Source organism: Deinococcus aerius (genome assembly GCF_002897375.1).
GTDB lineage: Bacteria > Deinococcota > Deinococci > Deinococcales > Deinococcaceae > Deinococcus > Deinococcus aerius.
Window position 1 is genome coordinate 122,501 of record NZ_BFAG01000002.1, and the last position, 109,141, is coordinate 231,641.

Annotated in this window: 121 protein-coding genes and 1 pseudogene (2 of these 122 cut by a window edge); 54 read left to right on the plus strand and 68 right to left on the minus strand. The window is 70.7% G+C overall.

The window, feature by feature from the left end:
* The 10 genes from DAERI_RS03415 to DAERI_RS03455 all read right to left on the minus strand — a co-directional run.
* A protein-coding gene (locus DAERI_RS03415; protein WP_102125956.1) for an SDR family NAD(P)-dependent oxidoreductase crosses the window boundary here: on the minus strand, positions 1-691 show its 5' portion. It extends 50 nt beyond the left edge of the window; only the first 691 of its 741 coding nucleotides appear in the window; its start codon is at positions 689-691; its stop codon lies off the left edge, out of view.
* Entirely contained in the window at positions 688-2,004 is a 1,317-nt protein-coding gene (locus tag DAERI_RS03420; RefSeq protein ID WP_102126019.1) for a family 1 glycosylhydrolase, read from the minus strand. Before DAERI_RS03420 ends, DAERI_RS03415 begins: the two co-directional genes overlap by 4 nt.
* Before the next feature lie 8 nt (positions 2,005-2,012).
* On the minus strand, positions 2,013-2,159 hold the full coding sequence (locus tag DAERI_RS22230) for a hypothetical protein (RefSeq protein ID WP_164973358.1): 147 nt from the start codon (positions 2,157-2,159) through the stop codon (positions 2,013-2,015).
* Between the two features lie 57 nt (positions 2,160-2,216).
* The gene (locus DAERI_RS03425) at positions 2,217-2,672 is read right to left on the minus strand and encodes a molybdopterin oxidoreductase (protein WP_102125955.1); all 456 of its coding nucleotides are present in this window, start codon (positions 2,670-2,672) and stop codon (positions 2,217-2,219) included.
* A gap of 1 nt (position 2,673) precedes the next feature.
* Positions 2,674-5,118: a molybdopterin oxidoreductase family protein gene (locus DAERI_RS03430; RefSeq protein WP_102125954.1), complete on the minus strand. Its 2,445-nt coding sequence runs from the start codon at positions 5,116-5,118 to the stop codon at positions 2,674-2,676.
* An 80-nt stretch (positions 5,119-5,198) separates the two neighbouring features.
* Positions 5,199-6,185, minus strand: coding sequence for a PIG-L deacetylase family protein (locus tag DAERI_RS03435; RefSeq protein WP_102125953.1), 987 nt, complete (start codon positions 6,183-6,185; stop codon positions 5,199-5,201).
* Between the two features lie 4 nt (positions 6,186-6,189).
* Positions 6,190-6,861, minus strand: a complete 672-nt coding sequence (locus DAERI_RS03440) for a hypothetical protein (protein ID WP_102125952.1) — start codon at positions 6,859-6,861, stop codon at positions 6,190-6,192.
* Between the two features lie 169 nt (positions 6,862-7,030).
* Positions 7,031-7,561 (minus strand): winged helix-turn-helix domain-containing protein, encoded by a 531-nt coding sequence (locus DAERI_RS03445; protein ID WP_103128052.1) that lies wholly within the window; start codon positions 7,559-7,561, stop codon positions 7,031-7,033.
* Positions 7,558-8,226, minus strand: a complete 669-nt coding sequence (locus tag DAERI_RS03450) for a phosphatase PAP2 family protein (protein WP_102125950.1) — start codon at positions 8,224-8,226, stop codon at positions 7,558-7,560. The genes DAERI_RS03445 and DAERI_RS03450 overlap by 4 nt, the downstream gene beginning before the upstream one ends.
* Positions 8,227-8,319: 93 nt before the next feature.
* Entirely contained in the window at positions 8,320-9,597 is a 1,278-nt protein-coding gene (locus DAERI_RS03455) for an NRAMP family divalent metal transporter (RefSeq protein WP_102125949.1), read from the minus strand.
* 352 nt (positions 9,598-9,949) lie between these two features.
* On the opposite strand from DAERI_RS03455, the gene DAERI_RS03460 reads away from it, so the two are divergent.
* The 3 genes from DAERI_RS03460 to DAERI_RS03470 all read left to right on the plus strand — a co-directional run bounded on the left by DAERI_RS03460 (position 9,950) and on the right by DAERI_RS03470 (position 11,773).
* Complete coding sequence (locus tag DAERI_RS03460) at positions 9,950-10,672, plus strand: phosphatidate phosphatase App1 family protein (RefSeq protein WP_165794058.1); 723 nt, start codon at positions 9,950-9,952, stop codon at positions 10,670-10,672.
* A 23-nt stretch (positions 10,673-10,695) separates the two neighbouring features.
* On the plus strand, positions 10,696-11,235 hold the full coding sequence (locus DAERI_RS03465) for a YjaZ family protein (protein ID WP_102125948.1): 540 nt from the start codon (positions 10,696-10,698) through the stop codon (positions 11,233-11,235).
* 328 nt (positions 11,236-11,563) lie between these two features.
* On the plus strand, positions 11,564-11,773 hold the full coding sequence (locus DAERI_RS03470) for a hypothetical protein (protein WP_102125947.1): 210 nt from the start codon (positions 11,564-11,566) through the stop codon (positions 11,771-11,773).
* Positions 11,774-12,064: 291 nt separating this feature from the next.
* Here the strand turns inward: DAERI_RS03470 and DAERI_RS03475 are convergent, their stop codons facing one another.
* From DAERI_RS03475 to DAERI_RS03530, 12 genes are all read right to left on the minus strand, one after another.
* On the minus strand, positions 12,065-14,752 hold the full coding sequence (locus DAERI_RS03475) for a tetratricopeptide repeat protein (RefSeq protein WP_103128053.1): 2,688 nt from the start codon (positions 14,750-14,752) through the stop codon (positions 12,065-12,067).
* 38 nt (positions 14,753-14,790) lie between these two features.
* Positions 14,791-16,185: a S8 family serine peptidase gene (locus tag DAERI_RS03480; protein ID WP_235610233.1), complete on the minus strand. Its 1,395-nt coding sequence runs from the start codon at positions 16,183-16,185 to the stop codon at positions 14,791-14,793.
* Positions 16,186-16,682: 497 nt separating this feature from the next.
* Positions 16,683-17,276, minus strand: coding sequence for a DedA family protein (locus tag DAERI_RS03485; protein ID WP_102125944.1), 594 nt, complete (start codon positions 17,274-17,276; stop codon positions 16,683-16,685).
* A gap of 84 nt (positions 17,277-17,360) precedes the next feature.
* Positions 17,361-19,997 (minus strand): FtsX-like permease family protein, encoded by a 2,637-nt coding sequence (locus DAERI_RS03490; protein WP_102125943.1) that lies wholly within the window; start codon positions 19,995-19,997, stop codon positions 17,361-17,363.
* On the minus strand, positions 19,994-20,764 hold the full coding sequence (locus tag DAERI_RS03495; protein WP_235610235.1) for an ABC transporter ATP-binding protein: 771 nt from the start codon (positions 20,762-20,764) through the stop codon (positions 19,994-19,996). Before DAERI_RS03495 ends, DAERI_RS03490 begins: the two co-directional genes overlap by 4 nt.
* A complete protein-coding gene (locus DAERI_RS03500; protein ID WP_102125941.1) occupies positions 20,757-21,431 on the minus strand; it encodes an ABC transporter ATP-binding protein in 675 nt (224 codons plus the stop codon). Before DAERI_RS03500 ends, DAERI_RS03495 begins: the two co-directional genes overlap by 8 nt.
* A gap of 5 nt (positions 21,432-21,436) precedes the next feature.
* On the minus strand, positions 21,437-22,003 hold the full coding sequence (locus tag DAERI_RS03505; protein WP_102125940.1) for a hypothetical protein: 567 nt from the start codon (positions 22,001-22,003) through the stop codon (positions 21,437-21,439).
* A gap of 44 nt (positions 22,004-22,047) precedes the next feature.
* Entirely contained in the window at positions 22,048-22,959 is a 912-nt protein-coding gene (locus tag DAERI_RS03510; RefSeq protein ID WP_164973323.1) for an alkaline phosphatase family protein, read from the minus strand.
* 158 nt (positions 22,960-23,117) lie between these two features.
* Positions 23,118-24,413, minus strand: coding sequence for a sensor histidine kinase (locus DAERI_RS03515; protein WP_102126018.1), 1,296 nt, complete (start codon positions 24,411-24,413; stop codon positions 23,118-23,120).
* Positions 24,414-24,433: 20 nt separating this feature from the next.
* Positions 24,434-25,114 (minus strand): response regulator transcription factor, encoded by a 681-nt coding sequence (locus DAERI_RS03520; protein ID WP_102125938.1) that lies wholly within the window; start codon positions 25,112-25,114, stop codon positions 24,434-24,436.
* Positions 25,111-25,776 (minus strand): phosphatase PAP2 family protein, encoded by a 666-nt coding sequence (locus DAERI_RS03525; protein WP_235610236.1) that lies wholly within the window; start codon positions 25,774-25,776, stop codon positions 25,111-25,113. Before DAERI_RS03525 ends, DAERI_RS03520 begins: the two co-directional genes overlap by 4 nt.
* A 134-nt stretch (positions 25,777-25,910) precedes the next feature.
* On the minus strand, positions 25,911-26,375 hold the full coding sequence (locus DAERI_RS03530; RefSeq protein ID WP_102125937.1) for a PepSY domain-containing protein: 465 nt from the start codon (positions 26,373-26,375) through the stop codon (positions 25,911-25,913).
* A 333-nt stretch (positions 26,376-26,708) separates the two neighbouring features.
* On the opposite strand from DAERI_RS03530, the gene DAERI_RS03535 reads away from it, so the two are divergent.
* Positions 26,709-27,416, plus strand: a complete 708-nt coding sequence (locus tag DAERI_RS03535) for a hypothetical protein (RefSeq protein ID WP_102125936.1) — start codon at positions 26,709-26,711, stop codon at positions 27,414-27,416.
* A 356-nt stretch (positions 27,417-27,772) separates the two neighbouring features.
* Here DAERI_RS03535 and DAERI_RS03540 read toward each other — a convergent pair whose 3' ends face one another.
* The 4 genes from DAERI_RS03540 to DAERI_RS03555 form a co-directional block, all read right to left on the minus strand.
* Positions 27,773-28,621, minus strand: coding sequence for an undecaprenyl-diphosphate phosphatase (locus DAERI_RS03540; RefSeq protein ID WP_102125935.1), 849 nt, complete (start codon positions 28,619-28,621; stop codon positions 27,773-27,775).
* A 174-nt stretch (positions 28,622-28,795) separates the two neighbouring features.
* Entirely contained in the window at positions 28,796-29,848 is a 1,053-nt protein-coding gene (locus tag DAERI_RS03545) for a YncE family protein (protein WP_102125934.1), read from the minus strand.
* On the minus strand, positions 29,845-30,354 hold the full coding sequence (locus DAERI_RS03550) for a YbhB/YbcL family Raf kinase inhibitor-like protein (protein WP_102125933.1): 510 nt from the start codon (positions 30,352-30,354) through the stop codon (positions 29,845-29,847). Before DAERI_RS03550 ends, DAERI_RS03545 begins: the two co-directional genes overlap by 4 nt.
* A 224-nt stretch (positions 30,355-30,578) precedes the next feature.
* Positions 30,579-30,977, minus strand: coding sequence for a DUF4397 domain-containing protein (locus tag DAERI_RS03555; protein WP_103128055.1), 399 nt, complete (start codon positions 30,975-30,977; stop codon positions 30,579-30,581).
* Positions 30,978-31,233: 256 nt separating this feature from the next.
* On the opposite strand from DAERI_RS03555, the gene DAERI_RS22235 reads away from it, so the two are divergent.
* The 6 genes from DAERI_RS22235 to DAERI_RS03585 all read left to right on the plus strand — a co-directional run bounded on the left by DAERI_RS22235 (position 31,234) and on the right by DAERI_RS03585 (position 35,436).
* A complete protein-coding gene (locus DAERI_RS22235) occupies positions 31,234-31,578 on the plus strand; it encodes a ComEA family DNA-binding protein (protein ID WP_164973324.1) in 345 nt (114 codons plus the stop codon).
* A 97-nt stretch (positions 31,579-31,675) separates the two neighbouring features.
* On the plus strand, positions 31,676-32,473 hold the full coding sequence (locus DAERI_RS03565) for a COG4705 family protein (protein WP_103128056.1): 798 nt from the start codon (positions 31,676-31,678) through the stop codon (positions 32,471-32,473).
* Positions 32,474-32,675: 202 nt separating this feature from the next.
* Entirely contained in the window at positions 32,676-33,050 is a 375-nt protein-coding gene (locus tag DAERI_RS03570) for a hypothetical protein (protein ID WP_103128057.1), read from the plus strand.
* A gap of 112 nt (positions 33,051-33,162) precedes the next feature.
* Positions 33,163-33,567 carry a response regulator gene (locus DAERI_RS03575; RefSeq protein ID WP_103128058.1) on the plus strand — a complete coding sequence of 135 codons (405 nt, stop codon included), beginning with the start codon at positions 33,163-33,165 and terminating at the stop codon, positions 33,565-33,567.
* A gap of 183 nt (positions 33,568-33,750) precedes the next feature.
* Positions 33,751-34,110 (plus strand): hypothetical protein, encoded by a 360-nt coding sequence (locus DAERI_RS03580; protein WP_103128059.1) that lies wholly within the window; start codon positions 33,751-33,753, stop codon positions 34,108-34,110.
* A gap of 24 nt (positions 34,111-34,134) precedes the next feature.
* Positions 34,135-35,436: an AlbA family DNA-binding domain-containing protein gene (locus tag DAERI_RS03585; protein WP_103128060.1), complete on the plus strand. Its 1,302-nt coding sequence runs from the start codon at positions 34,135-34,137 to the stop codon at positions 35,434-35,436.
* Between the two features lie 200 nt (positions 35,437-35,636).
* Here the strand turns inward: DAERI_RS03585 and DAERI_RS22240 are convergent, their stop codons facing one another.
* Positions 35,637-35,774 carry a hypothetical protein gene (locus DAERI_RS22240; RefSeq protein ID WP_165794059.1) on the minus strand — a complete coding sequence of 46 codons (138 nt, stop codon included), beginning with the start codon at positions 35,772-35,774 and terminating at the stop codon, positions 35,637-35,639.
* Positions 35,775-36,039: 265 nt separating this feature from the next.
* Here DAERI_RS22240 and DAERI_RS03590 point away from each other — a divergent pair, with 265 nt between their 5' ends.
* Positions 36,040-36,492: a hypothetical protein gene (locus DAERI_RS03590; protein ID WP_103128061.1), complete on the plus strand. Its 453-nt coding sequence runs from the start codon at positions 36,040-36,042 to the stop codon at positions 36,490-36,492.
* On the opposite strand, the gene DAERI_RS03595 is transcribed toward DAERI_RS03590, so the two are convergent.
* The 11 genes from DAERI_RS03595 to DAERI_RS03640 form a co-directional block, all read right to left on the minus strand.
* Positions 36,493-36,795, minus strand: a complete 303-nt coding sequence (locus DAERI_RS03595; protein ID WP_103128062.1) for a hypothetical protein — start codon at positions 36,793-36,795, stop codon at positions 36,493-36,495.
* A gap of 163 nt (positions 36,796-36,958) precedes the next feature.
* Positions 36,959-38,020, minus strand: a complete 1,062-nt coding sequence (locus tag DAERI_RS03600) for a hypothetical protein (RefSeq protein WP_103128063.1) — start codon at positions 38,018-38,020, stop codon at positions 36,959-36,961.
* Between the two features lie 232 nt (positions 38,021-38,252).
* On the minus strand, positions 38,253-38,987 hold the full coding sequence (locus DAERI_RS03605) for a PRTRC system ThiF family protein (RefSeq protein WP_103128064.1): 735 nt from the start codon (positions 38,985-38,987) through the stop codon (positions 38,253-38,255).
* Positions 38,987-39,685 (minus strand): PRTRC system protein B, encoded by a 699-nt coding sequence (locus DAERI_RS03610; protein WP_103128065.1) that lies wholly within the window; start codon positions 39,683-39,685, stop codon positions 38,987-38,989. The genes DAERI_RS03605 and DAERI_RS03610 overlap by 1 nt, the downstream gene beginning before the upstream one ends.
* 72 nt (positions 39,686-39,757) lie before the next feature.
* On the minus strand, positions 39,758-40,783 hold the full coding sequence (locus DAERI_RS03615) for a hypothetical protein (protein WP_103128066.1): 1,026 nt from the start codon (positions 40,781-40,783) through the stop codon (positions 39,758-39,760).
* A gap of 65 nt (positions 40,784-40,848) precedes the next feature.
* The gene (locus tag DAERI_RS22245; RefSeq protein WP_164973325.1) at positions 40,849-41,004 is read right to left on the minus strand and encodes a hypothetical protein; all 156 of its coding nucleotides are present in this window, start codon (positions 41,002-41,004) and stop codon (positions 40,849-40,851) included.
* 31 nt (positions 41,005-41,035) lie between these two features.
* Complete coding sequence (locus DAERI_RS03620) at positions 41,036-41,257, minus strand: PRTRC system protein C (protein ID WP_103128067.1); 222 nt, start codon at positions 41,255-41,257, stop codon at positions 41,036-41,038.
* A 49-nt stretch (positions 41,258-41,306) separates the two neighbouring features.
* Positions 41,307-41,750: a hypothetical protein gene (locus DAERI_RS03625; RefSeq protein WP_103128068.1), complete on the minus strand. Its 444-nt coding sequence runs from the start codon at positions 41,748-41,750 to the stop codon at positions 41,307-41,309.
* A gap of 56 nt (positions 41,751-41,806) precedes the next feature.
* A complete protein-coding gene (locus tag DAERI_RS03630) occupies positions 41,807-42,886 on the minus strand; it encodes a hypothetical protein (RefSeq protein ID WP_103128069.1) in 1,080 nt (359 codons plus the stop codon).
* 258 nt (positions 42,887-43,144) lie between these two features.
* Positions 43,145-44,800 (minus strand): UvrD-helicase domain-containing protein, encoded by a 1,656-nt coding sequence (locus tag DAERI_RS03635; protein ID WP_103128070.1) that lies wholly within the window; start codon positions 44,798-44,800, stop codon positions 43,145-43,147.
* Between the two features lie 12 nt (positions 44,801-44,812).
* Positions 44,813-45,346 carry a hypothetical protein gene (locus DAERI_RS03640; RefSeq protein ID WP_133161951.1) on the minus strand — a complete coding sequence of 178 codons (534 nt, stop codon included), beginning with the start codon at positions 45,344-45,346 and terminating at the stop codon, positions 44,813-44,815.
* A 428-nt stretch (positions 45,347-45,774) separates the two neighbouring features.
* Here DAERI_RS03640 and DAERI_RS03645 point away from each other — a divergent pair, with 428 nt between their 5' ends.
* The 9 genes from DAERI_RS03645 (at position 45,775) to DAERI_RS22250 (ending at position 54,440) form a co-directional block, all read left to right on the plus strand.
* Entirely contained in the window at positions 45,775-46,620 is an 846-nt protein-coding gene (locus tag DAERI_RS03645) for a hypothetical protein (protein ID WP_103128072.1), read from the plus strand.
* Between the two features lie 177 nt (positions 46,621-46,797).
* Positions 46,798-47,652 carry a site-specific integrase gene (locus DAERI_RS03650; protein WP_103128073.1) on the plus strand — a complete coding sequence of 285 codons (855 nt, stop codon included), beginning with the start codon at positions 46,798-46,800 and terminating at the stop codon, positions 47,650-47,652.
* Between the two features lies 1 nt (position 47,653).
* Positions 47,654-48,064 carry a hypothetical protein gene (locus DAERI_RS03655; RefSeq protein ID WP_103128074.1) on the plus strand — a complete coding sequence of 137 codons (411 nt, stop codon included), beginning with the start codon at positions 47,654-47,656 and terminating at the stop codon, positions 48,062-48,064.
* Positions 48,065-48,594: 530 nt separating this feature from the next.
* Positions 48,595-49,587 (plus strand): 4-helix bundle domain-containing protein, encoded by a 993-nt coding sequence (locus DAERI_RS03660; RefSeq protein WP_103128075.1) that lies wholly within the window; start codon positions 48,595-48,597, stop codon positions 49,585-49,587.
* Positions 49,588-49,590: 3 nt separating this feature from the next.
* Positions 49,591-50,790, plus strand: coding sequence for an FTR1 family iron permease (locus DAERI_RS03665; protein ID WP_103128076.1), 1,200 nt, complete (start codon positions 49,591-49,593; stop codon positions 50,788-50,790).
* Positions 50,787-52,856, plus strand: coding sequence for a hydantoinase/oxoprolinase family protein (locus DAERI_RS03670; RefSeq protein WP_235610238.1), 2,070 nt, complete (start codon positions 50,787-50,789; stop codon positions 52,854-52,856). Before DAERI_RS03665 ends, DAERI_RS03670 begins: the two co-directional genes overlap by 4 nt.
* 16 nt (positions 52,857-52,872) lie before the next feature.
* Complete coding sequence (locus DAERI_RS03675) at positions 52,873-53,316, plus strand: hypothetical protein (RefSeq protein ID WP_103128078.1); 444 nt, start codon at positions 52,873-52,875, stop codon at positions 53,314-53,316.
* 13 nt (positions 53,317-53,329) lie between these two features.
* Positions 53,330-53,914, plus strand: a complete 585-nt coding sequence (locus DAERI_RS03680; RefSeq protein ID WP_103128079.1) for a TetR/AcrR family transcriptional regulator — start codon at positions 53,330-53,332, stop codon at positions 53,912-53,914.
* A 283-nt stretch (positions 53,915-54,197) separates the two neighbouring features.
* On the plus strand, positions 54,198-54,440 hold the full coding sequence (locus tag DAERI_RS22250) for a hypothetical protein (RefSeq protein WP_165794060.1): 243 nt from the start codon (positions 54,198-54,200) through the stop codon (positions 54,438-54,440).
* A 248-nt stretch (positions 54,441-54,688) separates the two neighbouring features.
* Here the strand turns inward: DAERI_RS22250 and DAERI_RS22255 are convergent, their stop codons facing one another.
* The 4 genes from DAERI_RS22255 to DAERI_RS03700 form a co-directional block, all read right to left on the minus strand.
* Complete coding sequence (locus DAERI_RS22255; protein WP_164973326.1) at positions 54,689-54,862, minus strand: hypothetical protein; 174 nt, start codon at positions 54,860-54,862, stop codon at positions 54,689-54,691.
* A gap of 133 nt (positions 54,863-54,995) precedes the next feature.
* Positions 54,996-55,823 carry a hypothetical protein gene (locus DAERI_RS03690; RefSeq protein ID WP_103128081.1) on the minus strand — a complete coding sequence of 276 codons (828 nt, stop codon included), beginning with the start codon at positions 55,821-55,823 and terminating at the stop codon, positions 54,996-54,998.
* 547 nt (positions 55,824-56,370) lie between these two features.
* Complete coding sequence (locus DAERI_RS03695; protein WP_235610239.1) at positions 56,371-57,465, minus strand: YibE/F family protein; 1,095 nt, start codon at positions 57,463-57,465, stop codon at positions 56,371-56,373.
* Between the two features lie 183 nt (positions 57,466-57,648).
* Positions 57,649-58,152, minus strand: coding sequence for a YbaK/EbsC family protein (locus DAERI_RS03700; RefSeq protein WP_103128082.1), 504 nt, complete (start codon positions 58,150-58,152; stop codon positions 57,649-57,651).
* 356 nt (positions 58,153-58,508) lie between these two features.
* Here DAERI_RS03700 and DAERI_RS23270 point away from each other — a divergent pair.
* The 4 genes and pseudogenes from DAERI_RS23270 to DAERI_RS03720 form a co-directional block, all read left to right on the plus strand.
* Positions 58,509-58,739, plus strand: a pseudogene (locus tag DAERI_RS23270) (LysE family translocator); the annotation flags it as partial.
* 136 nt (positions 58,740-58,875) lie between these two features.
* Complete coding sequence (locus tag DAERI_RS03710) at positions 58,876-59,442, plus strand: DUF305 domain-containing protein (protein WP_235610241.1); 567 nt, start codon at positions 58,876-58,878, stop codon at positions 59,440-59,442.
* Positions 59,443-59,511: 69 nt separating this feature from the next.
* Positions 59,512-60,180 carry a winged helix-turn-helix domain-containing protein gene (locus tag DAERI_RS03715; RefSeq protein WP_103128084.1) on the plus strand — a complete coding sequence of 223 codons (669 nt, stop codon included), beginning with the start codon at positions 59,512-59,514 and terminating at the stop codon, positions 60,178-60,180.
* A gap of 13 nt (positions 60,181-60,193) precedes the next feature.
* Positions 60,194-61,288: a sensor histidine kinase gene (locus tag DAERI_RS03720; RefSeq protein ID WP_103128085.1), complete on the plus strand. Its 1,095-nt coding sequence runs from the start codon at positions 60,194-60,196 to the stop codon at positions 61,286-61,288.
* A 160-nt stretch (positions 61,289-61,448) separates the two neighbouring features.
* Here DAERI_RS03720 and DAERI_RS22260 read toward each other — a convergent pair whose 3' ends face one another.
* From DAERI_RS22260 to DAERI_RS03735, 4 genes are all read right to left on the minus strand, one after another.
* Positions 61,449-61,610 (minus strand): hypothetical protein, encoded by a 162-nt coding sequence (locus tag DAERI_RS22260; protein WP_171029496.1) that lies wholly within the window; start codon positions 61,608-61,610, stop codon positions 61,449-61,451.
* A 109-nt stretch (positions 61,611-61,719) separates the two neighbouring features.
* Positions 61,720-61,965, minus strand: a complete 246-nt coding sequence (locus tag DAERI_RS03725) for a DUF2171 domain-containing protein (RefSeq protein WP_103128086.1) — start codon at positions 61,963-61,965, stop codon at positions 61,720-61,722.
* 168 nt (positions 61,966-62,133) lie between these two features.
* A complete protein-coding gene (locus tag DAERI_RS03730) occupies positions 62,134-62,355 on the minus strand; it encodes a hypothetical protein (RefSeq protein ID WP_103128087.1) in 222 nt (73 codons plus the stop codon).
* 324 nt (positions 62,356-62,679) lie between these two features.
* Positions 62,680-62,925 (minus strand): DUF2171 domain-containing protein, encoded by a 246-nt coding sequence (locus DAERI_RS03735; protein ID WP_103128088.1) that lies wholly within the window; start codon positions 62,923-62,925, stop codon positions 62,680-62,682.
* Between the two features lie 122 nt (positions 62,926-63,047).
* Between DAERI_RS03735 and DAERI_RS03740 the strand changes: the two genes are divergently transcribed.
* The 18 genes from DAERI_RS03740 to DAERI_RS03820 all read left to right on the plus strand — a co-directional run bounded on the left by DAERI_RS03740 (position 63,048) and on the right by DAERI_RS03820 (position 77,154).
* Positions 63,048-65,594 carry a heavy metal translocating P-type ATPase gene (locus DAERI_RS03740; RefSeq protein WP_103128089.1) on the plus strand — a complete coding sequence of 849 codons (2,547 nt, stop codon included), beginning with the start codon at positions 63,048-63,050 and terminating at the stop codon, positions 65,592-65,594.
* A 3-nt stretch (positions 65,595-65,597) separates the two neighbouring features.
* Entirely contained in the window at positions 65,598-65,852 is a 255-nt protein-coding gene (locus tag DAERI_RS03745) for a glutaredoxin family protein (RefSeq protein ID WP_103128090.1), read from the plus strand.
* Positions 65,849-66,580 carry a ZIP family metal transporter gene (locus tag DAERI_RS03750; RefSeq protein WP_171029498.1) on the plus strand — a complete coding sequence of 244 codons (732 nt, stop codon included), beginning with the start codon at positions 65,849-65,851 and terminating at the stop codon, positions 66,578-66,580. The genes DAERI_RS03745 and DAERI_RS03750 overlap by 4 nt, the downstream gene beginning before the upstream one ends.
* Positions 66,577-67,107, plus strand: a complete 531-nt coding sequence (locus DAERI_RS03755) for a signal peptidase II (RefSeq protein WP_235610243.1) — start codon at positions 66,577-66,579, stop codon at positions 67,105-67,107. The genes DAERI_RS03750 and DAERI_RS03755 overlap by 4 nt, the downstream gene beginning before the upstream one ends.
* Positions 67,104-67,610 carry a thioredoxin-like domain-containing protein gene (locus DAERI_RS03760; protein WP_103128091.1) on the plus strand — a complete coding sequence of 169 codons (507 nt, stop codon included), beginning with the start codon at positions 67,104-67,106 and terminating at the stop codon, positions 67,608-67,610. Before DAERI_RS03755 ends, DAERI_RS03760 begins: the two co-directional genes overlap by 4 nt.
* The gene (locus DAERI_RS03765) at positions 67,580-68,212 is read left to right on the plus strand and encodes a DUF305 domain-containing protein (protein WP_103128092.1); all 633 of its coding nucleotides are present in this window, start codon (positions 67,580-67,582) and stop codon (positions 68,210-68,212) included. The genes DAERI_RS03760 and DAERI_RS03765 overlap by 31 nt, the downstream gene beginning before the upstream one ends.
* Positions 68,205-69,098, plus strand: coding sequence for a cation diffusion facilitator family transporter (locus tag DAERI_RS03770; RefSeq protein WP_103128093.1), 894 nt, complete (start codon positions 68,205-68,207; stop codon positions 69,096-69,098). Before DAERI_RS03765 ends, DAERI_RS03770 begins: the two co-directional genes overlap by 8 nt.
* Complete coding sequence (locus DAERI_RS03775; RefSeq protein ID WP_103128094.1) at positions 69,095-69,346, plus strand: hypothetical protein; 252 nt, start codon at positions 69,095-69,097, stop codon at positions 69,344-69,346. The genes DAERI_RS03770 and DAERI_RS03775 overlap by 4 nt, the downstream gene beginning before the upstream one ends.
* 27 nt (positions 69,347-69,373) lie before the next feature.
* The gene (locus DAERI_RS03780) at positions 69,374-69,796 is read left to right on the plus strand and encodes a divalent metal cation transporter (protein ID WP_103128095.1); all 423 of its coding nucleotides are present in this window, start codon (positions 69,374-69,376) and stop codon (positions 69,794-69,796) included.
* Complete coding sequence (locus tag DAERI_RS03785; protein WP_103128096.1) at positions 69,793-70,419, plus strand: SCO family protein; 627 nt, start codon at positions 69,793-69,795, stop codon at positions 70,417-70,419. The genes DAERI_RS03780 and DAERI_RS03785 overlap by 4 nt, the downstream gene beginning before the upstream one ends.
* 35 nt (positions 70,420-70,454) lie before the next feature.
* On the plus strand, positions 70,455-70,817 hold the full coding sequence (locus DAERI_RS03790) for an ArsR/SmtB family transcription factor (RefSeq protein ID WP_103128300.1): 363 nt from the start codon (positions 70,455-70,457) through the stop codon (positions 70,815-70,817).
* Positions 70,814-71,233 carry a hypothetical protein gene (locus tag DAERI_RS03795; RefSeq protein ID WP_103128097.1) on the plus strand — a complete coding sequence of 140 codons (420 nt, stop codon included), beginning with the start codon at positions 70,814-70,816 and terminating at the stop codon, positions 71,231-71,233. Before DAERI_RS03790 ends, DAERI_RS03795 begins: the two co-directional genes overlap by 4 nt.
* A gap of 43 nt (positions 71,234-71,276) precedes the next feature.
* Entirely contained in the window at positions 71,277-72,164 is an 888-nt protein-coding gene (locus tag DAERI_RS03800; protein ID WP_103128098.1) for a cation diffusion facilitator family transporter, read from the plus strand.
* Entirely contained in the window at positions 72,164-73,633 is a 1,470-nt protein-coding gene (lnt, locus tag DAERI_RS03805; RefSeq protein WP_201262713.1) for an apolipoprotein N-acyltransferase, read from the plus strand. The genes DAERI_RS03800 and lnt overlap by 1 nt, the downstream gene beginning before the upstream one ends.
* Before the next feature lie 76 nt (positions 73,634-73,709).
* Complete coding sequence (locus DAERI_RS21905; RefSeq protein WP_129117510.1) at positions 73,710-73,898, plus strand: hypothetical protein; 189 nt, start codon at positions 73,710-73,712, stop codon at positions 73,896-73,898.
* A gap of 784 nt (positions 73,899-74,682) precedes the next feature.
* Positions 74,683-74,937, plus strand: a complete 255-nt coding sequence (locus DAERI_RS03810; RefSeq protein WP_103128099.1) for a glutaredoxin family protein — start codon at positions 74,683-74,685, stop codon at positions 74,935-74,937.
* A 243-nt stretch (positions 74,938-75,180) separates the two neighbouring features.
* Positions 75,181-75,459, plus strand: coding sequence for a hypothetical protein (locus DAERI_RS03815; RefSeq protein WP_129117511.1), 279 nt, complete (start codon positions 75,181-75,183; stop codon positions 75,457-75,459).
* Between the two features lie 354 nt (positions 75,460-75,813).
* The gene (locus DAERI_RS03820) at positions 75,814-77,154 is read left to right on the plus strand and encodes a peptidoglycan D,D-transpeptidase FtsI family protein (protein ID WP_103128101.1); all 1,341 of its coding nucleotides are present in this window, start codon (positions 75,814-75,816) and stop codon (positions 77,152-77,154) included.
* Positions 77,155-77,166: 12 nt separating this feature from the next.
* Here the strand turns inward: DAERI_RS03820 and DAERI_RS03825 are convergent, their stop codons facing one another.
* The 5 genes from DAERI_RS03825 to ccmE all read right to left on the minus strand — a co-directional run bounded on the left by DAERI_RS03825 (position 77,167) and on the right by ccmE (position 81,778).
* Positions 77,167-78,147 carry a c-type cytochrome gene (locus tag DAERI_RS03825; protein WP_221274120.1) on the minus strand — a complete coding sequence of 327 codons (981 nt, stop codon included), beginning with the start codon at positions 78,145-78,147 and terminating at the stop codon, positions 77,167-77,169.
* Positions 78,148-78,221: 74 nt separating this feature from the next.
* On the minus strand, positions 78,222-78,707 hold the full coding sequence (locus tag DAERI_RS03830) for a cytochrome c-type biogenesis protein (RefSeq protein ID WP_235610245.1): 486 nt from the start codon (positions 78,705-78,707) through the stop codon (positions 78,222-78,224).
* Positions 78,704-79,282 (minus strand): TlpA family protein disulfide reductase, encoded by a 579-nt coding sequence (locus tag DAERI_RS03835; protein ID WP_103128104.1) that lies wholly within the window; start codon positions 79,280-79,282, stop codon positions 78,704-78,706. The genes DAERI_RS03830 and DAERI_RS03835 overlap by 4 nt, the downstream gene beginning before the upstream one ends.
* 29 nt (positions 79,283-79,311) lie before the next feature.
* Positions 79,312-81,309, minus strand: a complete 1,998-nt coding sequence (locus DAERI_RS03840; protein ID WP_103128105.1) for a heme lyase CcmF/NrfE family subunit — start codon at positions 81,307-81,309, stop codon at positions 79,312-79,314.
* Positions 81,310-81,316: 7 nt separating this feature from the next.
* Positions 81,317-81,778 (minus strand): cytochrome c maturation protein CcmE, encoded by a 462-nt coding sequence (gene ccmE, locus DAERI_RS03845; RefSeq protein WP_103128106.1) that lies wholly within the window; start codon positions 81,776-81,778, stop codon positions 81,317-81,319.
* Between the two features lie 544 nt (positions 81,779-82,322).
* Between ccmE and DAERI_RS03850 the strand changes: the two genes are divergently transcribed.
* Both DAERI_RS03850 and DAERI_RS03855 read left to right on the plus strand, forming a co-directional pair.
* Positions 82,323-83,825 carry a phospholipase D-like domain-containing protein gene (locus DAERI_RS03850; protein ID WP_235610247.1) on the plus strand — a complete coding sequence of 501 codons (1,503 nt, stop codon included), beginning with the start codon at positions 82,323-82,325 and terminating at the stop codon, positions 83,823-83,825.
* A gap of 745 nt (positions 83,826-84,570) precedes the next feature.
* Positions 84,571-86,508, plus strand: coding sequence for a DUF5693 family protein (locus tag DAERI_RS03855; RefSeq protein ID WP_221274093.1), 1,938 nt, complete (start codon positions 84,571-84,573; stop codon positions 86,506-86,508).
* Positions 86,509-86,728: 220 nt separating this feature from the next.
* On the opposite strand, the gene DAERI_RS03860 is transcribed toward DAERI_RS03855, so the two are convergent.
* From DAERI_RS03860 to DAERI_RS03870, 3 genes are all read right to left on the minus strand, one after another.
* Complete coding sequence (locus DAERI_RS03860) at positions 86,729-87,376, minus strand: TVP38/TMEM64 family protein (RefSeq protein WP_103128108.1); 648 nt, start codon at positions 87,374-87,376, stop codon at positions 86,729-86,731.
* Between the two features lie 576 nt (positions 87,377-87,952).
* The gene (locus DAERI_RS03865) at positions 87,953-89,089 is read right to left on the minus strand and encodes an LCP family protein (RefSeq protein WP_103128109.1); all 1,137 of its coding nucleotides are present in this window, start codon (positions 89,087-89,089) and stop codon (positions 87,953-87,955) included.
* A 165-nt stretch (positions 89,090-89,254) separates the two neighbouring features.
* Positions 89,255-89,854, minus strand: coding sequence for a hypothetical protein (locus DAERI_RS03870; RefSeq protein WP_103128110.1), 600 nt, complete (start codon positions 89,852-89,854; stop codon positions 89,255-89,257).
* 65 nt (positions 89,855-89,919) lie between these two features.
* Here DAERI_RS03870 and DAERI_RS03875 point away from each other — a divergent pair, with 65 nt between their 5' ends.
* The 5 genes from DAERI_RS03875 (at position 89,920) to DAERI_RS03895 (ending at position 93,483) form a co-directional block, all read left to right on the plus strand.
* Positions 89,920-90,966, plus strand: a complete 1,047-nt coding sequence (locus DAERI_RS03875) for a C39 family peptidase (RefSeq protein WP_103128111.1) — start codon at positions 89,920-89,922, stop codon at positions 90,964-90,966.
* A gap of 75 nt (positions 90,967-91,041) precedes the next feature.
* On the plus strand, positions 91,042-91,572 hold the full coding sequence (locus tag DAERI_RS03880) for a TlpA family protein disulfide reductase (protein WP_103128112.1): 531 nt from the start codon (positions 91,042-91,044) through the stop codon (positions 91,570-91,572).
* On the plus strand, positions 91,559-92,053 hold the full coding sequence (locus DAERI_RS03885) for a magnesium transporter (protein ID WP_103128113.1): 495 nt from the start codon (positions 91,559-91,561) through the stop codon (positions 92,051-92,053). Before DAERI_RS03880 ends, DAERI_RS03885 begins: the two co-directional genes overlap by 14 nt.
* A 61-nt stretch (positions 92,054-92,114) precedes the next feature.
* Positions 92,115-93,140: a magnesium transporter CorA family protein gene (locus tag DAERI_RS03890; protein ID WP_103128114.1), complete on the plus strand. Its 1,026-nt coding sequence runs from the start codon at positions 92,115-92,117 to the stop codon at positions 93,138-93,140.
* Between the two features lie 142 nt (positions 93,141-93,282).
* A complete protein-coding gene (locus tag DAERI_RS03895) occupies positions 93,283-93,483 on the plus strand; it encodes a hypothetical protein (protein ID WP_103128115.1) in 201 nt (66 codons plus the stop codon).
* A gap of 345 nt (positions 93,484-93,828) precedes the next feature.
* Here DAERI_RS03895 and DAERI_RS03900 read toward each other — a convergent pair whose 3' ends face one another.
* From DAERI_RS03900 to DAERI_RS03920, 6 genes are all read right to left on the minus strand, one after another.
* Positions 93,829-94,590, minus strand: a complete 762-nt coding sequence (locus tag DAERI_RS03900; RefSeq protein WP_103128116.1) for a LysM peptidoglycan-binding domain-containing M23 family metallopeptidase — start codon at positions 94,588-94,590, stop codon at positions 93,829-93,831.
* A gap of 187 nt (positions 94,591-94,777) precedes the next feature.
* Entirely contained in the window at positions 94,778-95,260 is a 483-nt protein-coding gene (locus DAERI_RS23045) for an SDR family NAD(P)-dependent oxidoreductase (RefSeq protein WP_201262714.1), read from the minus strand.
* A complete protein-coding gene (locus tag DAERI_RS23050) occupies positions 95,257-95,550 on the minus strand; it encodes an SDR family NAD(P)-dependent oxidoreductase (protein WP_201262715.1) in 294 nt (97 codons plus the stop codon). Before DAERI_RS23050 ends, DAERI_RS23045 begins: the two co-directional genes overlap by 4 nt.
* The gene (locus DAERI_RS03910; RefSeq protein ID WP_103128117.1) at positions 95,551-96,894 is read right to left on the minus strand and encodes a family 1 glycosylhydrolase; all 1,344 of its coding nucleotides are present in this window, start codon (positions 96,892-96,894) and stop codon (positions 95,551-95,553) included.
* A 126-nt stretch (positions 96,895-97,020) separates the two neighbouring features.
* A complete protein-coding gene (locus tag DAERI_RS03915) occupies positions 97,021-97,674 on the minus strand; it encodes a hypothetical protein (protein WP_103128118.1) in 654 nt (217 codons plus the stop codon).
* Positions 97,671-98,417 carry a ZIP family metal transporter gene (locus DAERI_RS03920; RefSeq protein WP_103128119.1) on the minus strand — a complete coding sequence of 249 codons (747 nt, stop codon included), beginning with the start codon at positions 98,415-98,417 and terminating at the stop codon, positions 97,671-97,673. Before DAERI_RS03920 ends, DAERI_RS03915 begins: the two co-directional genes overlap by 4 nt.
* Before the next feature lie 223 nt (positions 98,418-98,640).
* Here DAERI_RS03920 and DAERI_RS03925 point away from each other — a divergent pair, with 223 nt between their 5' ends.
* Entirely contained in the window at positions 98,641-100,119 is a 1,479-nt protein-coding gene (locus DAERI_RS03925) for a phospholipase D-like domain-containing protein (protein ID WP_103128120.1), read from the plus strand.
* A 115-nt stretch (positions 100,120-100,234) separates the two neighbouring features.
* Positions 100,235-101,029, plus strand: a complete 795-nt coding sequence (locus DAERI_RS03930; RefSeq protein WP_103128121.1) for a hypothetical protein — start codon at positions 100,235-100,237, stop codon at positions 101,027-101,029.
* Between the two features lie 75 nt (positions 101,030-101,104).
* On the opposite strand, the gene DAERI_RS03935 is transcribed toward DAERI_RS03930, so the two are convergent.
* Positions 101,105-102,460, minus strand: coding sequence for a VanW family protein (locus DAERI_RS03935; protein ID WP_103128303.1), 1,356 nt, complete (start codon positions 102,458-102,460; stop codon positions 101,105-101,107).
* An 831-nt stretch (positions 102,461-103,291) separates the two neighbouring features.
* Between DAERI_RS03935 and DAERI_RS22720 the strand changes: the two genes are divergently transcribed.
* The 3 genes from DAERI_RS22720 (at position 103,292) to DAERI_RS22265 (ending at position 104,714) form a co-directional block, all read left to right on the plus strand.
* On the plus strand, positions 103,292-103,471 hold the full coding sequence (locus tag DAERI_RS22720) for a hypothetical protein (protein ID WP_235610249.1): 180 nt from the start codon (positions 103,292-103,294) through the stop codon (positions 103,469-103,471).
* A 101-nt stretch (positions 103,472-103,572) separates the two neighbouring features.
* Positions 103,573-104,253: a DUF1345 domain-containing protein gene (locus DAERI_RS03945; RefSeq protein WP_103128122.1), complete on the plus strand. Its 681-nt coding sequence runs from the start codon at positions 103,573-103,575 to the stop codon at positions 104,251-104,253.
* A 293-nt stretch (positions 104,254-104,546) separates the two neighbouring features.
* Positions 104,547-104,714 carry a hypothetical protein gene (locus DAERI_RS22265; protein WP_164973327.1) on the plus strand — a complete coding sequence of 56 codons (168 nt, stop codon included), beginning with the start codon at positions 104,547-104,549 and terminating at the stop codon, positions 104,712-104,714.
* Between the two features lie 85 nt (positions 104,715-104,799).
* On the opposite strand, the gene DAERI_RS03950 is transcribed toward DAERI_RS22265, so the two are convergent.
* The 7 genes from DAERI_RS03950 to DAERI_RS03970 form a co-directional block, all read right to left on the minus strand.
* Complete coding sequence (locus tag DAERI_RS03950) at positions 104,800-105,333, minus strand: hypothetical protein (RefSeq protein WP_103128123.1); 534 nt, start codon at positions 105,331-105,333, stop codon at positions 104,800-104,802.
* On the minus strand, positions 105,330-106,805 hold the full coding sequence (locus DAERI_RS03955) for a 4Fe-4S binding protein (RefSeq protein WP_103128124.1): 1,476 nt from the start codon (positions 106,803-106,805) through the stop codon (positions 105,330-105,332). The genes DAERI_RS03950 and DAERI_RS03955 overlap by 4 nt, the downstream gene beginning before the upstream one ends.
* Entirely contained in the window at positions 106,802-107,191 is a 390-nt protein-coding gene (locus DAERI_RS21765; RefSeq protein WP_114149442.1) for a FixH family protein, read from the minus strand. The genes DAERI_RS03955 and DAERI_RS21765 overlap by 4 nt, the downstream gene beginning before the upstream one ends.
* Before the next feature lie 23 nt (positions 107,192-107,214).
* Positions 107,215-107,937, minus strand: coding sequence for a hypothetical protein (locus DAERI_RS21770; protein WP_114149443.1), 723 nt, complete (start codon positions 107,935-107,937; stop codon positions 107,215-107,217).
* 198 nt (positions 107,938-108,135) lie between these two features.
* Positions 108,136-108,306: a hypothetical protein gene (locus tag DAERI_RS22270; RefSeq protein ID WP_164973328.1), complete on the minus strand. Its 171-nt coding sequence runs from the start codon at positions 108,304-108,306 to the stop codon at positions 108,136-108,138.
* Positions 108,303-108,980, minus strand: coding sequence for a ribulose-phosphate 3-epimerase (rpe, locus tag DAERI_RS03965; protein WP_103128125.1), 678 nt, complete (start codon positions 108,978-108,980; stop codon positions 108,303-108,305). The genes DAERI_RS22270 and rpe overlap by 4 nt, the downstream gene beginning before the upstream one ends.
* Positions 108,977-109,141, minus strand: partial view of an LOG family protein gene (locus DAERI_RS03970; protein WP_103128126.1) — the final stretch only. The gene runs 564 nt beyond the window's last position; only the last 165 of its 729 coding nucleotides appear in the window; the start codon falls outside the window, past its right edge — the gene reads right to left on this strand; its stop codon occupies positions 108,977-108,979. Before DAERI_RS03970 ends, rpe begins: the two co-directional genes overlap by 4 nt.

The following is a 109,141-nucleotide window of genomic DNA, read 5'->3' on the forward strand; positions in this document are numbered from 1 at the left end:
TGAAGGCCGCGTCCTCGGAGGCCAGGAAGGCGATGGCCGCCGCGAGGTCCTGAGGTTTGCCGACGTCGGCGGGGTTGATCTTCTCCACGCCACTTTTCACGTTGGGGTTGTCCCACAGCATCGGGGTGTCCACCGCGCCCGGGAGCACGGCGTTCACCCGGATGCCGCGCGGCTTACCCTCGATGGCCGCCGAACGCGTCAGGGACAGCAGGGCCGCTTTCGCCGCCGCGTATGGCGCGACCAGCGGCTCGGTCTCACGGGCGTGGATGCTGGAGACGTTCACGACGGCGCCCCCCGGCCTCATGTGCAGGAACCCCTGCTGGATGAACAGGAACGCACCCAGCAGATCGACCGCCAGCACTCGCGTCCAGTCCTCCACGGTCAGGTCGGTGAGCGGCTTGAAGGTCATCAGGCCCGCGTTGTTCACGATCACGTCGAGGGTGCCGAACCTCCCCAGCGCCTGCCCCACGCAGCCCTGCACCTGGTCGGCCTTCGAAACGTCACAGGCCACCCCCAGGGCGTCCAGTGCCCCCGTCGCCCTGACCTCCTCGGCGGCCTTCTGCGCCTGGTCGCCGTGCAGGTCGGCGATCACGACACGCGCCCCCTCCTGCCCGAAGCGGGTGGCGGTGGCCAGGCCGATGCCGCTGGCGGCGCCCGTGACGATCACGGTCTTGTTCTCGAACCGGCTCATGTTCCGTCTCCTTCGAGGTTGGGGTCGATCAGTTTGGCCGACGCCGCGCGGGAACGGCGCTCGCGCTCCCGGGCGCCGCTCTCCACCCGGCGCAGCACGGGTTCCTGCTGCTGGCTGGGCGGGAAGATCGGCAGGGCGAGGACGACGCTCTGGGTGGGGAGCACGTCGCGCCACTGGGCGATCAGGTCCCGGTACGCCTGCCCCACCGGGCGGATGTTGCGGTCCAGGTCGTAGAGCCCGAGGGGATTGACCCGCCCGTTGTTCTCGCGCAGCGCCGTGTCCCAGTCCACCTGGTCGGTCAGCGAGTACCAGGTGAAGCCCACGATGGGCAGCCCGTCGTTGCGCACCCGCAGCACGTTCGCCCACTCCTTGCGCAGCCATTTCACGGCCTCGTCGCCGTTCGGCCCCTGGCCCAGGTTCGTCTCGGTGTGCATCACCGGCAGGCCGTAGCGGGCGTAGTACTGGTTGGTGATCACCGAGTAGCCGTAGACCTCGCCCGCCCACTCGGTCCTTCCGTCCGGATGTACCAGATGCTCGTTCGTCACGTAGTAGTCGTTGCCCATGATGCAGTGGTGCTTGCGGGTCTCGTTCAGGAAGAAGTGGTACTCCCCCCGCGTCATGCCGTGATCCATGAGGTACTCGTACATCTCCGAGCCGACCCGGTGACCGTAGTTGAGATCGAGCGACAGGAAGCGGACCTCGTTCATGATCTCGGCGGGGCGGATGGCGGACGGGTTCTCGGCGTGGAAGTATTCCGTGGACTCGCTCTGGATGAAGATGGCGTCCGCGCGCACCTCCAGGATGGCCTGCATGGCGAGTACGTTCGCCCTCACGATGTGCTTCAGGGCCGTCACGAAGGCCGTGTCCGTGGTCATCTGCTCGTTCCACCAGCCGTACTTGGCCGAGAAGAGGGCGCAGATGTACATCTCGTTCACCGGGGTGTAGAGCTGCACCCAGGGATAACGCAGGGCGAAGGCGCGGGCGTAGCGGGCGAACTGCCCCGGGAAGTCCGGGTTCTGGAAGTTCCCGATCCAGTCGGGCACCCCGAAGTGGCACAGGTCGGTGATGGGAACGATGTCCCGGCGCCGCAGCTCGGCGTAGGTCTCGTCCGCGAAGCTCCAGTCGTAGCGGTCGGGGCCCAGCCAGGTCCGGTGCAGCGGCGGGCCGTAGCGCAGGTACTCGATCCCGAGTTCGCGCACGAGGTCGAAGTCCTTCTTCCAGAACTCGTAGTGGCGGCACTTCTCCATCTCGTCCATCCGGACCCGGCCGCCCTGGATGGTGGGGTACGAGTTCTCGATACCGGTCGCGAACATGAAATAGATCAAGGTGGACCTCCCACCTGCTGTCTGAGGAGAAGACGCCGCAGAACTTCCCCGAGGAGCGCGATCAGCAGCACCCCGGCCATCACGGTGACGGAACGTTCCTCGATCTGGGCGGGTTCTTTCTTCCACGACCAGCGCTGCCTCATCCGGGATGGACCCTCGGCTGAAGAGTCTTCGCCCTCCTGAATTCGGGTCTGGCATGGTCAGGCGACCACCAGGGCTTGCGGCGCGGCCTGCTTGATGCGCGTCAGAAAGAAGGCGATCTGGCGCTTGGTTTCCCGGCCGCACTCCTGGCAGACCCGCTCCAGTTCATCGTCGCGCAGCGCCTGGGCGGCCTGTTCCAGCACGGTCCAGCAGAGCTGCACCTCGTTCGCCAGCAGCCACAGATCGTGCAGGTCGCGCAGCAGCGCCAGGCTGCCCTTCTGTGGCCCGTGGAACAGCGCCTTTTCCATGTTGGCGGGTTCAAGGTTCTTGCTCTCCCCGTACTTCTGCACCAGGAGTCCCAGGTGTTCGAGATGCTTTTCGGACCACGAGGCGAGGAGCCGGCACGTCTCCTCAATGTCCGGCTCGTCCCCGTGGTGTTCGGCGACTTTTTTCAGAGCGTCCACCAGGTGCTGCTCGCTCCCGTGGACCAGGCCCAGGTAGTTTCCGACGTGCATGTCAACCATCCACCCTTTGCGTGGTCTTGGGCTGCGGGACCCCGGACTCGGAGGCGAAAGAGGTGCGCTCCTTCTCCCCCGAGACCAGGTGCCGCGCCACCTCCACCGCGCGCCCCAACAGTCCGGGGGTCGGGAGCGCGTCTGCGGCGTACCGGCTGATCCGCACGGCGGCGTACTTGAAGTGCGGCTGCTTGCTCACCGGGTCCCACTCCGTGAGGGTCAGTTCGTTGGCGGCGCGCGGGCGGCTGGGGTCGTCCCAGGAGCCGTAGTGCCAGGGAATGAACACCAGACCGGGTTCGGTGTTGCCGAGTCGGGCGCGCTCGATCACCAGGCCCCGCCGGGACTCCACCAGCACCCAGTCGCCTTCCTTGATGCCGTACCTCGCGGCGTCCTCGGGGGAAAGCTGCACGAAGGCGTCGGGAGCCGCAGCATTCAAGGCGCTGGACCGCCCGGTCTTCGTCCTCGTGTGGAAGTGGTACACCTGCCGCCCGGTCGTGAGCCACAGCGGATAGTCCTCGTCGGGCACCTCGTGCGGCTCACGGTAGTCGGTCGCCTTGATCAGCGCCCGGCCCTGAGGATCGTTCGCCTTGTATTCCTCGGGGGTGACGCTCGCGCCCGTGTCGAAGTCCTGCCCATAGGTTTCGGCGTCGTCCGCATGGGTGGGAAACACGAAGTCGGTGTACAGCCGCACAGTGCCGTCCGGGTGCCCCTCGTTGACCGGCCAGGGAATGCCGCTGCCCGCCAAAAGCTTTTCGTAGGTGAGGCCGGTGTAGTCGCAGGGCCGCCCGCGGGTGCATTCCTTCCAGGCCTCGAAGGCGCTCTCGGGGTCGTGCCACTTGACCAGGGGCTGCCCGTCCTGATCTCGGAAGTCCATGCGCCGCGCGTAGTCGAGGAAGATGTCGAGGTCGCTCCTGGCCTCGCCGGGCGGCTCGACCGCCTTGCACGAGATGTGGACCGTACGGCTGACGTTGGTGAAGGTGCCGGTCTTCTCGCCCCAGATAGCGGCCGGCAACACCACATCGGCGTACCGGGCGGTCTCGGTGAGAAAGGCGTCCTGCACGATCACGAACAGGTCTTCTTTCTGGAGGATGCGGCGGATGCGCCCGAGGTCCGGCAGGGACACGGCCGGGTTCGTCGCGCTGATCCACAGCATCTTGATCGAGCCCTGCTCGCAGTAGCGCCAGATCTGCATGGCGTGGGTCGGGGGACTCCAGTGCGGAATCTTGTTGAAGGGGACGTTCCAGAGCTTCGCCAGTTGCCCAATGTGCTCAGGGTTGCCCCAGTTGCGGAAGCCCGGCAGGTCGCCGTCCGCGCCGGTCTCCCGCGTGTTTTGCGCGGTGGGTTGCCCATTCATCTGGAGGATGCCGCTGCCGGGCTTGCCGATCAGGCCCCGGATCAGGTGGATGTTGTTCACCTGCACGGCGGCGGCGGTCGCCTGCATGGACTGGTACACGCCCTGGAGGACGGTGGAGACGAGCGTTTTCGTGTTCGCCAGAATCTCCCCGGCGGCGCGCAGGTCGGCGGCAGGCACACCCGACAGTTCCTCGACGTACTCCGGCGTGTACTTCTCGACGACCCTGTTCAGGTTCTCGTACCCGACCGTGTGTGCTTGCAGAAAGGCCGGGTCGGTCTTGCCCGCCTGGATGATCAGGTGCAGCAGCCCGTTGAGCACGGCGACGTTCGTGCCGACCTTCGGCGCGAGATGCACGGTCGCTTGCTCCGCCGTGAAGGTCCTGCGGGGGTCAATGACGATGATTTTCGGCGGATTCGGCCCGGCGAGACGGTCGAGGATGCGCGTCCACAGGACCGTCTGCTGCGAGGCGACGTTGTGCCCGACGTGCATCACGCAGTCCGTCACGTCGAGGTCCTCGTACGAGCCCGGCTGGCCGTCCGACCCGAACGACTCCTTGAGGGCGGCGGCGGCGGTCGCGGTACACAGCCGGGTGTTGCCGTCCATGTGGGGGGTGCCCAGGCCGGCCTTGCCGATCACGGCCAGGGTGTAGTACTCCTCCAGGAAGAGCTGCCCGGAGGTGTAGAAGCCGACGGCGCCACTCGTGTGTTCCTCGACGAGCTCCTGCGACTTCCGCACGATGAGGCTCATCGCCTCGTCCCAGCTCGCCTCCCGCAACTGCCCATCCCTGCGGACCAGGGGCCTGACCAGCCGGTCCCCGCTGTTGTTCGCCTCCCAGCCGTGCAGGCCCTTGGGCCCCAGGCGCCCCTTGTTGGTCATGTCAGAAGCGAGGCCGCGGACGCCCACGATCCGGCCGTCCTTCACGCCGATGTCGAGGCCGCAGCCGTTGGAGCACAGCACGCACGCCCCCCGGACCCAGCGCTCGGGCGTTTCCGAGACCCGCTCGTCCACCCGCGCAGGCCACGCCTGCCCGGCCCCGTGCGGGGTGCGTTCCCCCCAGATGTCGTTGATGCTGTCCCGCGTTTCACTGGTCATCGCCACGCCTCCTGCCCTCTTGATTGGCTTGTTCCCGCATGCCGGGGAGAAAAGTCGGCTGTCTCTGCTCTGCGCTTTCCCTACCTTGAAGTCGGACTCACCTTCAGACCATCTGCCCCCCTCTCCTCCGGCAGGGGCTCCGCGCTGAGCAGTTCGTTCTGCCGCACGAAGGCGTGCATGAAACGCCCCATCACCCGTGTCTGGGTGCGGTAGGCGTCCACCGCCGCCCGCTTGCGCGCGACCTGGGCGGGGGTCAGGTCCGCCCGGGCCCACGGCAAGGTCTTCGCCAGGGGCGGCAGGGTCAGCGGCAGCCCCGCGTGCAGGCCCTTGGGCAGCGGCCACTCCAGGCCGCCGTGCACCACCCAGTAGCGCACCCTCGCCTCCTGGCCCCGCGCGCTCATGAGCCGCATGGCGAGGTAGGAGAGGGTGCGGTGGTCGGCGTGGAAGTCCTGCGGGGCGGGGGCGAGCACCAGGTCCGGCCGGACCCGGCCCAGCACCCGCGACAGATCGGCCTCCAGCGCCCGCCCGGTGTACGGCGCGCCGGGTGTCAGGGCGCCCCGCACGTACACGGCGCCCGACGCGGTGTGTGGCGCGGTGTAGGGCTCCGCGTACTGGGTGGTGAAGAGCCGGAAGAGCCCGCCGTCCGGGTACCCGAGCATGAAGGTCCGTTCCGGGGGCACGCCCAGCAGCGCCACGGCCCGCCGCGCCTCGGCCGCCCGGGTGTCCCCCAGGGCGCGCATGTCCGCAGGGCCGGGGTCCAGCACCCGCCGGGTCAGCACCGCGTCGAACTCGAAGCCGTCCCCGGCGGTCGCCCAGGCCACGAACACCCGCGCCCCGGCCGCCTGGGCCTGCTGGATCAGCCCCGCGCAGCACAGCGTCTCGTCGTCCGGGTGCGGCGCGAGGACCAGCACCCGCTGGCCGGGGCGGAAGGGGGCCGTGGGCGGCAGGGCCGCGACCCGGTCCGCCCCCGCGTCGAACACCCGCCCCACGGCGGGCAGGTTGATCCAGGCCGCGAGGCCAGCCGCGCCGAGAACTGCCGTGGTGATCAAAACGTGCCGTCTGCGCATGGGGTCACCTCAGGATGTTCACGGCGCGGCTGGCGACCAGGACCACGGTCAGCATCGACGTGGCCGCCTGGAAGGTCATCAGCGCCTTGGCGCGCCGGGTGAGCGGGAGGGTGTCGGTCGGGCTGAAGGCGGCGGCGTTCGTGAACGCCACGAACAGGTAGTCGACGTACTCGGGCCGCCACCCCTCGGGGGCCAGGCCCGCCGTCCCGGCCTGGGGAAAGAGGAAGTCGGGGTAGGTCCCCGGGCGGGTTCTGCGCAGGGCGCCGCCCCGGTCGAGTTCCCAGTACCACAGCGAGAAGACGAGCACGTTCGTGACCCAGAGGTTCAGCGCGTCCGCCAGCAGCGCCCGGCCCGTCGCGCCGCTGCCCCCCAGCAGGTCCCCCACCAGCAGGCCCAGCGACGTGAGGTTGGCGAGGTGCAGCAGCCCGGTCAGGCCCAGCGCGAGCGGGCGGGTCACGCGGCTCAGGGCACGGTCCGCCTGCCCGTGAAGGTGGAGATGTCGGCGTTGACGCCCCCGCAGGACGCTCAGCGGCAGCAACAACATGGTCTCGACCGCCGGGAGCAGCCAGTTCGGGCCGGGAGTGAGGTGTTCGCCCAGCAGCAGGTTCAACCCCAGGACGGTCAGGATGGCGACCCGGGCTGGCCACAGCGACTCAGGGGCAGGCGTGGCAGTCACGCGCGCTCCACAGGCCAGCCCCGACGGACTGGAAAGGCCCCTGAGTCCCACCCCGCTGCCCGCCCAGCACCCAGCGCCGCCGCCGTTCGTTCGGCTGGCCCCAGGATCACGAGCCGTTCGCGCACCCGCCAGAGTCGGCCCCGGCCTCCCGGACGTGCCCACCCAAACCTCACGTGACCGCCCCCAGCCGGTACCCGGCGCAGCGGGACGTCTCGATGACCTGCGGCCCGGTCTTGCGGCGGATGGCGCGGACGTGCACGTCGATCACCCTGGGCTGAACCCGGGCCTTCCCGGCCCAGACGTCCGCGATGATCTCGGCCCGCGTGAAAACGCGACCGGGTTGACTCGCCAGCAGTTCGAGCAGGGCGAATTCCCGGCGGGTCAGCGCCGCCCGGGCGCCGTCACGGGACAGCTCCCTGGTCCCTGGGTCAAGCACGAACCCACCCGGCAGCCGCCACGTCTGGGACCGCCGGTCCGCCGGGTGCGGCGGGGAGGGCCGTTCCTGGAAGACGGAAGACTGGACCGGACTGGAGCGCCCCCCCACGGCCGGGGCGCTGTTCCAGGGCTCAGCCGTGTCGCGTGCCGGGAAGGAGGGCGTGTGGCCCCCCTGCGGCCACAGGTCCAGCCCGTGGCCGGTGGCCGACCTGTCCGGGAACGCGCCGCCGATCCGGGCCTCGTCCTCGATCTCCGGAGGCTTCATGCTCGCCCCGCATTCCGCGGCAGGAGCCGCCCGCGCAGAATCTGGTACGTGCCCAGAACCCACACCAGCGAGGTCAGGCCGCCGGCCAGCACGTCGGTGGGGTAGTGCACGCCCAGCACGACCCGCGAGAGGGCCATCAGGGCGTAGTAGCCCGCGCCAAGCACCAGGGCCGGCCAGCGCAGGCGGGTGTGCCACAGCAGGAGCACCACCAGGACGGCGAGCGCCGCCGCGACGGTGCTGTGCCCGCTCGGGAACGAGGCGCCCGTCTCCGCCACCAGGCGCGGCCACAGCTCGGGGCGGGGCCGCTGGAAGATGCGCTTCATGATGGCCTGCACGCCCGCCGCGCCGCCCAGGGCCAGCAGGGCGAACAGCGCCTGGGGCCGGTGGCGGGTGAACCAGAAGATGGTGGGGAGCAGCACGATCACCACGCCCATCACGACCGGGCCCCCGAAGTAGTTCATGAAGACGCTGAAGGCGGTCAGCGCCCCGCCCGCGTGCCCGTGCAGCCAGAGCATGGCGGGCGTCTCGAAGGCGAAACGCTCCTTTTCGAGCACGTCCTCGCCGATCAAGCCCAGCACGATGAGGGGCAGCAGGATGCCGAGAAACAGGCGCAGCAGGGTGGCCGGCTGCGCGCGCCTCACCAGGTCAGTCAGGGAATCCGTCATGGCGGCAGCATGGAGCGGGGCGGTATAGGAACGGTATAGCGGCGGTATACGGGGGAACTGGGGCGGGTGCACGGGCGACCGGTCCTCCCCGCGTCACCGGCCCAGGGTCGCCAGCATCAGGACGCTCGCCGTGAGCATCACCAGGGCGGCGATCCAGCCGAGGACCTTCAGGCCGGGCGGCAGGACGAACTCGCCCATCACCCGGCGGCTCGATGCCAGCAGCAGCATCGCCGCCATCACCGGGGCGCTCGCCACCCCGTTGACGACCGCCGCGAGAACCAGCGCGCGGATGGGGTCGACCGGCGTGAAGTTCAGCCCCACCCCGAGCAGGGCCGAGGCGCCCAGGACGAGGTAGAAGCCCCGGGCCTCCAGGGGCCTCCGGGCCAGGCCGACGGGCCAGCGCAGCGCCTCGCCCACCGCGAAGGCGGCCGAGCCCGTGAGCACCGGCACCGCGAGCAGGCCCGTCCCGACGATCCCGAGCGCGAAGAGGGCGAAGGCGAGGCGGCCCGCCACGGGCCGCAGGGCCTGTGCCGCCTGCGCCGCCGTCGCGATGTGGGTCTGCCCCGAGGCGTGGAGCGTCACGGCGGCCGTCAGGATGATGAAGTAGGCCACCAGGTTCGAGAAGCCCATGCCGACCAGGGTGTCGAGCCGGATGCGCCGGAACTGCGCGGGGGCGAGGTCGGGGCGGTGGCGCAGCCGCGTCTCCCCGGGCTCGGCCCGTGAGTCCTCGACCTCCTGCGAGGCCTGCCAGAAGAAGAGGTACGGGCTGATGGTGGTGCCGAGCACCGCGACCAGGGCCTGGAGGCTGGCCGCGTTCCAGCTCAGGTGGGGCAGGAGGGTGGCCCGCAGCGCCTCACTCCACGGCACCCGCACCACGAACACCGTGGCGACGTAGGTGAACAGGGCCAGGGTGAGCCACCGCAGCCCCCGCACGTACCGGGAGTACGGCACGAACACCAGCAGCGCGACCGACAGCAGCGCGAGGAGCGCGGTGTAGAGGTGCGCGTGCCCGCCGATCAGGAGGTGCAGGGCCGCTCCCATCGCGCCCAGGTCGGCCCCCAGGTTGATGACGTTCGCCCCCACCAGCAGGGCCGTGACCCCGTACAGCAGCGGAGCCGGGGCGAACTCGCGCAGGTTGCTCGCCAGCCCCCGCCCGGTGACCCGCCCGATGCGCGCGCTGATCTCCTGGGTGGCGGCCATCAGGGGGAAGGTGAACAGCATCGTCCACAGCAGGCCGGAGCCGAACTGCGCCCCGACCTGCGAGTAGGTGGCGATGCCGCTGGGATCGTCGTCCGACGCCCCGGTGATCAGGCCGGGCCCGAGCAGGCGCCGCCAGGAAACCGTCTGGCGGCGGGGTGCGGTCCGGCTCACGGGAGCTTCCCCTGGGGCAGCGAGGGGGCTGGGCAGTCCATGCCGCGATCCTAGGGCCGCCGGGTAAAGGGCCGGTATACCGGCGGGTGCCTCTGCCACCCCGGTCGGGACCCGGCCCCCTGCGCCACCCCTGGCCCCTGGGGCGACGCGCCCCGCTCTCCCGGGCCTGCTCCGCGTGCGGCGAGCCGTGCCCGACCATCTGACGTCCCGACCCCTGCTGGCTGCCCTGCTCCTGTGATCCGCCCAGGCGGCGCACCTCACGGTCCTGGACTCCCCCGACCCCGCGCAGCTCCGCGTCCGGGTCAGCGCGGACGACGGGGTCGCCGGGCGTGCCGACGCGCCGGGCGACCCCGTGGCGCTGAACGTGCCGCGCAACCTCGCCCGCCTGCTGCCGGGCTCGCTCCCGGGCGTCCCGGTGACCTGTCAGCCCGAACGGGGTCCGGCGGTGCGGGTGGTCACGGACCTGCCGGGGTACGCCACCCGCCCGTTGCCCACCGGGACGATGGGGGCGACCACCGTCCGTGTCCAGGGAGCCGCTCCCGTGCAGCTTCCCCCGCCCGCCTTCCCGGGCGCGGCGCACCTCACGGTGACCGACCTCGACGACACGGTGATCGTCACGGGAGTGGTGCAGGGCTGGACGCTGCGCAGCGGCCTGACGGCCAACGGCACGACCCGGCCCCTCTTCCCGGACGTTCCCGCCCTCCTGCGCGGGCAGGCGGCGCGCGGGCCGGTCATCTCCCTCAGCAACAGTCCCGACGGGCTGACGGTCTCCCTGCGGACCCTGCTGCATGTCCGCGGGCTTCCCGAGGGGCCGCTGTTCTTCCGCGAGGGCGCCGCAGAGCACAAGAGCCGCGTCCTCGACACTCTGGCGCGGACCACCACCGCCCGGTTCACATTGATCGGGGACAGCGGGGAGCGCGACCCGGAGACCTACGCCCGGTTCGTCCGGGAGCATCCGGGCCGGGCCGAACGCCTCCTGATCCGGGACGTCGGCACCCCGGCGCGTCGTCAGGAGGTCGGGCGGCGGCTCACGCCGCTGGGCGTTCCCTTCGGATTTCTGCCCGCCGCCCCCTGAGAGGCACACTCTCCTGCCCCGGAATGACGAAATGGCCGCCCTTTCTCTACCGGGAGCAGGTCTATGACCTCAGCCACCTCGACGGCTTCACCTGCGAATACCTCAAGCCCGCTCAGGACGGCAAACCCGCCGTCACGTACCGGGTGTTCGTGCATTTCGGCCATCACTGCTTCACGGAGAAGAAAAAGCCTGGAGACGACCCCGCGCTCGAATACCGGCACGTCACCAACCGCGACTACCGCAGCTTCGACACCCTGCGCTACGAGCTGTCGCGGCAACTGCCCGCCCTGGTCCGGGACCTGATGGGCAGGAAATGCTTTCACACCGGACACGGCAACTCCTTCACCATCGAGGTGACGTCGCGGGAGGGTGAGCAGGTGGAGTACGAGGTGTACTTCAAACCCTACAAGGAGCAGGGCAGCAGGCAGCTCAGGCTGATCGTGGAGAGTGCTTTTCCGCGGGACGCCGACAGGCTGGAAAACCGGCCCAGGACGAAGCCGGTCAAGTTCGAGTTCCTGCTCTACAACACCCAGATGAACAGACCGGTCAAGGTGCAGAGGTAAAAGCGACGGCACACCTCAGGTGTGCCGCCGCTTTTGAAATTGAGCTGGAACTGATCCTCTTGGTTATCCCACTCTCGGGTAGGGACCCTCTTCGGGCGGTGCCAGAGCACACGGTCATCCCGTGTTCAGCGCATACCCTGACAGTGCCATCATAGCCAAAACCGGGCACAGGGTCAATGCCCGGCGGGTGTCACCCCCTCGCTGTTCGGGAGAGGGTGTTTTCTCCTGGCTCCCGGAGGCGGAGGAAGTGGTTTCGCATCTCTGCTGTTCGCTGGGGCTCATCCTGCTCACCTCCTGATGTCATGGGGGGAGCCGCTTAAGCTGGGGCATGGCGAAGTTCATCAAGCTGGAGGACGGCAGCTACGTGAATGCCGCGGCCATCCACCGGATTCACCTGGAGAAGCACACCGACCCCAAGTTCTGGAAGCTGAACGCCCAGCTTTCCAAACCAGAAGGTGGCGCGGAGTGGGCCTACCTCGCGGGCGAGTTCGGCAGCCTCAAGGAGGCGGAGGAGGCGGTCAGGAAGCTCGGCAAGTAGAGCGTCGGGGCGGAGGCGACAGGCAGGTGCAGGGGTTCCCCCAGCGTTATGGACCCTGGCCCGTGAACCTGGTGCTGGTCGGTGTACAGCTCACTGGCGCCGACATCAGGCCCGGCACGAGAAACCTCCGCGGGGCCACCAGGGGCCACCTCCCGGGTCAGGTCAGCGGAATGGGGGTGCGCAGGCTGGACAGCTCTGGGAGGGTGACAGGTGGCGCTCTCCGCGGCCCGGCTCGTCGTTCCTCCTGGACATACTCCCCTGGCGCCGGGCCGAGTGAGGCGGCCCTATGCCCTATGTCAGCTCAGGGGCCGACGCCGGGGCCCGGAGGTTGGGCTGCCCCCGGCGACCTCCCTTGGCGCGGTACATGCGCTGGTCGCTGAGGCGCAGCAGCTCGCCCGCCGTCACCGCTTCGCGCGGAAAAGCGGCGATGCCCGCGCTGACACCCGACGTTGGAAAACCCTGCTCGCGCACGCGGGCCGCCACCGCTTCGATGTCCTCCAGGATCGCCACGCCCGTGTCCGCCGCGCCTGACAGGATCGCCGCGTACTCGTCGCCCCCGATGCGGTACACCTCGCCGCGGTCCCCAAGCGCCGCCTGCAGGGTCCGCGCGAAGGCGCGCAGCAGGTCGTCGCCGCGCTCGTGGCCCTGGTGGTCGTTCACGGCCTTGAGGCCGTCGAGGTCCATGGACAGCACCAGAACACTGTCACCGTGGGCCGCCTCCCGGAGCGCGCGCTCCAGGTCCTCCTCAAAGGCCCGGCGGTTGGGAAGGTTCGTGAGCACGTCCGTGCGGGCGGCGAGTTCGAGGCGCCGCGCCGTCGATTCGGCCTCCCGCCGCGCCCGCTCGAGGTCGCGCGTCTGTTCCGCCAGCAGGTGCTCGTAGTGCGCGCGCAGCGCCGCCACGTCCTGCCCCGGGCCTTGGAGCGCCGGGAGGTGGAACTGTGCGCCCGCCTCCCGCTGCGCGCGCAGCTCACGCCGCATGTCCTCCTCGTACGTCGCCGCCCCGAACACGCACAGGGCGGCGTCCACCACCCGGGGGTCGAACTGTGTGTCGCGGCCGCGGTGGAGTTCCGCGAGCGCCTGCTCCCGGGTCCACGCCGCCTTGTAGGGCCGCGCGTGCGTGAGGGCATCGAACACGTCCGCGACCGCCACGATGCGCCCCATCAGCGGAATGGCCTCGCCCGCGAGGCCGCGCGGGTACCCGCGCCCGTCCCAGCGCTCGTGGTGCGACCACGCGATGTCCTCGGCCATCTGCAGCAGCGCCGACTCGCCGCTCGCGAGCAGGCGCGCGCCCAGCGCGGCGTGCGCGCGCATCTCGTCGTACTCCCCCGGCGTGAGCGGCCCCGCCTTGAGCAAGATCGCGTCCGGGATCCCGATCTTGCCGACGTCGTGCAGGCGCGCGGCGACCCGCGCCAGTTCCACCTGCGCGGCGGGCAGCCCGAGGTGCGCGGCCAGGCGCGCGGTGCCGTGCCCCACGCGCCAAGTGTGTTCGCCGGTCGCGTCGTCGCGGTACTCGGCGGCGGTCGCCAGCCGCGCGGCCACCTCGAGCTGCGCGCGCTCGAGGGCGGCGGTGCGTTCGAGCACGGTGCGCTCGGCCCCCTCGCGGGCGCGCCGCTCGATCTCGGTGCGCTCGCGCTGCGCCTCCGCCTCCTGGCGGGCGCGCTCGATGTCGAAGCGGGCGGTCAGCTCGCGCGTCTTGCGGTCGCCCTCCTCCGTGAAGAGTTCACGCTCGACGCGGTGGTGCTCCCGGTAGAGGGCGAGGGCCTGCGCCGCGTCGCCCTGACGTTCGAGGACGTCCGCGAGCGCGAGCAGCACCTCGCACTCGCTCTTCTTGCGCTTCACCTCGCGGGCCAGCCTCAGCGCCTCGCCCAGGCGCGCGAGGGCCAGCGGCAGCTCGTCCCGGCGCGCGGCGAGGCGGCCGAGGTGGTGCAGGGCGTCGAGTTGCCCCTCCACGTCCTCGCCCCGGCGGGCCAGCTCCAGGGCCCGCGCGTGAGACGCGACGGCCTCCCCGAGCTCTCCCGCGCGCTCGTGCAGGCGACCCAGCCCGTCGAGGGCGGACACCTCCCCGGGCGCGTACCCGATGGCGCGCGCGCGTTCCCGCGCGCCCAGCAGCTGGGCGCGCGCCTCGTCGTCCTGGCCCGCCTCCTGCCGCGCCGCGCCGATGTTGAGCAGGGCCACGACCTCGACGAGCGTGTCGCCGCCGCTCCTCGCCAGGGCGAGGGCCTGCCCGAAGTGCTCGACCGCCCTGTCCACATCGCCCATGTCGAGGTAGAGCGTGCCCAGGTTGAGGACCGTGCGGTTGAGGGTCCGGGCGTCGTCCCCCCGGCCGCGCAGCAGGGCGTGCGCCTCGGTGAGGGCCCCCAGCGCCTCCGGGTAGCGGCCCAGGCTGACGTACAGGTTCCCGATGTTGCACAGGCAGCTCGACTCTCCGGCGTGGTCCCCCAGCGCGCGGTGCGCGGCCAGCGCCTCCTCGAGGGCCGCGAGGGCCTCGGCATACGCGCCGCGGGTGTGCCGCGCGCCCGACAGCCGGTTGAGCATCCGCGCCTGCACGGCCAGGTGCCCGTGCGCGCGGGCGAGGCCGAGCGCTTCGAGAAACTGCGCCTCGGCGGCGGCGATGTCCCCATAATCCAGCATCAGCTTGCCGTCCGCGCCCAGCGCCTCCATGACGCCCGGCAGGTCGCCTGCCCGCCTGGCGACGTTCCGGGCGCGCCCGAACGCGTCACGGGCTTCATCGCGCATCCCGCGTTCCGCCAGCGCGGCACCCAGGACGAGCAGGGCGCGCACCTCTCCCGCCGGGTACACCGCGCCTCGCGCGGCCGACCGTGCCTCGCGCGCCACTTCGGCCGCGCGAGGCGCGTCCGCGCCGACCAACTGTTCGGCGGCCCCGACGAGCGCGTCCACGACCGTCTGGGCGTCACCTCCCGCTGCGCCGCTCAATTCAAGCCGCGTCGCCCGCCGGTCCCCGCGCACACCGCCGTCCATCTCACCCGCCTGCCGTCCCGACCGCCAGGGCCCTCGTCTCACTCGTTATGGTCGTCATTCTCGTCGCCCAGCCCCAACACGTCGCGCAAAAAAGCCTCGAGGTCGAGCCGACCCTGCACGCCGAGTTTGGTCCTGTACGCGCGGTTGCCGGGCAGGCCGTACACGTTGTGGGCGCGCGCACTCATCTTTTGCGCGAGATCCCCACGCACCTTCTTGTCCGACTCCCCGAGGGCCAGCGCGAGCCCGCCCGCCGCCATGGGGGCCGCCATCGACGTGCCGCTCCACGCCGCGAGCTGCGGCACGCCGTTCGCGTCGCGCGGCGCGGGGCCGAACACGTCCTCGCCGGGCGCGACCACCTCCAGGGCGCTGCCGTAGTTCGAGAAGCTGGACTTGACGTCGCGCGCGTCGACGCTGCCGACGCTGAGCTCGCGCTCGTTGCCCTTGCCGGCCGCGTCGCGCGCGGGATAGGTGATGGGATCCGTGTTCTCGTTCCCGGCGGACGCGACCACGAACACGCCGCTCCTGGTCGCTCGCTCGATGGCGTCCTGCACGATCTGAGAGCGCTCGTCGCTGCCCAGGCTGAGGTTGATCACGCGCGCGCCGTGCTTGACGGCCCAGTCGATGGCCTTGGCCACGCCGAGGATGTCGCCGGAGCCGTCCGGGCCGAGGACGCGCAACGGCAGGATGGTCGCGTTCGGCGCCACCTGCAGCACGATGCCCGCCACGCTCGTGCCGTGCCCGTACCCGCCGATGCCGAGGGCCCCCTCGTCCTGCGGCAGCGCGTCGTTGCCGTAGAAGTCCCACCACTCGCCCTGCGGCGCGAGCGCCCCCTCGAAGGCGGGATGGGTGAGGTCGAGGCCCGTGTCGATGACCGCGACCTTGACGCCCGCGCCGAGATGCGGGGCGAGCCGCTGCGCCTGCTGGAGCCGGACCTGTCCCCAGGTCACGCTGTTCTCGGGCACCGGCGCGTAGCTGCCCCCGGCCCACAGGGTGCGCCGCCCACCCGTCCAGGCCCGGAACTCGCCCCCCGCCCACAGGGTGCGCCGCCCCTGCATGGCGGTCACGCCCCCACCATCGAAGGCGGCCTGGTTGGGTTCGACGACGCGCCGCGACCGCGCCTTCCCCCCGGCACCCTGAGTGACAACGGGGAGTTGCGCGGAATCGACGGCGAGCAGGGCGTAGCCTGCCTGCGCGCTGAACGCGACCACCCTGCCCCCGAACTCGCGCTCAAGGCCCTGGACGCTGTCCGACTTGTCCGTGCTGACCATCAGGGCGTAGGGCGCCCGCGCCGTCGGTACGGCGATGGGCGTGGCCGTCGTCACGGGGGCCGGATCGGGAACGGGCGTCGCGGCCTCGCTGGCAGGTTGCTGCCCGCAGGCGGCGAGCGCCAGGGCCAGGAGGACGGTCCCCGGGAGGCGTGATGTGCGGGTCATGGGCATCTGCGGTGTCCTTTCGGGTTCCGTGTCTGTCGAAAGGCAGGGAACTCTTCACGCCCAACGTAGGAGGAGGACTCTTACACAGCTCTTTTCGTGTCCTCCTGCTCGCCCTGTGAAGACCTGTGGCGCGGGGAGGAGGGACTCCGCCAGCCTCCCCGCGTGACTCGGGGGAAAGGTCTCTCAACGGGGTGAGGAGGACGGCGAATGCCGATGTTCGCCCCCTGGGACGGCACCTCCTCGACCTGGGCTCGCGCAGCGTTCGGGCCCGGGCGGCCACGGATCGAGAACGCCGTCCAGGACCCGTGACGCGGGAAGCCCTGCTCGGTTCGGCCCGACGAGATCACCTGCTCCGCGCGGGGTCCCGACGCCGGGGGCGCCCCCTTCCCTCGGCCTACCCACCGGCCACCACGCTCCCGATGCGGGGAGGGCGTCGCGTCAGCGTCGGGGAGCGTCTCCCGCCGCCGAACCCCGCACAACACCGTCCCCACTTGGGCTCACCGCCGCCCCGCGCGCAGCTTGCGCAGCTCCAGCCCCACCGGGATCAGGCTCAGGACGACGGCCACGCCCACCACCAGCAGGATGTAGCGGTCGAGGTGCGGGATCAGGCCGCCCAGCCAGAAGCCGAGCAGGGGCACGCTGATCGCCCACAGCAGCCCGCCCACGACGTTGTAGGTCAGGAACCGGGCGTAGGGCATCTTGCCGACCCCGGCGAGCGTCGGCGCCACCGTGCGCACCACCGGCACGAAGCGGGCCAGGATCAGCGAGAGGGCCCCGTAGCGCTCGAAGAACGCCTGGGTGCGCTCCACGTACTCGGGGCGAAACAGGCGGCTGTCCGGGCGGCTGAACACCGCCGGGCCGAAGCGGCGCCCGATGAAGTACCCGGTGCTGTCCCCGATGACCGCGCCCAGGGCCACCGCGAGCATCACGCCCGCCAGGTGCAGGCTGCCCTGCTGGGCGAGGATGCCCGCCGTGATCAGCAGGCTGTCGCCCGGCAGGAAAAAGCCGATCAGCAGCCCGCTCTCGGCGAAGACGATGGCGAAGATGCCCAGGTAGGAGACGCTGAGCAGGAGCTGGGGAAGGTCGACCATGCCCCCACCCTAGAGAGCCGAGGTAAAGAACGCGTATACCGAGAGGGGGAGCGGCTCAGGCCACTCCCCCCGGGAAGCCGCCCCTCAGCCCGCCCGCAGCACCTCGGTCACCCGCCGGTTGGAGGCGGCCTGCGCCAGCCGCAGGGCGGCCAGGGTGCTGAGGGCGGCGGCGGCCAGCAGGCCCACCAGGTAGGGCCAGGGCAGCACCATCACCTCGGGCGGCGGGTCGAAGACGCCCTGGAGCAGCTTGATGAGGGTCTGCGCGACCCCCAGGCCGATCACGCCCCCGAGCACCCCGCCGAGGCCCACGACGACCAGCGCCTCACCCGACAGGAAGGCGCCGAGTTGCTTCTGCGTCGCGCCCAGGGCTCCCAGCACGGTGAAGGTGCGGCGGCGCTCGGCCAGCCCCAGGGCCAGCACCAGCCCGGTCGCCCCCGCGAGCAGCAGGGCCGCGAAGGCCAGCTCGATGCGCGACAGGCCCGCGAGGTTGACCGCCGTGAGGCCCGACGCGATCCGGCTGCGCACCGTGGCGAGGTCGGTGACCGCCACGCCGGGCAGGTCCTGGGTCGCCCGCCGCGCGGCGTCCACGACCGCCTGCGGGGACCCGCTCACCTTGAGGAGCGCCACCTCGGCCACCGGGTTGCCGGTCGCCTTGGCGAGGTAGCTCGCGTTGGCGACCAGGAAGGAGTCCTTGGGGGCGGTGGGGAACTCGCGCACCACGCCGACGAAGGTGAAGGGGACGATCCCGTACCCGTGGGTGCGGGCGTTCAGCAGCCGCAGGTTCAGCCGGTCGCCGAGCGAGAGCTGGTAGTCGTTGACCGTCTCCTGCGAGACGAACAGGGCGTCCGGGCGGGCCCGGAGCTTCGCCAGCGCCCCCTGCGCCGTCGTCCCCTTGAAATAGGTGTTCGACAGGCGGCTGACCTGGGTGAAGTGCGCGGCGTCGATGCCGTAGATGTCCTGGAGGTCCGCGCCCACGTAGGCGAAGCGGTGGATCAGCGGCTGGGTGCCCACCACGCCCGGCAGGGCCCCCAGGGTGGCCAGCCGTGGCCCGGCGGGGCCGTTCGCGGTGCCCGTGACGGTCACGTCCGCCCCGTTGGTGAGCACGGCGTCCACCCGCGCCTGGTCGTTGTAGGTCGCGTTGAAGATCGAGGTGGAGACCGCGAAGGCGGTGGCGAGGGCGACGAGCGCCGCCCCGCGCGTCAGGAGGGGCCGTTGCCGCCCCAGCGCGGCCGCGACGGTCCCCGCCAGGGTCCCGGCCAGGGGCCGCAGCAGCCGGGTCAGCGCGCCCCGCCGCAGCAGCAGGCCCAGCAGCCGCATCGCCAGCAGGGTGCCGCCCAGCCACAGGGCCAGCGGCGCGACGAAGGCCTCGATCTGGATGCTCGCCTGGGGGACGCCTTCCGGCGCGAGCACGAGCTGGTAGCCCCCGGCGGCGCTGCGCCAGAACATCACCCCGGCCAGGACGAGCAGCAGCAGGTCGAGGGAGAGGCGCTGCCACAGCGGCGTCCCGGCCCGGCCCACGACCTGCCGCTGGGCGGCGACCGTGGACGACCGGATCGCGCCCAGGGTGGGCAGCAGGACGGCCAGCAGCGAGAGGAGCAGCCCCGCCAGGACCGGCAGCGCAAGCAGGGGGACGCCCACGGCCGTGCCCGGCGTGACCAGGGGCGAGAGCAGCACGTAGGCCAGGAGGCCCAGCACGGTGCCGACGCCCGCCACCAGCCCCGCCTCCGCCGCTCCCAGCCGCAGGATGGTGCGGTCACCCGCTCCCCGGACGCGCAGCAGGGCCGCCTCGGTCCGGCGCTGCCCGGCGCTCGCCCCCGCGACGCTCAGGGTCAGCGCCCCGGCGAGCAGGGCCCCCGGCAGCCCCAGGAACAGGAACAGCGCCTGGGCGTAGAGGGCGTCCTCCCGCGCCCCGTCGAGCTTGGCCGCCAGGTTGTTGCCGACCACGGCCCCGCCCGAGAGCCGCGCCTCGACGTTGTTGGCGAGCGTCCCGGCCAGCGCGAAGGCCCGGCCCGGGTTGCTGGGGAGCGGGGTGCCCAGCCGCACGTGGAGCTGCTCGCGTACCGTGTCGGGCCGCGCCAGCTTCTGCGGGGCGAACAGGGCGTCCCACTGGGCGCGGGGAAGCAGCACCACGTTGTCCGGCGGCGCCTGGGGGGCGAGGCCCTTCGGCGCCCCGACCGCCTGGAACAGCGAGTCGGCCTGCGGAAGGTCGACGACCCCGGCGACCCGCAGCCCCACCGGGGCGGCCCCGTAGCGTCCGATGTTCACCGTGTCCCCCACGGCGGCGTGCAGGTTCGCCGCCGTCTGCTGCGACAGCACCACGCCGTCCGGCGACCCGATCAGGGGACGCAGCTCGGCGGGGAAGGCGGCGCGGTAGCCCGGCGGCAGCCCCAGCACCTTGCCCGCCCCGGTGGTCTGGACGGTGCCGCCCGTGTTGGCCGTGAAGCCGGGCACGTCCGCGTACCCGACCGCCGCGAGGGTCCGGACCGGAGTGGCGGCGCGGATGGCGGCCTCGGCCTGGGCGCGGCTGGTGTTCTGCCCCAGCAGCACCTGCCAGTCCACCGGGACCGACCCGATGGCCCGGCGGGTCATGTTGGCCGTGCCCGCCGCGATGAACGACAGCAGGAAGGTCAGGAAGGCGACGGTCAGACCGACTCCCAGCGCGCTGCCCCACAGACGCAGGGGACGGCGTGCCATCAAACCGCGCAACCACAGGCTGGTCATGAGGGTCCCTCCTTGGTGGCCCGGCTCAGGAGCCCGCCGCCCTCCATGCGCCAGAGGGTGTCGAGGCGCCGGGCGACGGCCTCGTCGTGGGTCGCCATCACCAGAGCCGAGCTGGGTTCGAGGGCCGAGAGCAGCACGTCCATCAGGTGCCCGGCGGTGACGGAATCGAGCTGCCCGGTCGGCTCGTCGGCCAGGATCAGCCGGGGCCGGGTGACGAGCGCCCGCGCGACCGCCACCCGCTGCGCCTGCCCGCCGGAGAGTTCCTCGGGAAGCTGTTCGGCGAGCGGCAGCAGTTCCAGGGTATCCAGGGCCCGCCGGGCTTCCCCGGTGGCCGCTTTCGGCGTGGCCCCCGTCAGCAGCAGCGGGAGCGCCACGTTCTCCAGCGCGGTCAGGGGCGGCATCAGGCTCTGGGCCTGGAAGACGAAGGCGACCTTGCCGGGCCGGAGCGTGTTCGCCTCACCCAGCGCGGGCCAGCTCACCGTCCCCGTGGTCGGCGTGTCGAGCCCGCCGAGCAGGTGCAGCAGGGTGCTCTTGCCGCTGCCGGAGGGGCCCAGCAGCGCGATCCGGTCGCCGGGGCGCACCTGGAGCGTCGTCTCCCGCAGGGCGGTGACCTCCTGCCCGCCTACGGTGAAGGTCCGGCCCACCCCGCGCGCCTCGGCCAGCGGGGTGGTCGCCGCGTCCACCTGCCGGGGCGATGCCGCGCCTGAGGAAACGGGCCCGGGGGTCAGCCGTCCCGGTGAGACGTCCACCATCCTGGGTTCAGGCATCCTGCCACCTCCCGTCTTTCAGCCGCAACACGCGCGTCGCCCGGGCGGCCAGCCGGGAGCTGTGGGTGGCGATCACGGCGCAACGTCCGCCGCGCCCCTCCCCCCGCACGAACGCCTCGATCACCCCGATGACCCGCTCCTCGGTCCGCGCGTCCACCTCGGCGGTCGGCTCGTCGGCCAGCAGCGCGGCGGGGCGGTGGGCCAGCGCCGCCGCGAGCGAGGCGCGCGCGATTTCCCCTCCGGAGAGCTGCGCCGGGAAGGCGTGCCGCCGGTGGTCCAACCCGAGCTGCCCCAGCAGGTCCAGCGCGCGGGCCCCGCCCGGCTGACCGAGCAGCCGCCCGGTCAGGGTCACGTTGTCGAGCACGTTCAGGTGCGCGAGCAGGTTCCCGCCCTGCAACATCACGCCCAGGTGCCGGGCCCGCACCCCCGCCCGCTGGGCCTCGGGCCGCCGGGTCAGCCGCTCGCCCGCCACCGTCACCGCGCCGCCGTCCGGGTCGTCCAGGCCCGCCAGGCAAGAGAGCAGGGTGCTCTTGCCGCTGCCGGAGGCGCCCAGCAGGACGACGAGTTCTCCCGGCGCCACGTCCAGGCTGACCCCGCGCAGGGCGCGCACCTCCTCGTCCGCCACGTGGTAGAAGCGGTACAGGTCCACGGCCTCCAGGATGGACATGGCCCTCACCGCCACACGAACGAACGCGCGACCCGGTTCCAGGCGTCCACGTTGTCCGCCCCCCTGGGGGCACTCATCCGCAGCACGACCTCGCGCCCGTTTCTGGTGAGCACGTACAGGTCGTTGTCCAGCACCGCGCGCCGTCCCGTCACCGCGTTCGGGGCGGAGGTGGAGATGAAGCGCGCCAGGACGGCGTTCCCGGCGGGCAACGGCGCCGCCTTGACCAGGGTGACCTTCAGGCTGGGGTCCGTCCGGGCCAGCGCGGCGAGGTCACCCGCCCGGACCGCCGCGACCCCCGGGGTCCCTGCCGCCCTGCGGGCCGTCAGCTCGACGGTGCCGTACTTGGAGGTGAAGCTCACCGTGCCGCCCTGCTCGCGGCGGGCCCAGCCTTCCGGGATTTCCAGGCTGTAGCCTCCCGGCGCGTTCGTGTAACGCACGAAGGCCTGTGAGTCGGGGATGTCGCCGACCGGGTGAGTCTCGGGCGCCACCTGCGTCTGCGCGAGGGCGCCGGAGACCAGGGCGAGAAGGGCGAACGTCGTTGCGGGCCGCACCAGACCTTTGTTCTTGTTCATGCCCCGACCGTAGGCCCGTCCGGTATAAACGCGGTATAGGAACCTCAGCGCGTGAACAGGTCCGTCATGGGCGTCGCCCGCGCGGCCTCGCGCAGCGGGGGCAGCCCCCAGGCGTCCTCCAGGGTCCGCAGCAGGCTGGAGTGGTTGTAGGGCCGGTTCGACCGCACCCCGCGCGGGCCGTCGCTCGTCACCACGATGGTCGCCACGGTGCCCCCGCCCCCCGCCCGGTCCCCGCCGCCACCCTCGTCGAAGGTGATCACCAGGGCGGCGTGGTCCTTCCAGGCACCCGAGGCCATGATCTTCCCGGCCCACTCGCGCACGAAGGCGTCCCCTGCCCGCTCCAGCCGCGAACCACGCCAGCAGGTCAGCGCCCCGTGCAGGTCGTGACACAGGTCCGGCACGATCAGCGCGAAGGTGGGAACGGTCCCGGCGCGCAGGTCGGCGTCCAGCTCCCCCAGGGGGACCACCTTGCGGGCGCGGACTGGGTCGCGGGCGATGTCCGCCGCGAGCATCAGGGGGTTGTGTTTCTTGGCGTACACGCCGGTGGAGGGACCGTCCCAGCCAGGGCCGGGCAGTCCCTGGAAGTAACCCTTCCAGGTCTTCCCCGCGCGCTCCAGTTGCAGGGCGAGGTTGTCTCCGGGGAAACGCTGGCCGGAGTCGTCGCTGCGGCTGCCGAAGGTGCTGCCGAACAGCAGGGCCACGTAGTTGGGCAGGCTGGGGTGGGCGACCCCGGTGTAGTTCGTGGCAAGACCGTACTCCCGCGCGAGCGCGTTCAGCGTCGGCAGGTTGGGGTTGCCCAGCACTCCACCGGCACTGGTGTTCTCCAGCACCAGCACGAACACGTGTGAGAAGGGCGGCAGGGTTCTGGGCTGGGCCACCACGGTCCCCAGCAGGACCGGGGAGAGCCACAGCAAGTGGCGGGCCACCCGCAGGACCGGCCCGGCGAGCGGAACCACGCCGCGTGCCCGGACGCTTCCCGGTGGGGTCAGGAGGTGGGCCCTTCCTCGACCGGACGTGGAGTGTTCTGAAGGCCGGGCCTCTGCGGGGCAAGGGGAATACCTGAGCATGGGGTCTCCTGGGATGGGGCGTCGAGGGCGGCGGGGTTGAGGGCGGGTCAGGCAGGAAAACGCAGGCTGACCTCGAAGGCGCCTTCCTCCCAGCGGGGCAGAAGGTCGGCGTTCCAGCGCCGGGCGAGGGCCGCCACCAGCGGCAGGCCCAACCCGCTTCCGGCGGTCCCCTGGGTACCAGCGCCGCGCTCGAAAGGTTCCAGCAGCCGGGTCCACTGGGCCTGATCCGGCCCGGGACCCACGCTGCGTACCGTGACCTCACGTTCCCGGACCCGCACCAGGACGCCACCCGTGCCGTACTTGAGCGCGTTCTCGATCAGGTTGGCGAGGGCGCGTCCCACCCCCTCCGCCTCGGCCTGCACCCAGCTCTCGTTGAGGTCGAGCTGCACCTGCCTCCCCGCCCGGCGCGCCACCTCGTCGAGCGCGTCCACCACCGCCGCGGCGCTGCCCGCCAGTTCCACCCGTTCCAGACGCACCGGGGCGTCGGTGCGGGCCAGGGCGAGCAGGCTCTCCGAGAGGGTGACCAGCGCGTCCACCCGGCCCTGCATCCCGCTCAGGGCACGCTGGTAGTCGGCGGCCTCACGCGGGCGCTCCAGGGTGAGGTCGAGGCGGCCCTTGAGCACGGTCAGCGGCGTGCGCAGCTCGTGGGCGGCGATGCGGGCGAAGCTCTTCTCGCGCTCGATGGTGCCCTCGAGCTGGTCGAGCATCGCGTTCACGGTGGAAGTCAGCCGGGCCATCTCGTCCTGGCCGGGCGCGGCGGGCACCCGCTCCTGGTAGGTGCCGCGCCGGGCGATGCCCTCGGCGGTGCGGGCCACCGCGTCCACCGGGCGCAGGGCCCGGTCGGCCAGGACGTACCCGGCCCCGCAGGCCACCATGACCATCAGCACGCTGCCGGCGCTGAGGATGCGGGCCAGGGTTTCCAGCAGCTCCACCAGGGTGTTGCTGGGCCGCGAGACCCGCAGGAACAGCCCGCCCTCGACGGGTAGGGTCAGCACCCGGTGTTCTGCCGTCGACACGAAGCCCACGCGCAGGGGAATGGCCTGGTCATGCTCCTCCTGGCCCGCGCGGGCCAGCGTCCTCCCCGTGGGCGAGAGCAGTTCGATGGCCAGGTCGCCGGTCGGTCTCAGCTCCGAGGAGAAGGTCCAGCGCCCGTTCTGGTCCTCGATGCTGCCCTGCGCCACGCTGGCGGTCTCCCGCAAGGTGGTGTCGAGCGACCCCGTTAGGCTGTCCCGGGCCAGGGCGTACACCAGCACGGCCCCGAGCAGGATGGTCACCGCGAAGACCAGCGCGTAGCCCAGCGTGAGCTTGACCCGCAGGCTCCAGTCCCGGGGTCTCCAGCCCATCCGCCGGCCGCCCCCCCCGGTCACATCGCCTCACCCCGGCCCAGCCGGTACCCGGTGCCCCGGATGGTGTCGATCAGGACGTCGGTGGTCTTGCGGCGGATGGTGCTGACGTACACGTCGATCACCTTGGGCTCCACGGCCCCGCCCTCACCCCCCCACAGGCGCTCGATGATCTCGTCGCGGGAAAAGGCCCGACCCGGGTTCAGGACGAGCAGTTCCAGCAGCGCGAACTCCCGGCGGGTCAGCTCGGCACGGACGCCCGTAGCGTAGAGTTCCCGGCCCCCCAGATCCATCACCCAGCCCCCCGGCAGGGTCACCGTGTTCTGCGCGTTCCCGCTCGCCCGCCGCAGCAGGGCCCGCACCCGCGCCCGCAGTTCCTTGAAGGCGAACGGCTTGACCAGGTAGTCGTCCCCGCCCGCCTCCAGCCCCTCGACCCGGTCCTCCACCGTACCCCGGGCGGTGAGGTACAGGATGGGGGTGTTCAGGCCGCCCTCCCGCAGCGAGCGTCCCAGCCGGTACCCCGCGTCGATGCCCTCGGGCAGCATCACGTCCAGGATCAGCAGGCCGTAGGGAAACAGCCGGGCGAGCTCCCCGCCCTCGGCGGCGCTCGCGGCCCGGTCGCACTCGTAGCCCTCCTCGGTCAGGCCGTCTTGCAGCAGTTCGGCGATATGGGGGTCGTCCTCGACGATCAGGAGTCTCATGCCGCGCTCTCCTTCCCGTGCCCCGGCGCGAAAGGCCGCAGCACACCGTACACGCCCAGCACCCAGGCGGCGCCGGTCAGCCAGCCGCACAGCACGTCGGTGGGATAATGCACGCCCAGGTACAGCCGCGAGAAGCCCACCAGCCCGCTGAAGGCCACCCCAAGCCCCAGCGCGGGCCAGCGGTAGGGCGTGCGCCAGGCGAGCAGGATCAGCGCCGTGACGAAGGCGGCGCTGTACATGCTGTGCCCGCTGGGAAAGCTGGCGTCGTGTTCCTGCACCAGGCGGGGCCACAACTCCGGGCGGGTGCGGTGCATCAGCAGCTTCATCGCCACGTTCAGGCCCGCTGCGCCCGCCACGCCCAGCCCCCAGAAGGCGGCCAGCCGGTGCCCCCTGAGCCACAGCACGACCAGGATCACGGCGCTGACGGGGGCGATCACGGTCACGCCGCCGACAGTGGTGAAGAAGAGCGCCACCTGATTGAGCAGCGGGGTGGCGTGGCTGTGCAGGGCCAGCAGGAAGGGGGTCTCCCAGGCGAAGCTCTGCCCTTCGAGGAGGTCCTCGGCCACGAGCCCCACGACCAGCAGGGGCAGCAGGATGCCGAGAAACAGGCGCAGCAGGGCCACCGGACGAATTCGGTGGCGATGGGACAGCAGGGTGCTCATGTCGCCCAGCGTGCCCGAGGAAGGTAAAGACGCGGTATACCGGACGGCGAGAAGACGCCGGGCACCTTTTCAGGGTGCCCGGCGAGCGCTGGGGAAGTCCGGGACGGGGCTGGGAACGCTCAGTACGGGCGGGCTCAACTGCCGCCGCTCTCACCCTGTTCCAGCCCGGCGATCTCCTGCTGGAGGATTTGACCGTTCCCGGCGTCCACCGTCACCTCGGTCTGCCCGATGACCACGGCGTACACCAGGCTGCCGTCCTGGTCCCCGAGGGTCACGCTGGTGGCCGGGCCGAGGACGGCCGCCTGGGCTGCCTGCTCGGCCTGGGCGGGCGTGATCCGCGCGAGCGAGCGGTACAGGGCCTGCTCCTGCGCGGCGGGCACCTCGAAGTCCGGCAGGCTGGTGTGAAGCTGAATGCTGCCGAACATCGCCCGGTCGTGGGCATCGGTGTCCCGGGCGGACGGGTTGACCTGCGCCTGAATCGGCGGTGCGGAGGGTGCCCCCGGAGCTTCCGCCTGGGCGAAGGCGTGCCCAGCCAGGGAGAGGCCCACGGCCGTCAGGGCGCTGAGGGTGAGCAGGAACCGTCTGGCGTTCGTATTCATGGTGTTCTCCTTGTCCGCAGATTCCTTCTGCGTGCCCGGAGCGTAGGAGCGGCCGGTAAAAAGGCCGTATAAGACGGTAAAGTCCGCGTATAACGCTGGCGCGCGGATCAAGAAGGGTGCGGGGTGTTCCGGGGCGTGGCGGTTCCAGGATGAGGAGGTGACCCGGTGGGAACGCCGGTGACCGCCGCCCGAGGAGCGTGGCGCGCGACGGTTCCGCCTCTGGTGGCGGCCGTGCCCCCGCTGCCGGGTGGTCTCGCCAGCTTCACCGGCGGACCCCTGCCCGACCGCAGGGGCCTATACGGCCCTTTTACGTCTCCGGCAGATCATGGCCGCATGGTCACCCTGACGCCCGAGTCACTTCTCACCCGGAGAGACCTTCCAGGCGGACAGCCACCCGCACGGCCCCGTACGCACGCCGCCAGACTGCGTCACGTCCGGTTCACCCCGACAGACAAGCGGGCCATCCGGAACGCGGCGGCCCGGTACGGCGTCGATGCCGCCCTGATTGCCGCCGTCCTGGCTGACGAGCAGGTGCGCCTCGACGGGTACGATCACCTCCAGCACGGGCTGCTGCGCCTGACCGTCTCGCTGCCGGAGCGCCCGGCAGCGGCCCTCCGGCGGCTGGCCGGGTGGCTGGCGGGCCGACCCGTCGAGACCTTCAGCCTGGGCCGCGCCCAGATGAAGGTGGGCACCCTGCGCCGCCTCGGCGCGCTGGGCTACCTGGAGGTGCCGCCCGACCTGCCGGCGCAGCTCCGGCGGCTGCTCGACCCCCTCGCGGCCCCCCGGCTGGTCGCCGCGTGCCTGAGGGCCACGGCAGACCACTGGGCAGGGGCAGGGGTGCCCATCGCGCACCGCCCGGAGATCCTGGCGGCCCTGTACAGCCTGGGCTTCACGGGCCGCCGTGGTGTTCACCCCCACCCGCGGGCCAACGAGCGGGGACTGCTGATCGCCGAACACGCGGCCTGGCTGAGGGCCCGGTCGCCCTGGCCGGGGAGCACCACGGCGACCGAACAGCCTGCCCACGTGGCCGTCGGCGGTTGAGCTGCCAGGGATCAGCAGGACCGTGGGTCATGGCCGTGGACGCTTTCCCTTTCCCGCTTGAACCCGTCTGACCCGAGGTCAGGTCTCGAGGAGGCTCTCGGCGCCAGCCTGGTTCGAGGCGCCTGGGCGAGGTTCCGAGCGACAGCACGTGGAACCCCTGCGGAAGGGTGGCTGCACGAACCCAGAAGGCCAGCGCGTGACCCTTCACCTGGCCCTGAAGCGGAGGCACCCGGCCCAGGACTCTTCACGGGCGGTGGCGGTCTCCTCCACCGGGCGCTGAACCGCCAGGACAGGTGGCCCATCTCCCGAACACGGCGTGCCAGCGCCGCGAGGACACTCCAGCTCGCCCACAGTGCCTACCGCAGCGCTCCCGCGACCACCAGGACCAGGATGACGGCCCCGAAGACGACGCGGTACACGGCGAAGCCCCGGAAGTCGTGGCGGGACACGTACCGCAGCAGCCAAGAGACCGCCAGCAGCGCCGTCACGAACGACACGGCGGTGCCGACGAGCAGGGCCGGCGCGCCGCCCTCGATCTGCCCCAGCGAGTGCCGGGCCTTGTACAGGCTGTACAGGCCCGCCGCGCCCAGCACCGGGATGCCTATGAAGAACGAGAAGGCGGTCGCCGTCACCCGGTCCAGGCCGCTCAGCAGCCCGCCCACGATGCTCGCGCCACTCCGCGACACGCCGGGGATGACCGCCACGGCCTGGGCCAGGCCGATGGTCAGCGCCTGCCGGGGCGTGACGCCGTAGAGGTCGGGCTCCGGGGTCACCGGCGGGTCCACCGCCGCGGGCGCCTCGGCTGGCCGGGCACGGCGCGTCTCGACCACCCACAGGATGACGCCGCCCGCGATCAGGCTGAGCGCCACAGTGGTGGGCGAGAACAGCGCGGCCTTGATGGCCTTTTCGAAGAGCAGGCCCACCAGCGCGGCGGGCAGCGAGGCGATCACCAGGTTGAGCCAGAACCGGCGGGCGCGGGGACTGCCCCGGAGCAGCATCGAGACTTTGTCCAGCAACTCGCGCAGGTAGAACCACACCACCGCCAGGATGGCCCCGAGCTGAATCACGATGGTAAAGGTTTCCCCCGCGTCGCGGTAGCCGATGAGCCGCTCGGCGACGATCAGGTGGCCGGTCGAGGAGATGGGCAGGAATTCAGTCAGCCCCTCGACCACCCCCAGGAACACGGCGCTCAGCAGCGCACTCACGCCTGGACCGCCGAGCAGGAAGGGGGGAGGGTGGCCGGCAGTGGACAGGTCATGCCGGGAACGGTAGCCGGCAAAGGTAAAGGACCGGTATACCGCGGCGGCAGGGTTCAGGTCATCCTTCAGCTCTCCCCGTGCCCCCCGGTGGAACCGGCAGTGGGTGCAGGTGCACGCCGTTCAGCGGTAGTTCCCCGTGTGGCCCAGCGAGTACCGCCCGGGCTGAGGGAAGTAGGTCAGTCCATGTGGGCCGCGCCCCACCCGGATTTGCCGGAGGACCTTCCCCGTGCGGGTGTCGAACACGTACACCACGTCGCTGTAGCGCCCCGAGAGCCACAGTTGCTTGCCGTCCGCCGAGACGCTGCCCATGTCGGGGCTGCCGCCCCCCGGGATGGTCCAGCGGGCGATGAGGTGGCGGCTGGCGAAGTCCAGCACGGACACGGTGCCCTCCCCCCGGTTGGAGATGAACAGGCGCGTGCCGTCCCGGCTGGGGTACAAACCGTGGGTCCCCTTGCCGGTGGGGATGAAGCCCACCTTGCGCGGGGTGTCGCCCGAGCCGTCGATCACCCGCACCCCGTTCGCCATCATGTCCGCCACGTAGTACACCGAGCCGTCGGGGGCGATCCGCACGTCCTGCGGCATCCCGCCCGCGTGCATCACCCCGGTCACCCGGCGGGCCAGCAGGTCCACCTTGACCAGGTCCCCGCTGAACTCGCAGGCGGCCAGCAGATGCTCCCCGTCGGGGCTGAAGTCCATGTGGTTCACGCCCCGGCAGGGCACCGCGATCTCGAAGGCGGGCCGCATGCTGTCCGCCGTCAGGAAGATCAGCCGCGCCTCGTTCTCGGCCACCACCAGGGCGTAGCGCCCGTCGGGGGTGAAGTACAGGTTGTAGGGGTCGGCGACCGGAACGGGTTTGCCCGGCAGACCCGTGCGGGGGTTGATGGGCGTCAGCGACTGCCGTCCCTCGTCGCTGGCGACCCACAGCGTCTTCAGGTCGTGCGACGGCACGACATGCTGCGGCTCCCGGTCGACCGGGAAGGTGCCCATCACCCGGAAGGTGGCGGGGTCGATCTCGCTGACGGTGTGGTCCTTGCCGTTGGGGACGTAGACGCGGGCCGGAACCCCCCGGACTGCCGGGCTGAACATGCCTGCGTGGGTATGGGCGTAGATGTCGGTGGCCCGTGCGGACCCTGCCGCCAGGGCCAAGAACAGGGCGGCGCGGGTCAGCCTCACGGGTTCACCCGCGTGACGTGCGCCTTGGCCTCCAACAGCTTGTGCTTCTTGATCGCCGCGTGGACCTGTTGCAGCGGGGTCCCGGCGGGGAGGTTCAGGCTGGGGACGTTGAGAGCGTACAGGTCGACGTACAGGTCGTGCTTGCCCTTGCCGCACGGGGCGGTGTAGCCGAGTTGCCCCGCCTCATTGCGGGCCACCCGGCCGCCGCCCGGTGCTGGCCGGGCCGCTGCCCCGGGGGCCAGCCGGGCCGTGCCGAGCGGGAGGTCGAAGACGCTCCAGCGACCGCTCAAGCCACCCGGGCGCTCGTCCCAGAAGATGACCGCCAGGCTCCTCGTCCCCGCCGGGGGCGTGCCCAGGCGCAGGTCCGGCGTGACCCGGGCACCGCAGACAAGGGCGGGGTCCGTCGCCGAGAGCGAGACGGTCCACCCGGCGGCCCGTGCCCCCGAAAGCAGCGTGAGGGTTCCCAGCACACCGGCGGCGACATTGATGGGCTGACCGGGTTTCATGTTCCGGAGCTTGGCGCCCCGGGGTAAAGCCCGGGTATAGCCGGGGCGTCGTGCGGGGGTTCTGCTGTGCCGGCGAGCCGTCCCCCGGCCCGCCTGGCGCGCGGGTGGGTTCAGGAGCAGTCCGGGCCTCCCTCCGCCCGAGGTGAGACCCAACCAGGACCGCTCTTCCGAGAAAATGCCCGTGACCGGTGTGGCGACGGGCGAGGTGGACGGTCCGGGCGCATTCAGTTGGTGTTCATCGCCCGCCAGACCGCGCGGTCACCACTGGACACGTTGAGCGTGTAGTCTATCACCCGCCAGTCGTTCTGGAAGCTCAGCGCGTAGGGGCGGCCAGCCTGCACGTCGACGGCGGTCGAGGCCAGCACGGTTCCCGCGTCGCTCGACTTGACCGTGACCTGATGCGTGCCGGGCGTCAGGTGCAGCTGACCTGGCCGGTCCCCGGCGAGCATCTGACGCTCCACCAGCGCGCCGTCCACGTAGACGTCCACAGCTCCAGGACGTCCGGTGCCGTCGATGAGCATGACGTTGGCGCCTTCGCCTCCCATTCCCTGAGCCTGCAGGGTGACCTGCCCAGCCCCCACGGCGGCCAGGATCAGGGCGGCGGGGATGAAGACGTGTCTCATGGGGTCCTCCTGGGCGGCCGCAGGTCCTGCTTCCCAGGAGCGGCCACCTGCCCGGAGGGTGAGCCCCACGGGTAAAGACGGCGTATACGCCGCCCCCTTCCGTTCGTCCAGCTCAGCCACCCCGGCGAGGCTTCGGGGACCGACTCTCCTCGGTCGCCCTGCCCGGCGCTCTATACCAGCCCTTTACTTCCCGGACCTAAGGTGCCCCCCAGCGGTTCCCACGAGGAACAAACCCGAACCGCTCCCGGAGGTCCCTATGAACCGTTCCACGAGCTTCGCCCTGCTGGCTGCCCTCGCCTCGATGGGTCTCGCTGGCGCCCAGAGCCAGGCGACCGGCCACGCCGCCGCACCCACCGCTCAGGCCGCCAGGGGGACGGCCATGACCATGACGGGTTCTTCCTGCGCCAAGGTGCTTAAGGCCAAGGTCAACCTGAATAAAGCGAGCCAGGCAGACCTCCAGTGCCTCAAGGGCGTGTCCGCGACCACGGCCAAGGACATCATCGCCAACCGGCCCTTCAAGGACAGTGGCGACTTCTCCCGGAAGATCGAGGTCATCGGCCGCAAGCTGTGGAACGACAACAAGGCCAACCTCACCTTCTGAATCCCTGGGGGCGCCCGGAGGACCACGCCCTCCGGCGCCCCTTCCCCTTCCGTACGTGAACACGATCCCGCCCACCCACCGACCCCATGAGGCAGACATGGACTCGACCCTGACCACCGCACCCCTCAGCCCGGGCCGGACCCTGTGGAGCAAAGTTCCCGAGGTCACGGCGTTTTTCTGGATCGTCAAGGTGATGGCGACGACGGTCGGCGAGACCGCGGCGGACTATCTGAACCGCAACCTGCACCTGGGCCTCACCGGCACGACCCTGCTGATGAGCGTCCTGCTGGCGCTGGCCCTAGTCGCCCAGTTCCGCACGAAACGCTATGTCCCCGGTGTCTACTGGCTCGCCATCGTGCTGATCAGCGTGGTGGGCACCCTGATCACCGACAACCTCACGGACAACTTCGGGGTCAGCCTGTGGACCAGCACCGGGGTCTTCAGCGTGGCCCTGATTGCGACCTTCGCCCTGTGGTACCGCCGTGAGGGCACCCTCTCGATCCACAGCATCTTCACCCCGAGACGGGAGGCGTACTACTGGCTGGCGATCCTCTTCACCTTCGCGCTGGGCACGGCGGCGGGCGACCTGATGGCCGAACAGTTGCAGCTCGGCTACCTGCCCTCGGCCCTGATCTTTGCGGGCGTGATCGCCGCCGTGGCGCTCGCCCACGTGTACGGCGGGCTGAACGGCATCCTGGCCTTCTGGCTCGCCTACATCGTGACCCGGCCGCTGGGCGCGTCCATCGGGGACTACCTCTCGCAGGGCCGGGACGTGGGCGGGCTGGGGCTGGGCAGCACGGCCCTCAACGCCATCTTCCTGTGCTCGATCCTGGCGGTGGTCGCCTACCTGACGTTCTCGCGCCGCGACCAGGTCCGGGTCACGGAGCCCTCCTGACTCACCCCTGGTCGGGGTTCCTCCGGCGACCAGTCCCCACCCCGTTCGGTGGGGGCCGGTGTTGCAAACCGGGATGCGCAGTGTCCCCCACGTCACCCGGCAGGGCAAGGTCAAGCCAGTTCAGGCGCCCTGCTCTCCGCCCCCGCCGCATCCCATCGGTGGGGGAGGCTCGGCGGATCCCGGGAGCGGCCGAGGGGCAGGAATGGAAGCTCGCTTCCCCCTCAAGGAGCAACTCGGCATGTTGAACCTCTCGGAGACCCTGGATGGTGTGCTGGTTCAAGGACTGCTGGTTTGGGTCTGGGTCATGGACGCCATCCTGCTGACCTATTGGGCACTCTCCGTAACGCTGGTCGCGGGGACGGCTCCCTCACGGCTGTGGGACCTTCATGGGCCTCAGGCCGGGGAGCAGTTGGAAGGGATGCTCGCCGCGGGCACCCTGGTCGGCGTGTCGGCCGTCCACCTGTTGGTTCGGGTGAAGACGCGGGGACCCTGGCTTCGCCGGTGCACAGTGGTCACGGCCCTGCTGTATGCGGCGCTCTTCGTGGCACTGGACATCATGGAATTCCTTGTGACGTGAGGGGCTCGGGAAGCGGGAACGCGGGGAGGAGCTTCGCGCTTCCTGAAGCGGCTTCCTTCTTCAGCTCTCCACCGACGTGCCTCAACGTTCCCGGTGTCGTGAAAGGAGCGGCGTGTCCAAGCATCTGCTGCTGGTGGAAGACAACACGGCGGACCTGGAGCTGGCGCGCCTCGCGCTGGAGGCGAGTGAGGTGCAGTGCGACCTGAGCGTGGCCCGCGACGGGCAGGAGGCGCTGGACCTGCTGCGGGGCGCGGGCGTGCTGCCGGACCTGGTGCTGCTGGACCTGAACATGCCGCGCGTCAGCGGGCACGAGGTGCTGGCGGCCGTCAAGGGGGACGCCACACTCCAGCACGTGCCCGTGGTGGTGTTCACCACCTCGGACGAGGCGCGGGACCGGACGAGGGCGAGATCGGCGGGGGCCGACGGGTACGTCCTCAAACCCCAACATTTCGAGGAGCTGATCGCCGCCCTGAACGAACTCGGCCAGCGCTGGCTCACGCCCGGGCGCCCGGCTTGAGGCGGCGGACTTCCTCTGGAACTGTTGGTACGTGGCCGCTGGGTGTCCGTGGCCTGGCCCTGGCCGCCCCCATGGTCGAGCTGGTTGACGGCCTGCTGGACATGCGGGATGACGAGCCATGAACTCAGGCATGGGAGGAACACAGCACCCTGGAGCAGGGGAAAAGCGTCCATCAAGCAGCGCGTGAAGGGCGGCCTCACCGCCCCGGGTCTGACCGAGCCGCAGATCGAGCCGACGCCCGACGAGGATGACGGGCGGGACGGCCTGCCCTGCGCCGCCAGGCACGGCACCCGGCCGGTGCAGCAGACGACCGGGGGAACGTTTCTGGGCGACACCTTCATCGCCGGCCCGCAGGACGACACGGTGGAGATGGAACGGCGCAGCGCCGCCCTGGCGATGGACGCCGTGTTCAGGACCACCTCGCTGGCCGCCCTAGTCGTTCCGGGCTACCCCGTCCCCGAGCCGGTGCGGTCCCTGCTGCAAGATGACGTGGGCCGCTGTCGTGAGCGGGCCCGGTTCGCGCTGGACGACCTGATCGCCTGAGCGCGGCATACTGGTGGGCGGCAGATGCACTTCCAGGACTTTCAATCGTTGTTAGGCTACGGGGAATCCGACTGGCTGGATTACAAGGCGGCGCTTGGCCCGGGCATCGAGCAGCCCGGCCTGCCCAAGGAGGTCCGGGCCCACGCCCAGGCCGAACTGCTCAAGGACCTGATGTGCCTGGCCAACAGCCCGGCGCCGCGCCGGACGCGGTACCTGGTGCGGGGGGTCAAGGACCGGCCCGAGGGTCGGCACGTCGTCGGCGCCGCGCGGCCGCTGGATGACGCCGACGTGCAGACCTGGCTGGAGGGCCGCTTCGATCCGCCCCTGCAGGTGCAGTACTGGCAGTGGCCGCGGGCGGACGGCACCTTCGTGGGCGTGTTCGAGCTGCGCACGGCGCCGGGCGTGGTGCACGTCCCGGCCCGTTCGCTCGGGCAGGCCCTCGTGGAGGGCCAGGTCTGGTGGCGCCGCGGCTCGCGCAACACCCTGGCGGGCCGCGAGGGTCTCCAGGTGCTGTTCGGTCCTCCCCAGCCCGCCCCACTGGTCGGCTGGACGTTTTCGGACGGGGGCTGGGACGACCGCGCGGTCGTGGACCCACAGGTGAACCGGGCCATTCAGGACGGGCGCGCCGCCCTGCCGCCCCGCCTGGAGGAGGCCGTCGCCCAGCTGCGGGCCCTGGCGGCGCGCCCGCTTCCGTCCGGGGACGTGCCCGACACGGTGCTGGGCCTGTCCGGCCCGCAGCCCGCGGTGCCCGCCGTGCTGGACCCGGCGCAGGTGAAGGTGTTCCGGTCGCGGCTCGCGGGGTGGGGCGTGCAGGTTCCGGCCGAGGCGTTTCTGATGCGGGGGGTCTGGGCCGCCACGCCTCACGTCTGGCCGTCGCCGTGGCAGGCCCTCGGGCAGGGGGCGCCCACCGGACCGGGGCTGGCGTGGTACGAGGCCTTCGCCGCCCTGGTGCGGCTGCTGGACGGGCATGCCCGGGAGGTCGAGGGGCTGAAGCAGTCCGCCGCGCGACCCCGCGTGACCCTCGCGGTGCGCAACGAGGGGGTGGGCGCGCTCGTGGAGGGGCACCTGCAACTCGTGCCGGTCGGGAACCTGCGCTTCAACTTCGGGGTGCTGGCCCGCGTGTTGCCCGGCCAGTCCCCGCGGGAGCTTCGCCCCGGACCCTCCGGCTCGGCGCAGGTCATGCTGGGCACCTTGCCCCCTCAGGGGAGCTGGACGGCCGGGAACCTGCCGCTGGAACGCGCCTGGGGCGAGCCGAGCGTCCTGAGATACGAGGTCACGGCGCGCAACCTGCGTGGGGCCGTGCGGGGCGACCTCGTGATCGCCTGACGCTCTGCCCCGCTCTTCGGGCCGTCCCCGGCCGTTCGGGGAGGTGGGGATCAACCCTGACGATGGGCATGGAGGAAGAGAAGCCCAGCTGTCTGTGGCGATCGGGGCGACCCAATTTCTCAGGCGCACTCCGTTGAAGGTGGTCCACCCGCGAGGCTCGCGTTCGGAGGTGGCGTGGCCCAGCCCCAGAGCTTGGGGGGTCAAAGCTGGGCTTCCGGCTCGGGAGCCCCCTCCTGACCGCTGGACTGGGACTCCACCTGCGTTCGCAGCATGGACGGCTGGAGGGGCAGCCTGTCCACGCGCCAGGCCAACACCCACCAGGCCGTGCGCCGAGTCATTTCGCAGGTTCACGCCGAACCGCTCCATGAACGTGCCGCGGAGAGCGAAGATCAGGTTCTCCCCCAGGATTTTGCCCGGCGGCTCCGCCGTGTTGCCGAAGCGCTGGCTCGGTGCGGAGGTGAAGCGGGCGCGTGGGCGCCCCCCATGCCCGTCATGAGTCGAGATCGCCACCTCCTCGCTGATCTTGCCCGCAGGTCAAGTTGAACGCTAAGATTGTGAGGCGGAACCTGGTTGTCCATCTTTCCCCGGCGTCACGCTGGCGGCATGGACGGGTCGCCGTGGTACCTGCTGATGGGTACGCTGGTCGCCGCGACCCTGGCGGCGAGTTTCCACCGAGCGCGCGTCGACTGGCGGGAGAACAAGCGCCTCCTCCTGCTGGTGCTGGCCTCCGTCTTCCTGTGGCCGCTGGTGCTGGTCATGCTCTGGCTGGACCGGCAGCGGGTGATGCTTCGGAAGCCGGTCCCGCACGTGATCCTGTGGCTCTCGGACGTGGAGGGCCCGACGCGGCTGCGGGTGTTCAGGCGGGAAGTGCGGCTGCGCTGGCGGCACCGCTGGGCACGGGTGCTCGGCCCGCTCACGTTGCTGGTCCGGCCTCGCCCGACGCTAAACGCCCCACTCCTCTTCGCGCCGGGCCGGGTCATCGTCACGCTCCTGCTGTTCCAGGTGCAGGTATTGTGGCGGCACAACGGGAAGGTCCCCGCCCGTGACCTGCTGTGACTACCACGGCAGCAAGGGGTGGCTGACCTCGGGTGGGGACAGGGGGGCGGGCGCTGGACGGCCCATCAGGGTGAAGTGCCCCGGACCCCCCCAAGCCAGGGCGTCGTCGAGCAGGCCCAACAGGTCCTCGTAAGAAGCGTCGTCACGCGGCTCGATGGGTTCACCAGCTTCGTCGGTGACCCGCAGGCTGGCGGTGCGGCGACGCAGGGTGATGCTGACGTAGGTTGCGTGGGGGCCGTAACACGTCCGGACACGCTGGGCGTAATGGTGCGGGACATCCTGGGTGTGCTTGAGCTGGCCCATGCCCGCCCCCCACGCCGCCCGGCGTGAGGGCAGACACCTGGAACCCTCGGTCAGGGTCGAGGGTGGTCAAAGCAGCAACAGGCGCCTGCTGAGAACAAAGAAGGAAATTTCAACGTCGCTTCTGTGGCAGCCTCAATGTCAGGCTGCCCTCACCGGACCGTGTTCAACGCTGAATAGTGACATCAGCGGCCCATCCGGCGTATCCAAGGTAAGCGCCAGGTTCCCATTCACGGGTATCCAGAACGACCCGGATGCCCGCCCGCACAAGCGCCTCCACCTGCGGCAGGTCGTGCCCCTGGGTCGAAGGCTGGATCCAGTACAGCACGTCGGGTCGGTCTCGCAACAACCGTTGCAGGGTGCCAGGCTCCATATCGAAGCCCTCGTCGTCATACCTGAGCAGGTACGGGCTGATGGCCGGAACGCCCGGTGTGGAACCGGCAATCCAGCGTTCAAACCCGTGCAAGGCGACCCGTAAGCCCTGCTGGATATGGGCGCGTATCAGCGCGCGGGTGTAGCTGTGCCGAGGGTCATCTTCTTCTCCAACAATCATGAGCGTGCTCCAGGAGCCATGCTGCGCTTTGGGATCCAAGCGTACAGGGTCGTCCAGGAAGACACTCGTGTGAATGCCGTACCCCTGGTATTGGATGCGGCTCAGTGTTCCTGCAACACCCGTCGTGTCTGGTGAGTTCACTTCCAGTTTTGAGATACGCCGCTTGATCCCCTCGATGTGGTCATGGGTGATAGGCGTCAGGTCCTCATAGAACACGTCTTTTCCTTGGTACCGCTGGATTTTGAGATAATCGGGGTGCAGGCGGACCGTGATCGCGCCAGTTACTTGTCCAAGCGCGTTGCGAAAGGCAGCCCGCTGCCCGGAAGGCACCATATCGGCCAGGACATCCCGTATCTGGTTATGCGTGAGTGTCCACGCGCTGGCGAGCGCGCTCGTCAGCTGCGGTCGAGAGACGTCAAAGCCTCGTGCCCCATCCGGGCGTTTCAGGGTCTGCAGGCGAACCTCGACGCGGTGTGCAGCGCGCCCGAGGTCCCAGGCCCAGTTGCCGGCGCGGGTCGCGATGAGGTGCGGGAGGTCGTGGAGGCCGTGCGCGGCGCCCAAGGCGGCGGCCATCAGTTGCTCGCATTGCGCGACGCTGGGCACGAGCTCAAGGTTCAGGTGCGAGAACGCAGTGTGCAGATTGAGGGCTTGATGCCGAAGAGCGCGATCGTCCATAACAGTCCTGTCCGCGCGTCATCTGGGTTGGTCGGGTCCTCGCTTGCCGTCCCGGGGACGCGCGTTCAGGGCTGAGTTGGAGCGCAGCTCGTCGTGGACCGTGAGCGCCGGGGCGCCTGCGAGGGGTCACACCTGTGTTTTGAGCATACACGATCAGGAGCATCTGGAACAGCGCCTTCGGGACGAGCGGCGTACGGCAGCCGCCTCGTCATCTCCTGTAAATCGCTGCCTCTTAACACCCCCGGCTGCTCAGCGCCGCGCCGCGCAACTCGAAGTACCGAGCATGGTGCGTGAGTTCCCCGTGCCGGAAGAGTTGCCACAGCAAGTCCAGGGCGTGCGTCGCCACCATCCGCCCCACGAAGAGGTCCTGACGGCTCAAGGCCTCGATGGCGCTGCAACTCGGCGCATCGTCCTCGGGCACAGCGGTGTCCATCAGTTCGGGGTGAAGCTCCGTCGCACAGGGCAAATGATGCTTGAGGCGCTTGCCCGCTTCCCGGGGCGTCCCGAGGACGACCTGACCGGTCGTGAGGTCGTTCCCGCAGTCCAGCCAGTACCGCCAGGTGTACATCCCCTTCCCGTACGCGGCGAGGTGCAGACTCCTGCGGGCCGCCCGGGAGTCGACGCAACTGATGACCAGGTCCCAGGGCGCCCGGGCACGATGGCCGCTGAACTTGAGGGGGACAGCGACCCAATCGAGGTTGCACGCCAGGTTCACGCGCGTGACGAGCACCTCCGCCTTGTTGCGTCCCAGGTCGCTGTGGTGGTAGCGCTGGCGGACCAGGTTGGCGTGGCTCACCTCGTCCGGGTCGAAGGCGGTGATATGCAGGCCAGCGTGGTCCAACGCCCGGAGCGCCAGGTGCAGGTGAGTGAGCCCGGTCAACACTTCGCTGCCCGTACCGCCCACGCCGACGACGGCGATCTTCAGGCGTTCCCGGCCCAGGAAGCTGGAGGGGAGCTTGTGAGGCATCATCGCCCTCCCACGGCCTGTTCGAGGGTCAGGCCTGCCGGGACCAGCCACTCGTCCTTGAACTCGTCCGCTTCCCGCACGGCGTCCCACAACTCGCGGTAAGTCCCTCCTGTCGCCCAACGCTTCTGGCTGTCAGCGGGCTTGACGAAGTTCGAGTAGAAGAAGGCTTGCGTCCAGGCGTCGGCGTTCTCCGGGGTGATGGCCCCCGGGCACTGCATGCTGCCGTTGCACACGGCGTGGTTGCTGAAGATGTTGAAGTACGGCGCGCGGTAGAGCGGGGTGTTCCCGGTGGGTCGCTCCGTGCCCCGCAGGGCGTAGGCGAACATCTGCGCGCCCCGGGTCACGAAGAGAAGACGTGGCTGGGGGAACACCTGCCCGTCCAGGGCGGCCACCGCCTTGTCCGTCGCGCCTTGGAAGAGCAATTTTCGTTCCTGACGCTCGACGACCCAGGCGAGGGAGCCGACCCCCAGGGCGACGACGTGCTCAGGCACGAGGGTCAGGGTCTGCAGGGCGTTGAGTTTCAGCAACATCTCGATGGTGTCCCTCGTGACGTTGACGCCCTCGGCCATGTACAACGCTCCGTCCCGTTCTCCCAGGGCGTGCTGCATGACGACGCCCTGTTCCTGCCGATGGTCGGTGTACACGATCAGGGCGACCCGGGCGTGTACCTCGGGCAGGGCGTTCAATTCCAGTTGCATACGGCCCCTTGTCCCCGCCCCTGCGGGGGAGGGTCGAAAGCGAAAACGGGACGGAGGGCCTCCCCCGTCCCGTCAGTCGTCGGTGTCGATGATCAGGTTCGTGACCGTCTCCAGGTGCCGTTCCGCGTCCCGGTACAGCCGCACGAGTTGCACCGCGCGCTCGGCATCCTCGGGCGTGTGGATGCGGATCAGGAGGTTGTCCATGAAGCCCTCGGTCTGGGCCGCGAACTGCCAGGTTTCCTCTAGCCGTTCCTGTACAGCATTCAGGTACCCGCTGGCGGTCCGCCCACCCTGCCCGGAGAGGATCACGGTGGGGTGACGCCGAAACTCCCCGCGCGCACAGGTCGCCGCGAGGTCCTCGTCGCTGAGCAATTCGTACACTGTCCGGTCGATCTCCCGCAGGGCGATCAGGGCCCCGGCGATGCTTGTTACCCGCTCCGCCCACAGCCCCGTGTGTTTCCCGGCAACTTCCCGCATCTCCCCGGGTGAGAGACGGTACTTCGTGCTCACGGCGGGCAGGGCCTCGGTCATCCCGATCAGCCGCAGCAGATCCCCCGGTGGCGCGCAGCGGCCCCGCGCCTCCGTCACCACTTCCGCCCGGGTGGGGGAACGGCCCAATGCCTTGCGCAGTTCAGCGTGGACGTCCTGCCAGAAGCCCTTGGCGCTGCCCTCGTGCTCGAACATCTCCGCGTCCTCCAGGGCGTCGATGGCAGTGTACACGCTCCAGGTGCTGCGGGTGAACAAGCTGAGATGGGCGAGGATGCTGCCGAGCAGGTACGGGTGCAGTTGGTGCAGGGCTCGCCGGGCCCCGGTACACGAGAATGCGGCGCACTGCGGGGCGTGCACGAGGGTCAGGACGAGTTCGTGCACGCCGCGGGCTTCCTCCGCCTGCCCGCCCTCCCCGGTCTCCTCGTACCAGGTGAGGTGCAGGTTCCGCCAGCCGCACTCCAGGGCACCGGGGGTGCCGTTCACCCGCCGGAGGTAAGCGTGGATGGTCTCCCGCCGCTTGGGCGGCACAGCGGGGAGCAGCCCGAGTTCGATCAGGGTCGCCAGCAGGGGCAGAGCGCCCTCTAGCCGGGACAGGGCACCAGCGTTCACCCGGGTAGCAGGGACATCTGATAAGGGCAGGCCGCTCAACGTCAACCGCGACAGGCTGAGCGGGCTCAGGGCAGCAGGGGCACCTCCGGAGGCGAGAGGGGGAGCGGGGTCGAGTCGTGCCGGAGTCTCAGGAAGATCTGGCACAGCCGCTGGTGGCTGGAGGCGTCCTTCCCAGGGTCGAAGCGGCCGATGTGGGCGGGCAGGAGGGGTTGCCCCCTCACCCAGCCCGCCACCTGCTCGGGGGACCATGTCTTAGCCTTTGGTGCCGAGGCGCTTCTTGACGGTGTAGACACGCCGCCCCTCCTGAAGTTCGGGGCCTTCGACGACCGCCGTGGCGAGTTCGGGGGTGGTGAGGGCGTGGATCTTCACGACGTCCTCGACGCTGGCCGCAGGGTTGACGTCGGCGAGGTCGCGACCCTCGTAGACAATCTTGCGCTGGACTTCGGTCACGGTCACTTCATTGCTCTGGGTCATGGGGCAACCTTCCTTTCGAGGAGCCCACCCCGGCGGGAGCCGGGGAGGGTCAAGGGCGTGGTTGGAAGAACGCGAGGAGGTCAAGGGCCAGCGCGGCACGGTCCCGGATACCGGCGTGGTTGCAGGCGTGGGTCAGGCGGGTGACGCTGCCTAGAACCTCGTGGGCGAGGGGAATTGCGCTCTGCTGAGGGGCACCGTGCTGAATCAGCAGCACCGCGAGGGCCTCGTGGGTGTCGGCGGCCGTCGCTGCGGGATCGCTCGTCGGTGCGCTGTTGGTGTGAAGCGTTTGCTTGGTGAACAGGAAGCGGCCGTGGAGGGTGGTGACGAGCAGGCCCCGGTGGGTCTCATCCATCCCGACAACATCAGAGAGCGGAAGGGTCTGGTCGGCGGGCAGGGTACCCAGGATCTGCCCGTCCTCGTTCAGGCGATGGCGGAAGGCGGGACGGAGTTGTAGGAGGGAGGTGGTGAGGCGGTCAGCGGCAGGTGCGTTCATTCAGGGCTCCTGGCAGGGCAGGCCCCCAGGCCGTGGACTGGGGGTGGAGGAGCGGTTCAGAACAAGCCCGGAGCGCTGGCCTTTTTGAGGACGAAGGCCGTCTTGGTTTCCTTGCCGGGCTTCACGCTCAGCTTCTGGGTCTGGGCCTCGTAGCCCTGGGCGTCGAGGCTGAGGGCGTACTCCCCGGCAAGCAGGGCCGTCTTCTTCCCGGCCTGGAAGGGATGGGGCTTCCCTCCCCCGTCGGTGAGGACGAGCGTGGTGTCCCTGGGTGAGACCTCGACGGTGAGGTGCCCTCCCTGGCTGGCTGGCGTGGCGGGCTTACTTGAGGCGGCCCTCAGTTTGGCCGTATTCTGGGTCGCCTGGCGGTGCGCCTCCGCGGCCACCCGGACAGTCGCGGCGTAGTGCGCCGTCTCCCGAGCGACGCTGCGGCCCTCCCGGTACTCCTCGAGCTTCACGCCAAGCTGGGTGTCGAACGCGCTCGGGGCTCCCTTGACTTGCAAGGGTACTGCCGTGCTGTGCGGCTCGTCCTTGATCGGGGTGGGCTGGACGGTCACGAGGAGTGCATCCCCCACACGGGCAAGGATCAGGCTGAGGGTCTCCCCTGCCCCGAGGGTGCTCGCGAGCTGGCTGATCAGCCCGGCGCCCAGCGTCCCTTCCGGCCAGGTCACGGGTAGGCTGGTCTCCGGGACGTTGGAAGCAGGGTCCAGTCCCTCTGCGCCAGCGTCGTCTGCTGCCGGGTCCACGTCCTCGGCAGTCTCGCCCAGTTCAGTTTCACCCTCCTCGCTTTCCTCCCCGTCCTCCAGGCCCAGCGTGTCGTCGGTGGTGACCGGTTCAGGCGTCGTCTCCAGGGGGTCAAGCGCCTCGTCCACGACCCCTTGCTCGGCACTGGCGACGGGGACGAAGGGCAGGTTGACTGGGTGGGAGAGGGCCTGCACGTCGGCGAGGAGCTGCTCGGCCGCCGGGACGTGTTCTTTGGCGTCCTGGTTCTGCTTGAAGAGCCCGACCGCTTCCTGGTACAGGTCGGGGTGCTGCCCGTGGAGGCGGGCCATTTCCCGCTTGAGGTCATCGTGGACGTCTTGCAGGGTGCGCCGGGGTTCGTCGAAGGGGAGCAGCGGAGCGGTGTTGCCCTGGGTCATGGTTGGAAACCTCCGCCGCCCGCCCCACCGCGTCAGCGGTGAGGGTCAGGCCGATCCGGTGGGTGCTCAGGTGGCTGGCGGGGACGTCACCGGGAGCGCTCCGGCAGTGATCCCGGTGACGTCCCCGCCCAGGGAGTGGTGGCGCGGAACCTCCGTTCCTGGCGACTCCGCTTCCTGCCGAGGCCGAGTCGGATCGGCCGGGAGCCTGACGAGCGCCGAGCGGAGGCAGGCCAGGAGGGTGTTCCCTGCCCGCAGGTCTCACCCGCCCTCCCGTGCCCGCACTCCCGCCGGGATGGGGCTGTGCTCGGCGTCCACGAAGAACAGGTCCCGCCTGCTGCGGGTGAAGGCGACGAACTGGAGACACCGCTCGGCCTGGAGCGCCTGCGGCGTCCTGGCCTTGGGGTGAGGAAGCAGATCGGGCTCCAGGATGAACACGCGTTCGGCCTCCTGTCCCTTGGCACGGTGGACCGTGCTCAGGACGACGCTGCGCTCCGGGTCGCCTTGAAACAGCAGTCGGATGTCGGCGACGAGTTGCCCCAGCGTCTGGGCGCCCCCGGCATCGAGCACCCGCGTGATCGCCGAGAGCCGGTCGGCCAGTCCGGCCAGGCGCAACCCCGGATCACGGCCCTCGCGCTCGGCCTCCCGGGTGAGTTGCTCGGCGAGGAAGGTAGCATACCCATTGAGCCGCCCCGTGATGTCGGTGAGCGGGAGGCGGTCCTGAACCTGGTCGCGCTGGGGCTTCGTTCCGTCGAAGCTGGCCGCGTCACGGGCGAAGGCGACCAGGCTGCGGGCGAGGTCTCGTCCCCGGACGATGGCGGGGATGCCCGTGACGACCAGCCGGTAACACCAGTCAACGAGCGGCGCGTTCGTGCGACAGAGCACCAGGTCGCCGGGCCTCGCCAGCGCAAGGAACTCCTCGCCGCTGAGATCATCGAGGGTGCCCCCCGGTGCGCCCGGGGCGGCTTCGAGGGCTTGGCCGAAGGGTTGGGCGAGTGCAACGTGCCGCCAGGGGCAGCGGTAGGTGATCGACAGCGGCCGCCGCATGGCCCCGAACAGTTCGGTGAAGTGGCGCATGCTGTCCTGATCGGCGCCGTTGAAGCCGTAGATGCTCTGCGACTGGTCCCCGACGCCTACCACCCGGGTGTGCTCGTCGGTGGCCGCCTGCAGGAGGGCCAGTTGTGCACGGGAGAGGTCCTGAAGCTCGTCGACCAGCAGGAAGCGGTACGGCGTGCTCAGGCGCCAGCCGAACACTCCTGGCGCGAGCACCTGGTCGAGAAAGCTCAAGACCTGCCCGTCCTGCAACAGCTTCAGGCCTCGCCGCAGCACCTTCAGGGTCAGGGTGTGCAGCGCCGTCTCCGCGCCGAGGATCGGGGCGTCCACGGCGTCCATCGCCTCGGCCCAATCCTGCAGCTGGGGCTCCAACCCCAGGGCGTGCCCGACATGCAGTTCGACGCAGGCGCCCAGCCGCTCGGTGAGCTCTCGCCGGGCGGCTGGCGAGGCGACCCGGGCTTCGCAGACGATCTCGCGAATGAGGTCGTCGTACTTGCGCGGCTCGAACTTCAGGCCGCTGAGGTTCTGGGTACAGATCAGGTGCCCCAGGCTGCTGACGGTGCGCACGTCGAACTCGGGTGGGATGACCTTCTTGAGGGTCCCCACGATGTCCTTGTTGAAGGCGAGGAAGGCGGCCTTCTCCCCTGCCGGGAGCAACCCCAGTTCCAGGATCAGGGCGGCGATCATCTCCAGCAGGGCGGTCTTGCCGCTGCCCGGCCCGGCCTCCACGGTGACGGCGCGGACACCCTGGGCGACGTCTTCGAGGATGGTCCGCTGGTAGGTGCTGGGGGTGCGCTTCTGCCGGACGGTGGTCTTGGCGCCACGGCGGACCGTTTCGAGGTGGTCGAAGAGGGTCTGGTTCACGGCCCACCTCCCTCAGGGGGACGCGAGGTCGAGCTGGCTTTCGATCTGACCTGGGTCGCCCTGGACGTCCAGCAGTTGCAGGCCGCCCAGCAGGCGGGCGAGCTGGCGTTCCTGGCGGGTGCGCAGGGCCGTCAGGACCAGGTGCAGGTCGGGGCCGAGGGTCAGCGAGAAGCAGCGCACCAGCAACACCTGCCCACCGTGGGGAAACGCCTGGGCGCCGGGGTAGGTCCGGAGCGCCTCCTGGACCTGTGGCCAGGCAGCGGGTGGGGCGCGGACCGCAACTTCGGTGTGCAGGGTGAGCCCGAGCAAACCAGGAGCACCGACCTGCTGGAGGAGGCCCTGCCGGTAGCGCAGAACTTGGCCGTGGAGGGTGAGGTGGTCGCCTTCGCCGGGCGGTCGTGGCTGGGCAGCGAGCACGATCTGCTCTCCGTGGTTTGAGGAGAGGCGCTGCCAGGCGTCGGCCGGGTCGCGGGGACGTTCGACGAAGGTGACGGCCTGCCAGGGGGTGCCCTGGTACAGCACGGCGAGTGGAACAGGTGGTGGCATGGCCGGGAGAGCCCCGGGTCGTCCCGGGGAGGGTCCACTGCGGCGTGGGCCGGTGGGTTGAACTCACGGGAAGGCATGGCGGCCTTGATGACGTGGAGAGGCGTGGCCTCCTGGGCGAGCAGTGTGGCGACGGAGGACAGGGCTGGAGGGCGGCGGCCTGGGTCAGGCGTTATTTACACTACTGTAAATGAATTGAAGTCATGTCTGTGCATCCACCCATGTAACGGTCACCCAGTGAGCAGGTAGCAAAACGAGTCCCGGCCCAAGCCTGTGCTACCCTCCCGGTGGAACCACCATCCACCGCCCGCGCCGGGGCCAAACAGGGGGCAAACACCAGCGGCATCAGGAGAGTTCTGTCGTCTCGCCACACAGGGCGTGGAACGAATACCGGCGCACCACGCTCACTTCATGTGTAAGGAGAGATCGACATGCTGATGCTCGAGATGACGGGCGCCCTGGCGGGAGCTATACAGCGCTATGGTCGACAGGCCATCCAGGCGGATCTGAAAGTGAAGCGCGTGACCGCACTCAACGCGGCCGCTATTCTGCTTGGTTACCAGGACCACCGTCAGGCCCGTTCGGAAGTCTTGAGGGGTGACGAGCCCTGCTTACCCCTCAGGCGGTACGGCCGGACCTATATGGAGCGCGCGCAGCACGCTCTGGATGAGCTGCTCGACAAACATAATTTACCTGCGGCAGCATCTGATGACGTTGGCAGATTCGCCAGGCAGATGCTTATCGAGCACGATTACGCGTTATGTGAATTGCTGGGTGGTGAACCGGTCCTTACTCAGGTACTTGATGCCGGGATGAACACTGTTGTGGCTGACCCCCGTATGTGGGTCAGTACCGCGTTACAGCGTGTCCTGACATGCGAGTTGAGCAGCCGTTATGGTGGAAGGTTCGGCATGATAGACCATGCTGGCCTCTATCAGGCAGGTTTACCAAATGAACACCGTTTGCATGACGGAGGGCTGAGATTCAACCTGAGACCCCTTCGTCCCAATATCTTTTACCGGGCGCGGGTCGATTTCACCTGTGAACGAATTGCTCTGCCGATCATTACCGAGGCTGTCCTCGCGGAGTATGACAGCTACATGCTGAGCCTGTGCGCGAGCGTCCACGCCGTCTTCCCGACGGCGCCCGAGCAGGCGGTGGAACAATGGACAAGTCTGCCGGGCCACCGTGGCTGGTCGGGGAGCCGTCAAAAGCCTTACGCCCTGATCGTGGTCAGGAGTGGGCGCGTGGCGGTGGACATGGCGAATTTGGGCTGAAAACCCTCCTGGTGCACCATTCAACAACTCCTTGAGGCCGACAAGGCCTCAAGGAGTTGTTGTCCAGGCTGTGTCTGCTTGCGCCCTAGAGCTCAGGTAAGGCACATTCATACGAGTGCGGAGTACTGTCTCTCCCTGTCTCATTTACAGTACAGTAAAGAATCAGGAGGTTGGAGCATGCACCCCGACGACGAGCGCGCCCTCAAGCTCACCCAGGCCTTCCGCCGCCACGACCTCGAACCCATCTTGGGGTTGATCGGTGACGCCCTCCAACGCCCCCGCGACCAGGCCCGCAGCAACCTCCTCCCCATCTTCGAGCACGCCCGACACGACGGCATCGACTTGTTACATCCCCCTGCACACTTCCACACCTGGCTGCGCACTCCCCTCCTCCAGGCCCGCCGTCGCGCCGGTCCAGTCCGTCCCAACACCGTCATCACCCGTCTGAGCACCCTCATCGCCCTCTACGACCGCCTCATCGATGAGGGCGTCCTGACCGAGAACCCCGCCCGCGGCTACCCCGCCCCCAGCGCCGAGCACAAGGACGCCCCACTCCCCACACCCTCTGACATCCAGCGGCTCCTCGCCGAGGCCCGTGAGCAGGACCGCGAACTTTTCGCCGCCCTCACCCTGATGTACCGGCACGCCTTCCAGCTCAAGGAACTCCTCGCCTTGCGCTGGAGTGCCCTGGACTTCAGCCGCGGCGAGTTGCTGCGGGCCCGAACGGTGTCCTCCCTCTCTCCGGAAGCGATGCAGGCCCTCCAGCCACTGCTCAAACAAGCTGGGGGTCCCCTGCATGCCCCGGAGCAGGCCGAGCGGGTCTTCTCCTACACCAGCCCGGATGACATCCGCCTGAAGATGTGGCGCCTCTGCAAGGCCGCCAACCTCGCCAGCATCAGCCCCAGCGAGTTGCGCAAGGCGGCTCTGCGCGACCACCCGCCGACACGGGAAGGAACAGGCTACAGTCATCCTCAGGCCCACCAGCGCGCCCTGAAATACGCGCAGCAGGTGGCTGAAAAGGCCCAGGTGTAGCATGACCGTCTTACCCCTTTCCCCTCCCCCGCATGCCCATAACCAGCAAACCTTCGAGACTTGCATCGCGCTCACCCTCCAGATCGTTGCCACCCTGGAATTCGCTCCCGTCCTTGGACGCGACCGGCCCACGCGGGAGATGATCCTCGCCTTTGCAGTACAGGCCGAGCGCCACGCTGGGATGCTGGCTGTGCTCGCCGGGTTTCCGGACACGGACGTCCAGGCCGCTGGGCACCACTGGTACGTCAACCTTTCCGCGCAGCGTGACGAACCCGTGCAGGTCGCTTACCACGCTCTGCACGCGGCGGCTTACCTCGGCCTGGACGGGGGCGCCACCACCGGGACCCTCCTGGCCGCCGTCGCCCACGCCCTGCGCGTCCTTGCCGAGCGGGAAGGCACCCTCACGAACTGAACATGAGCACCCCAAAGGAGGAAGCGACCTCTCCCCTTCCTGCCCCCGCTTCCACTCTTGCTCAAGCTCGCGCGGTTGATCGGGTCTGCGTTCTCCCCTCCCCTGGTCGCGTGGGCAGAGGCGTAGGTGGACTTCCCTTTCGTCTGGCTCTGTGTCTGGTTTGCCCTGACGGGGGCTTGAGTGGGGCGGGGGAGAAATCTCTTTACTTCTATTAATTTGTTGCTCTGCACGAGCGCCACGCTAGGTCCCTTCTCCGGCCTACCGCTCCCCAAGGGTCACACCAGCAGTGGCGCGAACACAAACGCTCAGGGGTGACGAGGGCGGCTCTCGACGTCCCCGTTCATTGAACCAGCGCTTGGAGGTGGAGCTGCACCAGCCACCACCTCGACAGGCGAGGCGAACGGCACTCCTCAGGGCCTCGACCTTCCTGCGGGCCGCCACCTCGGAAATCCCAGACCGCTTCGGTTATACCCTGAAAATCCGACTGGATTGGTTGACTTTAAGGAAGACTGTTTCATAGAGTGCGGGCCATGATTCGCCGCGCCTCCCTCGCGCTCCTGGGCCTCGCCCTCACGAGCGCAGCTCTTGCCGCTCCGAAAGACCCCGTCAAGTTCGCCGTGACCCTGGAGCAGATGCGGGGCCACTACGACGCCAGCCTGCTGAACTACCGCAACGGTGACCTGGCGATGGCGACCAAGCACGCCAAGCACCCGGCCAACGAGCTGTACGCGGCGATCCGCGGTGACCTGACCCCCGGCTTGCAGCAGAAGTTCCTGGCGGACTACGCCCGCATCAACCAGACCCTCGCAGCGAAGAAGCCCTCCGCCGAGTACCAGCGGGTCATGAACACCTTCTACGCCGACGTCGACGCGGCGCTCGCCACCCTGGGTTCCACCCGGACCGATCCGAAGTTCGCGGCGCAGGTCATCGCCGGAATCCTGGAGAACGCCGAGCACGAGTACGAGGAGGGCGTCCAGGGTGGCAAGGTCACGAACCTTGCGGAATACCAGGACGCGATGTTCTACGTGGCTCGGGCGCGGGGTTGGTTCGACCGGAATGCGGCGCGCTTCCCCCAGCACCAGCGCGAGGAGACCGCCGCCGCGCTCAAGGCCGCCGCGGCCGTCATTGCCCGGAAGGGCGACGTGAAGGCCCTGGAGCAGGCCGTCGACCAGGCGAAGGAGGAACTCGCTGAGGTCAGCGGGGTGCGGCGGGCCGCGGCGAGCGGGAACGCCACCTACTTCACCAACATCGACCGGCTGCTCGCGGCGGCCAAGAGCCGCTACGCGGGCGGGATGGGTGACGACGCCGAGGAAGCCCTCATCAACGCGTACCTGGAGAACTTCGAGTACCTGGAAAGCCCGCTGGCGAAGAAGGACCAAGCGCTGGAGACCAAGCTCGAAAAGACCCTGCGCGAGGACCTGCGCGCCCTGCTGAAGAGCAAGCCCAGTCCGCAAAAGTTCAGCGCGGCCGTGGACGCCGCCCTCGCGGACCTGAACAAGGCCCGTGCCCTGCTGGGGGAGTAACTCATGAGACGGTTCCTGATCCTGCTGCTGGCCCTGCTGGGCGTCGCGTTCGCCGCGCCGGGCCCGGTGGACGTGACGGCGGAACTCCGCACCGCGCACGACCTCGTGGTGCGGAGCCTGCGCGAGTATGCGGCGGGCCAGCGCGAGGACGCCTTCCGGACGGCCCGCGCGGCGTACCTCGACCACTTCGAGTACGCCGAGCCGCCGCTGCGTGTCCTGAACCCCGACCTCATCCTGGAGATGGAGTACCGCTTCGCGGATCTGCGCAACGGCATGAAGAGCGGCGCGAGCCTGAGCGAGCTGCGCGCCGTCGCGGGGGATATCGACGACAGCCTGCGGAAGGCCGAGAGCATCGTGAACGGCACGGGCGTCCTGGCGCCCACGCTCGCCGCGACCGGGGGCTTCACCATCCTCTTCCGCGAGGGGCTGGAGGCCGCGCTGCTGATGGCGGCGATCCTCGCGTACCTCGCCAGCACCCGCCACGACCGCCTGCGCGGCGGCGTGTGGTGGGGGGCGGGGGCGGCCCTCGTCGCCACCGCCGTCACGTGGTTTGCCGCCACCTACCTGCTCTCCATCGCGCCCATCTCGCGCGAGCTGATCAGCGCGATCACCAGCGTCATCGCCGTCGTCATCCTCTTCTATCTGTCGTTCTGGATGCTCCAGCAGGGCGACCGCAAGCGTAGCGCCGAGTTCATGCGGGCCCGGGTTTCCCAGGCCGTGCAGAGCGGCAGCCTGGGGGCCGTCGCGCTCGTGACCTTCACGACCATCTACCGTGAGGGGTTCGAGACGGTGTTGTTCTACCAGGCGCTCGCGGTCGCCAGCGGGCCGGTCCTGGGGTACATGTACCTGGGGATCGCGCTCGCGGCGCTGGCGCTGGTGGCCGTGTTCGCCGTCATCTTCCGCCTGGGGCGCCGGGTGCCCACGCAGCGCCTCTTCCCGGCCCTGGTCACCGTCACCGCCCTCTTCGCGGTCGCGTTCGTGGGCAACGGCGTGCGCGCCTTCCAGGAGGCGGGCTGGCTGCCCGTCACCAACCTGTACGGGCGGGTGCCGACGCTCGACCCCAACGTCGCGGCCCTCACCGGCCTGCACCCCACCGTCGAGACGCTCGCGGCGCAGGGGCTGATGGTCCTGGTGTACGTGGTGGGCTTCGTCCTGTTCCGCGCGCGTGGGCAGCGCCACTCCCGGCGCGGGGCATCGGTGTGACGGATCACCCCCTGCCGGTCCGGATCGGCATCGACGTGGGCGGCACCTTCACCAAGGGTGTCGCCCTCGGCCGTGACGGGCACCTCCTGGCCGTGTCCCACGTGCCCACCACCCACTGGCACGCGCTGGGGGTGGCGGCCGGGGTGCTGGACGCCCTGCGCGCCCTGCTGCGTGATCTTCCGCCGGGCGCGGCCCCGGCCCTCGTCGCCCACTCCACGACCCAGGCCACGAACGCCCTGCTGGAGGGGGACACGGCGCTCGTCGGCATCCTCGCGCTCGGGGAGGCCCGCGACGAGCGGCGGGTGCAGTCGGTCACCCGGCCCCCGGCGGGCCTGCGGGCGCGGCACGCCTTCGTCGCCACCGACGGGCCGGACTTCGACGCCCGGGTGCGGGCGGTGCTGGACCGCTGGCGCGCGGAGGGGGTGGGCGCCGTGGCCGTGTCGCAGGCGTTCGGGGTGGACGACGCGCACTTCGAGCGGCGGGCGGGGGACCTCGCGCGGGAGGGGGGCTTCCCGGTCAGCCTGGGGAGCGACCTCTCCGGGGCGTACGGGCTGGAGATGCGCACCCTGTCCGCCGCGGTGAACGCGAGCATCCTGCCCACCATGCTCCGCACCGCCAGGCACGTGCGGGACGCGGTGGGTGAACTCCTGCCGGACACGCCGCTGCTGATCGTCCGCGGGGACGGCGGCGCGGCCGACCTGCGCGCCTTCGAGGAGACGCCGCTGCACACGGTCGTGAGCGGCCCGGCCGCCAGCCTCGGCGGGGCAATCCTCGCGCACGGGGCGATGGACGGCGTGTTCTTCGAGGTGGGCGGCACCAGCACGAACATCGGCGTGATCAGGGACGGCCAACCCGCCCTGAAGTACATGACGGTGATGGACGTGCCCACCGGCCTGCGCGCCGCGGACATCCGCATCGCGGGCGTGGCGGGCGGCAGCCTGGTACGGCTGCGCGGGCGGCGCATCGAGGACGTCGGCCCGAGGAGCGCGCACATCGCGGGCCTCGCGTACTCCAGCTTTGCCTCGCCTGAGGCCCTGACCGGGGCGGGGCTGGAGCTGATCGCTCCCAGCGCCGGTGACCCCGCCGACTACGCGGTGCTGCGCACGCCGGACGGCCAGCGGTTTGCCATCACCCCGACCTGCGCGGCGAACGCCCTGGGCGCGATTCCCGAGGGGGGGTACGCGCACGCCCACCCGGAAAGTGCCCGGCTCGCGCTGGGTCTGCTGGGGCAGCACCTGGGGGCGAGCATGGAAGCGGCGGCGCAGGCGGTGCTGGAGGCCAGCGCGGAGAAGCTCACCCGGACCGTGCAGGGCCTGGTGCGCGAGTACGGCCTGCGCGGCACGCCGCTGTACGGCGGGGGCGGCGCGGCGAGCGTGCTCGGCCCGGTGGTCGCTCGGCGCCTGAGGGTGCCGTTCGTGCCCATCCCGCACAGCGACGTGATCTCGTCCATCGGCGCGGCGCTCGCCGTCATCCGGGTGGAGCGGGAGCGCAGCGTCACCCAGCAGGACCCCACGGTGGCGGACCTGCTCGAGCGCGAGGTGGGCGACGAGGCGGTGCGGCTGGGGGCGGACCCCGCCTCGCTGCGCGTCGAGACGGAGTACAGCGCCCGCGAGGGGCGGCTGCGGGCCGTGGCGACCGGCGCCCACCCCCTGAGCGCCCGCACCCGCCCGCTCGACGCGGACGAGGTGCAGCAGCAGGCCCGGCAGGTGCTGGGGGACCAGGCCCGGCTGGTGTTCGGCGGGACCCACCACACCCTGTTCGTCGCCTCCCGCGTGCGGCGCGGCCTGCTGCGCCGGACCGAGCAGCACGCGGCCCTCGTCCTCGACGGGCGAGGGGTGCGGCTGCTGCGCTTCGAGGACGCGCAGGTCCTCACCGGTCCCCCGCACGAGGCGCTGGACCGGTTGCGGACCCTGCTGGCGGGACGGGCGGTCGCCCCGCACGTCGCCGCCCTGACCGCCTCCCGGCTGCGCGACTACGCGCACCTGCACGACCCGGCGCTGCTGTTGCGCCAGCTCGGCGAGAACCTGCGTCTGGAGGGCCAGGTCGCGCTCATCGTCGAGCAGTGAGCCCACAAGGAGAATCATGCTGTACCGCCGTCAACGCAACCTGTCCCCCCTGCTCGTGACCGTCGCGGCCCTGCTCGGCCTCGCGCTGGGCTTCCTCGCGGGGCGGGCCACCGCGCCCCGGCCGACCCTGACGAGCCTGGTCGCTCCCAGCGTGGCCCATGTGCGCCAGGCCTCCGGCGCGTTGGAGATCGTCCCGCTGGAGTACGCCCGCGCCCAGCAGGGCAACACCAGCAGCCTGGGCGCGGCCCGGACGGCCGCCCGGCAGGCGCAGGCGGAACTGGACGAGGCGACGCTGCTGCGCCAACTGAACCCGGGTGGGTTCCGTGAGGCGCGGGCGGCGTTGGTGGCCCTCACCGGTGCCCTCGACGCCCGCCGCGGCACCGACGCCGTGCAGGAGGACGTGACGCGCGCTCAGGCGGCGTTGCGGGAACTCCAGGCGATCGGCACGCCAGACCAGTGAGGGCGCAGACCCCATGACTTCCCCTGCCCAAGAGCGCCTGCTGCACGCCGCCCACACCCTGTTCTCCGGCCGCAGCATTCATCGGGTCTCCATCGACGACATCGTGCGGGAGGCCGGAAGCACCAAGGCCACCCTCTACCGGCACTACCGCAGCAAGGACGACCTCCTCCTCGCGGTGATGCGCTGGGAGTCCCAGGCCTGGCTGCACGGGTTTCAGGACAACGTCGCGCGTCTGGAGCCTCACCCCGCCCGGCAACTGCTGGTCGTGGTCGACGCGCTCGCGGGCGGGTGGGCGCGCCCTGGCTTCCGGGGGTGCGTGCTGACCCGCCTCGTTCTGGAACAGGCTGATCCCGACCACCCGGCGGGGCAAGTGCTGGAGGACCACCAGCGACGTGTGCGGGAGTACCTCGCGGTCCTGGCCCGTCGGGCGGGACGGCCGGAGCCTGACCGGCTCGCGGCCGAACTGCACCTCGTTCTGGAGGGGGCCGCCCTGCTGGCCGGGGTGGGGCGGGACCGCGAGGCCTTCTCCCGGGCACGGGCGATCGCCGGGCAGTTGCTCGGCGACCCTGTTTACGGGGAGAAGGCCGATGGGGCGTGAACGGCTCACGGATCGGTGAGCCACTCCAGGTGAGTCGGCGAGGCGCGGTGAAGCGTGAATCGGAGCACCCGACGTGACGAAGACCCCTGGGCGGTGAAGGTGTGGTGTTCGCGTTGACGGCAGCGGTGTCAGCCATCGTGATCGCGTGCCCGGATGCACTGGCGCTGGCAACGCCGACGGCAATCACGGTCGGCGTGGGGAAGGGGGCGTGGGAGGGCGTGCTGGGCTTCCTCGCGCGCCCCAGCCGACCCTGGCGAGCCTGGTCGCTCCCAGCGTGGCCCATGTGCGCCAAGTCTCCGGCGCGCTGGAGGTCGTGCCGCTGGAGTACGCCCGCGCTCAGCAGGGCAACGCCGGCAGCCTCGACGCCGCCCGGCAGGCGCAGGCGGAACTGGACGAGGCGACGCTGCTGCGTCAACTCAACCCGGGCGGGGTCCGCGAGGCGCAAGCGGCCCTGGCCGACCTCGCCCGGACCCTCGACACGAACGGCAGCCCGCAGGTCGTGGAGGCGAACGCCACGCGGGCCTAGGCCGCGCTGCGCGACCTTCAGGCCATCGGCACACCCTGACGCCGGACATGGGGGTGGAGCCACCAAGGCTGCGGCGGGCGGCCCGGTCCTGCCGGGCCGTTCACCCGCTGGCGGCTGACAAGAATTCGGGTGGAACAGGGACACGCTTGTTCCGCCCGAGCGGGCTTGATGGGCCTACGACGAGATGGACGAATCCTCTTCGCCGGAATGACAATGACGCCCCGCGAGGGGGCGTCACTGGAATTCACCTACTTGAAGCGCGCGCGGAACGCGTCACTGACGGGCTTCTTCTCCGCCGGTCGCGCATCCTGGTGACGCGCGCGGATCCCTGTCATCAACTGTTGCGCCTCGCGAATGCTGGCGTGACTCTCGGCGCGCAGCTCCTCGCGGCGGTCCATCGTCGTCTCAACAGGCTGACGCATCGTCTCCGCTCCTCTCACCATCTCAAATGCACGTTACGGCTTCCCATAACATGCAGTGCATGAACTGTACCACAGTTGTGCCCAGGGGTCACGACCCATGCGGTGGAACCCCCTGACAGCGTAAGGAATTTCCTCACGCCTCATCAGGTAACTCCGGCGGGTCCATGATGTTCAGCTCGCACACCAGGCCCGGTCGCAGCGCGCTGTTCGGCGCGTGATCCAGCCCCGCGTGCACCGTCGTGATGGCTGGCCCCGTCAACCACACGGCCTCCCGCCAGCGGCAGCCATCCCAGTAGTGCTCACTCTTGCCCAGCGTGTATCCGCACAGCAGGTGAAACTCTCGCGCGTAGGTACCCCCCACGTTCACAGGACGGTGGTACCGCACGTTCAGGTTGTACTGATCGCGGTACCGGGGGTCCGTGGGATACGTCAGCAGGAACGCGAACCGGGCCAGCTCGTCGGTCACGACGGGATCGCTGACGTACAGGTTCAGGAGCCGCAACAACTCGTAGTACACCAGCAGCGTGTGCGGGAACTCCTCGTACGCGATTACGGGGTCCTCGGCGAACCGCGCGCGCAACCGCGCGAGGTACCCCTTGAACCGGCGGAACTCCTCCTCGGGGTCCGGCTCGAACGCCTGAAGTTCATCGTGCACGACGTTCAGGTTGTTCACGACCGCCTCGTACACGGCGGTGTAGAACCGCTCGTGCTGACTGTAATGCCGGTCCAGGTGCCCGTCCAGGTCGCGCCACGCGTTGGCGGGCGGGTTCACGAGGCTGCTCACCGTGCCCAGGAACTCCCAGTCGACGTCCAGCGTGGCTGGCAGTTGCCCCACGTGCGGTTCGTGACTGACGAGCGCGTGCGAGTGTACGTACTCTGTATCCGCGCGCTTCAGAACCCCGTGCAGCGGTTGATCGTCGTTGTCAGCCTCGGGGGAGCGGGGGCGCCGGATCTGGCTCATCCCGTCAGTTTACTGGCGTGCTGGAGGGCTCCCGAAGGCCCAGGGCCAGGTGGTACAGGCGGCGCCGGTAGTTCACGCGCGTCGATTCCGTACAGGAGGACAAACAGGACTCTCTCCCGCTCGTCCCGGAACGCCTTGTCCTGAGTCCCCTCCTGCTGTTTGGCCAGGAACTCACGGCGGGCGCGCAGGTGTCGCTCACGCCACGACAGGGGCAAGGGCAGAGGTCTAGCGCGGTACCCATCCGGAACCCGACCAGCACGCCTAGCCCCAGGGCAACCCTGCTCGCCCTGGTGCCTGCCCGGGTCCATGGTGTCCGGCGGGCGGGGGAACGGCCCGGCGACGGGGGCGGATGGGGCGGGTTCGTCAGGGCGCTGGCCATGCCCGGGAGGCCCTGACCCCGGTCCCGGCGCCGGGGTGACGCGGCCCGCGGAGGCAGGCGCCACGCGACCAGCGTGACCTCGCTCAAGCTTGGGGCTTCCCGAGGCGGGCGCCGCGCGGCGGGCCAGCAGGTGACCGCCCGCTTCCCCACGGGGCGGCGCCACACCGTTCACCCGGTGTGCTGGTCCGCGCGGTGGAGGGGAGCTTCGGCCCGGCCTCGCTGCCGCGTCCCCATCCACCATGCCGCCAGGCCGGTGCTGAGCGGCACGGCGAGGAGCATGGTGATCAATGCGATCAGCAGTCCGGCCAGTTCGGAGAACAAGGCCTCGCCGTTCAGGGTCACCCACATCGGGGTCGTCCCGTCGGCCCGGAGCAGGAGCATCAGGGGCAGCGCCCCCGCCGCGTACCCCAGCACCAGGACGGTGACCATGCTGCCCACGTGGTCCCCGCCCACCTGCATGCCCAGGGCATACAGGCGGCCGATGGGCAGGCCCGGCTGGGTCTGGGCGACCGTCTCCACCACAGAGGCCTGGGTGACGGTGACATCGTTCATGGCACCGAGCGCCGAGAGGACGACCCCGACGACATACAGGCTCAGCGCGTTGATGCCGTAGGATCCCTGGGCGACCACGGCCGCCCGGTCCGCGGTGCCGCTGAGGTGCGTCAGGTGCGCGACGAGGAGGGTGAGGAAGTACCCGGCGGTGGTCGCGGTCCACAGGGCGGTCAGGGCGGCGTGACTTTTCCAGTTCCACCCGTGGACCAGGTAGACACAGACGGCCAGCACGGCCCCCAGGGCCGGAATGGTCAGGGGAGCGCTGCTATGCCCGGACAGCAGCGCGGGCAGGATGAGCACCCACAGGGCCAGCAGGGTGAGGGTGCTGCCCAGGATGGCCCGGAAGCCCTTGCCGCGCGCCACCGCGACGGCGATGACCATCACGGCGCCGAGCAGCCAGCCCAGGTACGGGGTGCGCACCGGGTCATTCAGGACGTAGTCCTGGCCGGTTTGATAGATGACCACCGGCTCGCCCCGGGTGTAGGTGGGGCCGTCCGCGTAGGAGAGCGCGTTCACGATCTCGCCGTCTTCCAGGGTCACCAGCACCTCGTCCGCGCTGTACCGCTGCTCGTAGGTGCCGCGCAGGTACGTGCCCAGGGGGGCGGGCGATTCGGGGAGGCGGACGCATCCCCCCAGCAGCAGGGGCAGCGCGGCGAGGAGCGGCAGGAGGAGGCGTGCCGGCCACGGAACACCAAGGGGGAGGACAGGCATGGGCGAACCGCATCATACCTGTATGGCTGTACAGATCTCATGGGTACGACTGGGCCTGCACGAAGGCGTCGGGCGCGACGAGTCCCCGGGACGCCGGGATGCGGCCGGTGGCCCCAGAGCGGGTCAGGACCAGAGTCCAGAATCCTGATACGTCAGGGACTTGGCGTTGCCAGGCGGGCGCGATCATGCGGCAACACTCGTGCCCTCACGCCTCTCACGTAGGGTAGCGATACGCGCGTTGGGCAAGCGGCGCAAGTCACGGGTCAGCACCCGGGCGACGGCGTGAGGGGTGCCGGCCGCCGCCCACACCGCGTCCAACTCCAGCAAGGCGTCATCCAGCAGCGTGACCAGCGAGCGGACGTGACCCACCGGCGGCACCCCGCCGACCGCAAAGCCCGTGCATTCCCGCACGAACGCCGCGTCCGCCTTCCCCACAGCCTCGCCCAGGCACTCGGCCAGGCGGGTCTCGTCCACGCGGTCACGACCGCTGAGCATCACCAGCACCGCCTCGCCACCCCCCATGCGGAACACGAGCGACTTGGCGATCTCCTCCACGTCACACCCCAGGGTGGCGGCCGCCTCCGCGGCGGTGCGTGTGTAGCCGGGCAACTCCACGACCTCGGCGGGAACACCGAGCGCGCGCCAGGCGTCCTGAACCTTCCGGGCGCTGGGCGCCAGGTCAGCCACGGTGCCCTCCACGAGCAGGGGCAACGGTGAACGGCACGCAACACCTGGGACCGGCGCACATAGTGGTGATGGTATGTGATGCCCCCGCCGGTCAGCACGAGGTCCGGGTCACAGGTCCACTCGCCACGACCAGCCCCCTCCTCAAGTGGGCCTGGCGTGTTGGGCGGATGCACGGCGTCCTTCACGCGGCTGCGCTGGGGTATGTTCGACGCCCATACGCTGTCCGGCTTCCTGGTGGCCGCCGTCGTCATCGCGCTCACCCCCGACCCGACTCAATGCTGGTGCTGCCCGGTCGCTCATGGGTGGGCGCCGCACCAGTGTGGTGACCGCCCTGGGCAGTCGCCCCCGCCTTCGAGGTCGTGAAGTTCGCGGGGGTCGCCTACCGAATGTACCTGGGCGTCCGGGCGTTGCGAGACCGGGCCACACCCCTCCTCCCCGACCGGGCGGTACCGGTGAGTGGGGCGAGGGCGTTGTGGCAGGCGGTGGTGACGGACGTGCTCAATTCGAAGGCGGCGCCGTTCTTCATGGCGTTTTTGCCGCCATTCGTGCATAGGGTCACGCCAGCAGGGCGCGGAAATGAACGCTAAGCCGCCTACAGTTTTCCTTGCTGGGCTGAGCCCAGGAAGGGCCGTGAGTGACCATACGCGAGGCAGAGCGACGGCACCCACCGTCCCCCCTCTCCCGCTTGACACGAGCTTAACAGCACCCCCCTAGCCTGCACGCATGCGGAAAACACTCCTGACCGTGCTGGCCCTGGGCGCCCTGCCCACCCCGGCCCTCGCCCAGATGAACCACGGCACTATGCACATGGCCACCCCCGCGACCGGCATGAACCCGCCGATGGACCTGAGCGCTCTGAAGGCGATGACCGGCAAGGCCTTCGACCGCGCCTTTCTCTCCATGATGATCCCGCACCACCAGGCCGCCGTCGCCATGAGCCAGGCCGTCCTCGGCACCCGGGACCCCAAGGTCAAGGCCTGGGCGAACACCATCATCCGGGACCAGAACCGGGAGATCGCCCAGATGAACACCCTGCTGAAGAGTTACGGCGGCGCCGACAGCGAGATGCAGGCGAGCATGATGGGCGACATGGCGAGCAGCGTGAAAAGCGCCAGCAACAAGGACCGCGCCTTCGTGCAGGGCATGATTCCGCACCACGCCTCCGCCATCGACATGGCGAACCTCGCCCTCCAGAAATCGCAGAACCTCAGCGTGCTGGGGCTCGCCCGCGACATCACCCGCGCCCAGGCCGCCGAGATGTACGACTTCAAGGCCTACCTGCTGCGCTGAGCGTCCGCGACACCGTGCCCCACCCCTCCGGTGGGGCTCCTTTGTGCCCCGCCTCCCCCCGGAGACCCCATGCCCAACGTCCTGATTGTGGACGACGACCCCGCCATCCTCGAAATCCTGCGCGCCTACCTCGCTGCGGAAGGACACACGGTTCTGGAAGCGGCCGACGGGATTCAGGCCCGCACCCTGCTCCCCCGTGCCGACCTCGCCATCCTCGACTGGATGCTGCCCGGTGTGTCTGGCCTGGAACTGGCCCGGGAAGCTCGGGCCGCCCGCCTCGACCTGCCCATCCTGATGCTCACCGCACGAGGGGAAGAAGAAGACAAGCTGCGCGGTCTGGACCTCGGCCTCGACGACTACGTGGTCAAGCCCTTTAGCCCTCGGGAGGTCGTCGCCCGGGTCCGCGCCCTGCTGCGCCGGGTGGGCGTCCGCGACACGGTGAGCAGCGGGGGCCTGGAACTTGACCTGCGCGCCCGCACGGCGACCTTGGACGGGCAACCCATCGACCTCTCCAAGCTGGAATACGACCTGCTGGCCGCGCTCGCCTCCCACCCCGGCCTCGCCTGGACCCGGGAGCGGTTGCTGGAACGGGTCTGGGGCCAGGACTTCCCCGGCACCGAGCGGGTGGTGGACGTGCATGTGACGGGCCTGCGCAAGAAGCTCGGAGATGACGCCGACCGACCCCGTTTCATCGAGACGGTGCGGGGCGTCGGCTACCGCTTCAGGACCGACACTTGAGCGAGGAGGTCCCGTGAAGCTCTACCCCCGCCTGTTCCTGTCGCACCTGCTGGTCATCCTGATCGCCGTCGGCGCCATGCTGGTCCTGACCGAACTGCTCGCCCCCGCCTTCGTGCGCCACCACGTCGAGCAGATGGTGCGCCTGATCGGCCCGGACGGGGCCAGCCTGCGCCCCGACCTGGAACGGGGGATGCGCCGCACCCTCAACTCCGCCCTGCTGGTGTCCCTCCCCCTCGCGCTGCTGGTGGCCGCCCTGACGGCCCTGCTCTCGGCGCGGCGGGTGGTGCGGAGCGTGACCCTGCTGCGGGACGGCAGCCACGCCATCGCGGCCGGGGAGTACCGGCGGCGCCTGCCCGAGGAGGGCCGCGACGAGCTGACCGACCTCGCGCGGCACTACAACCGGATGGCCGGGGCGCTGGAGCGGGTCGAGCAGGGCCGGGTGGAACTGATCTCGAACGTGGCGCACGAACTGCGCACCCCCCTGGCCGCCCTGCGTGGGTACGCCGAGGCGCTGAGAGACCGGGTGCTGGCCCCCGAGGTGGCCTCGGACGCCATCGTGCGGGAGACAGTGGCGATGGAACGGCTGGTGCGGGACCTGAGCCTGGTGTCCCGGGTGGAGGCGGGCGCCGTGGAGCTGCACCCGACGGACTTCCGACCGGGGGAGTTGCTGAGGGCCGCGCTGGAGCGCTTCGAGGGCGCCGCTCAGGACCGGGGCATCCACCTGGCCCTGCAAACGGACGACCCTCTCCCACGGGTCACGGCGGACTTCGAGCGGGCCTCGCAGGTCCTGGCGAACCTGCTCTCGAACGCCCTGCGGCACACTCCCAGCGGCGGGTCCGTCACGCTTGCGGCCCACGCGGCGGACGGTCGGGTGACCTTTGAGGTGCGGGACACCGGGAGCGGCATTCCCGAGGAGCACCTGGGCCGCATCTTCGAGCGGTTCTACCGGGTGGACCCGGCGCGGACCCGGGGCGAGGGAAGCGGGGTGGGCCTCACCATCGCCAAGGGCCTAATCGAGCGCATGGGCGGCACGCTCACCGTCACGTCGGGGCCAGGAGGCAGCACGTTCGGCTTCACGTTGCTGGCCGCCCATACGGGGAGCACCTGAGGTCTTCCCATTGGTCGCTGTGAGCCGAAGTCGGACAAACGCCGCCCCAAAGGGCGACGTTTTGTGGCTTTTGGGGGAGCGCCAGCCGTGGCGCGGAAACCAACGCTCAGCCTCCAGCACCTCGCTCTCACCGGGCCGGTCCAGGTCGGCGAAGGGGCCGTCAGGCGCCCTGCGCGAGCAGAGGAGACAGCTCAACGTGGTCCCGCCCCAGCACGTTGACGTGCTCGAACAGCAGCGGTGACCGCCGCACGACATCCTCCAGCAACACGGTGGCCCCCGCCGCCTTCAGGTGATTCAGGATGGTGTCGAGGCCGCCCTTCATGGCACCGAGACGTTCAGGGGCGCATCGCGGGGATGTGACGGCCACACACGCCGCCTGACCGGAGAGGGGGCAAGGAGCGGCCGGGTGGCCGCTCCTTCCGTCTTACGTCTTACTGCCGGTGTTCGGGGTGGGGGTCCTCGCTCAGCCACTGCTGATGCACCTGCTCGTGGTTCAGCTTCAGGTGCACATGCTCGTCCACGTGATCCACCGCGCTCAGCGGCAGCCAGTGGTGCGTCCCCGAGTCGTCCCGGCTCAGCTTGATGTACTCCCCGTCTACCCGGTCCACCTCGCCGTGCCGGTGCCCGTCCGCGCAAATCACCGGCATGTGCTCCTGAATCTGTGCTCCCGTCGTCATGGTCTGACCTCCCTGGGTCCGCCTCCATCCTCCGGTCTCTCCGGGGAGTGGGACAGCCCAAGCGCGACCTTATTCCTCTTTTGTGCGCATGTATGAACAGTTGTTCAGTCAATATGGACGGGCGTGGCTCACCTGTGCCCCCGTGAAGCCGCAGGAGGGCATCCATCCTCAACCGTTCATTCTTCTGCTCACCTGGAAGCCCACCCGGAATTGCCCCTGACCCTCCGCGAGATTCAACAGCAGGGGGTGGTCCAGCGCGAAAGGGAGGACCACGACGAGTACGGCCGTGGGGCTCATGGCTCCCGACCGATGGTCCCGCGCCACGACGAGCATCATGAGCGCGACCGCCACCACGAGGACCGGCACGACTGGGGACACCATGACGAGCATGGCGGGACCACCGCCGGCACCACGATTGAGGGCCTCTGCAAAGCGTCGAAGAGTGCCAAGACTGGATGACCGACAACCTCACCTCTGAATGGCCTCTCCGGGGACCAAGACCTGATGCCTGGCCGGACCATATCTTTGCCTCGTTGAGCGTGTCAGCGTGGCGAACGATGGGGTTCCGGTCATCCGGTGGGGTTAATCGGGCGGTTGAGCGTTCGACCTCTCCCCTTCATGGAGCCGAACGCAGAAGGTCCACCGCCGACCTCTCTCAGGATGGGGCCCGGGGACGTCCGTATGGACGTCCCCGGGCACTGATCTCTTGACGGATTACTGGCGGTGTTCGGGATGGGGGTCCTCACTCAACCACTGCTGGTGGACCTGTTCGTGGCCCAGGTTCAGGTGGACGTGCTGATCCACATGGTCCACGGCACTTATGGGCAGCCAGTGCGGCTGTGCGGAATCGCCCCCCGACAGCTTGATGTACTCCCCGTCCACGCCGTCCACCTGGCCGTGATCCATTCCGTCCGCACACTTCACCGGCATGCCTGGCTTGATCTGCGACTGCATCGTCATCGGGTGCCTCCTGTCCAGACAGCGTACGTTCTTCTTTCCAAGGTGGAAATGAGCCTCCTGTCAACCCCGCTTCATGGCTGAACAGACTTACATATGAATGTTCACTCAGGTATACTGAACCCATGACGGCCTCACCCCCCCGCCCAGATGCCCCTTTGCCGGAGACCGCTCACCTGACCTATTTCGTGGACGGGATGGACTGTGCGAGTTGCGTGCAAAAAGTCGAGCGCATGATGGCCACGCTGCCCGGCGCGAGCGGCGTCAAAACGAGCTTCAACAAGCAGACGCTCGACCTGGACCTCGACGAGACCCGGACTTCACGCACAACCCTGGAACAAAATCTCCAGGCGCTGGGTTACACACCTGAATTGCTGAGCCGTGCCGCCCCCCTCACCCCGATCGAGGACCTCTCCCACCTGACCTACTTCGTGGACGGGATGGATTGTGCGAGTTGCGTGCAGAAGGTCGAACGCATGATGGCCACCGTGCCGGGCGCGAGCGGCGTGAAGACCAGCTTCAACAAGCAGACCCTGGAACTCGACCTCGACGAGCGCCAGACCCCTCGCGCCCTGCTGGAGCGCAACCTGCACTCCCTGGGCTACACCCCTTCCCTGCAGGGAGGAGCGGCCTCTCCGTCCGCCGCCAAGAGCCACGAGGGCCATGACCACGCGGGGCAGGACCACCACGACCACGATCACGGCAGCCACGATCACGACCCCGGGGGTCATGGTCACACCCACGAGATCCCCAAACCGGGTCAGCCCTGGTACGCGACCGGGCAGGGCAAGCTGGTCGTGACCTCCGGCGTGCTGCTCGCCCTGGCCTGGCTGTTCGGCTTTATCGAGCCTCAGTTCGCCACCGTCGGTTTTATCGCCGCGACCTTGATCGGCGTGTGGCCGCTGGCGAAGAAGGCGGTGGCGAGTGCCCGCTTCGGGGACTACTTCAGCATCAACACGCTGGTGAGCCTCGCCGCCCTCGGCGCTATCCTGATCGGGGAAGCGGCCGAGGGCGCGGTCGTCGTGTTCTTCTTCGCGGTCGGCGAACTCCTGGAGGGCATCGCCGCCGGTCGGGCCCGCGCCGGGATTCAGGCGCTCGCAGCGCTGGCTCCCAAGACGGCCCTGCTCGTTGAAGGTCAGGGCACCCGCGAGGTACCTGCCAATGCCCTGCGGGTCGGGCAGACCGTGCAGGTGAATCCGGGGGCGCGGGTGCCCGCCGACGGCACCATCCTGAGCGGCACCTCCAGTCTCGACGACAGCCCCGTGACGGGGGAGAGCGTCCCGGTTGTGAAGAGCGCGGGGAACAGCGTGTACGCGGGCAGCATCAACACCGACGGGGTGCTGACCGTGCGGGTGGATAAGGCCGCCAGCGACAACACCATCGCCCGGATCATTCACATGGTCGAGGAGGCGGAGGGCAGCAAGGCGCCCACCGCGCGCTTCATCGACCGCTTCAGCCGGTACTACACCCCCGGGGTGGTGGCGGTGTCCGCCCTGGTCGCCCTGGTTCCGCCCCTGTTCTTCGGAGCCCAGTGGCACCCTTGGCTCTACAAGGGGATCGCCCTGCTGCTGATCGGTTGCCCCTGCGCCCTGGTCCTGAGTGTGCCTGCGGCCATCACCAGCGGGATCAGCGCGGGAACCCGGCGCGGACTGCTGATCAAGGGCGGGGCCGCGCTGGAGAGCATCGGGAGCGTCAAGACGGTCGCGTTCGACAAGACCGGGACGCTGACGGCCGGGAAGCCGCGCGTGACCGACGTCCTTGGGGTGAACCTGGACCGCAACGAGGTGCTGCGCCTGGCCGCCGCCGTGGAGTCGGGCAGCAGTCACCCGCTGGCCAAGGCCATCACGGACGCCGCCCGGCAGGGTGGCCTCACCCTGCCCCCCGTCACGGACGCGCAGGCAATTCCCGGCAAGGCGGTCACGGCCACCGTCGAGGGCCGGACGCTCAGCGTCAGCTCGCCGCGGCACGCGGATACGTTCGCTCCCTTGCCCGGCAGCGTGCGGGCGAAGATCACGGCGTTCGAGGAGCAGGGCCGCACGGCGGTCGTGCTGCGGGACGGGACTGTTCCCCTGGGTGTCATCGCCATCCGCGACGAGCCCCGTCCTGACGCCCGGGAGGCCATCGCGCAGCTTCGCGGGCTGGGCGTCCAGACGGTGATGCTCACCGGGGACAATGCCCGTACCGGGCAGGCCATCGCCTCTGACCTCGGGATGGACGTGCGGGCCGAGTTGCTGCCCGAGGACAAGCTGCGTTTGATCGCGGATCTGAAGGCGAAGGGGGGCGTGGCGATGGTGGGGGACGGTATCAACGACGCGCCCGCGCTGGCCCAGTCGGACGTGGGCATCGCGATGGGCGGCGGCACCGACGTGGCCCTGGAGACCGCCGACGCCGCCCTGCTGCAAGAACGCGTCACCGGCGTCGCCCATCTGGTCTCCCTGTCACGCGCCACCATGCAGAACATCAAGGTGAACATCGCCTTCGCGCTGGGCCTCAAGGCGATCTTCCTGGTCACGACCCTGCTGGGGTACACCAACCTGTGGATGGCGATTCTGGCCGACACCGGCGCGACCGCCATCGTCACGGCCAACGCCCTGCGCCTGCTGCGCTGGAAGGGGGGCGGTCCCGCCGCCCCCCGCACCGTCACCGCCGCCCCGACCCCCACCCGCGCCTGAGCCATGCCCGAGATCACGCTCTACACCGTCCCGAACTGCGCGGACTGCCAGGCCATCAAGCGGCTGCTGACCCGCCAGGGCGCCGCCTTTACTGAGAAGAACGTGCGAGGGGACCCGCAGGCCCTGGCGGAGATGCAGGCCAGGGCGCAGGTCCGCATCGCCCCCGTCACCGTGATCGGCGAGCAGGCCTTTTACGGCCCCTTCGACGACCAGCGCCCGCGGATTCTGGCGGCCCTGCGGGGAGAGACCGCCGCTTGAACGCCCTCACCGTGCAACTCCTGTCCCTCACGTCGATCCCGGTGGCGGCCACCTTGCTCGGGGGCGTCCTCGCCAGCTACCGAACCCCCGGCGAGCGGCTGCGCTCCTTCGTCCAGCACTTCGCCGCGGGCGTGGTGTTCGCCGCCGTGGCGGGCGAACTGCTGCCGGAAATCACCCGGGGCCACCAGCCGCTCGGCGTGGTGATCGGCTTCTCGCTGGGCGTGGGCCTGATGCTCGTCATCCGGCACCTGGCCGGGCGCCTGGAACGTCCGGCAGCGGGCGGCTCCGCCCCGCGTGGGAACGTCGGCCTGGTGACCGTGGTGGGCCTCGACGTGCTGATCGACGGGCTGCTGATCGGGGTGGGCTTCGCGGCGGGCGCGCGGGTGGGCACGCTGCTGGTGGTGGCCCTGACGCTGGAACTGCTGTTCCTGGGTGTCTCGGTGGCCTCCAGCCTGGGCCAGTCCGGCACATCCCGGGGCCGCACGGTCCTCACCGTGGCCGGGCTGAGCCTGCTGGTGATCGTGGGCGCGCTGCTGGGGGGGACGCTCCTCCAGGGGCTCTCGGGTCTCGCCCTGGAGATCGTGCTGTCCTTTGGCGCGGCGGCCCTGCTGTTCCTGGTGACCGAGGAACTGCTCACCGAGGCGCACGAGGTCAAGGAGACGCCGCCCATCACCGCCGCCTTCTTCGCGGGCTTCGTGGCCCTGTACCTGCTGGAGTTGGCGTCGTGAGGTGGGGGCCCCTGCTGCTGATCGCGGCCCTGCTGGCCCTGGAGGGAGGGCTCAAGGCCTGGGCCGCGGCGAACCTGACCCCGGGCGTGGACCGCCCCTTGGTGCCCGGCCTGCTGCACCTGGGCTTCACCCTGAACCCCGGCATGGCCTGGGGCCTGCTGGGCGGCCTGACCTCCCCGCTGGCCCTCCTGCGCCTGCTGGTCGGCCTGGGGATCGTGGCCGGCCTGCTCTCCGGCCGGCTCCCCACCGGGCGCGTCTGGCCGCTCGCGCTGATCGCGGCGGGGGCGCTCGGGAACGCCTTGGACGGCCTGACTCGCGGTGCGGTCGTCGATTACCTCACTGCCCCCGTGCTGGACGTGGTCGCGCGGCCGCTGACGGGCCGCCCCTTTCCCATCTTCAACCTGTCGGACGTGCTGGTCTGTACGGGCACCCTCTGGCTGCTGCTGCACGCCCGGCGGATGGAACGCCGCGCTGGACATTCCGCCTCTGACCGGTGTGCTACCTCTCAACCCAAGGAGAATTCATGAACCGAACTGTCCTGCTGACCCTGCCCGCCCTGCTCGCGCTTGCCTCCTGCAACCGGGGAGGCGGTGAGATTGAGGGCGTCCAGAGCTTCCAGAACAAGGGGGGAGCCCACCAGGAGGGGCGCATCACCTACGCGCAGACGCCCCCGGCGGGCGGACCCCACAACCCCGCCTGGCAGAACTGCGGCGTGTACGACCGCCCGCTCTACGACGAGTACGCCGTGCACAGCCTGGAGCACGGGGCGGTGTGGCTCAGCTACCAGCCGGGCCTGCCCGCCGATCAGGTCGGGGCCCTGAAGACACTGGTGGAGGGACGCTCCTACACCCTGCTCTCGCCCCACGAGTCGCAGAAGGCCCCCCTCGTCCTCACGGCCTGGAACAGGCAGCTCGTGGTGCAGGACGTCTCGGACCCCCGGGTGAAGCAGTTCCTCCAGACGTATGAGCAGGGGGGCGAAGCCCCGGAGATCGGGGCCTCATGCAGCGGCGCGTACAACGGCACGGTCTAACCGCCTGGGCGGGTGGGGTGCTGGCCGCGGCGGTCCTCGGCGTGGGCGCGGCCGTCACTTGGCCCCGCCCGCCCGCCGAGGGGAGTTCCGAGGTCAGCTTTGCCCGGGACATGAGCGCGCACCATGCGCAGGCCGTGGACATGAGCGTGACGCTGGTCAAGCGGGCGGCGGACCCGGCGATCCGGCTGCTGGCTCAGGACATCCTGCTGGGGCAGCAGGCGCAGATCGGGCAGATGCAGGGCTGGCTGATGGCCTGGGGGCGCCCGCTGGCGGGCCGGGAGGCCCCGATGGCGGGCATGGACCGCGCCCGCATGGGCCTGGCGTCTGACGGGGACGTGCGGCAGCTCCGGCACCTCCCCGTCAACACGGCGCAGACCCGCTACCTGGTCTTGATGCGCCGCCACCATCAGGGGGGCGTGGCGATGGCGAAGTCGGCCCTGACGACCGTGAAGCGCCCGGAGGTCCGGGCCTTCGCCGAGCGGGTGGTGGCGGCCCAGACCTCGGAGATTCAGGCCATCGACGCGCTGCTCGGGAAGCGCATGGCGGGGGGGGAAGCCCAACCGGAAATGCAGCCGGAGATGGACGGCATGACCCATGAGTGAGCACGGGCACAGCCACGGCGCGAACGCCAGCGCGCGGCAGCTCCGCCTGGCCCTCGCCCTGACCGGCACGTTCCTGGTCGTCGAGGTCATCTACGGCTTCCTGTCGGGCAGCCTGGCGCTCCTCTCGGACGCCGGGCACATGCTGACCGACGTGATGGCGCTGGTCCTGTCGCTCTTCGCGATTCGGATCGGCCAGCGGGCGGCGGACGGGCAGCGCACCTTCGGGTACCGCCGGGCCGAGATCCTGGCGGCGGCCGTGAACGCCGGGGCGCTGTTCGCCATCGGGCTGTACATCCTCTTCGAGGCGTACCGCCGGTTGCGCGAGCCGGTGGAGGTGCAGAGTACCACCATGCTGGTCGTGGCCGTCCTCGGGCTGATCGTGAACCTGATCAGCGCGCGCCTGCTCGCCTCGGGCAGCGAACACAGCCTGAACGTGAAGTCCGCGTACCTGGAGGTCATGGGAGACTTGCTGGGCTCGGTGGCCGTGATCGTGGGAGCGCTGGTGATCCGCTTCACGGGCCTGACCTGGGTGGACCCGGTGCTGGGCGCCTTGATCGGGCTGTGGGTCCTGCCGCGCACCTGGGTTCTGCTCAGGGCCAGCGTGAACGTGCTGCTCGAAGGGGTGCCGGAGGGCGTGAACCTGGACCGCCTGCGGGCGGAACTCGCGGCCCTGCCCGGCGTGCGGGAGGTGCACGACCTGCACGTCTGGAGCGTGACCAGCGGCCTGCACAGCCTCACCGCCCACCTGGTGGTGGCGGGCCAGCCGGCGGCGGACCTGCTGCCCAGGGTTCATGCCATTGCCGAGCGCCACGGCATCGAGCACAGCACGGTGCAGGTGGAACCCCCGGACACCCACGCCGGACACAAGGACCACCTTCACCCGTGAAGCGGCGGCGGCAGGCCGACCTGCTGGTCCAGGCCAACGGGCTGACGGACGTCGCGCTGGCGGTCGCCACCTTCCGCCACCAGCATGTCGCGCTGGGCCTGGCGTACGGCGGTCTCGGACTGGTCTGGCTGCTGAGCGCCGTCCGGCAGTGGCGCTGGCACCCCCGGCCCGCCGACCTGCGGCGCCTGGCCGTCGGCCTCGGCCTGGCCCTGCTGCTGCTCCTGGCCGAACTGCTGTCCTTCTTTTAAAGGAGCCCCTCATGCGCGAGCCTCACCATGTCTGATGCCCTCCCGTCCGAACTGGAGCGGCGCGAGACCAAACAGCACCTGCTGCGGTCGCTGGGTCCCGGCCTGATCACCGGCGCCTCCGACGACGATCCCAGCGGCATCGCCACCTCTTCCCAGGTGGGCGCCCAGTTCGGGTCCGGCCTGCGGTGGTCGATGCTGTTCTCCTCCCCGTGGATGGCCACCATTCAAGAGGTCAGTGCCCGGCTGGGGCGGGTCACCGGCCACGGCATCGGCGGGAACCTGCGCCGCCACGACCCGCCGGGGTGGCTGTGGAGTGTCACGGCCCTCCTGATCGTCGCCAACATCATCAACCTGGGCGCGGACAGTGGGGCGGTCCGCCCTGTGCGGGTCGCGGCCCCCCGCTCTCGCCCTCGACCTTCCCCCTTCCGGAAAGGAGAACTGTTCCTATGACCGCTCCCCCCACCCGTCCCGTCTGGCAGTCCCTCCTGTGGGCACTCCTGGCCGTCACCCTGCTGCTGGGCGGCGCCTGGGCCTACGCCCGGCTGAAAAACCCCTTCCCCTTCTACGGCACGGTGTATGACGCGGAGACGACCGCGCCCGCCCTGACCGGCACCGGGGAGGACGGCCGACCCTTCGCCTTGAGCGGCCTCAAGGGGCAAACCGTGGCCGTCTTTTTCGGCTTCCTGCACTGCCCGAACATCTGCCCGACCACCCTGGCCGCCCTGGAACGGGTCCGCCAGGCCCTCCCGGAAGCGGACCGGGCCAATTTCCGCTCCGTGCTCGTCACCCTCGACCCCGCCCGGGACGACGTGGGCAAGCTGCGGGAGTACGTCCGGTTCTTCAGCCCGTCGGCCAAAGGGGTCTTCATTCCTGAACCTCAACTCGCCGACACCGCCGCCGACTGGGGCGTGGGCTACCAGAAGGCCGACGTGAAGGGCCTGAGCTACCAGATCAACCACACCACCGGCGTGTACCTGATCGACCGCGAGGGCCGGCGGCGGGTGGTCTGGGACTACACCCAGCTCACCAAGGTGGACCGTGTGGCGGCCGACGTGCGGGAGGTGATGCGGTGACGGTCCCGGCTCCCACGGTGCGCTACCCTGTGGACATGAGAACCGCTTCTCAAGACGACGCGTGCGAGGTCACCTGCGTCCACCCTGAGGCGGTCGCGCGCGCCCGCGCTGGCCTGCCCGATGCCGCATGCGTCGAGGACGCCACCACGCTCCTCAAGATCATCGCCGATCCCACCCGATTCCGCATTCTCAGCGCCCTGAACGCCGAGGAGCTGTGCGTCTGTGATCTGTCCGCCGTGGTCGGAATCAGCGAGAGTGCGGTCAGCCACCAACTTCGGCTCCTGCGCGCCCACCGCCTGGTGGCCTTTCGCAAGGAGGGGCGCGTCGCCTACTACCGCCTGCTGGACCAGCACATCAACGGGTTGATCGGCGGGGCGGTGGACCACGTGCGCGAATGAGACCCGTTTTCACCGGGCTGGCCGCGGCGCTGCTGGGGCTGCTCGGCTTGGGCGGCTGGTGGTCCGCGGGGGAACGTCGCTGGCAGGGGGACCTCTTCTGCATCGGGCGGCCTGGAACCCTCTGGAACGGGCTGGCCCCCCTGCCGCCCGGCCTGACGCCCGAGTGCCCGACGTACAGCCGGACCTACCGGGCGGAGGTTCGCCGGGGGGAGGCCCGGGTGGAGATGTACCGCCTGCCCGGGTGGCAGCCGAAAGCCCTCCTCGACCCCTTCAAACGCGCGGGGTATGGACAGCTCACCGACGACGCCCTGCCGGGCAACTACACGGCGTTTCTGGACCGGGGCGGGGAGATGCTCCAGTACCACGCCGTGCAGGAGGGGGAGACCACCCTCATCACCATCAGCGGCCAGCCGTAGCCCGCCGGGGCTTCGTCACCCCCGGCTGACCCCAAGGAGTCCTGTGGACCGTACCCTCCGACTGGCCCGGTACAGCCTGCTGCTGGGCCTGCTGATTCTCGCGCTCAAGGCGGGCGCGTACCTGCTGACCGGCAGCGTCGCGCTGTACTCCGACGCGCTGGAGAGCATTATCAACGTCGTCGCCTCCGCGGCGGCCCTCTTCGCCCTCTCGGTCGCGCGCAAGCCCGCCGACGCGGGCCACCCCTACGGCCACGCCAAGGCCGAGTATTTCTCCGCCGTGCTCGAAGGCGTCTTGATCGTCCTGGCGGCCGTGAGCATCCTTTACAGCGCGTCCCAGGACCTGAGGGCGCCCAAGCCGCTGGAGGGACTGGGGCTGGGCCTGCTCGTCTCGCTGGGGGCGACCTTGCTCAACGCGGGCTACGGGACCTACCTCGTCCGCAGCGGGCGGTGGCTGCGCTCCCCCGCCCTGGTCGCGGACGGGCAACACCTGCTCACCGACGTGGTGACGAGCGGGGGCGTCCTCGTCGGCCTGGGGCTGGTGGCGCTCACCGGCTGGACCGTGCTCGACCCGGTCATGGCGATGCTGGTGGCGCTCAACATCCTGTGGGTGGGCGGGCGGCTGGTGCGGTCGTCCGCGCGCAGCCTGCTGGACGAGGCCGCGCCCCCCGAGACGCAGGCGCTGATCCGCCGCCTGGTGGCCGAGCACGCCGAGGGGGCGCTGGAGGCGCACGACCTGCGCACCCGCCACGCGGGACGGCTGACCTTTATCGACTTCCACCTGGTGGTGCCCGAGCACCTCACCGTGGGGCAGGCCCACGCCATCTGTGACCGGCTGGAAGGGGTGATCGAGCGGGAGGTGCCGGACAGTGAGGTCACCATCCATGTGGAGCCGGAGAGCGCGGCCAAGCACCGCGGGGTGCTCGTCCTCTGATGCAGCGGGTTTCGTTCCGTGGCACTTTTCTCCTGCTGGCGTTCCTCGCCGGGGTGGGGCTCTCGTTTACCTTCCCGCCCTCGCCGCTGGGCTGGCTCGCGCCGTTGCCCCTGGCCTGGCTCTTCCGGGCCGTGGCGCGGCACCCGCCAGGCCGGGCCTTTCGCCTGACCTTCGCCTTTGCCACGGGCATTTTCGGGGCGCTGCTGCTGTGGCTGCCCGGCAGCCTGTCGCCCCTCTTCGGGCCCGGGGTGGCGGCGCTGTACCCGGTCCTGGTGGGGGGGCTGGCCCTGATGTGGGCCGGGACGGCGGCCCTCACCCGCCGGTTGATGGGCCGGGCCACGCTCTGGGCCCTGCCCTTCGCCTGGGTGCTGCTGGACAGCGCGCGTGGCCTGGGGCCGTTCGGGTTCACCTGGGGCAGCCTGGGGTACGCGTTCGCGTCCACCCCGCTCGTGCAGCTCGCGGACCTGGGCGGCGTCTCGCTGGTGGGACTGCTCGTCGCGCTCGCGGCGGCGGCCCTGGCCGACCGGCGCCCGCGGGTCCTGCTGGGCGCGGCGGCGCTGCTGTCGCTGGGCACCCTGTACGGCCTCACCCGGCCGCCGGACCCGCCCGCCACGGAGCGGGCCCTCCTGGTGCAGGGCAACGTCGATCCGCGGGCCAAGGCCCAGGGACGCACGGCGGATGAACTGGGACGCTACCTGACGCTGACCCGGGCGGGCCTGGCCGCCGGCCCGGCCCTGGTGGTGTGGCCCGAGACGGCCGCCCCGGCCGCGCCCACCTCACCGGCGGTGGATCGCGCGCTGACGGCGCTGAGGGTGCCACTGCTGCTGGGTGCCCCGACCGAGGAGGGCGGGTACCGCAACAGCGTGTACGCCTTCGCGGGCGGGCAGGTTCGGGGGCGGCAGGACAAGGTGCGGCTGGTGCCGTTCGGGGAGTACTTCCCGGCCCGCGAGCGGCTGGACGGGGCCTACCAGGCTGTGTTCCGCACGCTGGGGCTGCCCGCCCTCACGGGGGCCGTGCCCGGCCGCACCCTGGCGCCGCTGCCGGTGGGCAGTGTGCGGGCGGGTGCGCTGATCTGCTACGAGTCGACCTTCCCGGCCCTCGCGCGTGCCCAGGTGCGGCGGGGCGCGCGGGTCCTGGCGGTGGTGTCGAACGACGCCTGGTTCGGGCCGTCGGTGGGGGCCGAGCAGCACTTCCAGATGGGGCGGGTGCGGGCCATCGAGACCCGGCGCTGGCTGCTGCGGGCGGGCAACGACGGGGTGACGGCGGCCATCGCGCCCTCGGGGCGGGTCACGGCCCGGCTGCCGCGGCGGGTCGCGGGGGCGCTGCCGGTCTTCTTCGCGCAGACCACCACGGTCACCCCGTACGTCCGGTGGGGGGAGTGGGTCACGGCGCTGAGCGTGCTGGCGCTGCTGGGGTTGGGGCTGGGTCCGCGCGGATGGGTTCGCCCCGGAACAGGGCCAGCCTCGTGAGGGTTGAGGTCAGGGTCCGCCCCTCCCCGTTGAACCCTGCGAGCCCACCCGGCGTACCTCAAAGGAGGCCCCCTGCATGAACGACCAGCAGAAAGACCAGCACGAAGCGCCAGCGCGGGCCGGGGGCCACGCGCCCCAGCCGGAACGGCGGGACCTTCAGCCGCCGGAGGACGCCGCCGCCCCCGAGGTTCCGCCGCCACCCGCCCTCAAGCACCGCGTCCTCCAACGCGCGCGGCGTCTGCCGCAGCGGTCGTCCGAACCCTGAGGGAAGGAGGCGGCAGGTGGGCGGGCGTCCAGTGCGGGCGTGGCCATGGGACGGGAAGCAGCGTTGTCGGACGGGCCGAGACGCACGGCTGGGGACGGGTGTGGCCGGGGCCTTCGACCCGCAGCGCGTTCAGCCTGCCCGGAGTGGGCGACACGCTGATCAATCCGACGGTGGGTGGGACGCTCCGGGTCGAGGGTGGGCGTCTGGCCGGTGACCAGAGCGGTGGCCCCAGACGTTGAGGGGCAGCCTCTCCCCTCGTTCGGTCCGCTCGACCGGGATGACGTGGGGAACGGGCCCTCGACTTGTCCGGCTCTTGCGACGGGCCGTGGCGTCGTGGGACGACCCACGGACCAGGCAGGCTCTCCTCATCCGGGTCATGAACCGCCTGCGGACCTTCACCGTGAAGCCCCCTTCGTGGGCCGGGGCAGCGACGGGGTCCTGGTGCTTGATGATGCGGCCGACCGGTGCCCTTGCCTCTCGCGCGGTCATGAGAGGCTGGCGGTACAGGTCCCGTCGCCGGGCCACGGAGGACCCTTAGCGCGGGGTCGTTCCCACCTGAGCTTCTCCCCCACAGTGTCCCTCGGCACGGAGCCGTCCAGAAGAGTCGGCTCGACAACCACGTCCCTTTCAACCTGCTGGTATATATGAACAAACATTCATATAATAGGGCCATGCTTCACGGGCAACTTTTCGGCCGAGGAGGGAGGACGCAGGTGGGGGCAGGTGGACTCAGGCACGGCTGTTCCCAATTCCTCCTCTGCGAGCGGGCGTGGGAGGAACCAGCATGACCACGGTCACCGTGTACACGGCGGGCGCCTGTGCGACCAGCCGGGCCGTAGGGGCCTTCCTGACCCGCCACGCCATTCCCTTCACGGAACAGAACATCGACCACGACGCGCAGGCGCGCGCGGAGCTGCTGGCGCGCGCCGACGTCTCCGCGCTGCCCGTCACCCAGGTCGGCGACCAGATCTTTTCCGGCACCTTCCGGGACCAGCGCGAGGGCATCGCCCGCGCCCTCAGGCTGACGGGGGGACGGTGAACGCCGGGGCCAGGGCGACCTCGCCGCAGCGGCCCATGCCGCGAGGCCGCCCATCCCAGCGGCGGCTTCCGCCCACCCATCCGCGGGTCAGCCGAGCAGAACGGATCGGCCCCACCACCCACCGTCGCCCACAGTGCTGAGCCAGCTCCGGCCCCTCACCGCCGTCAGGCCGCTCACGACCTGGGGACGCGGTGAGGGGGTGGCGCGCCGCTCGGCCCACGCCCAGTGTGGGGGAGCCTGCGGGTGAAGGGAAGCGACCGGCACCGGCGGGCCGAGCGGCTGTGCCTCGCGCTCAGCCTGTCCAACCTGGCGGTCGGCGCGGTCCTGGCCTCGGGGGGCCACCTTGGGATCGGTGCGATCTTCTACGTGCTCGGCACGGTGTTGCTCGCGGGGCGGCTGTCCGGCTGGCCCACACCTTCCAACGACGGGTTCCTGGGGCTGATGATCCTCACCCTGCTGCTCAACGCCCTGATGCTGGGGCAGGGGCTCCAGTGGCTGCTCGCCGGGGGCGCTGGGCCGTGACCCGGGGTGAAGAGCTTCGCCTGTTCCATCCGCATGATCACAGGCCTGCTGAACTGACGCTTCACCCGAATTGGGCAGCCCGCCCTCCGGTCCAACCCGACCGGCCGCCGCTCCCGGGGGTGCGTGTCCTGTCATCCTTGGCTCACCGGCCCCCTTCCGCTTGGGAGTGCGCCCCCACGCGGCGTCCCGGCCGCCCCCGCCGGTTCGGCAACCTGGCCACGACACGGCCCGAGACCCGCCTTCCCCCCAACTTCGCCGTGCGGCCCATCCCATGTGGACGGTCCGCCTTCCCTCGCCGGTCCCGGCGAACCGCGTTGTCCTTCCTCGCCCAGGCCCTCCTGAGAAAGACCTTCCATGTCCCCTTACCCAACTCGTGCTGGCTCCCACCGCCTTGGTCGCCGTGCTGGCGTCCTCGCCGCCCTGTGTCTGCTCGCCTTCGCCGTGTTGGCGGTGGCCTTCGCCCGCATCACGGTCCCCGCTGGCCCCCCGCCCCTCCCGTCCACCCGGCCCACCCGCGGGGAACTGCGCAGCGCCGACGGGCGGGTCCTGGCGCACGGCGCCCTGGACGCCCGGCGTTACCCCCTGGGTCCCCTGGCCGCGCCGGTCATCGGTTTTGTGGGGGCCTCGGCCGGGCTGGAGGGCACGGAGCGGGCGATGAACGGGCGCTTGCAGCGCGGTGAGGCGCTGACCCTCACCCTGGACACCCGCGTGCAGGCCGCCGTTGAAGCCGTCCTGAGCGAGGCCCTGAGGCGCACCGACGCCCAGTTCGCGTCGGCCGCCGTCATGGACACCCGGACGGGCGAGTTGCGTGCCCTGGCGTCGGTGCCGGGCTTCGACCCGGGCGCCTGGACGCAGGTCCCGGCTGACCGTTGGCGCAACCGGGCGGCGCTGGACGAGTACGAGCCGGGCAGTGTGGTTAAGGCGCTCACGGTGGCGGCTCTGCTCGACGAGGACCGGACCACACCTGATCAGACGTACGACACCCCGATGTGGCGCCGCCTCGCCGGGGCCACCATCAACGACCTCGTTCCGCATCCTGCCCGGCTCACAACGCGGCAAATCCTGCGCTACTCCAGCAACGTCGGCATGACCCGGCTCGTGGAGGGCGTGCCCCCGGAGTTGCTGTACCGCTACTTCACCGCGTACGGCTTCGGGCAGCCGGTCCGGCTGGGCCTGCCCGCCGGGGACGGCCTCCTGCGGGACCCGGACGCCTGGAGCGCCCTGTCACAGGCCACCCTGTCCTTCGGGCAGGGACTGACCGCCACCACCCTGCAACTCGTCGCGGCCTTCAACGTGCTGGCCAACGACGGGCGGTACGTTCCCCCGCGCCTCTTCCCCGGCGACGTGGCCGGGGCGAGGCAGGTGCTGCGCCGGGAGACGGCGGCCCGCATGCGCGAGGTGCTGCGTGGGGTGATCGACGACGGCATCCGGGGAAAGGCCGAGTTGCCCGGGTACCACGTGGGCGGGAAGACCGGCACCGCGCAGGTGGCGGTGGACGGCCGCTACAGCGGGGAGGTGTTTTCCAGCACCTTCGCGGGCTTCCTCCCCGCGGCGCAACCGCGCTTCACGGTGGCGGTGATGGTGCGCGGGGCCAAACGCGAGTACCAGGGATCGCAACTCGCCGCCCCCATCTTCCGGGACATCAGCTCCGCCCTGCTGTCCCTGTACGCGTACACGCCGGACGAGCAGCGTTAGCCGACGGGGGCATTACTCGCCTTCCTTCTGCCACCGCTCCAGCACGTCGAGGAGGGCGTTCAGCTCTTCGGGCTTCAGGTTTGGGGAGGCGGGCATGGCGCCCTTGCCGTTCACGATCACGTTTTCGAGGGCCTCCCGCGACAGGGTGGCGACCCGCAGGTTCGGGCCGAGGCCCCCGCCCCCGTTCGGGCCGTGGCAACTCGCGCAGTTGGCAGCGTACACGCGCAGGCCTGGGTCGCTCTCGTTCTGCCTCGCGTGCAGGGAGGTGATCAGGTCGTCGGCGTCGCGTCCCTTGGGGTCGAGGGTCCGGTAGCGTTCGAGCGCCGTCAGCGCGTCCGCGTCCTGCCCGAAGCGGGCGAGCGCGAAGCCCAGCAGGAGCTGCGATTCCGGCTCCTTCGGCGCGAGCTGCGCCGCGGTGCGGATCAACAGGAAGGCCTGCCGCGCGTCCTCGGGTGTGGGCTGTGCGCCGGTCTGCCCCGTCTGCTCGCCTCGCGTCAGGAGCAGGATGCCCAGCCGCCGCAGTGCCTCGGGCTGCCGGGGGTCGAGCTTCAGGGCGTTCCCGTACGCGGTCACCGCCTGCGCGTACCGGGCGGAGTCGAAAGCGGCCCGGCCCCAGGCGAGGTACGCGGCTCCCTCCCCGGTCGTCTCGGCCTTCCTGCGCAGGCCCGGCAGCGCGAGCACGTCCCGCACGTCCTGCACCTCATCCGCCCCGAGAGAGGCGAGCTGCCAGCGTGGCACGAAGGTCACCGCCCCGGCGACGGTGACGAGCGCAGCCACCGCGAGCCCCGCCAGCGCAGCGGCGCGCGTCCGCCTCCCACGTTCCCGGGGAGGAGGAGCGGCTGGCAGGGCGTCGAGGGCCCGCAGGATGAGTGCCGCGCGGCGTTCGAGGTCGGGGCGGCGCGACTCGTCGGTCAAATGAGACAATTCCGCGTACAGGCGGTCACGCTCGGCGGTGAGCCGGTGGCGCTCGGGAGCGTCGGGATCAGTGGGCATGCCACCTCTCAGCGGTTGCAAGACCAGCCATAGCGCGGCCAGGAGGACGAGGGCAAAGAGGGTCAGGCCCAGGATCACGCCTGCCCCCCCGCCCGGTCATCCCCCCGGGTCTCACGCCGCACCTGGGCGAGGAAGGGGTCGAAGGGCGCCTCGGTCCCCGCCTCCGGGATGGACGGAGCCGCGACGTTCCGTTTGCGCAACACGCCCCACAGCACCGCGCCCCCCGCCACCAACGCCGCCAGCGGGGCGCCCCACAGCAGCAGGTTGCTCCCCTCCTTGGGCGGGTCGAGCAGCACGAAGTTCCCGTACCGCGCGGCGAAGTAGGCATAGATGTCCCGGTCGCTGCGCCCCGCCACCACCTGCTCGCGCACGTCCCGCAGCATCTCCCGGCTGAGGTCGTTCGTGCTCTCCGTGATGGGCAGGCCCGTGCAGATCGGGCAGCGCAGGTTGGTTCCCAGCCGCTCCGCCCGCGCCTCCTGGTCGGGCGTCAGGGCGAGCGACACGGACAGCAGCAAGCCCAGGACGAGGGCCAGGAGTCCCCACACCCCTGGCCGCCTCACAGCCCCGCCACCCCGATCTTCGCCAGCCCCGCGTTCAGCCGCTCACGGGTCAGGCCCCCCGACGCTTTGTCGCGGATCACGCCCTCACGGTCGATGAAGAACGTTTCCGGAATGCCCGACACGCCGTAATTGATGCCCGTCTGGATGCCGGGGTCGCGCAGGGAGGGATAGGCGAGGGCGTACTCCTTGATGAAGTCGCGCGCATTTTGTTCCTTCGTCTCCTGGAACAGGACCCCGACGACCGCCAGGCCCTGTCCCGCGCCCTGCCGCTCGCTGAGTTCGCGGAACAGGGGCGCCTCCTCCCGGCACGGCGTGCACCACGAGGCCCAGAAGTTCAGGACGACGGGACGGCCCTGGAGGGAGGCCAGGCTGACCGGAGCGCCGTCAAGGCTTTCGAGGGTGAAGGCGGGGGCGGGCTTGTTGATCAGTGGCCCACCCTCCGGGGTGTTGCGCGCGGGGTTCAGCAGCGCTGCACCCAGCACCCCAACGAGCCCCGCCGCAAGCACGGGGGGCAGCAGACGTCGCCACAGGGGAGCGGGAGTCGCGGGTTTGGGGTTCGTTGAAACCTCTGTCATACATCCTCTCTCTTCTTCAGGGGCAAGGGCTAGTCAGTCGCCGGGGCCGTCCGCGCCACGGGCACGCGCACCGTCGCGCGCTTGGGCGGCACGAGCGTCAGCCCGGCCCCCAGCACCACGATCAAGGTGCCCCACCAGATCCACGACACGAGCGGGCTCTCGATCAGCCGCACGCTGGCCCACCGGCCCTGCTCGTCAAAGGCCGTCACGACGAGGTAGGTGTCGCCCAGCACCCCGTAGCGCACCGCGGGCGCGGCGAAGGCGGAGTTCCCGCCCTGCACGTAGGTGTTGAGCTTCGCCTCGAAGGGCCGCCCGTCGATCAGCACGCGCGCCACCTGGGACCGCCCGTAGGGCTTGGTGTCGAGCCGGGTGCCTTGCAGGGCCAGCGTCTCGTTCAGCAGTTTGGTGGGGGCCGCACCGACCTTCAGCGTAGTCTGTGCGTCCTGCCGATAGGCGCCCGAAAAGGCGATCCCCAGGGCGATGACGACCAGCCCGACGTGCGCGAGGTAGGCGCCATAGCGGCGCGGCTGCTCGCGGACGAGGCCGAGGAAGCCACTTCCCCGCCGCGCCGCCGCCCGTTCCCGCAGCGCCCGCGCGGTCAGCAGCCCCAGCCCGACGAGGTTGTACGCTGCGAGCGCCACCGTGCCCAGCACACCCGGGCTCCGCACGCCGAACGCGAAGGCGATCAGCCCCGCCCCCAGCCCCGCCAGCAGCAGGGGTCGCAGCGCCCGCCAGAAACTCTGCCCGTCTGCCCGCCGCCACGGGAGCAGCGGCCCCGCGCCCATCAGCAGCAGCAATCCCAGCCCCAGCGGAATGGCGAAGGCGTTGTAGAAGGCCGGGCCGACCGAGGCATCCCGCCGCCCCTGCACTGCCTCCACGAGGGTGGGGAACAGGGTCCCGACGAGCACCATCACCGCGAAGACCAGGAACAGCCAGTTCCCGGCCAGGAAGGCTCCCTCACGGCTCACCGGGGCGGGCGGGTCGGCCTCGTCGCGCAGGTGGGGCGCACGCCACGCGGCCAGCCCGATCCCCGCCACGAGCAGGAAGGCCAGGAAGCCCAGGAACACCGGCCCGACCGGCCCGCCCGCAAAGGCGTGGACGCTCTGCACGATCCCCGAGCGGTTCAGGAAGGTGCCCAGCACGGTGCTCGCGTACGCCAGCACGATCAGCCACACGTTCCACGCGCGCATCAGCCCGCGCCGCTCCTGAATCTGGACGGAATGCAGGAAAGCGGTGGTCAGCAGCCAGGGGATGAACGACGCATTCTCCACCGGGTCCCAGGCCCAGTACCCGCCCCAGCCCAGCGTCTCGTAGCTCCACCAGCCGCCCGCCACGATGGCGGCGGTGAGAAAGGCCCAGGCGACCAGCGTCCAGCGCCGGGTCACGACGACCCAGTGGTCCGAGAGCCGCCCGGTCACGAGCGCGGCGACCGCGTACGCGAAGGGCACGCTCAGCCCCACGAAGCCCAGGTACAGCAGGACCGGGTGGACGGCCATCATCCAGTGGTTTTGCAGGGCGGGATTGGGCCCGGAGCCTTCCGCCGGAATCTGGCTCAGCGGCGTGAACGGGCTGGCGATGCTCGCGCATACACCCACGAAAAAGAGCAGGCTGACGAACATCGCGCCCAGGGCCCAGGGCCGCAGGGCGTCGCGCCGCAGGGTCAGGCTCAGCACGAGCGCGAAGCCCGCGAGCAGCCACGCCCACAGCAGAATCGACCCGGAGAGTGCTCCCCACAGGCTCGTCACCTTGACCCAGGTCGGCGAGGCCCGCATGGAGTGTTCCGCCACGTACCGCACGCTGAAGTCGTCGCGCAGCAGCGCGGCCATCAGGACCAGCGTCCCCAGGCTCACGAGGGCGAAGACGGCCCAGACCGCCCGCCGCGCGGCCTCGGTGGCCCGGCTGTCGGCCTTCAGGCCACCGACGACGGCCAGCCACGTCCCGCCCAGGGTAAAGGCGAGCGCCGCGAGCAGGCTAAGCTGGCCCAGCGCGCCGAGCGCACTCGACTGGAAGGAAATCAGGTTCAGCATCCGCCCCTCATTGCTGGCTCTGGTTTTCCTGAAGGAGCTTCTTGAGTTCGGCCTGCGTCTGCGGCACGTGGTACTCCTCGGAGTGCTTCACCACGAGGTCGGTGGCGTGGAAGGTGTTGCCCTGGAACGTCCCGCGCACGACCACGCCCTGGTTCTCCTTGAACAGGTCGCTGACCGCGCCGCGGTACTGCACCGGGAAGGTGGCGCCGCCGTCCGTCACGTTGAACTTGAGGTCGAGGGTCTGCGGGTTGTACTGCACGGCCTTCACCAGCCCGCCGATGCGCAGGGGGCGGCCCTCGAACTGGGCGCGCTGCTGTTCGTACTCCGTCGGTGTGACGAAGTACTCCAGGCTCTTGCCCAGGTTCCCGAAGGCGATAAAGGCCGTCAGGCCCACGAGCGCGAGCACGCCCAGCATGGTCGGCCAGGGGCTGCGCCGACGCCGCCTCGCGCGGGGCAGGGGAGTCGTCATCGGCGCTCCTCCTCCCGCAGGGCCCGCAGCCGCAGCCACATCCAGGCGAGGTACGCCCCCAGCAGCACCAGGGGCACCACGTACACCACGATCACGTACCAGGCGTACTTATCCATGGCTGGCCTCTTCCACGACCTCGCTTAATCCTGAAGCCCACCCTGCTCCTGCATAAACGTCTCGCGGCAGAAAAACAGACGCTCGCGTCAATCAGCCCTCCCGTGTGACCATACGTATGAGCACTTGTTCATGCGTACAGTGTATGGGAAACTGAGGCTGGGTTCAGGGGCACCCGTCCCACCCTTGCTCACCCCCAATCCTGCCTGACCAGACGAGGCCCCTGTGCTGCCATGGAAGAAGCCCCATGCGGCGATCGGGCGGCCGCGAGGAGTTTTCACGCTTGAATCCCGGTTCCGTGCATCCGTTGCAGTCGAGTTCGCCTCAGAAGGCGTGTCCTGTTCCCCTCACCCGCTCCGTCGCCTGGGGACTGGCCTGGCTGGTGCTATTGCTGGTTCCTGACGCCCGGCCCGGGGGGTGGGGGCTGGCCTTGGCGGCCGGGTTCGAGGTGGCCGGACCGCTTCCCGCGCCCGACACCGCTGCCCTCGACGGTCTGGGCCTGAACACCTGTCCGGTCCCTCAAGCGCCGCTCGACCGCCTGCTGTTCGAACGGACACGGGGACAGGGCGCGGCGCTGAGCTGCGGGAACCAGGTAGAAGGGCTGTTGCACTTTCCGAACGCGGACCCCGCCTACAGCGCCCAGCCGCGCCGCCCTGGGGGGGCCTTCGACCTGTTGGTGGACCAACTGCGCCGGACGCGACGGGAGCTGCTCATCGCCAACATGATCTGGGACGACGGTCCGGATGCCCCGGGGGCGCGGGTTGCCCAGGCCATCGCCGCCCTGCGGCGGGACGTGGCCGCGTTCCCCGACCGCTACCCGGACGGCGTGACCGTGCGCGTCATGCTCGGCCACTCCATCCGGCTGGGTGACCTCGACCCAGCAGCCAACGCCTACAACGCCGCCCGGCACCTGCTGGACGCGGGCGTCCCGCTGACCCGTGACCCCGTGCCCGGCTGGCGCCTGGAGATCGCCGACTACGCCTACGCCCTGCCCCACAACCACATGAAGCTCGTCGTGCAGGACGGCGAGCGGATGCTGGCTGGCGGGTACAACGTCAGCTTCTTCCACGAGCCGCAGACGGCACCAAGCGGGCGCGGTCTCGATCTGACGGACCTTGCCTTGTGGGTGCGCGGCCCGGTTGCCCGGAACGCGCTGGCGGCCTTCCGCGACGGGTGGACCCTGAGCCAGCGGCTCACGTGCCGAACCCCCCCGTTGCCAGCCACGCTGCGGCGCGAGTGTGCCTTTGAGGTTCGGGCACCACTGCTGCCGTTGGGCTGGGCGGCCCCTGCCCCCGCCGCCGGAACCGCCCGGGTGTATCCCCTTTACCGCCGCCGCGGCTACCAGAATGCCGACGACACGGTGAGTGCCCTCTTCGCGGCGGCGGGCACGAGCATCGACGTGATGCAGTCCCAGGTGAGCGGCACCCTGGGCTGCGTGGGGAAGCTGTCCGAACCGGGCGGCTGCGACCCCGCCTTTCAACTGCCCGTATGGCGCGCCGCTGTCCGCGCGATCCGCGAGCGGGGCGTCACGCTGCGGCTGCTGCTGGACTACGATCCGCTGCTCCAGGCGGAGACGCTGGCCCTGCTGCGCGGCCTCCAGGCCGAGCTGGCGCCGCTGGGGCTGCAAGGGCGCGTGCAAGCCCGTTGGTACGGCACGTCAGGTGGGCTGCACACCAAGGCTGCCCTGATTGACAACCAGATGCTCACCGTCGGGAGCCAGAACCTGCACTATTCCTCCTTCGGGCCGCTCGGCCTGGGCGAGTACACGCTTGCCACGAGCGACGCCGGGGCCATCGACGAGTACCGGCGCATGTTCGCCTTCGAGTGGGCCCGCGCCCGGACAATTCAGGCGCCCTGGTGGCTGCCCGCCGACTTCCGTCCTTCCCCTTCCCGCCCTGAACCGGAACCGGGTGACCGCCCGGGAGGGGAATAGATGCCCTGGAGGACGACCCTGCGGCGGGAAGCCGATGTCCTGACGCTCGCCGGACTCGGGCCGTGCAGAGGGGCTGGGACGGCCGGGACGCCTCCCTCGCCGCTGGGCCCGCTCGAACTCGCGTTGTGGCGGATCACGACCGAGGGGAGCGGGCAGACCTCTCATGCGGCCATGCCTCGCTGGGTAACCTCCGCACGGCTCGGGCCTCCGGCCAGCCTGACACTCCCGTCGCCACGGCGGGGCAGATCCCTCAGGCGCGCCCGGAGGTTTTGCTCACCACGGTGGAGGGGCACGCGGGGGAGGGCCGCCCCGGCTGAACCGTCGCCCTCGCCGTGCGCGACCCGTAGGAGCGGGTGCGGGCTGAACCCGCCGCTCCACCCTGTGGAGCTGGTCATGGCGGGTCTTGACCATCTCGTCCTGCCGGAAACGCCCCTCTTGGATGGTCGGGCCGTAGTTCTCGATGCGGGTGGCAAACATGAGCTGGAGCATCGTCCGTTCTCCTGCGGCGCCCGCGCCCCGACCACCAGCGTCGATGTGGGTGTGACGTCCGGGGCCTCCTCTCCTCCCATGCGCGCGCCGCGGCCACCCCTTGACAGGTTGCGACGGCACGTCGCCGTTGCCCCCCTGGGTTTCAGCTTCAGCGCTGGACGTGACCTGAGCAAGTCACGCTCCTTCCTGTGGACCGCTCGAGCCAGGCTCCTCCGCCATTGATCCGGCCCGCCCGCATGACCCTGTCAGGACCACCATGAGCCACCCTCAACCGACCCCTCACCCCACCTCGCCAGCTTCGGCGTTAAGTCGCCTGCCGCTGCCCACCCGCTCGCGCTTCCAGCCACTGCTGCTCTCGCTGATTCTTCTGGCGCTCATTCCTGCCGGGCTGCTGGTTACCAGCCGGATCGCGTTTGAGAACAGCGAGAAGACGGTGGCGCTCGTCATGGATTACCCGGCGCTCTCACAGCAGGCCAAGGAGACTGGACAGGACCCCGGCGCCCTGCTGCGGCGCTACCAGACGCTGGGCGTCAACGGTGTGGCGGTCTACGAGGATGTCGTGGCCTCGGCCATTCAACGCGGCGAAGCGTATTTCCTGACGGGCAGCGAATTGCAGGCGCGCCATCCCGGTGTGCCCGGCATCAACCCGGAGTGGTCGTACCTGAGGTCCATCAAGCCCGGCACAGTTGAGCGGCTGGTGAGGAGATACGGCTCGCTGGCCAACGCCGGTCCCATCAGTCAGGCCGCGGCAACTGGCGAACTGCTGCCGCCCGCCCGATACCGGCCGCTGCCGACCACCACCGTGACGGTGCGGGGGCAGCCGTGGGTGGGCTGGTCGGTAGATCCGCGCTACCTCCCCGCTGGTCCCAACCTCGCCCAGATCAGGACGTTGCAGGCCAGGGGCTTCGTGGTGGTCTACCGGCCCTACGACGACCAGCGCGTGCGCCAGCCGGGGGCGGACTGGCCGGACGTGCCCTTTCTCTCGTTCACCGGCAGCGAGGTGATCGGCGCGCGCAACCCCAGGGTGTTGGCCGACATCGGGGCGCGGCTGGGCACCCGGGTGCCGACCATCATCGAGAACAGCCCGCAGGCCGGTCTTGAGACCCTGATCGAGGGCCGCACGGCCGCGCGCATGTTCAGCCTGAACCCCAGTTGGCAGAACAACCTGACGCCGGGTGACGTGGCCAGCAAATTCGCGCTGGCCGCCCGCGAGCGGACCCAGCGCATCCTGTACCTGCGGCCCTTCCCGACGCAGGGGGAAACCGAGTATTTTCTGACCCTGCTCGGCAAGCAATTGGCGCGCAGCCACATCCGGGTGACGCGGCCGGTGATCGAGAATTACACGCCCAATGCGCTGCTCAGGGGGCTGAGCATGATCGGGCCGCTCGCCGCCCTGCTGCTGCTGGCGCTGAGCTATCCGCTGCCGCGCGTCGGGCTGATTGTGGGGGGGCTGGCGCTGCTGGGCGCCCTGGGCCTGAACGGCGGGGAGCCCTTTCACAGCCTGGCGCTGGTGGCGGCCATCACCTTTCCAGCACTGGGGCTGGTCTTGCGGCGCAGGCAGCTCACCGACTGGTTTCTCGCCACGGGGTTCAGCCTGCTGGGCGTGCTGTTTGTCAGCGCGCTGGGCGCCGACAAGGGCAGCATGCTGGGCCTCGACCCCTTCAGCGGCGTGGGGTTGACGCTGGTGCTGCCCATCGGGCTGGTGCTGCTGAGCTTTCTGCCCCGTCAGGACATCCGCCGGACGTTGGCCGACCTGTTTGCGGTCAAGCTCAAGGTGGGTGACGTGGTGCTGCTGGGCCTGGCGCTGGCCCTCTTCGCGGTCGCGGTGTCGCGGCGGGGCAACACCTCGGCGGTGGGTGTCAGCGGCGTGGAGGCCAGGATTCGCCAGGATCTGCAAGACGCTGTCATCCGCCCACGCTTCAAGGAGGTGTTCGGTCACCCGCTGCTGTTGCAGGGGCTGTCGGGCACGCTGCCCGGCTCTCTCACGGTCCTGGCGCTGTTGGGCGGCCTGGAAGGGCAGGCCAGCATCCTGAACACCTTCTCGCACTTCCACACGCCGTTTCTGATCAGCACCACACGGGCCCTGATCGGGCTGGGAGCGGGACTGCTGCTCGGCTTGGCAGCCGTCTGGGCCGTGAACCTGGCCCTTCGGCTGTGGAACACGTACGGCGGTTGGAATCCTGGCTGGCGATAAACGTCGCCGACCGCCCCGCCGAGCCGCGCCAGGACTTCTCCCAGTCCCGTGAGGGCCACGCTTCGGCTCGCGTGTGGGCGCACTGTTCCCTGAATCCGTTAGCCGGACGACGAACCAGCCGTGGCGGCAGGGAAGGGAGCGGGATGGGGCGACGATGCTGATTTCGGAGGCTGTGCAAGCGGCGACCCCGTCCGCAACGGTAGCGGGTGTCCTCCCCAGGTCAGCGTACCCCGGTCCCATCGTCCGGCGACCGCTGCTCCAGCCAGCGGCCGACCAGCCAGAAGGCGACGGCCGTGGCCGCGACCGCCCCCACCACCCAGGCTGTCCCGAGTCCACTCGCTGTCGCCCCCGCCCAGGCGTACAGGAAGGCGGACGGCAGCGCGCCCAGCGTGGCCGCAGGGATGACCTGCCGCCACCGCAGGGGCGAGGCGCCCGCCAGCACGGCCACCGTCTCGGCGAGCAGGGGCACCGGGCGCGTGACGACGAGGGCGAGCGGTCCCCAACGCCGCAGCAGGGCCTCACTGCGCGTTCTGGCCCCCGGCGGCACCAGCCGCTCGAGGAGGGGGCCGCCGCGCCGACCGAGCGCGAACCCCAGCAGCGTGGCCCCCACGCTGCCGACGAGCGAGAGCAGGGTCCCCAGCGGGGCGCCGTACAGCGCCCCGTGCGCCAGCATCACCACGCTGGAAGGCACGGGCAGCAGCACGTCCGTCGCGAGCAGGGCCACCCCCACCAGGCCCGCCGCCGCGCCGCCCCGGCGCAGAAAGGGCAGGGGGTCGGTCAGCAGGGGCAGCCCCAGCGCCTCCACCACCACGAACAGGACCAGGAAGACCGCGACGAGCGCGCCCACGACCGCCCAATACTGCTTCACCGCCCACCCCGCGGCAGGAGGCCAGGCGGCATCAAAGGCCCCCCGCCGTTCCGCGGTCCCGGATCAGGAAGGGCTCCTCGCCACCGCGAGCTGCCGGGGCCAGGCACCGGGGACGGATTGGACGGGGTCACGGCCGGTGGCTCCTCATTCAGCACGGGGCAGTATAAGAAGTTGGCGGCTGAACGTCGCGACCGATGCACAGGACCAGTGGAGCGCCACGGGCGATGCGGCCCGGGCAGCACGGGCGTGGTCAGCATTCAAGAGCACCACCCCGATCAGGTCCGGGACGGCACCCATCCACCTGCCCCACCTCGACTGAATGGCACGGGCGCTGTGGTGGTTCCAGGGAAGTGGAACGCCGGGGTGTCCTGCCTGACCGCCCGCCTGTTCGGCGGGGCAGCGGAGGCCGGTGGACGGGGCCGTGACCCGGGTGACACGCCACCTCTTCCAGAGCAGACCTGAAGCCGGAGCTCCTGAAGAGCCTCTCGCGGCCCTGGCCCGACCTCCCTGTGGTCGGTCCTGGCCGGGCACGTTCGGCGGCGGAGCCAGAGGAGCCGGCCCGCCGCGGCGCCCGCTTCACGGCGCCTTCGTGTCGCTCCCCAGGCGCACCGTCACGTCCGCGCCGGGGAGGCCTGCCTCCCGGGTCACCCGCCCATAACCCATGTCGCGCTGCACCGCCGCGGCCGCCTTCCCGCTCACGGTGGTTGGGCCCCCGGCGCGCGGACCGTTGGAGATCACGACCTGCTGGTAGCCCAGGCCCTCCAGCCGCGCCCGGAGGCGCCGGGCACTGCCGTCCGGCGCCCCGGCGTTCACGACCGCGACGGTCAGGAATCGCGGGTCGTTGGGGTCCCGGAACTGCTCCCGGACCAGGGCGTGCAGCGCGGGATGGTCGGCGACCCAGGTGCCACCGTCCCCGAAGGAGCCCGGGAGGGTCGCCGTGTTCACCTGGAGGCCCCCCAGCGCCGCGCCCAGCAGGGCGCCGACCTGCGCCCGGGTCAGGTTCGTCCTCGTGTTTCGGTCCAGCGCCCCCACCATGGCGGGGAGCCGCCACCAGTTCAGCGGGTTCTTGACCCGGTTCACCAGGGCGGTCAGGTAGAGCTGCTGCCGCTGGACCCGGCCGAGGTCGCCCAGGTTGTCCTTGCGAAAGCGCAGGAAGCCCTCGGCCTGCGGCCCGCGGAGGCGCTGACGGCCCGGCTGGAGGTCGATGTGCAGCTTGCCCGCGTTGTCGTCGTACTTCATGCGGCGGGGCACGTCCAGCGTCACGCCCCCCACCGCGTCGGTCAGTGCCCGCACCGCGTTGAGTGACAGCAGGACGTACGCGTCCACCGGCACGCCCGTCAGGTCCTGCACCACCTTGACCAGCAGCTCGGGCCCGCCCTTCACGTTGGCCCCGTTGATCTTGCCCCAGCCGTACCCCGCGAGGTTGACCCAGGTGTCGCGGGGAAGACTCAGCAGGTTCACCCGGCCGCCCGGCCAGAACTGCGCGAGCACCAGGGTGTCCGTCAGGAAGGTGAAGTCCTCCGGGGCCACCGGCCAGGGCCACACCGCCGCGTTCTCCTGGTAGCGGGGCGTCACACCGGCGAGCAGCACGGTAACCGGACGCCCCGCCGCGCGGGGCAGCGCCCCATACCGGGTGAGCGCCGGGACCGCGGGAGCCCCCAGGGCGACGAGGCCCGCCAGAACAACGAGCACGGGCACGGTGAGGCGGCGCACCCGGGCAGTGTAAGCCGCCCCTCCCGGGGCAGACGTCCGGGCGCGACTCCGGGACGGGGGGCCGCGGGGGGAGAGGAGGCCCGCGGCGGTGGGGCGAGCCTGGAGCGGCCGTTCGGCTCCTGCGGCGCGCGGCCCCTGGTCCGGCCCCGGGGAGAACGCGCCCCCTCAGGTGCCCCGTTCCAGCAGGCCAGCTCGGCGCCCGTACTCCTCGGTCCAGCCGTTGCTGAGGTAGAACTGCCGGATTTCCAGCCGGGAGAAGGGGGTGGTCACCACCTCCATCTGCATCCCGCTCCTCGCCTCCAGGTTCAGTTCGTGGGGGTCATACCACACGGTGTCGAACACGGCGTGATGGCGTTTTAGGGCCTCCAGTTCCCGTCCGTCCCCCTCCCGGTAGGGGAGGCGGAAGGAGGACAGGCTGTAGGCGGGGTCCCCCTGCCGCAGGATGACCGCCGCCCGGAGCGCCCCGTACGCCCCCAGGAGATCCGCTTCGGCTGGGAGGACACGCACGTCCACCGCCACCAGCCGTCCCAGGGGGTCATACTTGAGGATGGCCCGCGCCCGGTAGCCCTGCAAGGTGCCCGAGTAGACGGCGTCCCCGTGGGCGGCCTGCCGCTCGAAGCGCCAGCCCTGACGCGTCAGGATCGGGTGGGCCTCACTCCGGTCCGCGCCCCAGGCCAGGTTCGCAAAGCGGAACGCGGCGGCCTCCCCGGTCGGGGACGCGCCCAGCACGGCGGCGGTGAACAGGAGCAGCAGCTTTCCCCGCATGGGGGCACTCTACCGGACGGCACGGGGCTCACCCCAGGGCGGCCCTCACCCGGTAGCCTCGGGCGGTGAAGCGCTTCTGGCTCCCCCTGTCCAGCCTGCTCCTCGCCTGCGCGGCGCAGGCCGCCCCCTACACGCAGCAGACCAGTTTCGGCACGCCCGCGCCCGCCATCCGCGCCGCGCAGGGACGGGCGAGCGGGCCCGCGAGCTGGCAGGCCCTCCCGCCCCTGCGGGCGGGGCGTCTGGAGAGCGCGGCCGTCCCCGTGCCGCCCTTCAACGCGCTGATCCCGAGCTGGAACGTCACGGGGTCCACCACCAGCCCCGTCACGGTCGAGGTCCGGGTGCGCCGCCCGGGCGGCCGGTGGACCCGGTACTTCAGCTTCGGCGAGTGGCGGGCGGCCGGGCCGCGGGCGAGCCGCGCGGTCACGCGAACAGCGGACGGCACGGTGAACACCGACACCCTGGCGCTGCCCTTTCGCGCGGACGCCTTCCAGTTCCGGGTGACGGCGGGGGCGGGCACGCAGGTGCGGCTGCTCTCCTTCAACACGTCCGACACCGACCTGCGCTTCCGGGAACAGGGCGCGGCGGGGCAGGCGGCGGCCTGGAACCGGGTGCTGAAGGTCCCGGGGCTGTCCCAGATGATCTACCCGGAGGGGGGGCCGGTGTGGTGCAGCCCGACCAGCGTCAGCATGCTGCTGGGCTTCTGGGGAACACCGGTGCGCGTCCCGGACGCGGCGGGAGCGACCTTCGACGCGACCTACGACGGCTTCGGGAACTGGCCCTTCAACACGGCGTACGCGGCGACGCACGGCCTCCAGGCGTTCGTCACCCGGCTGGGCAGCCTGCGGGACGCGGAAGCCTACCTCCTGCAAGGCCTCCCGCTGGCCGTCAGCGTGCGCTTCCGGGCGGGCGAGTTGCCCGGCGCGCCGCTCTCCTGGTCGGACGGACACCTGATGGTCCTCACGGGATTTGACGCGCGGGGCAACCCGGTAGTCAACGACCCGGCGGCGCCCAGTGACGCCAGCGTGCGGCGCACCTACCCCCGGGCAGTCTTCGAGCGGCTGTGGCTGAATCACGCGGGCGGGATGGCGTATGTCCTGGCTCCACAGCCCTGAAGGACCTGACTTTCCTGGGTGCTCTGCCCGCACCGGGAGACTGGCTATGCTGAGGGGACCCACCCGGAGGACCCTATGAAGCGTGCGCTCGTTCTGCTTGCCCTGGTCGGCCTCACCGCGCCCCTGCCCGCGCAGGCGGGGGGTGGAACGGGTGCCGTGAGGCGCTCCGCCCCGAACTTCACCTTCACCGACCTGGGCGGAGAGCGGGTGAGCCTGGCCGAGTTGCGGGGCGAGGCGGTCATCGTGCAGTTCGGGGACGTGGGCTGCGCCGTCTGCCGGAAGAACGACCGCCTGCTGCGCCACTACCAACTGGAGTACGCCACCCACGGCCTGGTGGTCGTCAGCCTGCACGAGCGGGCCACGTTGGAAGAACTGCGGCGATACGACGCGGGGTTTACCTTCAGCACGCTCGCGGGACTCGACCCGGGGCAGGCGATTGCGCGCCAGTATCACGCCCTGACGCTCCCCACTACGGTCTTCATCGACCGGGCCGGGTTCATCCGGGACGTGCGTCGGGGCCGCCTGGAGGAGGACGACCTGCTGCGGTCGCTGCAAGCCCTGCTCTCACTCTCAGTGACTGAAGTGGCTGGAGATGGAGGGCCGTGAGATCGACTCTCCCCGCGCCTCCACGGTGCTGCTGTGGCGCAAGCGCATCGGCTGGCTGCCGACCCTGTTCGTGACCACCAACGTCATCGGCCCCAACGACTGCCTGGTCGCCCTGGTGCCCACGCTCGCCATCTCCTCCCCGACCCTGATCGGCGCGGGCGGCAACACCGGCAGCCAGTCGGCCACGCTGGTGGTGCGGGCCATCGCCCCCGGACAGATCCGCGGGCGCGACACCCGGAGGGTGCTGTTCGAGGAGTTCGGGGCGGGCCTCCTGAGCGGCGTGATCGCCTTGCTGCGGACCGCGCTCTTTCGCCGCAGTCAGCGGCTGGCTTGGGCGTTCACCGCGGCATGTGCCAAAACCTGGATCGCCATCTTCGCTGACGTCGTGGGGGCCCTGTTGCCGCTGCGCTTCAAGCGGCTCAAAGACGCGACCGACCTCCTCATCCAGTTCAACGTGGCGAGCCTGGTTCTCCAGGTGTGAGCGGGGGCACGCCACGTTTCTCTCGCCACAATAACCGGGTGCCTCGCTCAAAGGAGTCGCCATGAAGCCCCAAGCCGCCCAGGTCACTGAGGGTGAACACCGTCGCCCCGGTGATCTCCGGGCCTACCTCTTTGACCGCACCGGTGCGGTCAGCATTCAGCTCCACGCGCTGCCCGTTCGTCCGGCACCGGAGGGGGGCTTCACCTGGTTCGATGTGACCGACCCGGGGGCGGAGCACCTGGAGATGCTCCAGGGCCGCTTCGGGCTGCACCCCCTGGCCGTCGAGGACGCCTTGCACGCCCACCAGCGCGCCAAGGTCGAGGGTTACTCCACCTTTCAGTTCGTGGTCGTGCACGGGGTCTCCCGAGGTGACCAGGGCACGCTGAACATCCACGAACTCAACCTGTTCGTCGGGGCGGACTTCGTGATCAGCGTCCGGCACGGGCACGGCTTCGATCCCCAGCACATCCTCGACCGCTGGGAACGGGTCCCCCAGGACTGGCAGCCTGACCCCAGCAGCCTGTTCTACGTGCTCCTCGACGCCCTGGTGGACGACTACGCCCCCTTCACCGACGCCCTGGAGGACGACCTGCGAGACATCCGCCACCAACTGGTCACGCAGCCCGCCCTGGAGGAGGGAGAACTGCGGCGCATCTTCACCATCAGCGAACTGGCCTACGCGGCCCACGCCGTCGCCTTTCCGCTCAAGGACGTCCTGACGACCCTGCTGCGGGCGGGCCCACCGGTGGTGAGCGAGCTGGAGATTCCCTACTTCCGGGACATCCGGGATCATGTGGAGCACGTGGTCGAACGGCTGAATCTGGCCCGCGCGACGGCCGACCGCGCCTTCGACATCTACCAATCGCTGGAAGCCCGGGAGCAGGGTGCGGCCTCCCGGCAGCTCACCCAGGTGGCGACGGTGTTCCTGCCCCTGACACTGGTGACCGGGTTTTTCGGGCAGAACTTCAGCTTCCTGGTGGACCGGCTCATCACCAGCCCCCGGGCCTTCTGGATCTTCGGCGTGGGGCTGGAGGTCCTGGTCCTGGTGCTCACGCTGATCTTCGTGCGCCGTCTTGGGCGGCGCTGACCCGGAGAACGAACCTTTTTTCATGCCGAGCGCCCAGGCACCGCACTCCTGAACCGATGAGCCGCTTCGCGGACCGGGGGACCAGCGGATGGACACTCGACGGCGAACAGGCGGAAGCTCACGTCTTCACGCAGGGTTGCCGATGACCCTCCCACGATGGGCGCGGTTCGTCCAGGTGGCAGCCCTCCCGGTGGAGCCTGTGACGCACGTGGGCCTGTTGGCACTCGGCAACGGACTGGGAGGCCTGTTCCTGCTGCCCGGCGTGGTGGTGTCGTGGATGCACCGGCGAGGGTGGCCGTTGCGTTTCTTCGACCTGGGGTGCATGGAAGTCGGCCTGTCCTGACGCGGTGTCTTCTGGCCGTCGTCCTGAGGAGCTGGCCTCCATTCGACCGGGAGAGAGGACGTGGCCACGTCACTCCGGGTAGGATGGACAGGAAACCGGCTTGCCCCCACAGAACCGCTCGTTCACCGACACCCACAGGCCGGAAGTAGCCTCCGAGTTCATCGTTGCGGGCGCCTTTCACAGCGGCGTGACCGCACGTCCCTCACCGCAGAGGTGGCCTGTTCTTCCTGGGGTCTTCCTGACCGGGGGTCCACGCTCCAAGTGGGCAACGGCCCCCTGTCTTCCGGCTTTGAAGCGGCGTCCTCAGGACCTCTGGATGGGGGAATTGGGCCCCGCGCCCCGCCTTCACTGCACGCCCGAGGGGTTGACCGCCTGCCCCTCCCGGTACAGGCGGTAATCGACGTGGGCCCCAGTGCTCTTGCCGGTGCTGCCGACCCGCGCGATCACGTCGCCCGCCCTCACCCGCGCGCCCACCCGGACGAGGTTGGCGCTGTTGTGGCTGTACCGGGTCCTGACGCCGCCCCCGTGGTCGAGCACGACCGTCCAGCCCCACCCGCTCCGGCTGTCGAAGCGGGATTCCACGACCGTGCCGGGCAGCGCGGCGCGGATGGGCGTCCCAGCGGGGACGGCGAGGTCGAGGCCCGGGTGGGCGGCCTGGTAGGGCGTGGTGACCCGGCCCTGGACGGGCAGCGCGGCGTTCACCCGGATGGAGGCCGCGCGAACCACCGCGGTGGTGGAGGCGCGGGCCAGGGCCGGAGCAGGCAGCGTGAGGCGCTGCCCCACCTGGAGGGGCAGGCGGGGATTCAGCCCCCGGTTGACGCCCAAGAGGACCCCCAGGGTGATGCCATGACGTTGCGCGATCATGGACAGGGTGTCGCCCCGGCGCACCGTCCAGGTCCGGGTGGGTGCGGCGGGCAGGCTCAGTGCGGTTCCCACCCGTAGCCGGTTGGGGTTCACCCCGGGGTTGGCGCGCAGCAGAGCCTGGGTCGTCGTGCCGTGCCGCACCGCGAGGCGGGTGAGGGTATCCCCCGGTTGCACGGTGACGGTTGTGGCGGCAGCGAGGCTGAACATCAGGAGCGTCAGCGCGGTGAACAGGTGATTACGCATGAACGAGCGGCAACTTATCAAGGTGTACTAAAGCTTTGATGAGTGAGCAAGAATGCAGCCAACCTGTCATGAGGACGCAAGCAGCTCGGCACCGGCCGGGACGCCTACTGCCCGCCCCTCCTCCCGGATCAACCGCTGCCAGGAGGTACCGCGGCCGGACCCTCCAGGTGCCTGTTCACCGCAGGCGTTATGGGCGGTCGAGGCGTCCGCCGTCCACGACCAGGGCCGCGCCCTGCACGACCCTCGCGTCGTCCGAGGCCAGGAACGCGATGGCCGCCGCGAGGTCGGCGGGCTGCCCCACGAAGTTGGGGTCAATCACCTCCACCCCGCTCTTCACGTTGGGGTTCTCCCGCAGCATCGGTGTCTCGATGGCGCCGGGCAGCACGGCGTTCACGCGCAGCCCCCTGGCCTTGCCCTCCAGGGCGGCGGGGCGGGTCAGGGACACCAGGGCGGCCTTGGCAGCCGCGTACGGCGCGACCAGCGGGGAGGTCTCCACGGCATGGACGCTGCTCACGTTCACGATGGCGCCGCCCGGCCTCATGTGTTCGAAGCCCTCACGCACGAAAAAGAACGCGCCCAGCAGGTCCACCCCCAGCACCCGGCGCCGGTCCTCCGCCTCCAGTTCCAGGATGGGCTTGAACGTCATCAGTCCCGCGTTGTTGACGATCACGTCCAGCCCGCCGAAGCGCCGAGGGTCCCGGCCACACAGGCGCGCACCTGCCCCTCGTCGGAGACGTCGCACCGCACGGGCCAGGCGTCGGGCGCCCCATCCGTCTTCACCGCCTCGGCGGCCTGCCCGGCCCGGTCGAAGTCAAGGTCCGCCAGCACCACCCGCGCGCCTTCCGAGCCGAAGCGCCGCGCGGTCGCCAGGCCGATGCCGCTCGCGGCCCCGGTCACGATCACCGTCTTGCCCGTGAAGCGGGCCGGGACCCGCACGACAGGCTGAGCAACGTCACTCATCTACGCTTCTCCTTTCGACGCCAGGCGGTCGCCGGTGACGGCCGCCTCGGCCATCCCGTAGGTCGCCTCGCGGGCGTGGGCGTGGGTGCGGGCGAGGTCCTGCACGGCCGCCGCCGCTGCACCGTCCTGCTGGCTGGGTGGGAACACCGGCAGGGTGAGCGCCGTACTCTGCGTGGGCAGCACTGCCCGCCACTCGCGGATCAGGTCCCGGTACGCCTGTCCCACCGGCCGGAGGTTGCGGTCGAGGTCAGAGAGGCCCAGCGGGTTGACGGTGCCATTGTTCTCGCGCAGGGCGCTGTCCCAGTCCACCTGATCGGTCAGGGAGTACCAGGTGAAGCCCACGATGGGCAACCCGTCGTTGCGCACCCGCAGCACATTGGCCCACTCCTTGCGCAGCCACTGCACCGCCTCGTCCCCGTTTGGTCCCTGGTTGAGGTTCGTCTCGGTGTGCATGATCGGCAACCCGTACCGGTTGTAGTACTGTGCCGTGATCACCGAGTAGCCGTAGATTTCCCCGGAGGCCCGGGTGTTCCCGTCGGGTTGCACCAGATGCTCGTTGGTGACGTAGTAGTCGTTGCCCATGATGCAGTGGTGCTTGAGTGTGTTGTCGAGGAAGAAGTGGTACTCGTCCCGGGTCATGCCGTGGTCGAGCAGGTACTCGTACATCTCGCTGGAGACGCGGTGCCCGTAGTTCAGGTCGAGCGACAGGAAGCGCACCTGGTTGAGGAACTCGGCCCGGCCAATGGACTGGGGGTTCTGGGCGTGGAAGTACTCGCTGGACTCGCTCTGCACGAAGATCGCGTCGGGCCGGACCTGCAAGATCGCGTGCATGGCGAGCACGTTCGCCCGCACGATGTGCTTGAGGGCCGTGACAAAGGCGAGGTCGGTGGTGAGCTGCTCGTTCCACCAGCCGTACTTCGCGGAGAACAGGGCGCAGATGTACATCTCGTTCACGGGGGTGTAGAGCTGCACCCAGGGAAACCGCAGGGCGAAGGCCCGGGCGTAGCGGGCGAACTGCTCGGGGAAATCGGGGTTCTGGAAGTTCCCGATCCAGTCGGGAACCCCGAAGTGGCACAGGTCGGCGATGGGCATGAGGTCGCACCGCCGCAGGTCCCCGAAGGTCTCGTCGGCGAAGGTCCAATCGTAGCGATCCGGCCCCAGCCAGACGCGGTGCAGCGGCGGGCCGTAACGCAGGTGGGTCACGCCCAGCTCCTGCACCAGGTCGAAATCCCGCCGCCAGAGCTGGTAATGGCGGGTCTTGTCCATCTCGTCCTGGCGGAAGCGCCCGTTCTGGATGGTGGGGTAGGAGTTCTCGATGCCGGTGGCGAACATGAAGTAGAGCATGGTCGGTTCTCCTGTGGGGTCAGCCCGCTGCGAGGGCCAGCAGCAGCGCGCCGTCGCCGAAGGTACCCAGAGCGAAGGCCGAAAGCCGCGCCTGCTGCTGGGCGGGGCGTTCCTCCTTCAGCACGCTCAGCACGGCCTCGCCAGCCGGAAACGCCTCCAGGGTCGCGGAGGCGAGTTCGGAGAGGTCGGTGAGCTGCCGCAGGTCCCAGCCGGCGAGTGCGGCCAGCGCGAGGAGCCAGCGTCCGCGCCGGTCAGAGTTGGCCTGGTGTACAGCGTGCAGGCTGTGGTCGTCTGCCACAACCTTGAGGGCGAGTGCGACAAAGAACCGCCCAACCGCCCCAGGGAGAGCCATCCGCGCGTGTCGGCCCGGTGGGCCAGCAGGGAGGCGATCACGAAGTTGTCCAGCGCGTCGGTGGGGAGGTGCATCCAGAAGACGCGCTCGCCGGGCGCGCCATGGCCGATCGCCGCCCGCTGCTGCGCCCGTAAGGTCTGAACCAGCCGCCCGACGGCGGAACACAGCACCAGGCTGACGAACGCGATCACGGACACGTGGTGGCCGGGAAGGCCCAGCAGCGTGCCCCGTGGCGTCGCCCCGAAGACCTGCTGGCTGTCCCCGAACTCCGGCAGGATGCGCAGGAAGATGAACGCGACGGCGAGGCCCCCGGCGGCCGAGAGCAGCCGGTTGCGGGGCACACCGTCGGGGACCCGCAGGGCCGGCGAGAGCAGGTGAATGGCCGCAAAGCCACTCCCCAACAGCAGGGAAGCCAGGAACAGCGTCACGCCCCGGCTCCGGGGAGCAGCAGCTCGACCAGGAAGATGGCCAGGAAGCCCGCGAAAAAGGTCGCCGTCAGGAGCGGTGTCTCGGTGACCTGATGCGCCTCGGTGAGCAGTTCCTCGGTGACCAGGTACAGCAGGGCCGCCGCGGCAAAGGACAGCACCACCGCCAGCGCGAAGCCGGACAGCCCCGCGAACAGCAGCGCGCCGATCAGGACACCGACCGCCAGCGCGAGCGCGAACAGCAGGGTGACGCCGATCACCCGGGCGCGGGTCACCCCGGCGCGCCCCAGGGCGGCGACGGTGGACAGGCTGAGGAACAGCAGTTCCAGCGTGAGGGCCAGGGTGATCAGAAAACCGGCCTGGGCGTTGGTGCCCGCACTCACGCCGATCAGCAGGCCGTCGATCAGAATGTCGATGCCCGTGATGAGGGCGAGGCCGGTCGCGTTGCCCGCCCCCCCTTCTTCCGGCGTCGGCCCCGCCCCGGCCACGGGTTTGAAGAGACGTTCCAGCCCGAGCATCAGCACCACACCCAGGGCAAAGCCCAGCAGGACACCCAGCGGCTGATGTTCCTGCTTGATCTCGGGCAGCAGTTCACCGGCGACCGCCGCGAACACCGCGCCCGCCGCGAAATGCTGAAACGCGCTGCGCCAGCGCTCACCCGGAGGGCGGAGTGTGGCCAGGACGCCGCCCAGGACGGTCGTGCCCGCCGGGACAAGCACAAACAGCAGCAGCGAGAGGGCTCCCATCACGTCACCTCCACCCAGAAAAGCCCCCCAGGGGGAGTCCCCGCGCGCGACCCGGTCACGACGGGTGAACCTCCTGGTGGTCGAGCCTGGCCCCGTCGCGTGCGGGCCGCCAGGCCCCCTCACGTTGCCGGGTGCGGGCAGGCCCAATCCAGCCCTTCAGCTCGCCGGATTCTTGAACGTTTGTTCATACGTGCGGAGGAATGGCGGCGTATCGTCTCAGGCGGTGAGCGGTCTTTTCTTCGCCTCGCGCTGGCTTCCGGCGCTCCTGCTGGCTGTGGGGGGGCTGGCGGACGCCTCCGAATTCCCGATCGGGCTGGGCGGCGTGCCCCCGACCCCCAACCTCAATCCTTTCGGCCTGTCCTGTTCCAGGCCGGTCGATCCGCTGGAACTCGCGCTGTGGCGCGTCACGACCGAGGGGGGGCGCCCGGACCGTTCGTGCGGGAACGCGTTCACGGGCTTCCTGCGAACGCCGCGCACCGCCACACAACCCGATGCCTTTGACGTGACGGCGGACCAGATCCGGGGGGCGCGGGCGGAGGTGTTGCTGACCAGCATGGAGTGGCAGGCGGGCGAGGGGCGTCCCGGCTGGACCTTCGCGCGGGCCCTGCGGGACCTGTACCTGAAGGTGCGGGCAAATCCCGCCGACTACCCGCAGGGCATGACGGTGCGGGTGGTGCTGGGGGGGTTTCCAGACCTGGGGCGCCCCGACGGGGCCACGCAGCCGTTGGAACTCGTGCGGGACCTCACGCGGCTGGGCGTTCCCCTGAACGACCCGGCGGCGGGGTGGCGGCTTGGGGTGGCGAACTACCGCTACTTTCCGCACAGCCATGTCAAACTCCACGTGATCGACGGCCAGGACGTGACTGTCGCCGGGTACAATTACACCGCCTGGCACCTGCCGGACACGGCGCCGGGCGGGAAGGGCCTGCACGACCTGGGCCTGCGGATGCGCGGGCCAGCCGCGCAGGACGGCGTGACGGTGTTCAATGACCTGTGGCGCAAGGCCCAGCAGGTGCGCTGCCCCCCGGAAGTGACGGCGGAGAACCTCTTCCAGGCGTGTACCCTCGGCCCGGCGGAGCCGCCCACCCATCCGGGCGCGGCCCGGGTGGTCACCCCCGCAGGGGAGGCGCGCGCGTTCCTGCTGTACCGCCGCCCGGGGTTCGACCAGGCGGACCGGGCGATGGTGGCGCTGTTCGGGGCGGCGCGGCAGCGCCTGGACCTGATGCAGGCGCAGTTCAGCCCGGGGTATTCCTGCTGGTGGGCGTACCAGAATCCTGACGCCTGCCCGGTGAGCGAGTGGCCCGTGTACCTGCGCGCCGTGCTGGGAGCGATGGAGCGCGGCGTGAAGGTGCGCGCGCTGATGGTGGACTACGGCATCGACCGGGCCCCGAACCGCAGCGGCGCGGCCCTGCTGCGGCTGGAGGCGCGGCGCCGGGGGCTGGAGGACCGCTTCGAGGCGCGGTATGTCACCTTCCCCATGCACACCAAGGCGTTGACCGTGGACGGCCGGATGGTGGTGGCCGGGAGCATGAACCTGCACTTCTCCTCGTGGGGACCGCTGGGCCTGAACGAGACGATGCTGGCGACCACGGACCCGGGGGCGGTGGCCCAGCAGCAGGCGAGCTTTGAGGACGTGTGGGCCACGCGCAGCCGCGAGGTGCCGCAAGAGTGGTGGATGCGCAACGTCCCGGGGCGGGAATGACCGGCAGAAGCAGGGCCCCAGGGGAAATCTGACGTCGTCCCCGGAAGCGGACCGCCGGGAAGAACCGCTGCCTCACGTGCCCTTCCCTGAGCGCTGGCTCAGGTATGCTGGAACGGTGGCGCCCGCGGAGACGCACCTCGACTACCACCTGCCCCAGATGGACGGGGAGACCCGGGCCCGGGCGGTGGCACGGATGGTGGCCAGGCTGCCCGGAGCCCGGAAGATCGAGGCGGATGGACGCCAGCACCGCCTGCGGCTCTGCCTGGACGAGACGCAGACACCGCGGGCCGTCCTGGAAAGCAACCTGCTGCTGCTGGGGTACGGCGTCTGTGCCCGCGCCGGTGAGGTCCCCCTGCCCGGCATGCTCCATGCCAGCCTGGACACGGCCTGGCCCGAGCTGACGCCGTCAGGAGAGGGCCGGCCTGGCCACCCCCCGAGCGGTGCGTGGACCGGAGCACACTCCCCGCCCACCGCCAGGCGACGGAACCGGCCGGGGGTGGCCCTCTCCTCCAGGGGACTGGCGGCCCTGGTGGTCCTCACCACGGGCCTGGGCTTCTCGGCGGCGCGGACCTGGAGCGGCGTCGCCGGGCACCCGTCGCCCTGGCCCGCCGCGCTGATTGGCCTCGCGGTGGCGGCCGGCCTGCTGCTGATCGCCGCGCTGTTCTCCCGGCGACGCGCGTGGGGCCTGGCGTGGCTGCTGTCCTGGCTCGCCGCGGGGGTGCTGGGAGACGTGGTGGGCACGCTCCTGGACAGAACGGCCGAGCGAGTCCTGGCACCCTTGCTCGCCCCGCTGGCGCGCGGCCCGGGCGGGATGGACCGGTTCGGGACCGATCTCGCTGACCTGCTGGTCCTCGGGGGCGTGGTGTGGCTGCTCGTCGTGCTCGGGCGGCGCCACCCGGGCAGGGGGTAAGTCCAGGGCGCGCCGGACGGCACCCGACGAACCCTCCAGGGCCTGCCCTCCCGGTTCACCCATGGCGCGGGGTGTTCAGCGGCGCGTGCCGACCAGGAAGATGTTCGGCCAGGGCCGGTAGCTGCTCTTCAGCGTGTCCTGCCGGAAGGTCTGGCCCTCCCGCACGAAGCGGCGAGTGACCTCGATCACCGCCCCTGGCGCGGCCCAGTCCACCTGCTTGCGCTGCCCGGCGGGGAGGCTCGCGTCCCGGATGATGCGGTCGGCGGGGGAGGGGGTGGTGCTCAGCGTCCTCGGGTCACCGATCTCGACCGTGAAGTCGCGCGCCCGGCCGAAGACGCTGATGCTTAGGCGCGACTTCTCGTCGTCCCAGTCGGCCTGGAACCAGAGCGCGCCCCCGGTGTCGTTGGCGAACTTCAGGTCCTGGCTGGGCTGGTAGATGGTGCCGTCCAGCCCCTGGGGGTCGTAATACCGCACCTGATAGGAGTGGTTGCGCCGCTCGACCACCGGCAGCCCCGCTCCATACAGCGCGCGGAAGGCCGTGGTGCTGACCTGGCAGATGCCGCCACCGACCCCGTTCGCCGTGCGGTCGCCCGCGATGACCAGGCCCGTCACGTAGCCCGCGCGGGTAGTGACCGGGCCGATGAACTGGTTGAAGGAGAAGGTCTGGCCCGTGAACAGCCGATCCTGGAAGTTGCGGGTACCCACGTGGATGTTCGTCATCCGGGCCGCGCTGCTGCCGAAGTAGTTCGTCTCGCCCGTGCCCAGGTGCGCCGTGATGCCCCGCGAGGCGAAGAAATCCAGCGTGCGCTTCGGCGCGACCTGTCCCGTCACGACGACGGCAGCCTTGACTCCCCTGGGGTCTTTCAGGGCGGCGAGGATGTTCGCCCGCGTCCTCGCCTCGTCCACCTTCAGGCCGCCTCTCTGCACGACCGCCCAGCCCTCCTCCCAGCGGTTCTCGAAGCGGGCGTCCTGCGCCTCCCGCGGCAGGCTCGCCAGGAATTTCTTCAGGTCGGCGTCCAGACTCGCCGTGATGACGCCGCGTTGCCGGAGCTGCGCGGCCCGCTCGCCGGGCAGGGTCAGGGTCTGCGAGAAGGGCACCGTCGTCTTTTGGCCATCCACCAGCGCGGGCCAGTTCGCCTGCACCGTGATGAGCAGCGGCAGAGGGGCCGTCTTGACGGACTGGGTGGGGGCGGGAGCTGGCCGTTCTGGCACCGGGGCCGGTGTAGACGGCTGCGCCGGAGGTGCCGGGCTTTCGACGGGCGGGGGAACGGGTTCCGACCCGGGAAGGGGGGAAGGCGCGGGTTCCGAGGAGGGTGGGGGTGCCGGAACGGGCGCGGGCTGCAACGGCAGCGCGGGAATTTCGACCTGGGCAAAGGCCGAACCCAGCAGCACATTCAAGAACAGCACGCCATACTTCCGCCGTAGGATCATGAGCACACTATTCCATGGCTCGGCGACCAGAGGTCTGGCCGCCCGCGCCCGGGGCACAGGGGGCGGGCCGAATGTGAACGCGGCGGCCCGCCCCTAAGCTCGACCCTTCTCCACGCCGCCCAGGGACGGGCGGATGACCACCCGGAGGGGTGGATGGCTGCCTGGCCCACGTTCCCCCAGAACAAGCTCACCCCACCCCTCCCTGCTTGGCCTTCCCAGGGACACCCGCAGGAGCAGACCGGCGCCGGTGCCCCCGCAAGACCGCCCAGCGGACCGCTCCCGGAGAGCCGCACCTGGCCCAGCGGCACTTCCCGGTGATGCCCCTTTGGTCAGTCACCGCTCCCGGCCTGCCCACCGCTGAGGCCAGACCCGGTGGGGAGGTCCCGCGGGTTGGGCGGCCAGGAACGTCGGTTCCCAACGGAAGTGTCCTTCTGTATTAGGCTGTTCATGTGAGCCAATATTCACCTATTCATCTGGTCCGCCCGGGCTTGCTGGGCAGGTGGCGGGCAGGCGGGCCGCCCGCGGCCCCCGCCAGTAGGGGAACCTGTGACTGAGCGTCCCGCCCCGGCGTTCGCGCCCGTCCCGCTGTGGCAGCGCCTGCGGCCCCCCTGCCAGCCGCAGCCGTCGCCGTGGTCCTGGGGGCGGCGCGGCTCCATCCCACCCGAACGGCCACCACGGGAGGGCCACCCGCCGGCCAGGCCGCACCGCCCTTCTCGCGGCGAGGCCTGGGTGGGGGTGAACGTCTGGGTTTCGTGGTGCGGGCCGTGCTGGGAGGCGGCCCCCCTGCTTCGTGAACGGAGCGAGCGGCCGACGGGAGGAACAGGCCTGCCCGTGATCGGCCTCCTTGTTCAAGAGACCCAGGGGCAGAACGCCCGCGACGTTCTCCTTGAAGTTGTCCTCGGCTCCCGGCGCGACCCCAACCTGCGGGCGGTCATCCATTCCGGGGTGGGCGGGATGCCCGAGCCGTTCTTGCTCGACTGTCAGGACGTGGGCCGGGGGGCTGATGCGTGAGCGGCTGAAGGCGAGGCTCTCGAAGACGGGGGGAGCGGGACGGTGACGCGCCAGCGTCCTGGGCGCGGGGAAGCACGGCGCCCAGGCGGGGAGCGCAGGCCGTGACCGGGCACTCCTCCCTGCCCCAGCCGCACGCCGGGTGGCAGCCGTCCTGGTCCCGGCTGCTGCTCGCTGGCGCCGCTGGCCTCGCGGCGGCCCTCGTCCTCCCCGCTCCTTCCTCCGCCCTGGTGAGGATCATGGTGGGCTGGGACGGTGCAGCGCTGACCCTGCTGGCCCTGACCTGGGGGTTCATCCTGCGGTCACCCCCCGGGCGCACCCGGCATGCGGCGGCGGCCGAGGACCCCGGCCGCGCGGCCGTGCAGGCGGTGGTGCTCGGCTCCAGCCTCGTGAGCCTCGTCGCCTCGGCCGTCGTGATCGAGCACGCCAAACGCCTGGAGCCAGAGGCACCGCTGCTGGCCATCGCCGTGGCGGTCGTCGCCGTGCTGAGCGGCTGGTTCCTGACGCACACCACCTACACCCTCCGCTACGCCCACCTCTACTACAGCGACGGGGACGAGGAGGCGGGGCCGGACGGGGGCCTGGAGTTCCCCGGGGCCAGCGCCCCCTCCGCCCTCGACTTCGCCTACTTTGCCTTCGTGCTCGGCATGACCTTTCAGGTGTCGGACGTGGCCGTCTCCAGCCCGGTCATCCGCCGGTTGGCCCTGTGGCACGGCATCACCGCCTTCTGGTTCAACGTCGCGATCCTGGCGCTGACCCTGAACGTGCTCGGCAGCCAGATCTGACGCCCGCCTGGCATGCCCTGCGGACAGGCGGCGCCGCATGACCATGACCCGCCGAGCGGAGCCCGCGCACCGGATCAGCCCATCACGGGTCCGTCAGCGAGGCTTGGCGGAGGACCGACCCCAGGACCACGCCCGCTGCTGCGCCCCGACGCCCTCACCCGCCCTGCTCCTGACGAGCGGTGCCCGGGGACCGGGGAGGACGAGGCGGGTGTGATCCCCCGGGCCGTGGCCGCTGCCCACACCAGCGTCATCGCCGTGGGAGGGGTGGAAGCGCCCACCGCGACCACCGGGGTGTGAACCGTGGCCGGTCGCGGTCAGTGCGGCGGGGCCGCCGCGTTCCCGCCGCCTTGATGGAGGTCGGGGACGCGACCCACCCAGTGGACGGCCTGAACCTGCGGGAGTCCAACCCGCTGGACCGGCTGGCCCTGGGCCTCGCCTGGGGGTCCGGGAGCCCCTCGTGATGGGCCTCACGGCGAGCGGCGCGGTGGGCGGCGCCCGGAAGGGATGGTTCCGGAGCACGCGGGCCGGATGATCCGCCTGCGCCCCTCAGGCCGCGCGCCGCTGGGAGAGCCTGCGGGCACCCAGCACCAGGCCCAGGAGCAGCGGCGGCGCGAGCAGGCCGAGCAGCGCGTACCCAACGTAGCGCCCCGGCGTGGACGTGACCGGCAGCACCACCGCCACCCGGGTGGGCTGACCCACAAAGGCGAAAGGCCGCCCGGCCACCGCCGCCTCGCCCCGGTAGGTGGTGTCCACCACGGTCAGGACGTACCGCCCGGCGGGCAGGGGGGCGAGGTCCCCGGTGTACTGTCCCGTCTCCTGCCCGGCCGTCAGCTTCGCCCGGCCCAGGACGCCCGTCTCCGGCACGTCGTTCGCCCGGCCTGGCGTGCCCGTGCCCCGCGACACCAGCACCTCCACGGCCGCCCCCCGGATGGGCAGGCCGCTCGTCTGCCCGACCAGGCTCGCCTCCACCCGGACGGCGTCCGGGAGCGGCGCGAGCGCCGCTGTCACCGTCACGGGTTCGCTGTGGGCCAGCGCGCCGGGCGCGAGGAGGACCGCCAGCAGCAGGGCCAGCCGCCTCACCGCGGGCCTCCCAGCAGGGTGCCGCGCATCTGCATGGGTTGCCCCAGGATCAGGACGGTGAGGGCGGCGACGACCAGGAACCACACGATCACCGGGACGGCGGCCCGCCACACCCCCTGGGCGGCGCGCGCGGTCAGGTAGGCGCTGGCCCCGGAGCCCGCGTAGAGCAGGGCCACCTGGAGCGGGAACAGCAGGTTCTCGGGCACCAGGGCCGCCAACGTCCAGTCTGGCGTCCCGGCCGGCAGGCCGAGCCGCCCCAGGGCCTGCTGCAAGACCGGCACGATGCTCGCCCAGCCAGTCAGGAAGTGGAAGCTGTAGTGTCCCGCCCAGACGGCAAAGGCGAGCGGGAAGACGGCGCTCCCCCAGCGCCGCGCCGCCTGCCGCATCCCCTCGCGCCGTCCGGCGAGGCGGCTCGCCCACCCGAAGAGGGCCAGGGTGAGCCCGCAGCCGCCCCCCAGGACCACGCCGAGCATGAGGCCCAGCACCAGGGCCTCGCTGCGGGTGCCCAGCCACGAGGCGAGCCCCTGCGCGGCGGCGGCGTACGGGGGGGTCATCGCCAGGGCGTTGGCGACCCCCGCGAAGAGCAGCAGCGTGCCCAGCAGCGCGACGTCGGCCCGGGGGCGCCACGCGGCGAGCGCCCGGGTGGGCGGGCGCAGCACGAGCGCGACGTTGTCGTGGGGGCAGGCCCGCACGCAGTTCAGGCAGAGGGTGCAGTCCTGGTTGCTGCGGACCTGCGGCACGAACAGCTCGGTTTCGCAGCCGGGGAAGGTGCGGGCATTCTCCAGCGGCGCGAGTTGGAGCAGGGGCGCGGCCGGTCCCCCCAGGGTGCCGCGTCCCCCGGCGTCCTCCAGCCGGCCGTTCACGCAGTACTGCCCGGCGCAGGAGCGGCACACGTCGGGATCGCGCGCCGCGATCTGGGCCGGGCTGACGTGCGAGAGGGCGAAGTTGAAGTTCCCCAGCGGGCAGACGTGCTTGCAGAAGGTGCCCGCCGGGAAGAGGGTGTCCACCGCCAGCGCCGCGCCGAAGTACCCCAGGATCAGCCACGCGGTGAGCCAGGGGCTGGCCCACAGGTCGAAGGCCTCGTAGGCGAACAGGAAGGCCACGGTCAGGCCCAGCACGGGGTACTTGTTCCGCAGGGCCCGCGGCCAGGTCAGGCGCGGGGTGAGGCGGCGCAGCCAGCGGCTGGGGCCGCGCGTGAGCATCAGCGGGCAGGCCGCGCAGAAGAGATTGCCCAGGACGAGGAGCGCCAGCACGACCAGGCCGCGGTAGTGCAGCCACACCGAGACTGTCGCCAGGTTCTGCGGGGCGACCTGCCGCCCGGTCAGGCCGTCGAACACGGCGAGCAGCGCCAGCCCCAGCAGCGGCAGTTGCAGGGTCAGGCGGGCATACCGCCACCGCACGAAGCGCCCGAGGCCGGGCAGGCGCAGCAGGTCCGGGCCGGGGACGCGCCGCCGGGTCGTCCCCGCGCTCATGGGCCCGCCACCTCCAGCGGCACGTCGGTGGTGAGGGTCCGCCCATCCCCCGTGCGCGCCGTCACGGTGAGCACCCAGCTTCCCGCCATGTTCAGGTCCAGGGGGTCCACCACGTACCGTCCGTTCCCGGCGGGGGTGGCCTGGGCGCGCACGGGAGCCATGCCCGCGTGGGTCATGTTGCCCTCGACGCTGACCGCGGCGGCGGGCAGGTCCGGGAGGGTGAGCGTGAGCCGGGTGACGCCAACCCGCGCCGGGCTGGGCCGGGTGGCAAGCCGCACATCGAAGTCCCGGGCGGCCGGGGCCCGGCAGGACACGAGCGTCAGGCCCAGGGCCAGCAGCCCGGCCAGAGGCGGGCATCGCGGCGGTGGGGGCGGTCGGCTCGGCATAACGTTCGGGACGTCCCGCCATCCTATCCCAGCCGGGGACCACCGCGGCGGCGGGCTCCCCGCTCCCGTGGGCGGCGACGGCGCGCCAGCCACAGCCCCGCGCCCGTGAGCAGCGTCCCCAGGCCCAGCCCGAGCAGGCCCAGCGTGAGTGGACCCTGCCGGGCGAACCGCTCGGCGAGGGTGGGGTTGTCGCGCCGCCACGCGACGACGAGGTCGCGCATCTGCTCCTCGCCCCACCTCAGCACCACCGGCTCGAAGGGCTGGCCGGTCCGGGACTCGGAGTGGATGTCGGCCCAGTCCACCGCGAATCCGCGGGCCGACCCGGCGCCCGGGGCCGACAGTTGGACGGAGGCCGGGTCGCCCACGAACAGGAACACCTGGTAGCTGTAGGCGGGGTCGCCGAAGCCGACGTAATTGCGCGGGTTGAGGTAGCGGACGTCCGCTTCCCATCGGGTCATCCCCGGTTGGCCCGTGCAGGAGGCCCGGACCTCATGGCGCACCCCGGCCGCCTTCAGTGCGGAGCCCAGCGACTGCCTCAGCGCCGGTTCGATCTCCTGCCGGGCCCTCGCCGCCCGGGCGGGTGCCAGTTCCTCGAAGGTCACCCCCACGGAGGCCGGGTCCAGGCACAGCGTGACGCCCCGCAGGTCCGAGAGCTGCTGGCCGTGCGCGCCCGCCTGGCCCAGGAGGGCCGCGCAGGCCAGGCCCAGGAGGCGGCGCCGTTCGCGTGGAAAGGACCTGGACAGCATGCCCCCGCAGCCTACTTCATCCCGTGCCTGAGCCGGGCCGCGCCCGCCGGTTCTGCCCCCTCACCCGCCACGTCCTGAACGCGCGGCGGCAGGGCAGCGGGGCAGATGAGGCGGGCGTCTCCGCCCCCCACGCCACCTTCATGGTTGGAGGACCGGAAGCGCCCGGCAGGACCGCCGCGCGGGGGCAGCCTACACGCCCTAGCCGTCCTCGTTGTCGGGTTCGATCCGCGAATCCTCCTGCTGGTGCAACCGCGCCAGGAGGTCGGTCGGCGTCTCGTTCTGAGCCTCGTCTCCCACCGACTCAGGCACGGTGGTGAGCACGATTTCCCCCTGGGACGGGTCGTCCGGCTTGTGCTGATCGTCGTTCATGGGAACTCCTCAGTTGCCGCCGCGTCCAGGGCGGCCCGCAACGCGTTCAGGTTACGCTGCACGTTCCCCCCAAACACCGCGCTCCCCGCCACCAGAACGGTCGCCCCCGCCGTGACCATGCCCGGCGCGGTGGCGGGCGTGATTCCACCGTCCACCTCCAGTTCCGCCCCGCGGCCCGCCTCCTCCAACCAGCGGCGCACCGTGCGAACCCGCTCCAGGCTTCCGGGAAGAAACCGCTGCCCGCCAAAGCCGGGATTCACGCTCATCACCAGCGCCAGGTCGAGGTCAGCGAGGACGGGCCGCAGCACCTGCAGCGGGGTGCCCGGATTCACAGAGACGCCCGCCTGCGCGCCCAGTTCACGAATCAGGCCGACCGCCCGGTGCAGGTGGGGCGTGGCCTCGGCGTGGATGATGACCCGGTTCGCCCCCGCCTGAACGAAGTCCGGCACGAAGCGCTCCGGCCGCACGATCATCAGGTGCGCTTCGAGCGGCCGGGTCGTCACCCGGCGGCACGCCTCCACCGTCCGGGGACCGAAGTTGAGGTTGGGGACGAACTGCCCGTCCATCACGTCGAGGTGAAAGCCGTCCACCCCACCGGCCTCGGCTTCCCGGATGGCGTCCCCCAGGAAGGCGAAGTCGGCCGCGAGCAGGCTGGGAAAGAGGCGGACGCTCACGTCTCCCCCCGGGCCCGCTGCCGGTCTTCCGGGGTGGGCCGCTTGAAGGCGTCGGGCTGCTGGGGATCGAGGTACCGGCGCACGTCCCCGGGGATGGCCGTCACGTCGTCCACCACCTTGAACAGCCTCAGGTCGTCCGGGGCAATCGCGCCGCTCTCCAC

Excerpts from the sequence above, each read along its gene's own strand:
- DAERI_RS03420 (WP_102126019.1), bottom strand. The coding sequence starts at position 2,004 with ATGTTCGCGACCGGTATCGAGAACTCGTACCCCACCATCCAGGGCGGC.
- DAERI_RS22230 (WP_164973358.1), bottom strand. The coding sequence starts at position 2,159 with ATGAGGCAGCGCTGGTCGTGGAAGAAAGAACCCGCCCAGATCGAGGAA.
- DAERI_RS03425 (WP_102125955.1), bottom strand. The coding sequence starts at position 2,672 with ATGCACGTCGGAAACTACCTGGGCCTGGTCCACGGGAGCGAGCAGCAC.
- DAERI_RS03430 (WP_102125954.1), bottom strand. The coding sequence starts at position 5,118 with ATGACCAGTGAAACGCGGGACAGCATCAACGACATCTGGGGGGAACGC.
- DAERI_RS03435 (WP_102125953.1), bottom strand. The coding sequence starts at position 6,185 with ATGCGCAGACGGCACGTTTTGATCACCACGGCAGTTCTCGGCGCGGCT.
- DAERI_RS03445 (WP_103128052.1), bottom strand. The coding sequence starts at position 7,561 with ATGAAGCCTCCGGAGATCGAGGACGAGGCCCGGATCGGCGGCGCGTTC.
- DAERI_RS03450 (WP_102125950.1), bottom strand. The coding sequence starts at position 8,226 with ATGACGGATTCCCTGACTGACCTGGTGAGGCGCGCGCAGCCGGCCACC.
- DAERI_RS03465 (WP_102125948.1), top strand. The coding sequence starts at position 10,696 with ATGACGAAATGGCCGCCCTTTCTCTACCGGGAGCAGGTCTATGACCTC.
- DAERI_RS03470 (WP_102125947.1), top strand. The coding sequence starts at position 11,564 with ATGGCGAAGTTCATCAAGCTGGAGGACGGCAGCTACGTGAATGCCGCG.
- DAERI_RS03475 (WP_103128053.1), bottom strand. The coding sequence starts at position 14,752 with ATGGACGGCGGTGTGCGCGGGGACCGGCGGGCGACGCGGCTTGAATTG.
- DAERI_RS03480 (WP_235610233.1), bottom strand. The coding sequence starts at position 16,185 with ATGACCCGCACATCACGCCTCCCGGGGACCGTCCTCCTGGCCCTGGCG.
- DAERI_RS03485 (WP_102125944.1), bottom strand. The coding sequence starts at position 17,276 with ATGGTCGACCTTCCCCAGCTCCTGCTCAGCGTCTCCTACCTGGGCATC.
- DAERI_RS03490 (WP_102125943.1), bottom strand. The coding sequence starts at position 19,997 with ATGACCAGCCTGTGGTTGCGCGGTTTGATGGCACGCCGTCCCCTGCGT.
- DAERI_RS03495 (WP_235610235.1), bottom strand. The coding sequence starts at position 20,764 with ATGCCTGAACCCAGGATGGTGGACGTCTCACCGGGACGGCTGACCCCC.
- DAERI_RS03500 (WP_102125941.1), bottom strand. The coding sequence starts at position 21,431 with ATGTCCATCCTGGAGGCCGTGGACCTGTACCGCTTCTACCACGTGGCG.
- DAERI_RS03505 (WP_102125940.1), bottom strand. The coding sequence starts at position 22,003 with ATGAACAAGAACAAAGGTCTGGTGCGGCCCGCAACGACGTTCGCCCTT.
- DAERI_RS03515 (WP_102126018.1), bottom strand. The coding sequence starts at position 24,413 with ATGGGCTGGAGACCCCGGGACTGGAGCCTGCGGGTCAAGCTCACGCTG.
- DAERI_RS03520 (WP_102125938.1), bottom strand. The coding sequence starts at position 25,114 with ATGAGACTCCTGATCGTCGAGGACGACCCCCATATCGCCGAACTGCTG.
- DAERI_RS03525 (WP_235610236.1), bottom strand. The coding sequence starts at position 25,776 with ATGAGCACCCTGCTGTCCCATCGCCACCGAATTCGTCCGGTGGCCCTG.
- DAERI_RS03530 (WP_102125937.1), bottom strand. The coding sequence starts at position 26,375 with ATGAATACGAACGCCAGACGGTTCCTGCTCACCCTCAGCGCCCTGACG.
- DAERI_RS03535 (WP_102125936.1), top strand. The coding sequence starts at position 26,709 with ATGGTCACCCTGACGCCCGAGTCACTTCTCACCCGGAGAGACCTTCCA.
- DAERI_RS03550 (WP_102125933.1), bottom strand. The coding sequence starts at position 30,354 with ATGAAACCCGGTCAGCCCATCAATGTCGCCGCCGGTGTGCTGGGAACC.
- DAERI_RS03555 (WP_103128055.1), bottom strand. The coding sequence starts at position 30,977 with ATGAGACACGTCTTCATCCCCGCCGCCCTGATCCTGGCCGCCGTGGGG.
- DAERI_RS22235 (WP_164973324.1), top strand. The coding sequence starts at position 31,234 with ATGAACCGTTCCACGAGCTTCGCCCTGCTGGCTGCCCTCGCCTCGATG.
- DAERI_RS03565 (WP_103128056.1), top strand. The coding sequence starts at position 31,676 with ATGGACTCGACCCTGACCACCGCACCCCTCAGCCCGGGCCGGACCCTG.
- DAERI_RS03570 (WP_103128057.1), top strand. The coding sequence starts at position 32,676 with ATGGAAGCTCGCTTCCCCCTCAAGGAGCAACTCGGCATGTTGAACCTC.
- DAERI_RS03585 (WP_103128060.1), top strand. The coding sequence starts at position 34,135 with ATGCACTTCCAGGACTTTCAATCGTTGTTAGGCTACGGGGAATCCGAC.
- DAERI_RS22240 (WP_165794059.1), bottom strand. The coding sequence starts at position 35,774 with ATGACTCGGCGCACGGCCTGGTGGGTGTTGGCCTGGCGCGTGGACAGG.
- DAERI_RS03590 (WP_103128061.1), top strand. The coding sequence starts at position 36,040 with ATGGACGGGTCGCCGTGGTACCTGCTGATGGGTACGCTGGTCGCCGCG.
- DAERI_RS03595 (WP_103128062.1), bottom strand. The coding sequence starts at position 36,795 with ATGGGCCAGCTCAAGCACACCCAGGATGTCCCGCACCATTACGCCCAG.
- DAERI_RS03600 (WP_103128063.1), bottom strand. The coding sequence starts at position 38,020 with ATGGACGATCGCGCTCTTCGGCATCAAGCCCTCAATCTGCACACTGCG.
- DAERI_RS03605 (WP_103128064.1), bottom strand. The coding sequence starts at position 38,987 with ATGCCTCACAAGCTCCCCTCCAGCTTCCTGGGCCGGGAACGCCTGAAG.
- DAERI_RS03610 (WP_103128065.1), bottom strand. The coding sequence starts at position 39,685 with ATGCAACTGGAATTGAACGCCCTGCCCGAGGTACACGCCCGGGTCGCC.
- DAERI_RS03620 (WP_103128067.1), bottom strand. The coding sequence starts at position 41,257 with ATGACCCAGAGCAATGAAGTGACCGTGACCGAAGTCCAGCGCAAGATT.
- DAERI_RS03625 (WP_103128068.1), bottom strand. The coding sequence starts at position 41,750 with ATGAACGCACCTGCCGCTGACCGCCTCACCACCTCCCTCCTACAACTC.
- DAERI_RS03630 (WP_103128069.1), bottom strand. The coding sequence starts at position 42,886 with ATGACCCAGGGCAACACCGCTCCGCTGCTCCCCTTCGACGAACCCCGG.
- DAERI_RS03640 (WP_133161951.1), bottom strand. The coding sequence starts at position 45,346 with ATGCCACCACCTGTTCCACTCGCCGTGCTGTACCAGGGCACCCCCTGG.
- DAERI_RS03645 (WP_103128072.1), top strand. The coding sequence starts at position 45,775 with ATGCTGATGCTCGAGATGACGGGCGCCCTGGCGGGAGCTATACAGCGC.
- DAERI_RS03650 (WP_103128073.1), top strand. The coding sequence starts at position 46,798 with ATGCACCCCGACGACGAGCGCGCCCTCAAGCTCACCCAGGCCTTCCGC.
- DAERI_RS03655 (WP_103128074.1), top strand. The coding sequence starts at position 47,654 with ATGACCGTCTTACCCCTTTCCCCTCCCCCGCATGCCCATAACCAGCAA.
- DAERI_RS03660 (WP_103128075.1), top strand. The coding sequence starts at position 48,595 with ATGATTCGCCGCGCCTCCCTCGCGCTCCTGGGCCTCGCCCTCACGAGC.
- DAERI_RS03665 (WP_103128076.1), top strand. The coding sequence starts at position 49,591 with ATGAGACGGTTCCTGATCCTGCTGCTGGCCCTGCTGGGCGTCGCGTTC.
- DAERI_RS03675 (WP_103128078.1), top strand. The coding sequence starts at position 52,873 with ATGCTGTACCGCCGTCAACGCAACCTGTCCCCCCTGCTCGTGACCGTC.
- DAERI_RS03680 (WP_103128079.1), top strand. The coding sequence starts at position 53,330 with ATGACTTCCCCTGCCCAAGAGCGCCTGCTGCACGCCGCCCACACCCTG.
- DAERI_RS22255 (WP_164973326.1), bottom strand. The coding sequence starts at position 54,862 with ATGCGTCAGCCTGTTGAGACGACGATGGACCGCCGCGAGGAGCTGCGC.
- DAERI_RS03690 (WP_103128081.1), bottom strand. The coding sequence starts at position 55,823 with ATGAGCCAGATCCGGCGCCCCCGCTCCCCCGAGGCTGACAACGACGAT.
- DAERI_RS03695 (WP_235610239.1), bottom strand. The coding sequence starts at position 57,465 with ATGCCTGTCCTCCCCCTTGGTGTTCCGTGGCCGGCACGCCTCCTCCTG.
- DAERI_RS03710 (WP_235610241.1), top strand. The coding sequence starts at position 58,876 with ATGCGGAAAACACTCCTGACCGTGCTGGCCCTGGGCGCCCTGCCCACC.
- DAERI_RS03715 (WP_103128084.1), top strand. The coding sequence starts at position 59,512 with ATGCCCAACGTCCTGATTGTGGACGACGACCCCGCCATCCTCGAAATC.
- DAERI_RS22260 (WP_171029496.1), bottom strand. The coding sequence starts at position 61,610 with ATGAAGGGCGGCCTCGACACCATCCTGAATCACCTGAAGGCGGCGGGG.
- DAERI_RS03725 (WP_103128086.1), bottom strand. The coding sequence starts at position 61,965 with ATGACGACGGGAGCACAGATTCAGGAGCACATGCCGGTGATTTGCGCG.
- DAERI_RS03730 (WP_103128087.1), bottom strand. The coding sequence starts at position 62,355 with ATGCTCGTCATGGTGTCCCCAGTCGTGCCGGTCCTCGTGGTGGCGGTC.
- DAERI_RS03735 (WP_103128088.1), bottom strand. The coding sequence starts at position 62,925 with ATGACGATGCAGTCGCAGATCAAGCCAGGCATGCCGGTGAAGTGTGCG.
- DAERI_RS03740 (WP_103128089.1), top strand. The coding sequence starts at position 63,048 with ATGACGGCCTCACCCCCCCGCCCAGATGCCCCTTTGCCGGAGACCGCT.
- DAERI_RS03745 (WP_103128090.1), top strand. The coding sequence starts at position 65,598 with ATGCCCGAGATCACGCTCTACACCGTCCCGAACTGCGCGGACTGCCAG.
- DAERI_RS03760 (WP_103128091.1), top strand. The coding sequence starts at position 67,104 with ATGAACCGAACTGTCCTGCTGACCCTGCCCGCCCTGCTCGCGCTTGCC.
- DAERI_RS03765 (WP_103128092.1), top strand. The coding sequence starts at position 67,580 with ATGCAGCGGCGCGTACAACGGCACGGTCTAACCGCCTGGGCGGGTGGG.
- DAERI_RS03770 (WP_103128093.1), top strand. The coding sequence starts at position 68,205 with ATGAGTGAGCACGGGCACAGCCACGGCGCGAACGCCAGCGCGCGGCAG.
- DAERI_RS03780 (WP_103128095.1), top strand. The coding sequence starts at position 69,374 with ATGTCTGATGCCCTCCCGTCCGAACTGGAGCGGCGCGAGACCAAACAG.
- DAERI_RS03785 (WP_103128096.1), top strand. The coding sequence starts at position 69,793 with ATGACCGCTCCCCCCACCCGTCCCGTCTGGCAGTCCCTCCTGTGGGCA.
- DAERI_RS03790 (WP_103128300.1), top strand. The coding sequence starts at position 70,455 with ATGAGAACCGCTTCTCAAGACGACGCGTGCGAGGTCACCTGCGTCCAC.
- DAERI_RS03795 (WP_103128097.1), top strand. The coding sequence starts at position 70,814 with ATGAGACCCGTTTTCACCGGGCTGGCCGCGGCGCTGCTGGGGCTGCTC.
- lnt (WP_201262713.1), top strand. The coding sequence starts at position 72,164 with ATGCAGCGGGTTTCGTTCCGTGGCACTTTTCTCCTGCTGGCGTTCCTC.
- DAERI_RS21905 (WP_129117510.1), top strand. The coding sequence starts at position 73,710 with ATGAACGACCAGCAGAAAGACCAGCACGAAGCGCCAGCGCGGGCCGGG.
- DAERI_RS03810 (WP_103128099.1), top strand. The coding sequence starts at position 74,683 with ATGACCACGGTCACCGTGTACACGGCGGGCGCCTGTGCGACCAGCCGG.
- DAERI_RS03820 (WP_103128101.1), top strand. The coding sequence starts at position 75,814 with ATGTCCCCTTACCCAACTCGTGCTGGCTCCCACCGCCTTGGTCGCCGT.
- DAERI_RS03825 (WP_221274120.1), bottom strand. The coding sequence starts at position 78,147 with ATGCCCACTGATCCCGACGCTCCCGAGCGCCACCGGCTCACCGCCGAG.
- DAERI_RS03835 (WP_103128104.1), bottom strand. The coding sequence starts at position 79,282 with ATGACAGAGGTTTCAACGAACCCCAAACCCGCGACTCCCGCTCCCCTG.
- DAERI_RS03840 (WP_103128105.1), bottom strand. The coding sequence starts at position 81,309 with ATGCTGAACCTGATTTCCTTCCAGTCGAGTGCGCTCGGCGCGCTGGGC.
- ccmE (WP_103128106.1), bottom strand. The coding sequence starts at position 81,778 with ATGACGACTCCCCTGCCCCGCGCGAGGCGGCGTCGGCGCAGCCCCTGG.
- DAERI_RS03855 (WP_221274093.1), top strand. The coding sequence starts at position 84,571 with ATGAGCCACCCTCAACCGACCCCTCACCCCACCTCGCCAGCTTCGGCG.
- DAERI_RS03870 (WP_103128110.1), bottom strand. The coding sequence starts at position 89,854 with ATGCGGGGAAAGCTGCTGCTCCTGTTCACCGCCGCCGTGCTGGGCGCG.
- DAERI_RS03880 (WP_103128112.1), top strand. The coding sequence starts at position 91,042 with ATGAAGCGTGCGCTCGTTCTGCTTGCCCTGGTCGGCCTCACCGCGCCC.
- DAERI_RS03885 (WP_103128113.1), top strand. The coding sequence starts at position 91,559 with ATGGAGGGCCGTGAGATCGACTCTCCCCGCGCCTCCACGGTGCTGCTG.
- DAERI_RS03890 (WP_103128114.1), top strand. The coding sequence starts at position 92,115 with ATGAAGCCCCAAGCCGCCCAGGTCACTGAGGGTGAACACCGTCGCCCC.
- DAERI_RS03895 (WP_103128115.1), top strand. The coding sequence starts at position 93,283 with ATGACCCTCCCACGATGGGCGCGGTTCGTCCAGGTGGCAGCCCTCCCG.
- DAERI_RS03900 (WP_103128116.1), bottom strand. The coding sequence starts at position 94,590 with ATGCGTAATCACCTGTTCACCGCGCTGACGCTCCTGATGTTCAGCCTC.
- DAERI_RS23050 (WP_201262715.1), bottom strand. The coding sequence starts at position 95,550 with ATGAGTGACGTTGCTCAGCCTGTCGTGCGGGTCCCGGCCCGCTTCACG.
- DAERI_RS03910 (WP_103128117.1), bottom strand. The coding sequence starts at position 96,894 with ATGCTCTACTTCATGTTCGCCACCGGCATCGAGAACTCCTACCCCACC.
- DAERI_RS03920 (WP_103128119.1), bottom strand. The coding sequence starts at position 98,417 with ATGGGAGCCCTCTCGCTGCTGCTGTTTGTGCTTGTCCCGGCGGGCACG.
- DAERI_RS03935 (WP_103128303.1), bottom strand. The coding sequence starts at position 102,460 with ATGATCCTACGGCGGAAGTATGGCGTGCTGTTCTTGAATGTGCTGCTG.
- DAERI_RS03955 (WP_103128124.1), bottom strand. The coding sequence starts at position 106,805 with ATGAGCGCGGGGACGACCCGGCGGCGCGTCCCCGGCCCGGACCTGCTG.
- DAERI_RS21765 (WP_114149442.1), bottom strand. The coding sequence starts at position 107,191 with ATGCCGAGCCGACCGCCCCCACCGCCGCGATGCCCGCCTCTGGCCGGG.
- DAERI_RS21770 (WP_114149443.1), bottom strand. The coding sequence starts at position 107,937 with ATGCTGTCCAGGTCCTTTCCACGCGAACGGCGCCGCCTCCTGGGCCTG.
- DAERI_RS22270 (WP_164973328.1), bottom strand. The coding sequence starts at position 108,306 with ATGAACGACGATCAGCACAAGCCGGACGACCCGTCCCAGGGGGAAATC.